Below are 113,479 nucleotides of genomic sequence, written 5' to 3'. Positions count from 1 at the left end.
TGGTTGTTCTCTTTTAATTCCTAGTCCAAATTGTTTTGGTGCATCTGCAAGTGGAGGAAGATTGTCTCTTGATCCATCTGCTTCTGCTAAGTTTTTTTGGATTGCTGCACCAGGTTTATAAAACATATGTGCAAATTTTGACCAATAAACTCCCCCAAATAAAACAATGTTTGAGGTAATAAATAAAATTAAAAATAAATATCCTAATCCAGCTGATCCAGAAGATTGAAAGTATGACCAAGCTAGTCCAGTAGTAGCACATGCAAGAAGTGCTAAAACAAATAAGTCAGCTTTAATAATTCTATACCAAGGATGAGCTTCGGCTAACACATCCACTCTTAAAAATAACCAAAACCAGTATCCACCTACACAAGTCATAATTGCTCCGACATGCCAAATTATAGGCCAAACTGTCGGTGTGGTAGTTCCTTGTGCTGTATAACAAAAAACCATTACAACAGATGCTACCCAAAATAAAATAGTTCCATACATTCCCATAACGTGTGCAACTCTTCTTTTACCAGCTCCAAGCTCTGCAGTAGTTGCGATATCATGAGCTACAGTTTTTAAAATAATTGATGTTTTTTCTCCAGCTCCTAATTCTCTTTCAGCTGCTAATTTTGCTTTTTTTGCATTATTAAAAAAGTAAGTTACATTTTTATGATGGATCATCTGAACTATTGTTCCAATAATAATTAAAGCAATCATAGCTAAAACAAAAAATTGTATGGCTGCAGGAGATATTGTTTCAGCTAAAACTGAAAAAGGGTTAATTGACATCATAATTAGTAATACCTTTATTTAGAATCTATGTTAATTGTGATTATTTAGTACAGATGAAATAATAGATCAACCGTTTTGTATGGGTTATTTTACCATATAAGATTTTACAGCTTACGCTTGTAATGCTGTTTCTTTGGTATAACCGACCTAACTCCTCCTTGTGGGTTATCAACATCGTCTTCTCTACGAGGAATTAAATGAATATGACAATGCAAGATTGATTGTCCAGCAATAACTCCAGCATTTGTTCCAATATTAAAACCTTTAACTGCCGGATCTTTTAACAATATTTCCTCTTTAATTTGTTTGATTAAGTTATTGCAAGCAATCACTTCATCGTCATTTAAATCAAAATAATCCACAACATGCCGTTTTGGAATAATTAAACAATGGAATTCGGACACTGGATATGTGTCATAACTAGCATAAGCCAAATCATTTTCAGCAGCTAGTCCACTTTGTTTGGAGTTGCAGAATAAACAAGGATTATTTGGGTCAAACATAATTTTATCTATAGATAGAGCATTTGTTAACTTCATTTTTATAAAAATTAGATAGTTTTTTATAAAATTTAAAACTTTTTCTCTTCCACTTGATTTCATTAATATTTTTTATTGAAGCAACACCTTTTCCAGAACCAATGAGAAGAATTTCACTAAATTCAGATAAAGTTTTTATCAATATATCTTTGTTAATAATCTTACCTAATTTTTTATTAAAAAATTTATAAGTAATGCCCTTATAAATATTATTAATTGGAGAGTACACTTTATCATCTTTTATAAACAGCATATTTGAAGTTCCACTTTCTAAAATTGTATTCTTGTAACAAAGACCAACATCTGAAGTGGTATTATCCATTTTAGATAAATGCTTTAATATAAAGTTATATTTAAGATTTTTAAATTTAGGGTCAAATCGTTTGTGACGGATAAGCTTTAAATTAAAATTTAATTTAGGAGTTTTTCTGTTTCTCAAAGAAATTGATATCATCTTTTTATTCACTGCAACTCTAAGAAGATGATTATAAGATCTTTTTTTATCAATATTCAGTTTGATTAATTTAAGAATATTTTTTTTAAGATTTGGGTTATTTAATTTATAAACTTTTAAAGATTTTATTAAATTTTTAATATGTTTTTTAAAAAAAAGTATTTTAGCAGGTTTTCCAAAAATCCACATTGTAGTGAATACACCATTATCCCCCCAAAGATCTTTAAAATTAATCTCTTTGTAAGTTTTATGCTGATAAGATTTTTTTAATAAGTAAGTTACCATTTTCAGTTAAAAAAGATTCAGGATGAAATTGAAAGCCAAATATTTTCTCTTTATTATTTTCTATTGTCATTGCTGTATTTGAAATAGCACACCTCATTGTAATTTCAAAATTTTTTGCAGCAAACGGCTCTTTTAATTTTAGAGAGTGATATCTACCTACAGTAAATTGACTATTTTTTTTAAACAATGAATTTTTGCTAGTTACTTTTATTTTAGATTGGAAACCATGGTAAATCTTTTTTTGTTCAACTATTTTTCCATTTTCACAATGAAGAATTTGTTGAAACCCAAGACAAATTCCAATAATTTTTTTTTTACCTTTAAATTTTTTATAAATCTCAGAACTAATTGGATAATCTTTTGGAGCACCTGGACCTGGTGAAAAAACAATAATATCTGCTTTTTTTAATTTATTTTGATTTATTTCATTAAAATTAGTGCAAACAACTTCATCAAAATTTTGAAATTGATGTACTACGTTTTGAGTAAAAGAGTCATGATGATCGATAATGTATATCATTTATAAAGATCCATTAATGACTTTGCTTTAATATAATTTTCATTAAATTCATGAGCTGCATTACTGTCAATTACAACACCAGATGCCACAGAAATTTCCGATTTACCTTTAAAATTTAATATTGATCTAATAATGATATTAAACCTCATATCTCCATTGAACTTTAAGTAACCAAAGCTACCTGTATAAATATTTCTACTTTGTTTTTCCTGTTTGTTTAACAAATTTAATGTACTAATTTTAGGACATCCTATTACAGATCCTCCCGGCATCATTGCCTTTATAATCTCTAATGAGGTAACTCTATTTTTGAGTTGTCCTCCAATTAAACTCACATAATGATAAAGATCTTTATATTCTTCAACTATCTTTTTTTTTAAAATTTTTACTGAACCTGGTTTACAAATTTTAGATAAGTCATTTCTTTCCATATCAACAATCATGTTGTGTTCTTTGGATTCTTTTAAATTTTTTCTAAAAAAAGTAAGGGCTTTATTTTTATTTAATTTTTTAGTTTTCTTTAAAGTGCCTGCAATTGGTTTTGTTGTTATAAAATTATTTTTTTTTGTTATCAAATTTTCAGGAGAACAACTTATTATTGAATAATTTTTATCCTTAATCATAAATGCTTCAGGCGCCATATTGCTTTTTACAAGTCTACTAAAAAAATCTAAAGCATCTATTTTTGATTTATTACTATATTTAGTACAAATTTTAATCTGATATGTTTCTCCAGATTTTATTTTCTTTTTAAATTTATCAAATATTACCTTATAGGATTTTTTATTAATATTTATTTTGAATAAATCATTAGAATTTAATGATCTTGTTTTTTTATACTCAAGGTTGTTTGGAAGTTTTATTTTTGTTTCAGGTTTATAAAATATGCCTTTAGGGAAATTTATTGTTTTTTGTTTTTTTATTTTTACTTCAATTAAATTATTTAATATTTCATAGCCAAAAAAACCAATAAACAGATCAGTTTCTTTATAAGGAAGTTTTAACCTATTATTTTCGTTAATAAATTTTTCAATATTATTATTGTTTAAAATAATCTTTTTTGAAAAGTCTGTATAAAGATCAAACCCTTTATCTGATTTATAGATTATAAAGGGTTTCTTTGAATTATTTAAATCTAGTAAGTAGTTTTTCTTATTCAATTTTTATTCTGTTTTTAGTCTTAGAACTGCTTCTTCTTTAATTGGTAGATGTATTATTGCTGCAAAAATAGATAAAACAATTGCTAAATACCAAGCATAATCATAAGAGCCATATAAATCATGAAATAGTCCTCCAAGAAATGCTCCAAAAAATGAGCCTACTTGATGACTTAAAAAAACTATTCCATAAAGAATACCAAGATATTTTGTTCCAAAAATATGAGCAACTATTCCACTTGTAGCAGGCACTGTTGATAGCCATAAAAAACCAAAACTTGCACCAAAGATAAATGCATTAATGTTACTTGCGGGTAAAAATATAAATAAGATAATTGAAATTCCTCTTAATGCGTAAATAGAGCTTAAGATAATTTTTTTACTAATTTTCGTAGATAAGTATCCACTTAATAAAGAACCAAATATATTAAATAATCCAATTAATGACAATATTGCAGCAGCCGTCCAGCTTTCTAAGCCTCTATCTATTACGTATTTTGGAACGTGTGTTCCAACTAAAGTTATATGAAAACCACATACAAAAAATCCAGAGACTAGAAGTATATAACTTTTGTTTTTGAAAGCTTCCTTAAATGCCTCTATGGCGCTTTGGTTGTTTGGTTTTTCAATAGACTGAGCAGCAGATGGAGATCTTACAAAAAAAGCTATTATAAGCCCGATAAATAAGAATATTGTGAATACAAAAAGTGTATCCACCCATCCATTTTTAATTAATGAATAGCTCGTATAAAGTGGAGAGATAAAATAGCCCAAAGAACCAACAGCTGTAACAATGCTCATTGCTATTGTTCTATTTGATAATGGAAAATGCTTTCCAACAATTGACATTGGAATACTAATTGCAGTTCCACCTAAACCAATTCCAACTAAAAGTCCTAAATCGATTTGAAAAAAAATTCCAGTATTTGGACCAGCATACAAAAAATAAATTCCCAAAATATAAAAAACAAAAGCTAAACAAATTGCTTTGTGTCCACCATATTTATCTGCAATGGCTCCAAATATAGGACCTGTTAAACCCCACATTAACATTTGAATGCCTATTGCTAATCCAGATTGAGTTATTGAAATATCTAGGTCATTTTTAAAATCCATGAAAAACAAACCAAAAGTTTGCCTAACACCAAGAGAAATTAAAACTACAATACAAGCTGCGATCAGCGTTATTAAGGCTGTTTTATTTTGAATAAATTTTTCTGAACTCATTTTATATATTTAAGAGATTTTTTTAAATCATCAATGAGGTCTTTTGGGTCTTCTAAACCAATATGTAATCTTACTAAATGTTCATCTTTTGCTAATTTTAGATATTCTCTATTACCTTGTTCACGTTTATCTTGATATAAAGCAAGGCTTTCAAATCCACCCCAACTATATCCATAACCAAATAATTTTAAAGAATTAACAAACTTAATTACAGAGTTTTTGTTTTTTGATTTAATTTTCAGACCCATCAATCCTGAGGCACCAGAATAATATTTTTTCCACATTCTAAAATTAAAGGAATCTTTTTTATGCGGGTATAATAGTTTTATATTTTTATAATTAGATAAAAACTCAGCTACTTGTTTTGAGCTTTTTTCATGTTTGTCTAATCTAACATCTAAAGTTCTAAGTCCTCTTGTTATTAAATACGCATCATCAGGACCAAGTCTTAAACCTGTTATCTTATACGCTTTATCAACTTGTTTAAAAACTTTTTTATTAACAGCTAAACTTCCACCCATAACATCTGAGTGACCTGAATAATATTTGGTAGCAGATACAATTGACATATCAAAACCAAGCTTAATTGGTTTTAAAAAATAAGGAGTTCCCCATGTATTATCAATTACAGAAAAAATTTTATTCCTTTTTGCAATTGATACTATTTTACCTAAATCTTGAAAATCAAACGTATTGCTTCCAGGATTTTCAACAAAAATTAATTTTGTTTTTTTTGTAATTGCTTTTTCTAAAGTTTTCAAATCATGTGGGTCATAAAACACAGATTTTACATTAAATTCTTTTAAGAAATCTTGAGTTAAAATTCTCGTAGGTGAATATGTTGGATCTGCCACAATAATCTCATCACCAGGACGAACAATACTAAATATAGATAAGAAAACTGATCCAAATCCAGTTGGTGTTAAAAATACGTGATAGCACTCCTCCATTTCTTTAAGTATTTGTGACAAAACATGAGTTGTTGATGTTCCTTGTCTTCCATAATCAAAATGTCCACCTGTTGGATCTTTTTTGCTCTTATCCTGCATTTTTCTAATATCTTGCATGGATTTGAAGATAATAGTCGACGCTCTTACCACAGGGGGGTTAACTGACTGATTATGGTAATCTTTTGCAGTATGTTTAAGAAAAGTCTTGAATGATTTAGTCATAAAAAATTTGATAAGTTAAAGGGAGAATGCTATATCCCTCCAATAACGTCAATAAAATTATAAATAGGATAGTATGGGTTACCCAAAAAAACATAGAGGTCGAAGAAAACAGGGCTCTAAAAAAAGAAGAGCTAAAAGAAAAAATAAGAAAAAATAGTCTCTTAACTTTTATATCTCAATAATACCTAACTTTTTATCCAACCACCACCAAGAACCTTATAGCCATTATTGTTTTTTGCATAAAACACACACGCTTGACCAGGCGCAATACCGTGCTCCTCTTCCAATAAATTAACGTTTGCATTAGTATCATTGATATCTATCTTGGCTTTAATTAATCTTCCAGTAGACCTTACCTTTACGAACAATTCATTTTTAAAATCATTTTGATCGTTTGTAATAATATTCAAATCTTTTAAATTTATTTTTGTTTTAACAAGGTGTTCCTTGGCTCCAACAATAATTTCATTTTTATCAGCAATAATCTTTACTACATACAATGGGTTCTTATCAGAAACTCCAATTCCTTTTCTTTGACCAATTGTATAATTAATAATGCCGTCATGAACTCCTATCACTTCACCATTCATATTTTTAATATTACCTTTACTAAATGAGTTTGGTCTAAATTTTTCTATAACTGAAGCATAGTCTCCATTTGGAACAAAACAAATATCTTGACTGTCAGGTTTGTCTGCAACATTAAGATCAAGTTCTCTTGCAATATTTCTTGTTTCATCTTTAAGAAGATTGCCTAAAGGAAATCTTAAAAAATTTAATTGATCTTTTGTGGTATTGAATAAAAAATAACTTTGATCTCTATTTAAATCAATTCCTCTGTACATATCTGTATTATCTTTTTCAGTAATACTTTTAACGTAGTGTCCTGTTACTAAAGCATCAGCGTTAAGTCTTTTGGCTTCTTCAAATAAATCTGTAAATTTAACTGTCTTATTACATTGCACACATGGAATAGGTGTTTCTCCATTTAAATAGCTATCAATAAAATTATCAATAACTCCTTCTTTAAATTTATTTTGATAATATAAAATCTTATGTTCGATCTTTAATTTATCAGCTACTCTTTTTGCATCCATAATATCTTGACCTGCACAACATTGTTTTGAAGAAGCTGTCTCTTTACTGTCATTATAAAGTTTAAGAGTAATACCGATGACATTGTAACCTTCATTTTTCATCATAGCTGCAACTGTTGAAGAATCTACTCCACCTGACATTGCAACAATAACTAAGGTGTCTTTTGGGTCTTTAGCTATTCCAATAGAATTCAATTTTGTCATATTTAATGATATTTATTAGTATATTAACTATAAGTAAATTAATGATTTTAGATTTTGAACCAGGTGACAAAGTTATCAATCCGAACAACAAAGAATGGGGAACTGGACAAGTTCAATCAATAATTAATGGTAAAGTTACTGTAAATTTTGAAAACGTTGGAAAAAAAGTTATTAATTCAAAAGTAATTCAATTAGAAAAATTATATAAATGAACATTGAAGAAAAGAAGAAAATTACTCTTTCACTGATAGAAACTTTTAATAAAGCAAGTCAGGTAGCCTTAGATTTAAGAGGAGCTGGTTTAAAAAAAGAAATTAAGTCAGACAATACTCCTGTAAGTAACGGAGATATTGAAGTTAATAAAATTTTAACCAGTAAGATCCAAAAAATAACTCCAAATATCCCTATTGTTTCAGAAGAGAGTACAAACCATAAGATGGATAATGATTTAAATACCTTTTGGTTAATCGATCCAATAGATGGCACCAAAGATTATATTAATAACCGTGATGAATTTACTTTAAATGCAGCATTAATATTGGATAAAAAACCCGCTATTGGGATCATAACAGTTCCAGCAAAAAAAAGAGTTTTTTATTCTTACGGTTTGTCTCACAGTTACGAGTTAATTAACAATCAAGAAATTTCATTAATGAATAAAGAGAAAAACTATGTTGGACATACAGCAGTAAGTTATTCTAACGATCTTAAACCTGAAATTTTAGAAATCCATAAAAAATATAAAATAAGTTCTTTTCAAAAAATGAAAAGCTCACTAAAATTTTGTGTTATTGCAGCGGGTGAATTTGATATGTATGTCGCTGAACCAAGAGCTTGTGAATGGGATATTGCAGCTGGTCATGCAATCCTTGAGCACTCAGGAGGGAAAGTGACTGACTTTAATTATAATGAAATACTCTATGGAAAAACTGAATTTAAAAACCCAAGTTTAATTTTAAAAAGTAAAAATATGTTATAATGGATGAGCAATTAAGAATAATTTTAATAATTATAGTATCAGTTTCTATCTTTGGTTTATTAGTATTTGTATTTGTCAAAAATGTTATTAGAAATAGAATTCAGTCTCTTGTTGAAGAAGAAGAGAAAGAAAAAAAATTAAAGTAATCTAATTATTTTTATATAGTCAGCTTGATCAATATCCATGATCCTTTTAGAGGTTTCAAAATCAAAACCATTTCTTGCTAGTAAAGCAATATCCTTTTTATAAAATAGGGCTCTATTATCCTCTATTCTCGCTGGTCCAATTCTCTTTTTTTTACATATTTTTATTCCAGAAAAAAAATCTTGGTCAGAGTTATCCTCTTTAATCTTATCTATTGTTTCTTTAATGTAGCGATCATTAATTCCTTTGGTCATTAAATAGTTTCTAATTTTATTAACCGAACTACCTCTTTGGATTAAGCTTCTAGATTTACTTTCAGAATAGAATTTATCATTAATAAACTTAGTTTTTTCAAGATCTTGCAAAACAACATCTATTAAATCTGTAATATCTTGTTTTTTGATATTTTCTAAATTAGCTTTTAGATACTTCTTTAATAGATAGGTTCTAAGCTGTTGTTTAGATGGTGCATATCTTTCGATATAGGCAAATGAGAAATTTCTCATTTCCTCTACCGTCACTTGTAATGTTTTTTTTCTATTTCTCATATGAATCTTAATTGCTTATTGTATAATACACTAAAAAATGATCGATCAAATCTATACATATTTTACAATTGAAATGATTTTTCTTTGGTTAAATCTGGGTGTCTTACCTTTTTGGTTAATATTAGTCCTCTTTCCGCAGTCACAAATATGTAGAGTTTTTATCACATCAATTTTTCCTTTTATTATTTTAAGTTTCACCTACGGTTACTTAACATATTTGCTGTTTAACGAAGGCTATGACTTTGTTAGAAATTTTGAGCTATATTTAGGCTTAGATTCAATTAGTTATTTGTTTAACAATAAATCCTTCTTAATTCTATTTTGGACTCATTTTCTGTCTATTAATCTATTTTGTGGTGGATGGATTGTTAAGGACTCACAAAAATTTGGTATCAATAAAATAATAATGTCTTTTCCGTTATTAATAACATATTTTATTGGTCCTATTGGACTTACTCTTTATTGGATTATAAGAATTTTTTACGCAAAAAGAATTAATCTATATGATTAAGGAAATAGATTTCTATTTTGATTTTATTAGTCCTTACGCGTATTTAGCTTACAAAAAAATCCAAAAGTTACCAAAAGATATTCTAATAAATTATAAGCCAATTTTATTAGGTGGTCTTCATAATTTAGAAGGTATAACAGCACCAGCATTTATCAAACCTAAATTAAAACATATGATTAATGACTGTTTGTTAATTGCAAAAAAAAATAATTTTGATTTTAAATGGAACTCTAAATTTCCTTTAAACTCATTGAATATTATGCGTGGCTATTTAGATATTAGCTCATCAAATCAAGCACAATATATTAAAACAATGTTTGACGCTTATTGGAAAGATGATTTGGATATCTCTAAAGAAGAAATTTTAATATCACTACTTGAGCAATGTAAGATTGATAAAGATATTTTTTTTAAAACAATTAAAGATCCTGCTATTAAAGAAAAGTTAAAAGATGCAACAAAAAATGCCCATGAAAAAGAAGTTTTTGGAGCACCTACTTTTATTGTTAATAATAAAATATTTTGGGGACAAGATCGATTGGAATTTGCTTTAGATGAATATAATAAAGTAGATTAAACTATTTTAAAATCACTTTGACTAATTGCTGCAAAGCCACCATCAATGTGTGAAACATTTTCAAAGCCCATTTCTTTTAATGATTTAGCTGCAAGTGCAGATCTTAATCCACCAGCACAAAACAAAACCATCTCTTTAGTCATGTCAAGCTTTCCACTTTTAAAATAAGGACCTTCTGGATCTAACCAAAATTCTAACATTCCGCGAGGAATGTGATTTGAATTTTCAACTCTACCTGTCTTATCTAATTCACCTTTTTCTCTAATATCAATGAGATTACAATTGCCTGCTTTAGCTTGTTTTAATGCTTGTTCTACAGAAATAGTTTTGATTTCTTTTAATGCTTCTAAAACTAGTGTTTGTGAAGATTTAATAGTCATAATATAAACTTATATAACATGAAATCTCAAAATAATAATTCTAAATCTAATTTTCTTAAAAAAATATTTGTTAAAATTTGTAGACTTTTCAATTTTGAAATTATTGATCAATCCAGTCTATATTTTCCAGTATCAAATAAATACATTAACGATGAACTTAGTATTATCGGTGAAAAATCTATAACCATTCCAATGGGTATTCTTAAAACATCAAGACCCGTAAGATCACTAGATATTATCTTAAGAACTTGTGCTTCGGTAAATATGCTCTCTCAATCCAAAAAAAGATTATTTGATGCAGACAAATCTGAATACACTTTGAGAACTTTAAACTCGATTATAAAATCTATCAACAATTCATCAAAAATTTTTAATAAAATTAATCTAAAAATTACTATTATTGATCATAACTCGGAGACTAAAGTTATCAATCAAATGAAAACTCTCTTAAATAATCAATTTTTTAAAAGCGAAATAATAGATTTAAAAGTTGAAAATTTTAAAAATGAAATACAGAGTATAAATCAAAAAGGTGAAAAAGTTACAGATAATCAAATTTCAAACATGTCTAATATTCATCAATCTTTATTAATAGCAAGAAACTGCGAAGATTTGATTTATTTTGTTGAAGATGACTATTTACATTCAATTAATTCAATTAAAGAAATGATTCTTTCATATGAAAAACTATCATCTCTATTAAAGCAAGAATTAATTCTTTGTCCAACAGATTATCCTTATTTATATAACAAAGCTGAAAACTCAAAAATTTTTTTGGGCAATAATTTTCATTGGCGTCAGATAGAGGAATCGTTATGTACCTTTTTAACAAGCAATTTGATTGTTAAAAAATACTGGGAGGATTTAATTAGTATTTGTAAATTTGAACATCAACCATTTGAAAAACCATTTCATGATGTTTATAAAAAAGAATTTTGCTTAAGTCCAATACCGTCGTTAGCAATTCATTGTACAAACATAAATTCTGTCTATGGCTTGTCTCCTTTTATAAATTATAAAAAAATCTGGGAAGAAAATGAAATAATTAATGATTAAACCAAATACTAAGGCACCTTTGTTTAAATTAAACTCAACTGATAATGAGATTTATTCTTTAAAAGATTCACTTGGTAAATATGTGGTTCTTTATTTTTACCCTAAAGATGACACTCCAGGATGCACAATTGAGACTAATGATTTTAACAAATTATTACCTAAATTTAAAAAACTGAATTGTGAAATATTTGGGATTTCTAAAGATGATCTAAAGAGCCACCATAAATTTAAGGAAAAATTTAAGATCAAATTTGATCTTTTGTCTGATATCGAGCTTAATATTTTAAAAAAATACAAAGTTTGGGCTAAGAAGAAATTTATGGGTAGAGAGTTTATGGGAATAGTGAGAACAACTTTCTTAATTGATCCAAATGGTAAAATAGTAAAAATTTGGGATAATGTAAAAGTTAAGGATCATGCTAAAGAAGTGTTTGATACCCTAAAAAATTCTATAAGTTAAAAAGGCCCCAATTAAGGGGCCTATTTTCTAACTATAAGAGAGATAGTTTTTTATTAGTCTCTGATTGCGTAAGCAATAACTCCTGTTTCAGTAACATCTGTACCTTTGGCTTGAGCTTCTTTACTCAATCTAATTCCAAAGAGACTATTCATAATCGACCAGACTATGTAAGCCACTACAAAAACAAAAATATTAATTGATAAAACACCAATTAACTGTGCTCCGAATGTTGCATCTGCATTTGTGATCGGTACTACTAAAGTTCCAAATATACCTGCAAACATGTGAGCTGGAATTGCACCCACTACATCATCAAGTTTAAATGAAAACAGTAGTTTAGTTCCAAATACAACTATCACACCACCAACAGCACCAATTAATATTGCTGCTAATGGAGATGGTGCTAATGGTTCAGCTGTTATTGCAACTAACCCACCAATTGCACCGTTTAACATTTGTATTACATCAGTTTTACCAAACAATAATCTTGTAACTACGGCTGCAGCTAATACACCACCACATGCTGCTAAATTAGTGTTAATAAAGATTGTTGAAATAGCTACTGCATCCGCAAATGAACCTAATGCTAGTTGAGAACCACCATTAAATCCAAACCAACCTAACCATAATACAAACACACCAATAGTTACTAATGGAATTGATGATGCTGCAAATGGTTGAATGGCTTTTGGATTACCTTTGCTATCAAATCTTCCAAATCTTGGACCAAGTATTATAATACCAGCAAGTGCAGCAGCACCCCCAGTTGAGTGAACTAGAGTTGATCCAGCAAAATCAGAAAATCCGATAGTTGCTAACCAGCCTCCACCCCATTGCCATCCCATTACTATAGGATAAATAACACCAGATAAAATTGCTGCAAATAAAAAGAATGGCCACAACTTAATTCTTTCAGCCATTGCTCCTGAACAAATTGAAACTGTTGTTGCACAAAATACCATTTGGAAAAACCAGTCTGATCCAGCAGAGTAACCTGCCTCCAGTGAACTAGAGTCTGACCAAGGTGTAAATGTACCTATATATCCACCTTCTGGTATACCGTATGCCAAGTTGTAACCAACTAACCAAAACATAATTCCTGAAATTGCATACAAACCAATATTCTTTGCACAAATTACAGAAACACTTTTAGAAGTAACCATTCCTGACTCAAGCATTGCAAAGCCTGCCGCCATGAACATTACTAAAAAACCACAAATTAAAAATAGGAGTGTATTAAATACAAACCCTACTTCGGCAGAAATAGTTGTTTCTGCTATTCCAGCACTACTCATGTTTATTAAAAAAAATAAACTAATAAGTGGAACTGATATTTTTTTTATTATTTTTATCATTAAGACCTCCATGTTTAAGTTTTCACTTATATTTTAGATGAACTTAAAAACTAATGTTGATTGGGAAATTTAGGTATGCAGTGATTGCATATAGTAACAGCCTTATTACATTTCTGTAAAAGGCTGTTAATGAATTTACTATTTAATTACTTATTAAATATTTCTTTAAGTGCCTTAGCTGGTAAGAACTTAACTTTTTGAGAAGCACCGATTTGGATTTGCTCTCCAGTTCTAGGATTTCTTCCAACTCTAGCTTTTCTTTTTGCTACTTTGTAAGTTCCAAATCCAGCAATTTTCACTGTATCGTCACCTTTTAAAGCATCTAGAATAGTGTTTGTAATAGTATCAAAAGTACGCTCAGCATCAGCTTTACTTAGGTTTAAAGAACCTGAAAGTTGTGCTATTAATTGTTTTTTGTTCATTTATTTAGCTCCGGTTTTATTGGTTATTTTCACATAATTGACATTAAACCTCATAAATCAAGCTTTTTATTAGTGTCTACTAAAATAAAAACCTCAATATATAGTGATTTGTTAAATAAATGTTGATTTTAAAGGATTATTTAAGAAATATAATTATTAAAAAACTTAAATAAACCAACGTCTTTTAGATCATTAAACGTTGTAAAAAACATCAATGATAGCAATAAAAACATTCCGATTCGAAAAAAACCTTCTTGAGTTTTTTGTGATAATGGACGCCCTAATACCTTTTCAATTCCATAAAACATTAAGTGCCCGCCATCTAACATTGGAATTGGGAACAAGTTTATTAACCCTAAACTAATAGAAATATAAGCCATAAGGCTTATAAAAGGTAAAATTCCAAATTCTGCAACTTGTCCGCTAATTTTTGCTATTCGAATTGGCCCACCCAACTGTGAAGTATCACCATTTCCAGTGAGCATGCTTCCAATATATTTAAGAGAAGAAGTGCTTACATAATAAACTTCATTAACCGCATAAAACAGCGCTTTGGTAGGACCGAGTTTAACGTGATTTACCTCATTGTTATAAGCACCAAGTTTAATACCAACCATACGTTTGCTGATTTTGTTTCCAAGATTATCTTCGCCTTCAACAATATTCGGTTTTACTCTAAAGGTTAAATCTTGATCAAATCTATTTACTGTAAAATTGATAAATTCATCAGTAGACATCATAATATATTTTGAAACATCCATAATGCTTGTAACCTCGTTGCCATCAATAGAGACCACAATATCATTGTCTTTAAGACCAGCTACCATTGCAGGACTATCCTTTTGAACTTCGTTAATTACAGCTGGTGTAAAATCTTTTCCAAAAAAGGTATAAACTGAAAAAAATATCAGAATTGCTAATAAAAAGTTAGCTAAAGGACCACCAAATACAATTAAAGCTCGTTGATATAAAGGCTTTAGTACAAACAGTTTATCCTGATCTTCTTTACTATATTCTTTTATAATTTTGTCATTATCAGCTTGGCTATAAACATTTCTATCACCAAAAAACTTAACATATCCCCCAAGAGGTATGACACAAACCTTCCAACGAGTTCCTGATTTATCATTCCAACCAAACATTTCTTTGCCAAAACCAATTGAAAAATCAGTAACTCCTACACCGTATCGTTTAGCAAAATAATAATGTCCATATTCATGGATAAATACCACCACAACAATTAAAGCAATAAAAGGCAATATATAAGATAGCATAATAATTACACTCTAACTGACTTTAAGGCTGTTCTCAATAGTCAATTCATTTAAAAAATAAACAAATTAATGACAAATAAAAAAAAATTTTGTATTTAAATTTTATTAATTAATTTTTATGCAAAAAAAATTTAAAGCAATGGTTCTTTCTTGTATGGATCCAAGGTTCCAATCCCTAGTCTATAAATTTACCAAAAAAAAGAACTTAACTGGAAAGTATAGCTCATTTACTATTGCAGGTGGAGCCATTGGTGTTACTCATAATAAATTTAAAAAATGGCATCAAACTTTTATTGATAATTTATCAGCTTCAATTGAGCTTCACAAAATAAGCAAACTCATTGTTATAAATCATGAAGACTGTGGGGCGATTAAAATTGCCGAAGGTAAAAAAGATTTAGATGAGGATGAAATTCACAAAACTTCTTATCAAAAACTAAAACAACTATTAAATAAAAAATTTCCTAAGCTACGATTAGAATTTCATATCATGAAATTAAATCAAACGATTATAAAACTTTAGTAGTTATTAATCTTAAAATGAAAGCGAGTTAACTTTTAATATTGTAGCCTTTTTTAAGCAAGATAGACACAAGGGTAATACAAACCATTAAAAAGAAAACCATCGAACTAATACTAATCCAAATATCAAAATCAGAGACGCCGTAGAAAGAAAATCTTAAGCCATCAATTAGATAAACTACTGGATTAAAATATGAAATTGTTTGCCAAAATGGTGGCAGCATATCAAGAGAGTATAAGCTTCCTCCTAAAAATACCATTGGAGTAATGACTAATGATGGAATAATCGACATCTGCTCAAAGTTTTTACTAACTACACCAATTAAAAATCCAAATAAAGCAAAAGTAAAAGAAACTAATACTAATAAAAATATCATTAACATTGGATGCATAACACTCACATCAGCAAAAAAAGAGGCGGTTGCATAAATTACAGCACCAACGACTAAAGTTTTAGTGGCTCCTGCCCCCACAAAAGCTAGAACGGTTTCAAGTGTTGAAATGGGTGCTGCTAAAATTTCATTAATAGTTCCATTAAATTTTGGAAAAAAGATTCCAAACGAAGTGTTACTAATTGATTGAGTAAGGAGTGTTAACATTAATAAACCTGGTACAATGTAAGACCCATAACTAACCCCATCAATTTTTTGAATATAATTTCCAATAACTGAACCAAAAACAACAAAGTATAATGATGTAGATATTACAGGTGAGAGAAGAGATTGACCTATAGTTCTTATAAATCTATTCATCTCATGAACATAAATAGCTTTAAAGCCGTAATAGTTAAATTTCATTATTCTCCTTTACTAAATCAACAAATATTTTCTCTAATGTACTTTGTTCTGTTTTTAAATCTTTTAACTTTAAGCCAGTATCTTTTATATCTTGCAATAAATCAGTAATACCCGTTTTTTCAGCCTGAACATTATAAGTATAAATTAATGACATCTGCTCTTCACTTATTTCAAGATTGTACTTAGATAAATCTTCTGGAATTTCTGTAATTTTTTTCTGTAATTCAATGGTTAGTTTTTTGTGTCCCATTTTCTTAATTAATTCTTTTTTATCCTCAACTACAATAATTTCACCTTGATTAATTACAGCTACACGGTCCGCTATGGCCTCAGCCTCCTCAATGTAATGAGTAGTTAAAATAATTGTGACCCCTTTTTTTCTAAGGTCATCAACAACCATCCACATATCTCTTCTAAGCTCAACATCAACTCCGGCTGTTGGTTCATCAAGAAATAATATTTTAGGTTCATGAGATAAAGCTTTTGCAATTAAAACTCTTCTTTTCATTCCGCCTGATAATTGTCTTAATCTTTGATCTTTTTTATCCCACAAACTTAAATCTTTTAAAATTTTTTCAATGTGTTCTGGTTTAGGTGCTTTTCCATACAGTCCTCTTGAATAAGATACGGTATCAAAAACAGTTTCAAAAGATTCTAAATTTAATTCTTGAGGAACAAGCCCTATTCTTGATCTTGTCTCTCTATAATCTTTTATAATATCATAATTATCAATTGTGACAGTTCCTGAAGTAGGTTTAACAATTCCACAAATAATACTGATTAAACTAGTTTTGCCCGCACCATTTGGTCCAAGCATTGCAAGAATTTCACCTTGTTTTACTTTAAGGCTAACATTATTAAGGGCTTTAAAGCCATTATCATAAACTTTTGATAAGTTGTTAATGGATATTTGAATCTCTGACATTTGTTAAGGTGTATATAGTTACTTATACACCTTTTACAAATTATTAGGTCTATTTTTTAGATCCTTTTATTTTCCAAAATATTATGGGCAAAAAAGTTGCAATAATAAAAGATAAAAACAATAATGATTGAGAGACAAAGGCTGGAAAAGTATTTGCTGGTAAAATTATACCAACTAATAAGCTCTTTGAAAAATCAGGAGCTGGGAATAAAAGAAACCCTCCAATTAATCCAATAATAATTGAAATATATGCCGTTTTTTCATTCAACTTTTTATTATAGAAACTATAAAAAACAGTAAGCACAAATGCACAACAAAATAAATCAGCAAGCAGGAATAAATACAAAACACTAAAACCTTTTGAAGCAATTGCAAAAGCTACAATTGAAAGCAATACTATAAAATATTTTGAAAGAGTTAAATAATTAGTTTTTTTATTTAAATTTAAAGTTGCTTTACCATCAACCACTATTAAGCTTGATATTGCATTGACCAATGTATCAACAGTACTAATTGTCAATGATAAACCAAGGATCACAATTATTAATGATAAAAATTCTGTCTGTTCACTTAATAATAAAGAAAAGAAACCAAGATCTGGAATAACTTTTGGATTAGCTGATACTGCAACTAAACCACTAAAGCCCATAAAAAAAACAATTGGAATAATAACGATGAACGCTACTATTAAACTTTTCTTTAAAACTTCATTATTTTTTGCCGCATAAACTCTTTGCCAATTTCCTTGATGAAAAAGATTGGTTGCAGCAACCGCGATAAAGAACGTTAATCCTGCAGTATAGTTTGGAATATAACTCGCACTTAATAAGTGAGGACTTTTTTCTCTAATAAATGAGAAAGAAAACTGATCCCCTGTAAATGATGTTAAATAAAATACTGAAATTAATAATAAAGCTACAATTACTATCATTTGAATATTATCTGTAAAAATTGAAGCTCTTAATCCACCGTATAAGGTGTAAGCAAGCGTTGCGATCAGAATAATTAAAGAGGTGACCCAAAGTTCAGTTCCTGAAATATAATTGATCAATATGGCAACTGCAGTAACTTCAGCACATAAAAAGACAAACATGTAAAATACGGTCATAAGCAAAATAAGTTTAAATAAACTCTTTCCAAATCTTTTTCTTAAAAATTCAATTAACGTTGAACCTTTTGGAAAGTCAGTTCTTATTTTTTTTCCAAGTGAAATTAAAAAGATCATAGGAAATGCTGTTCCTAATGCGTAACCAATCACAGCTCCTATTCCACCCCATGTTGCAGCAGATGCTGGACCAAATAAAATCCAAGCCCCTAGCGCAGATGCAATTAGACTTGTTGTTAGTGAAAAGAAACCAATGTTTCTATTCGCAGTTAGATAATTGTTAATCCCTTGATATTTTTTAGAGTAAATTAATCCAACAATTGTAAAGATTAAGCTTATAGTTATGACAAGTGTTAATGATGTTGATTGACTTATAAAGTATGTTTTATCCATTGTTCTCCCTTTCTGAATTACCGGACAGGTTATTAGGGTTTAATCTCAGTCAGTTACGACACCCCTTTCCCAATACATACATCAGTTGATTAAAAAACAAAACACAAATATCTATTTGATATAATTTATAATTAAGCATAAATTTAATCATTCATGAAAAATGTTGGTTTCATTGGTGTTGGGTATATGGGTTATGGAATAGCCAAAAATATTCTAAAAAATAATAATAATTTATTTGTTATTGCTAATAAAAATAGATCTCCAATAGAAAAAATAGTTAATGAAGGTGCAGTTGAAGTTAAATCATATGACGAATTATGTTCAAAAGATTTAGACTGTCTTTTTTTATGTGTAACCAATACTCCTATTGCTCATTCAATTATTGAAAAAATATTACCTCTATTAAATTCAGATACTCTTATTATTGATATTACTACTCATGACCAAAATGGATCCATCGAAGCTAATAAAATTTTTAAAAGTAAAAATATAAACTACATAGAATGTCCTGTAATGGGAGGCCCCGTTCAAGCTGAAGAAGGTGTCTTAGGTGGTATTATTGGTGGCAGTGAAGAAAATTTTAAGAAAGCTGAAGTATTTTTAAAAGCATTTTGCAAAGATTACTTTTATTTTGGAGAAGTTGGCATGGGAACTAAATCAAAACTTTTAAATAATTTTTTAACACTGGGTAATGCTACTTTAATTGTTCACATGATAAAAGGTGCAAAAAAATTTGATATTGATTTAAAGAAATTATACGATGTTGCTAAACTTGGCTCTGGAAATTCTGCAGCCTTAAGTAGAATTTTTGATAACCTTTTAAAAGACGATTATACAGGGTTTAAGTTTACTGCAAAAAATTCGCATAAAGATATGTCCTACATTCAAGATTTACTAAAAGATATGCCTAATGCTGAAAAATTAGCCAAAGATACAAAAGATTTTTATAAAGATGCCATGGATAGTGGTAATGGCGAGCTTTTTATTAGTGAATTAATTAAAAAATAAAATTAATTTTTATTATAAAATTTCTAAAGGCAATGGAGCTTCAGGGTACTTTTGCTTACACAATTTTTCATAATTTTTGCAAAGAATACTTACCGTGTCATGTGCTTCATCTTTTGAAGTTAAAAATTTAATTAAAGTATCTCTCTCGAGTTCGATTTCTTTAATATCTGCTCCTCTTAAATATTCACCAGTTTCAACTTCCCAGTAAGTATCATTTAATTCACCAATATCTAAAGTATTAAGTTTATTCTGAAGTTCAATAATAATCTCATCGTCCGTTTTACTATCTTTCATTGGAGAGTTAACTAATTTTCCTAAACATTTGTCTTTAAGATCATCTAAAAAAGTATTGTAGGGTTTACCTTCAGCTAAACCTTGAAAGTGATTGCTTTCAAAGTACTTACTGATTGCTGCATTAGTTGAAATTTTATTTTTACCCTTAGCAACGGCTACTTGAACGTAAACTTCCTGGCTAATGTATTCGTTTAAATAATCTTTAATTTTATCCGATAACATTAGTTAAAAAAATTACAGAGTTTTTAAAGGATCAACATAATCATACCCAAAAACATCAGCCACTGCTTTGTATGTTACTTGACCTTTACAAACGTTTAGTCCTGCAAGCAAATGTTTATCATCGCTTAGTGCTTTAGCGTAACCGTTATTTGCAATTTTTACTAGATGTGGAAGTGTTGCATTGTTCAACGCAATTGTTGAAGTTCTTGGAACTCCACCTGGCATATTTGCTACACAGTAATGAATAACATCATCAATAATATAAGTTGGATCACCGTGAGTTGTTGGTTTACTTGTTTCAACGCAACCCCCTTGGTCAATTGCAACATCAACAATAACTGATCCTCTTTGCATTAGTTTTAACATTGGTTTAGTAATTAATTTTGGAGCTTCTGCACCTGGTATTAAAACACCCCCAATTAAAAGATCAGCTTTTGCAACTAATTTATTTAAATCAATTTTATCACTTTGTTCTGGAATAATTTTATCACCAAACATTTCAACCAATTGTTTCAATCTTGCTTCAGACTTGTCAACGATATGAACTTTAGCACCCATTCCAGTTGCAATCACAGCAGCATTTTCACCAACAACACCACCACCTAAAATAACAACAGTACCTCCTTCAACTCCAGGAGCTCCTCCTAATAAAAGACCTCTACCATTTTGGTTTTTTTCCAAGCAATGTGCTCCAGCTTGAACTGACATACGTCCAGCAACTGCACTCATTGGTGCAAGTAATGGCAATCTGCCATTATCATCTGTAACCGTTTCATAGGCTATACAAACACCTTTAGATTTAACTAAACCTTCTGTTAATTCTTTAGCTGCTGCTAAGTGTAGATAAGTGTAGACGATTTGATTTTCTCTAATCATCTTAACTTCACCTGCTTGGGGCTCTTTTACTTTAACAATTATATCTGCATCATTGAAAATATCTTCAGCTTTATCAACAATTTTAGCACCTACACTTGTGTATTGATCATTTTCAAAACCAGCTTCAAATCCACCATTATTTTCAACTAAAACCTCATGACCTTCTGATATTAAAGTTTTAACACTTTCAGGGGTTAATCCAATACGATGCTCTTGTGGTTTGATTTCTTTAGGTACGCCGATCTTCATAACACTCTCTCCCTTTTCAGTACTTTAAATTTTATTAAAGTTTTTAGTTTTTTTGATTTTTTTGATAGTTAGTAATACCAGTTCTTAACTTTTCAATAATCTCATCAATGTGTTTTTCTTCACAAATGAATTGAGGAGCTATAATTAAACAATCTCCTGTAGCTTTAAAGTTAACACCAGCTTCATAACATGCTTTAAAACATTCATAGCCAGCTTTACCAGGTTTAGTGTTTAGCTTCATGTCTATTCCACCCATCATTCCATATCCTCTAATATTATCCACAGACTCTAGATCTTGAAGAGAGAATAATCCTTTTTGGAAATAAGGAGCTAAATTTTTTGCTCTATTAAAAATATCATCTTTTTCAAAAATGTCTTGCACCGCAAGAGCAGCTGCTACTGCAACTGGAATTCCTGAATAAGTATAACCATGAAATAATTCAACTGCACCCGTTGGTGAAGCATCCATTACCGCATCATAAATATAATCACTACAAGCAACAACACCCATTGGCACAACACCATTAGTTGTAGCTTTAGCCATTGTCATAATGTCTGGAGTTACTCCAAATTCATCAGCGCCAAATTTAGAACCTGTTCTGCCCCATCCTGTAATTACTTCATCAAAAATTAAAAGTATTCCATGCTTGTCACAGATCTCTCTTAGTTTTTGTAAATAACCTTTGGGTGGAACCAGTGTTCCAGTTGATCCAGCAATCGGTTCAACAATACAAGCAGCAATGTTTTCACCACCAAAATTTTGACAAATAGTTTCTAAATCATTTGCTAAATAGTCTCCAGTTTCTGGTTGACCACTCACAAACTTATGTTCTGGTAAATGTGTATGTCTAATGTGTTGGACCCCTGGCATTAAAACGCTTGCAAACGTTTTAACATTATTTACCATTCCACCCACTGAAATACAACCAATGTTCATTCCATGATAACCACGCTCACGTCCAACAAATCTAAATCTTTCTGCATGTCCTTTTGCTCTGTGATATGCAACAGCAATTTTAATTGCAGTTTCTACAGCTGTAGATCCACAAATTGTAAAAAACATTTTATTTAAATCACCTGGTGTGTGTTTTGAAATTTTTGTAGCTAATTCAAATGAACCACCAAAACCTTGTTGAAATGGTTGTGCGTAATCTAAAGTTTCTAATTGCTTTGTAACAGCTTCTGTGATTTCTCTTCTTCCATGGCCTAGTGGGTTACAAAATAACCCTGAGCTCGCATCTATTTGTGTTTTTCCATGGTGAGTTTTTAAGTAAACCCCCTTAGCTTCTGTAATTAGTCTTGGGTTTGCTTTGAAATCTTTATTAGATGTAAACGGCATCCAATGTTCATTTAATGAATTAGGTACTGAAGTTCTGTTTTCTGAGCTCATAAATATTCTCTCTCTAAGTATGTAGTGTTATAATTTTATTCCTAACTATTAGACTAAATCAAAAGGTTTTCTATAATTATTTTTTTCTTTAAGGTTTATAATTTTACAACTTATAGGTGTATAAAAATTAAAATTTGTTTTACATCAATTCCAAATTCCATTTAAATACAGATAATTTAATTAAATTACTAACAAAGGAATAATAATGAAAAAAATAATTAGTTTTATTCTTGGTGCTGTAGTTGCTCTTAACTTATCAATGTCAGTTGCTAACGCTGCTGCTAAAGAAGTTAGAGTTGCATTCTTTTTAGAATGGCCTACTCCAAACCAAGAAGACAAAGTTAAAAAGATGTTTGATAAAGCTCTAGGTGTTCCAGTTAAATGGACTAACTTTTCAAACGGTGGTGCTATGACTGATGCTATGTTAGCTGGAGATATTGATATTTCTTACTCACAAGGCTTAGTGCCATTCATCAATGCTGTTAAATCAAAAGCTCCGCTAAAACTTGTAGATATTGCTATGGAATACGGAATGGGTGGAACAACTTGTGTTACATCTAATGCTTCTGGAATTACAAAAGCTAACGCTTCTGAATTAGAAGGTAAAAAAGTTGCTGTTCCTCTAGGAACAATGGCTGAGTATGTTTTTGATGAAAGTATGAAAGTTGTTGGCGCTGATAAAAGTAAAATGACAGTTATTCAAATGGATCCTGAAGAAGGTGCTGCTGCACTAGTTTCTGGTGATGTTGTAATGGCATGTTTATTTGGTGGAAATTCTATTAAAGCTGCAACTGCAGTTGGAAGTAGATTACTAACAGTTCAAGAAGCGCGTGATGCTGGTATCTTAGGTATTGACATTACATCTGTTACTGACAAATTTATGAAAGAGAACCCAGGTATGCTGAGAACTTTCATAGAAGTAACTCATGAAGCAAATGCTAGATATGCAGCAGGTAAAAGTGATTTAAATGTTATCGCTAAAGATGCTGAGATGAAGCTTGGTGATATGAAAGAAACTTTAAGCGGATTTAAATTTCTTACACCTGCAGAGACTGAAAAATCTATGACTTCTGGAAATCTAAGTGGATTTTTAAAAGGAATGGGTACTCCTAACGGAGCAGTTGATACAAGCTTTTTACCTCTTTAATTTAGAGAGTTAAATAAATTTAAATAGGCGCCAATTTAATAAATTGGTGCCTATTTTTTTAAAAAAATTCTAATATAGTATTATCTTATGAGTGATTTAATTTCTCAGAATTTAAACATGATCTTTAAAACTCCTAAAGGAGAAACAGTTCATGCATTAAAAGATGTAAACTTTACACTTAAAAAAGGTGAACTTTTAACTGTACTTGGTCCTTCGGGCTGTGGAAAAACAACTTTATTAAACATTACTGCTGGATTTCTACGACCTACTTCTGGAGTTCTAACTCTTAACGGAAATGAAATTAATGGCCCTGGTGTTGAACGGGGAATGGTCTTTCAACAAGGTGCTTTATTTGAATGGCTAACGGTTGCAGAGAATGTTGACTTTGGTTTAAGAATGAAAAAAGAAGACCCAGTTAAAACTGCTAAGAAAGTTGAAGAATGGTTAAATATAGTAGGCCTACAAGGTTTTGGAAACACTCCTACTTATCAATTATCTGGAGGTATGCAGCAAAGAGTTGCTCTTGCTAGATGTTTAATTAATGACCCTGATTTAATTTTAATGGATGAACCGTTAGGAGCATTAGATGCATTAACCAGAGAGAAGATGCAGTCTTTAGTTTTAAAAATTTGGAAAGAAACAGGAAAAACAATTATCTTAATCACCCACTCAGTTGAAGAAGCTTTACTACTAGGTGAAAGATTATATGTAATGGCACCAAGACCAGGTCGTATCCATAAAGAATATAATCTTCCTTTTGCATCAATGGGTATTGATGGTGATTTAAGAGAGATAAAAAAAACACCTGACTTTGTAAGCACTAGAGAAGAAATTCTAACTATGATTTGGAATATGGAAGAAGAAATTATGGGTAAAGATATTTAGTATGCTAACAGGTATTATAACATTCGTAGTAATTTTTGCAGTTATTGGATCTATTTTGTATGGAAGAAAATTAGCAAAAACTGAAAAATTAGATGCTGTATTTGGTAACCCTGAAAGAGCTAAAGGTGGAGTTCATTGGGTTATTGTTGGTAGTAGTTTTTTACTATTAACTTGGCTTTACTATTCTTGGGATATGGCGAAATCATTTTATCCTCAGTCTGCAAATGAACTTTGTCAGGTTGCAAAAGTAAACGACTCTTTACTTTCATTAAAATATTTATTTCCAATTGAGGAACGTGAATTTAAGAGTACTTCAATAATTAAAGGTGAAAATAAAAATATACAAAAACTAGCTAATGAAATTAAAAATTCACCTAATATAAGAGAACAAGACAAAACTACTCTTTTAAAATTTATTGCAAAAACTCAACAATCAATTCCATTGTTAACCAATATTGATCTTTTAGAAGAAGAAACAAAAAGTCAAATTCGAGATTTAACAAATAGAATTACTTGGTTAACAGAAGATTTTCAAAAAATAAGCTATCCACCAATTAAAAGTATTGAAGAAGAGAACGCAAGAATTGAAGCTTTAAAAAAACAAGGGAAATGGGGAGCCTCTGCAACCGCTGTAGAAAATACAGTTGAAATACCAACAATTCCTGAAACAAAAATGGGTTTAAAATTTGATGCAGCTGCAAAAGAATTAACTCTTATTAGTAATGACTTTTTCAAATTAAGAAATCATAACTATAAATATAAGCAGTTAATGAAAGAGATTAAGGATGAGATTAAAGCTTATCGATCTAATTTAGATGATACCCAAGAAGTAGCTTCTGCATTAGCAAAAGATGTTTTAAAAATTGCTCGAAGAATCGAATACGCAAGTATTTTCCCACCTAATACTCTTGATGATATGCAAAAATCAATAATAGAGTTTGATGAAGTTCAAAAGAAAGAACAAGGTGTTTTAAGACTAGTTGATATTTTTTTATTTCCTGCAGGTACAATTGTTTCAAGTGGACCAAATTGTTCTGAGCAAGGATCTGGAAGATGGTTACCAAAACCGTCTGATACCTTTAATAAATTTGTGCTACTCCTTAAACCCAGTATTGGATTTAAAAACGTACCTCTAATTTGGTATGAAATGATGGATGTAAGTAAAATAGTTGGTTTTATATTACCTGATTGGATTGCAGATGCTATGCCTGGGGCATATCCAATTCATAATGCTGATGGAACTGTTACTCCAAACTTTAAGAGTAAAGTCTTAAGTGTTGTTACAGGTGAGTTTAAATTATTTAAGATACCAGTTCCGATGGGTCATATCTGGGATTCTTTTTTAAGAGTTCTCCTAGGTTTAGTACTTGGAATTATTTTTGGTGTGCCACTAGGATTGTTTATGGGTTTAAACAGATTTGCTAAAGGATTTTTTGATCCATTAATTGAACTATATAGACCGGTACCCCCATTAGCTTGGGCTCCTCTAGTTATTACTGTATTTGGAATTGATAATGTTGGGAAAGTTTTCTTATTATTTATGGTTTCATTTTCAATTATGATCATCTCTGCTAGAGCAGGAGCTGCTGGTACGCAGTTGTCTAAAATTCATGCTTCACACTCACTTGGTGCATCTAAATGGCAAATATTAAGACATGTAATATTTCCAAACTCATTACCAGAAATTTTAACAGGGGTTAGAGTTGCTGTTGGAATGTGTTGGGGAACTTTGGTTGCAGCTGAATTTTTAGCCGGTACTACAGGTATTGGATTTGTTGAAAACGTTGCTAAAAAATACTTCCAATATGAAGTTATTTGGATCACTATTTTTGTAATGGGTATGTTAGGTTTATTATTTGATGTTGCTTTAAGAAAAATAATTGACAAAACAATTCCATGGCATGGTAAAGGTTAATCAAACTTTTATTAAACTATGAAATCTTCGAAATTAAAAAGAATTATTAAAGATATCTTTATTAAGTATAAATTAAACAAAGATCATGCCACTATTTGTGCTGAAGCCTTAATCAATGCAGAATTAGTTGGTGCTCCATCACATGGTTTATCTAGACTTAAGATGTACTGTGACCGTATTTCTAAAAAAGTTATTAATCCAAAAGCTAAAATTAAAGTTAAAAAAATTTCTCAATCCATTGCCCATGTTGATGGTAACAATAGTATTGGCTTTGTTGCAGCAGATACCGCTATTAAAACTGCTATAAACAATGCTAAAAAAACTGGAATTGGCTTAGTTGCAGTTAAGAATAGTGGTCATTATGGTTTATCTGGTTATTACGCAGAGCAAGCAGTTAAAAAAGGTTTAATGGTAATGATATTTACTAATGCACCTCCAGCAGTTGCACCTCATGGAGCTTTAAAAAGTTTATTTGGAACAAACCCTATTTGTTTTGGAACACCTACTGGATCAAAGGTTCCTTTTATTTTAGACACTTCAATCTCAATGATTAATAGAGGAAAAATTAGAGTTGCAGCAAGAGAAGGAACTAAAATTCCTGAAGGAGTTGCTTTAGATAAATTTGGTAAACCAACAACGGATCCTAAAAAAGCATTAGAGGGTGTTCAATTACCAATAGCTGGTTTTAGGGGCTCTGGATTAGCTTGGATGGTTGATATTTTAAGTGGTGTATTAACAGGTGGTAATCATGCAGGTAGAGTTAAAGATCCATTTACCGATTTTAGTGGTCCACAAAATATTGGTCACCTATTTTTTGTTTTAAAGCCTAATTTATTTGTCGGAAATTCTTTCAATAAAAGAATAAAAGACAATATCAAAACTATAAAAAGACTTCCCAAGATAAAAGGTGTTAAAGAAATTCTTTACCCAGGACAAAGTAAGTTTAATAGGTTTAAAAGTAATCTTAAAAAAGAAATTAATATTTCAAAAGCTGTTTTAAAAGACTTGGAATATTTACAAAGTATCTAACTATCGTACAGATCTTGAAAACTTTACAAGATCATTAACAAGAAGTTCAGGTTCCTCAAGGGCTGCAAAATGTCCACCCCTCGGCATCTCTGTCCATTGAGTAATATTAAACATTCTATCTACATAAGATTTTGGTGGCCACTCAGACATTTCTGCTGGAAAAATTGCTGCAGCTGTTGGAATTTCTATTTTTTTAAAATCTTTAGGAAAAAAACGTCCACCCTCTTCTCTTCTTCCGTAATAAATCCAAGTAGCTGTGTTGAAAGTTTTTGTAACTACATAAACCATAATATTAGCTAAGAGTGTATCTTTTGAATAAACACTTTCAATATTGTTATCTTTTAAATCAGACCATGAGTACATTTTTTCAATAATCCATGCTGCAATTCCAACAGGACTGTCCATCATTCCATAACTTAAAGTTTGAGGTTTAGTTGCTTGTTGAGTTCTATATCCATCCTGCATTGTTTGGTCTGTATTAAATCTTTGTTGCCATTCTTCCTCTTGTTTTGTTTGTGGACCATCAGGGTGGCGCATTGTTAAACAATTAATGTGAATTGCCTTACATGATTTTGAATGATCATAACCAATCCAGTTTGCAATAGTTGCTCCCCAATCACCTCCTTGTGCTAAATATTTTTTATAACCAAGGTTTTCTGTCATCAATTTATTTAAAGTATTGGCTATTTTTCTTGGTCCCATGGGTCTTGAAGGTCTCCCAGAAAAACCAAAACCAGGTAATGATGGGACCACTACATCAAAGGCATCGTCAATGTTTCCACCAAATTTTTCAGGGTGTGCAAGTCTTTCTATAATATGTAAAAACTCAATTACCGATCCAGGCCATCCATGCATAAGAAGTAAAGGTGTTGGGTTGGACCCACTTCCCTTTTCATGAATAAAATGTATTTCGATATCATCTACAATAGTTGTGAAATTTGGAAATTGATTTATTTCTGCCTCATGTTTTCTCCAATCAAAATCTTTAATCCAATAATTTGAGATCTCTTTCATATAATCAAGATTACTTCCATATTTCCAGCCACCATCATCTGGCATTTCATGCCATGGGTAATTTTTTACTTTAGTGTATATTTCTTGAAGTACTTTATCGGGAATATCTAATTTAAAAGGCTTAATCATTATCAATTTACAGTATATACTTTTTAAAAATTCAGACTAAATATACCTCATGCTTTCAAATAAAGAAATTGTTTGTCCTAATAACCTTCTGGATCATGCACATAAGAAAAAAGGTGTTAATGCTGCAATCGTAAATGCAGGGTTGCCTTTACCAATGCTTTCAGTTCAAGATGCTGTTAATGAAAATTTAATAACACCTATCTTTATAGGGAATAAAAAAGAAATTCTTAAATGTGCTGAAGATTTAAAATGGGATATTTCAAAATTTGAAATCATTGATGAACCTATTGAAAATAATACTGCTGCTATTGCTGCAAAACTTGCTAGCCAAGATAAAGTAAAAATTATTGTTAAGGGTCATATTCATACAGATGTCTTAATGAAAGAAATTTTAAAAAGAGATTACAATTTACTTGGTAAAACTAGACTTAGTCACATATGGCATATGACAAATACTAAAGATGACAAGCCACTTATAATTACTGATGGTGCTTTAAATGTTTTACCCAATGTAAAAACAAAAATGCATATTTTAAGAAATGTAATTGATTTTTCAAACCGTATAGGAATTGAAAGGCCCAAAATTGCAGTTCTATCAGCAACAGAAGAAATTTTAGATAGTGTACCAAGCTCTATCGATGCAGATGAAATTACAAAACTTGCAAAAGAAGAAAATTTAAATGCTGATGTTTTTGGTCCCTTGGCATTTGATAATAGTATTTCAAAAAAATCTGCTGCTATAAAAGGTGTTAAAAATATTGTAGCTGGTGATGCAGATGTATTGCTAGTTCCAAGTGTTGAAACTGGAAATAGTTTGGTTAAAATGATGATTTATTTTATGGGAGCTTGTGCAGCTGGTGTGGTAGTGGGTGGTAAAGTTCCAATAGTAATTACTAGTAGATCTGATGAAGCACAAGCTAGATTAGCCTCTATTGCTGCAGCTGTTGTTGCTTTAGACTAATTCTTCATTGAAATAATTACATTAATGTTTTAAATAAAGCTTCAAAATTAGAGAGGGAAACAATGGCTATAACGTACTTAAAAAAATCACCAAAAACATCGTCAACAGACGATACTAAAACAACTGGAATTGTTCAGGATTTATTAAAAAATATCGAAACTACAAAAGAACAAGGTTGTATCGATCTTACAAAAAAATTTGATAAGTACGATGGAGAAATCATCGTTTCTAAAGAAAGAATTGAAGAAATTAAAAAAACATTAGATCAAAAAACAAAAGATGATGTTCAATTTTCATATGAAAGAGTTAGAAAATTTGCTGAAGCTCAATTAAAAAATTATGGTCAAGATTTTGAAGTAGAGCTTTCAGATGGACTTTTTGCTGGTCAAAAATTAATACCTGTTAATACTGCTGGATGTTATGTACCAGGAGGTCGTTATGCACACATTGCATCAGCTGTTATGAGTGTAACAACAGCAAAGGTTGCTGGTGTAAAAAACGTTATTGCCTGTAGTCCTCCAAAAGAAGGAGTGGGTGCACATCCAACAATTATTTATACAGCAGATCTTTGTGGTGCTGATGTAATTTTAAATTTAGGTGGTGTCCCTGCAATTGCAGCAATGACTAATGGCTTATTTAATAACCCTCCTGCAGATATTATCGTTGGTCCTGGAAATCAATTTGTTGCTGAAGCTAAAAGAATTTTATTTGGAAAAGTGGGTATTGATTTGTTTGCTGGTCCTACTGAGATTGGAATTATTGCTGACGCTAAAGCTGACCCTGAGATAGTTGCTGTAGATTTAGTGGGTCAAGCTGAGCATGGTTATAATTCACCTTGTTGGTTATACACAACGAGTAAAGAGCTTGCAGAAAAAGTAATGAAAAGAGTTCCAGAATTAATTGCTGAACTACCAGAAGTTCCAAGAACAAACGCAGATGCAGCGTGGAGAGATTATGGTGAAGTTATCCTTTGTGATACTGATGAAGAAATGGCAACTATTAGTGATGAGTATGCTCCAGAACACTTAGAAGTTCAAACAGAAAATTTAGAGTGGTTTCACAAAAGACTTACAAACTATGGTTCTTTATTTATTGGAGAAGAAACAACTGTTGCTTATGGAGATAAATGTTCAGGAACTAATCATATACTTCCAACTAAAGGTGCGGGAAGATATACGGGTGGATTATTCGTTGGTAAGTTTGTTAAAACTTTAAGTTTTCAAAGAATGACAAAAGAATCTACTGAATTAGTTGGTGCTGCAGCTGCAAGAATTTCTAGATACGAAGGAATGGAAGCACATGCAAGAACAGGCGACGTTAGGCTTAAAAAGTACGGTTATTCTAGTTAAATTATATAATTTCCATTAGCACTGTTAAAGCCAAAATAGACATAAAAAGAATAATCAAATAATTTATTCTTTTCCACACTGTTGCACTTTTAAGATATTTAGAAAAATATTTTGAAAGATATCCTATTATAAAAAAAAATAGGAATGAAGAAATGGCTGCCCCAGCACCAAAGTAATACTTATCCACTTGACTAAGGCTTTTAGAGAAGTTTCCTAGGAAAAACACAGTGTCTGAATAAACATGTGGATTAAGAAAAGTAAAACCTAAAGTTTTAACTACAATGTTAGATAAATTATTAGTTTTACTATCCACATCAAATGAAGTTTCTGAAACTTTAGTTTTAATTTTTCCCCAAATAAAATGTAATAAAAATATTAAAAGTAAAATATTAAAAACTAACTCAATAGTTGGAGTAAAAAAATGATTCAGATACTGAAATAAAAAAATTCCTAAAAAAATTAATAAAAAGTCTGAAATTGAACAAATTAAACATACAATAAAAATATATTGTTTTTTTAAGCCTTGTTCTATGACAAATATATTTTGAGCACCTATTGCAAGAATTAAACTTAACCCAGTTAAAAAACCTAATATTAAATAATCCATTAAGTTTTATTAAACTCTTTTTTTACCCTGAACAACCCTATCAAGTATTAATGCAACAAATAAAATAGCTATACCTGCAAGTATACCTTGTCCAACATTAGCATATTGCAATGCCTCGAGAACATCTTGACCTAAACCTTTTGCACCAATTAGGGATGCTACAACTACCATGGCTAAACTTAACATTACTGTTTGGTTCACACCTGCTAAAATTGAAGGTGTAGCTAGTGGCAGATCTACTTTTCTCAGCAAATACCATTTAGTTGCACCGTATGCGATAGCAGCTTCTCGAATTGTTTCTGGCACTCCACGTAACCCTAAAACTGTAAGTCTTACAACAGGTGTACCACCAAAAATCATTGTAATAATTACTGCTGCAACCTTTCCAGTTCCAAAAAACGCTATTACTGGAATCATAAATACAAAAGCTGGCATTGTTTGCATGAAATCCATTATCGGTCTAATTAATGAATAAAATCTTTGTCGTCTTGCACAGAAAATTCCAAGCGGAATTCCAATTGCTATACTTAAAACTGCAGCAGTTCCTAATAAGGCAAGTGTAGTCATTGCTTTAACCCAGAAACCTAAAAAACCCATGTAACATAAAAATCCTGTAGAATAAATTGCAGCCCTGGGTCCTGCAGATAACCCAGTTAAAGTTACAATTGCAGTTATAATTACAATCCAAGGAGTTTTAACAAACAATAATTCTAAGAAATCTAATACGGACCTAATACCAATTGTTATAGCTGTAAAAATTAAATCTCCTTTAACAACGGCATAATCAAAAACAATTTCTATCCATTTAATTGAAAATAATCTTATTTCAGGATGTGTTGGGAACGTATCCATTATCTGAAGTAAGCCCGGAAAACTGTAATGGATAACTGTAAAAATCATTATAACAGAGGTAAAAACACCACTTAAAATATAATTTTTCATCTGCATCCCTGGATGAATAGATTTATCGGATAACCATTCAGAATATTTCTTTTCTAAAATTGAATTTGCCAAAACACCCTGAACAATTTTAATTCCTATCAATAAAATAAAACCAAAAATTGCTATCCAAATTGCTGAAGCTTCTATTCTCGTAATTTCATCTAAATAACCTTGCATAGCATCCTCTAAGGATTTTATGTTTCTTTCAAAGACATCAATTTTGTCTGGATTATTTTCTATCGCAGCTTCTAATTGTTTATTTCTAAAGGCTATAGTGCTTTTTACTTGTTCAACTTTAGCAATGGCCTCTGCCGTAATATTACCAAATAAACCTCTGATTATTTGTACTACTGAAAAAGTTTCAATAATTAGAAAAGCTAAAGTCCAATTCCAAATATTACGCATTCCAAACCAAATTGGTCCAAATATGAATGCAAATAAATTAAATGAAAATGAGTAAGTAGGCTTGCTACCAATTTTTTTAAACTCTTTAATATAATAGTCTGGATTACTTTTTACAAAGTCAGTAATTAATTCATCTCTTGATGGGTTTCTGTTTGCTTTATTATCCATCACTACCCTCTACAACAGCTTTTAATAAGTCTGCCTGTGTTATTATACCAATATTTTTGTTTTCATTATTAATTACTAATATCGGCTCATCCTTAATAGAAGATTTTTCTATCAACTTATTTAGTAAATCATTTTCATGAACGCTTTCTAAATTTTTTGATATTAATCCAAATTCTTTTTCAAATTTCTCAACAGGCTGCATGATAGATTTTGCTTGAATAATTTTTAATCTAGATATTCCTTTTACAAAATCAGCAACATAATCATCTGCTGGTTTCATTACTATTTCTTCTGGTGTTCCTATTTGGATAACTTTTCCATCTCTCATGATAGCAATTCTATGACCCACTCTTACTGCTTCATCTAAATCATGAGTTATAAATACTGTAGTCTTTTTCATTTGTTTTGAAAGTTTGATAAATTCTGCTTGAAGCTGTCTTCTTATTAATGGGTCTAGTGCACTAAAAGGTTCATCCATTAATAAAACATCAGGATCCGCTGCCAAAGCTCTAGCTAATCCTACTCTTTGTTGCATTCCACCTGAAAGTTCATGGGCAAATTTATTTCCCCAACCTTGAAGTTCCACAATATCTAAAATCTTATTAGCAGCATCCAATCTATCATTTTTACTAATACCTCTTATTTCAAGCGGCATTGCTATATTGTCTAAAACTGATCGGTGAGGCATTAGAGCAAAGTTTTGAAAAACCATGCCTATCTTTTTATTCCTTAAATCTTGTAAACTTTTTGGATCAAACTTCATCACATCTTCATTATCGATCAAAATTTGTCCTGAAGTAGGTTCTAGTAATCTATTAATATGTCTCACTAAAGTGGATTTACCACTCCCTGAAAGACCCATTACACAAAATATTTCTCCTTTTTTAACGTCAAAAGAGACATCTGATACACCAATTACTGAATTATATTTTTCTAAAGCTTCTTGTTTTGAAATACGATTATTTTGAATGGCATTTAATGCTTCCACAGAAGTGTTGCCAAAAATCTTCCAAACATTTTTTATTTCTATAGCAGAGTCCATCAGATCCGTTCGAAAATTTAATAATTTTTTAAAGAAATATACCCGGCAACAAATTTGGTTGCCGGGTAAAATTTAGTTTAACTTAAAGGCCTAACCAACCATCAACTTTAGACTTATTGTTTTTCATCCATGTTCTGGCAACATCAGCTGGATCTTTTTTCTCAACTGAAATTTGAAAAGCCATTAATGAAACATCGTCTGCTGACAATTGAAAGTTCTTAAAGAAATCAACAATCGCTGGTGACTTTGCTTCTAAAGAAGTTCCCCAACCGATTTGGATTTGCTTAAGAGCATCTTTTGATGCAACATAAGATTTTTTGTACCAATCAGCATCTTCTTTAGGCTGAACCATTTTGTATTTTGCTTCATCGAACTTAGGTTCAGTTAACATAACTACATCAGCCATTCCCCAAATTGCATGTGGCTTGTAACAATAAAATGCATAACCTTCACCTTTTTTAATAGAGTCAAGCACTCTTGCATTTTTTACAGCTTCAGCAGCTCTGATTGCTTCAATGCCTGCATCGTATAAACCGTAATCTCTAAGTTTTACTTGGTTTACATTTGCAGAAGCCCATCCATCAGCACCAATCCAAAACTCACCTTTACCATTTCCGTCACTGTCCATTGCTTTAACAACTTCTGGTCTAGCTAAGTCTTCAATTGCTGTAATATTCATTTTTTTAGCAAATTGTTGAGACACACAATATCCTTGGTTTCCTTCGTAAGGTTTTGAACTTAACTTAAGAGTTCCTTTAGGAACTAGATCGTTAGTATAAGCCTGTTGATTAGGTAGCCAGATATCAGGGTGAACTTCTATCTCACCTTTGCTCCTATCAATTGCTGCGTAGATTGCAGTATTATTTCCTGGAACTAATTCTGCTTCTCCACCCATTTTGTCATTAACAACTGCTGCTAATAAATTTGCAATAGCTGTTGCACCTGTCCAACCTGGATCTCCAATTTTAACTTTCTCAGCAAATGTTGAAAAAGTAGCAAATAAAGAAATCAAACCAGCTACAAGTGTAGTTTTTATTATTTTCATTATATCCCTCTCGATTAATTTAAAAAAACTAGCATAACTTAAAACTTTTGAGCAAGTCAAAGAAAATTATCTACTTATAATCCCTAATATTATTTATCTTTTTATGAATGACTAATCCAAATAGTCTTGGTTTGAAGGTATTGGTCCAGAGCTTCTGTACCTTGATCTCTACTTAAAGATCCAGATTGTCTGTATCCACCAAAGGGCGTTTTAATATCTCCTTCAGAAAAAGTATTAACAGAGACAGTTCCACAAGGTAAACTTTTAGCCATATGAAAAGCCCTATCTATATCTTGAGTAAAAACACTTGCATGCAATCCATACTTTGAATTACTTGCAATTTTCAAAGCTTCTTCGTCACTATTAATTGTAAGAACACCTAAAACTGGTCCAAAAATTTCTTCTTGAGCAATTGTCATGTTTTCTTTTAAATCATCAAATAGAGTTGGTTTTGCAAAAAATCCTTTTTGATCACCACTTGATACGCCACCAAATAATAGTTTAGCTCCTTCATCAATTCCTTTTTGAATATAACCATCAACTGTTGCTAAATGTTTTTTAGAAATCATTGATCCCATATTACTTTCTGGATCTAATGGATCTCCAGCTTTAAGAGCTTTTACTTTTTTTGAAACTTTGTCTAAAAATTCATCTTTAACTTTGCTGTGAATTATTTGTCTCATATTTGCAGAGCAGTTCTGTCCACCATTCCAAAAGGCAGAATTAATTGCATTATCAATTAAATTATCTGTAATCTTTGCATCTTCTAAAACGATGAACGGACTTTTACCACCCATCTCTAAACCAATTGTCTTTAAATTACTTTCACCAGAATATTTCATGAACAGTCCTCCAACTTCTGTTGAGCCAGTAAATGAAACTGCATCAACATCATTGTGTCTACCCAGTGCTTCTCCCACATCTCCAAAGCCAGGTAATACATTTAAAACTCCATCTGGAATACCTGCTTCTTTAGCAATTTGAGCAACTCTAATTGCAGTTAAAGGTGTGTCTTCTGCTGGTTTGATTATAACAGAACATCCTGCAGCTAATGCTGGTGCCATTTTCCATACTGCCATCATTAAAGGGAAATTCCATGGAACAACTCCTGCAACAACACCTATTGGTTCTTTAATAATTAAACTAGTTAGTGATGGTTCTGTTGGTCCAACTTTACCAAATACTTTATCTATTAATTCTCCGTACCACTGAAAATGCATTGGCGCATCATTTGCAACCTCATTAATGCAGTCTCCAATTAATTTTCCAGTATCTACACATTCAAGAACAGAATTTTCTTCACCAGTTTGTCTTAATAATTCAGCAAACTTTAGTAAGACATCTTTTCTAAATTCTGGAGATGTTCTGGACCAAACACCACTATTAAAAGCTTTTCTTGATACTTTTACAGCTAAATCAACATCCTTATGATTACATTTTGCAACAGAGCAAAGAGTTTCACCCGATGCAGGGTTTATATTTTCAAACTTTTCACCATCAATAGCATCAACGTACTTACCATCAATAAAGGCTCTTCCTTCAAACTTTAAATTTTTAGCGATTGATTTGTAGTTAACAGCCATGATCTGTGTAGGCTATTACTTAAAAGATTAATTATCAATAATTAATTCATTGGTCCAAACCAGTCAAACTTATTAGTCCAGTTTCTCCAATTACAAGTTGGTCCAATTCTATTCTTGTACCACTTGTTTGATTTTTCAGCTTTAGACATAATTTTAACTAGCTTTGGATGTGTGTACTTTCCAAGATTTCTTTCACACATAATTTCATACGGATTATACGGATCTTTAGATGTTGGGATTAGATAAACACTATCAATTAACTGAGGACACCCTTCAATATCATGAGTATACAAATTTCTATTTAATTTAAAGCCAACACTTAGCATATGATCAGTGCCACCGTTATAATGATCTGAATAGTGAATTTTTTTCATACCTTTAATACATCTTATTCCCATTAGCTGAGTATGAAACAATTCATGAATATTAATCTGTGTTAATCTTTCTTCATTGTTATGACCATTGCTTCTGACAAAAATACCACCTATGCCAACTCCAGCATCTCCACCATGATTTCCAGCATTAACGTCGGTCCATAAAAAATATGTTTTCTTCTTATTTGTGAAACCACCAAATTGGTGAAAATAATGACCCATTTGGGTATTAACACTGTTATCTTTTAATTCTTTCCAGTTCTTACTCGTTCTAATAAAAGTGATATCTAGTTTTCCATCTTCTCTATAATCATATCTAAATTTTTTACCTTCGCCACCTGAACCTTTGTTTACTTTAGTAGCCTCAAGCATTGCATCATTAGCTTTTTCCAAAATATCCTGCATTTTACCATTGATATCTAGCTCTCTATCCTCAGCATCAGATGGCAGTAAATAAATAAAGTGTATTTGATGATCGTCAGTTATATCAGGCTGATCTTCAAAATATCTTCCAGGCTTTTGATCTTTAGATAAATCTATTTTTTTAAAATCTTTAATATCCTTAGCTGATAAAGAATTTGATAATGAAAATAAAAAAACTATTAGAATTAAAGATAAAAATTTAAACAAAATTTTTATTGACCTTGAATAGTAATTGTTGCTAAAGGAGGAGCAGCTTGAAATACTTTGCCGGTATCACTACAATTACTTGCACCTGTATTTATATTTTTCAAAGCTTGTGCAGTACTAAAAGCCATTGTAACAGTCGGTATTGCTGACGGATCTAGAATAAATGGTGCTGTCAAAGGGTCTCTAAATTGAAAATGTGAGTGAGATGCGGATACAACGTTAGAAGCTGCTGGATCAGATCCATCTGCATCAGCAACACTATTCAATTGCGGGTAACCATTTGAGGTTTGAGCAGCATTTAATGCGGGAACATAAACTGTAACTTCTGCAGGAGTTCCACTGGTTTTACCAGTTGCAGAGCCCGTAGTATTTGCAACATTAGTTGCTGCAGTTCCATTCTTGTCTGCTTTTGTTGTACAATCACCAACCGTTCCAGCAACTACAATTGCTCTGCTCATTGTAGTTTGAATGTATGTGTAAGCAGTTCCTGGTGTAGCTAATCCAAAATTTCCAATTGTTCCAGCTGTTTCTCCAGCTGTAACTGCTGCGATATCAAGGGCCGTTCCAATTCCTGGTAAACTTACAGTAATTGGATTTAAGCAATTAGCAGCTGTACTACCTGTTTCACAAAGTTCCATTTTAGTAATAGTAAGCTTGTAAGTAGTGGCTAATCCAGTTGCTACAGCAGAATAAGCTGAAATAGAATTTAAAGATGTAAAAGATAGTATAATTAACAATTTAAATAATAATTTTTTCATAATAATTTATTGTTTTGTTACAATTACTGAACCCTGAATTTCCATTACTAATTTATTTCTTCTTCTAACTTTTTCTTTTAATTTTTGTTCCATGTTGCTTTTTTCATACATGTCATTTGATAAGCCATCAGACATCACCATAGATTTTTCTTTTGGTGGATAAATATAATTAATACTTAAAGAAGTTTCATCATCTACACCATTTAGTGAAGATTTGTCTAAACTTGCAACAACTTCTATTGAGTTTGTTACATCTAGTTCTAGAGAATAAATATTACCTTTTTGATCAGAAGATCCTTTTTCAGCTTCCCATTTATAACCATTATAATTAATTCTAGCCCATGGTGCTCTTGGAATTTGAGATGTTAAGTTAAAATCCCAACCAGATAAAACTTGCTCTCTATCACCATTAACAACTTCAGAGTTTGAAATTTTTGTATAGCTATTTGCAGTTAAATCTAAAATTGAACCTTTAGCTTCAATACCAAGGCCTAATCTGTCTTGACCATCTGTCAAATCTCTATCGTAGAAAGTATTTGCGCCAAACATAAAATTTTTATCTTCAGATAGTTTTCTATAACCTAAGCCTATGTTTCCAATAATTCTTCCAGAGCTATTTATCTCTTGGTTCATTAAGCTAAATTGAGTAAAAAAGTTAGAATTATCTGTGGCTTCAATATCTCTTACCCCTAATATTGAAAAGTTAAGTTGATCCTCATCACCATCATTATAATCTAAAGATACTTCAGTAATTCCTTCACCAGGTATCAAATTTGATATTTTTTCAGATACTTTATTTAAAGCTTGAGAGGCTACATCTGCATTAGCTACAGTTGTGATTATTAAACAGAGTGATGTTAAAAATATTTTTATAAATTTCATTAAACAAATTATTATAAAAATAAAAAAAAATTGATAATAAAAAAAAACCCAATTTAGGTTTTATAGACCCAAAATAGGTTTTAAAAATATTATAAATATTTGAGATTTAAAACTGCATCTAAAGTGTTATTTTTTTTTAGATTTTTTAGAAATTTTGAAAGAGTTTTTAGTTCAATTTCAGCAAAAGGTTTCATTATTTCTTCGGTTTTGTTTGTTGGTAAAAGACCCATTTTAGTTGAATGACTTATTAATTTTTTTTTTTTAAAATTTCTATTTTTCTTCTAACGGTTTCTTTTGGTAAATTTAAAATATTTGCTACAGCATAAATTGTTAACTTACGTGCTATATAAAACTCCTCTATTGTTGATGTTCTTAAATTTTTCCATACATCTTCCCAATCTGATCCTAACTTATCCCTATGTTTTAAATAATGGGACCCCATAACAGAAAGTATCATGAAAGAATCGTAATCAATTCCTAACATCTTTTTTAATTGTTGGAATTGGTCTGTTCGAAAATTTATTAAATGATATAAAATTTCACTGTATGAAGCTACTTTTTTTGTCATTTAAAAGTTTAGCCAGGATTTGCAGTTAATGTTTTGATCTCTAAAATATTTTCATTAGGATCTTTAACAAAGAATGTTTCTTGCTCATATTTTGTTCCTTTAAATCTTAAATAAGGTTCGTCATAATATTTAGTATTTTTTTCTCTTAGTCTACTTTTAAGAGCATCAAAATTTTCTCTAGATAAATGTACACCGAAATGAGGAACAGAAACGTTACCCATATCAACATCATGTCTTTCGCTTTCAAGTTTATGCTCGCTTGCGTGAAGAGTTAATTCATTTCCCCAAAAATCTACATCTGCCCATTCTTGAGCCGAGTTATCTAATCGGCACCCTAATATTTCACTGTAAAAATGTTTTGCTTTCTCTAAATCGCCACAAGGTATTGCTAAATGAAAACAGTTGGTATTTTTGTACATGGATTTTCCTCTTTAAATTGCTTATTTAAAGCTTATATAAAGCAATATAAAATTATAATCAACACTAGCAAAAAAATGAACGACTTTTTACAATCTATAATTGACAGAGACCCTGCGGCAAAATCTAAACTAAGTTTAATTTTAACTTACCCTGGTGTTAAAGCAGTTTTTTTTCATAGAATTGCTAATTTTTTTCAACTTGCTAAATTTCATTTAGTTGCAAGAATAATTTCTCAACTCTCTAGGTTTTTTACTGGAATAGAAATTCATCCAGGAGCTAAGATTGGAAAAAATTTATTTATTGACCATGGTATGGGTGTTGTAATCGGTGAGACTTCAGAAATTGGAAATAATGTAACCATTTATCATATGGCAACTTTAGGTGGGATCGCACCAAGTATTAATTCAAACGAACAGAGACAAGTTAAGAGACACCCCACATTAGGTGATTGTGTAGTCGTTGGTTCTGGTGCACAAATATTAGGCCCTGTAATAATTGGTGCTAATGCTAAAATTGGAGCTAATGCAGTAGTTACAAAAGATGTTCCCGAAAATGCAGTAATGGTTGGAATACCTGCTAAAAATGTTGGTACAGCAACTGAAGAATTTAAACCTTATGCGGTAGAAGAGGTAGATAAAAATACTTCAAGTTAATGAAAAATATTCAAGACAACTTTATTTCTGGAATTGGTAATACTCCTTTAATCAAACTTAGAGCTGCATCAGAGATTACTGGTTGTAATATTTATGGTAAAGCAGAATTTATGAACCCTGGTGGTTCTGTAAAAGACAGAGCGGCACTTGCTTTAATTAGAGATGCAGAGACCAAAAAATTAATTTCTAAAGGTGGAACAATTGTTGAGGGTACTGCTGGAAATACCGGTATAGGCTTATGTCTACTTGGTAATTCACTTGGTTATAAAACAATCATAGTAATGAATGATAACCAAACCCAAGAAAAAAAAGATTTACTTAGAAATATTGGTGCTGATTTAAGGTTGGTTCCAGCTAAACCTTATAAAGATGATGCAAACTTTGTAAAAGTTGCAGCAAAACTTGCTGATGAATTAAGACCATCAAATAACAATGGAGTAGTTTGGGCCAATCAGTTTGACAATGTTGCAAATGCTAAGGGTCATTATGAAACAACAGGTAAAGAAATTTGGGAACAAACTGAAGGTAAAGTTGATGGTTTTGTCTGTTCATCTGGAACAGGTGGAACGATTTCAGGAGTAAGTAACGCTCTTAAAGAAAAGAATAAAGATATAAAAATATTTCTATCTGATCCAAAAGGATCTGCTCTTTACAATTATATAAAAAATGGAGAATTAAAATCTGAAGGTGGTTCAATTACTGAAGGAATTGGATCAAGTAGAGTAACAAAAAACTTTGAAAATGCTAAGATAGATGACGCCTACTCTATTGATGACCATGAAGCGCTTCCTATACTTTATGATTTAATTCAAAATGAAGGTTTAAGTCTTGGCACTAGCTGTGGAATTAATATTGCTGGTGCGATTAGAATGGGTAAAGAGTTGGGTCCTGGAAAAACTATTGTAACAATTCTTTGTGATAAAAGTGATAAATACGCTACCAAAATGTTTAATAAAAAATTTCTAGAAGAAAAAGGGTTGCCTTTTCCCAATTGGATTGATTAAATTTAGATAAAAATTATGACTGGTCAAAGACGTTGGTTAAAAATTTGGGCAAGAACAGTTGGGATGCCCATAGGTATTAATGACAAAGACAAACCTGAATTTTTACCTATAAAACAAAACGATGTTAAAAAAGCATTAGCCTTTAGAACATTTTGGATTCTACTTCATGTCCTAACTTGCCTATTGATTATAGCTGGTAATGGTCGCGTAATGGGTTGGTGGTAATATCTAAATAATTATATACCTCTAACAATATTTCATTTAAGATATTTAGATGAATCTTGCTAGTGGTTACATATTTCTAGTGTTAGCAATAATACTTGGTATTTCCTCTAATGGTTTCTTAAAAGCTACAGAGGGCTTTACAAATATTTACCCTACTCTTTTTTGCATTATTACAATTGTTGCATGTATCTTTTGTTTATCTAAGGCAATGAATGTTATACCTGTTGGCTTTACTTATGCTACTTACGGGGGGCTCACTATTACTGCTGTAACAATTTTTGGTGTTGTGAAATATAATCAAACACCAAACCTTTATGCTGTTCTTGGAATATCTTTAATTATTATTGGTGTTATATTATTAAATACAATGGGAAAAACTAATTAATGAATATGACAACTTCCTACTTATTTCTAGCTTTAGCAGTAGTACTAGGTGTTGCTTCAAATAGTTTTGCAAAAAGCGCTGAAGGTTTTACTCTACTTGTTCCAAGTATTATTACGGCAATTACTATAGTTTTATGCATGTATGCCTTATCAATGGTGATGAAAAATATTCCAATGGGAATTACTTACGCATCATTTGCGGGTCTTGCGATTATCTCAACTGTAGGTGTTGGCATAATCAAATATAATCAAGTTCCAAATCTTTATTCGATAGTTGGTTTGTGTTTTATTATTGTGGGTGTACTAATGGTAAATCTTTTAGGGAATAATTAATAAAATTATTTAAATAAAGCTAGTTAGGAGAGTTTCTAAAATTATCGAAATCCTACAGTTTTGCTAGGTTGCATTCAATAAATATATTTAACATAAAGTGAAATAAATATTTTGAATACAATATTCAAAAATGTTAATCTATAAATATCAATAAAGGAGGATGATTATGAACTTATCACCACCTGACACATAACTGGTGTGATTAAATAATCAAAGACTAGATAAGACCAATAAAATATGAATCTATTATTATAGATTTTAGCGTATACCGCTCACTTACAGGGGAACTCTTTTGGAGTTTACCGAAAGGGTGACCCCCTTAATAAAGCGGTCAAAAAATATCTGGCAACACATGATTGCCATCATCATTTAAAATAATATCAAATTCATCAACTACATTAGAAATATCTAGTGGCGAATATAAATGTGGAAACATATTTCCATCTGATGCTTGTTCCCAAACTAAATGATCTAACTTTAAAGTATCAACCTTTAATAAAATTAAATCATTTTGATTTTTGTAAAACTTTTGAAGAGTTCCGGCAACCTGATCATCACCTGAAAAATGAATGTAACCATCTTCTAAATCTTTTTTAGAACCAGTTAATTGACCTTTACTTTTAGCTTCTTGCCACTCAGATTTGGTGCATATTTTATAAACAAACTTAAAGTTCATTAAAAATTTATATTATTCAGGAGGGATATTGACAATAAGAAACTTCCCTCAAAAGAGGGAAGTTAATATTAACTATCTAATAGAGAGAGAAGATAATGTTAATTTTTTTTAATTTTATGAGCCCCTTATAGATAGTAAATTTCAATATTAAAATGACTATTTGTCACTAATAGAATGTAAATATTGAATATTTTATTTTATCTGTTCACTTAGTGAACAATTTACCAGGATGAGTTTGGTTGACCTAGGAACTCTATTTCCTCAGGAGTAGATTTTCTATCTAACACTATGTTTCGATGGGGATATCTATGAAATTTTTTAATTGCTAATGTGTGATATTTCCAAGATTTTTTTATAGAAACTAAATCTGGATGATCTTTTAAATATTTATCGAGTAAATAGTAGGCCATATCATGATCAGTTATCTCCTCACTATGAATGAGTGGTAGTAGCATAAATAATCGTTGATCCTGATCCATGTCATCTAAAAATCCAGCATAAACAGAATCATTAACTATTAATCTTGCTTTATGGTCTTGACTAAAAGCTTTTGAGTCGTCTCTAAACATGTTTCTTGAAAATTGATCAAACAAAATAACTAGTGCTAAGCTTCCCAATGGAGTGTCTTGCCAATCATCATATTCACTTGTACTTGCTAATTCAAAATCTTTTAAAAAAAATTTCTTAATAGAAGCATCAAGTTTTTCATCTCTTTTAAATCTTTTTTCAATTGGAGTTTCTTTAAACCAGAAATCAATTATTTCTTGAGCCTTGGTAGGTACTACAGACATTTATTTAGAAACTGGTTTTAAAAGTTTAAGCATTTTATTATGTATTAGCTGATTTGCAGATACTAAAATATTTCCTGCGTTAACTGCATCTCTATTATCCCAAGTAGTTACAACTCCACCTGCTGCTTTTATAATTGGCATTAGTGGATGAATATCCCAAATTTTATTTGTAGCCTGAAATACAACATCAATTTTTCCTTCACATAGATGAGAATAACTTAATGCATCTGCAGTTGGAAATTGCATTAATTTTAAAACTTTTGGGATCTTCATTTGTTGTTTAAGACTAACTGCTCCATGAAAAGCCCCAGAAACTTTTATGTTAGAAAAAAGTATATCTTTTGAAACTGAGATTTTTTTTCTCTTGTTATTCTCAAATACATAAGCTTTTTTATTATTAGTATTTAAATAGTATTTATTTAAAACAGGAAAATTTGCTAAACCTACAACAGGGTTTCCTTTATAATTAAGAGATATTAAATTACTCCATGTAGGGTTGCCTATTACATATGATCTTGTTCCATCAATTGGATCTATCACCCATGTAAAGTCACTAGTTGATTTTTTGTGGCCAAATTCTTCACCTATAACTTGATGACCTGGAAATTTTTGTTTAATTTTTAACCTAATAAATTTTTCAAATGCTTTGTCAGATGTGGTAACAGGATCATATCCTTTACCTTTAAGCTTATTAGATATCACAAAAGTTTTATTAAGTTTTGAATAATAAAATTTATTTAAATTCTTTGCTAAAGTATTTAAAAAGTTCGAATATAACTTGTACTCTTTCACACTTAATAAACTCATTATATTATGTTCTCAATTTGACTTTCTGCTTCTTTAATTGATTTTTCATAGTCTATAGCCAATTGATCTGCAGCAATAATATCTATTTTTTTTATACCAAAAAAATTTAAAACATGAGTTAGCCAAGGTGTTAAAAAATCATCCTTACTATTGATTTTTGTGCCACCAGAAGTGATTATGAGATAAACCTGTTTGTCTTCAAGCAAACCTACCCTGCTTCCGTCTTCATTATATTTAAATGTCTCTTTAACTCTTGCTGCTAAATCCGCCCAGGCTTTTAGTGTTGCTGGTGGCCCAAAATTATATATCGGTACAGAAATTATAATTGTGTCACTTTCTTTTAACTCCATGACTAGTTTATCTGACATTTCAAACATTTTCTTATGTTGCTCTGTTTGCTCACCATCAGGAATTTTCATTCCTGACTCAGTTAAATTAGAAATAAAGATCATTTCGTCATTAAGGTCTCGGTAAACAACTTGATCTTCTGGCTTTTTAATTTTGTCCAATAATTTTTTTGCTAAAGCTCTTGAGGTAGAACCTTCTTTTCTAGCACTGGTGTCAATTTGATATATTTTCATGAATTAATTATCTTTAGTAGTTTCTAACCGAAATTTTGTAAAAATGGTAAATAATTTAGAATATAATAGCCAAGAACTTGTAATTGGTTTGTTAAAATTAAAATTCCTGTAATTAAAAGTATTATACCCCCTCCTTTTGTAACCAAATTAATATTTCTTTTGAAATTTTTCGAAAATAGTAAAAACTTTTGCATCAAATAACCTGATAGAACAAAAGGTATCGCTAATCCAAGTGAGTAAAAACTTAACAGTAAAATTGCTTTATAAATAGTTTCTTCAGTAGAAGCTAAAGCAAGAATTGATCCTAAAATAGGGCCAATACACGGTGTCCATCCAAAGCCAAATGCCATTCCAATAATAAATACAAAGAAAATATTATTTGATTTTTTTGTATAAAATTTCTTTTCAACATTGAGAAATTTAATATTTAAAACACCAATTAATTGAAGAGAGAATATGATTATTATAACTCCAGCAATAGTTCTTAAAATTTGAGAATTTTGTAAAAGAATTTGTCCTAAGAAAGAAGCAGTTGCACCAAAGACAATGAATACAAAAGAAAAACCTAATGAAAAAACTATCAACGGCAATAAATCTATTTTCTTTTTTTCTAAAATTTCATTTAATGTACTGCCAGTAATAAATGAAACATAACCAGGAATTAGTGGTAAGACGCATGGGGATAAAAAGCTAATTAACCCTGCGCCAAATGCAATAAATAATTCTAACATTAAATATTATTCAGCTAACACTTTTAGGTTTTGTTTTCCAAGATTATCAATTGATAGCTCCATGTTATCACCATCTTTTAAAAAAACAGGAGGACTCATGCCAAGACCAACTCCAGGAGGAGTTCCTGTTGTAATTATATCACCAGGCATTAACGTTATAAAACTTGTAATATGAGCTACCAAGAAGTTAAAATTGAAAATCATCTGATTGGTGTTACCTGTTTGATGTCTGTGACCATTAACATCTAGCGTTAAATTTAAATTATTAACGTCTTGAATTTCATCTTTAGTTACTAAATAAGGCCCTAAAGGTCCAAATGTATCACCAGATTTACCCTTTACCCACTGACCTCCTTTTTCTTTTTGCCATTCACGTTCGCTGATATCGTTACAAATACAATAACCAAAAATATAATCTTGTGCATCTTTTTCTAAAACTCTTTTTGCTTTTTTTCCTATGACAAAAGCAATTTCAACTTCATGATCTAATTTTTTTGAAGTCTTAGGAATAATCACATTATCGTTTGGTCCAACTATAGAATGAACTGACTTATTAAATAGAACTGGGTTGTCAGGTGTTTTTGCTCCTGTTTCTTTTGCATGCTCAACATAATTTAAGCCAATTGCAAAAAAATTTCCTGGTTTAGAAATACAAGACCCTATTCTTTCATTTTGATTTACCTCTTCCAGGTTCTCTAAATTTATATCTTTAATTTTATCTAAAGTTTCAAAATTAATAGTTTCTGAATTTAAATCTTTAATAATCGATGATAGATTTCTATATTTTCCATTTCTATCTAGTGCTACAGGAATTTCTTGACCTGCCTTTCCAATTCTTAAAAATTTCATTTTTTATTTATTTTTTCTATTGCTTTATATAAAGAGCTATGATCTGTATTTCCCTGACCATCTGCTACTAAATCTTTATACATTTCTTTAACTAAACTAGAAATAGGCAAATGAGTTTCAGCTGCTTTTCCAGCATTAATAATGTTAGTCATATCTTTTAGTTGTGTTGTAGTTTTTCCTTTTGGGGTAAAATCTTTGTTGATCATTCTTTTTCCATGAGTTTGCAATATTTTACTATCAGCCCAACCCCCTGATAAAGCTTCAATCATTTTATTTGGGTTAGTGCCTGATTTCTCACATAATGTAACAGCTTCTGCTACAGCTCCAATGGTAACACCAACAATTATTTGATTTGCTAGTTTTGAAATTTGACCAGAGGAAACAGGTCCAACTAAAGTTGGGTTGCCTAATATTTTAAGAAGATCATAACATTGTTTAAATGTTTCTTCATCACCGCCTACCATAATAGCAAGAGAGGCTTCTTCTGCACCAATTGTTCCGCCAGATACAGGTGCATCTAAATAATTAATATTTTTTTCTTTTAAAATCTTAAAATATTTTTTTGTAATAACGGGGTTAACTGAGCTCATATCAATTACAGTCGCTCCCTCTTTAATATTAGATATAAACTCATCACTGCCCATTACCTTTTCTACTGCAGCATCATCTGTAAGCATCGTAATAATTACATCAGAATTTGTAACAACGTCTTTGATGGATGTGGATATTTCTGCTCCAAATTCTTTTAATCTATCTGCTTTATCTTGAGATCTATTATAAGCTCTTAAGTTAAAGCCTGATTTAAGAAGGTTTTTTGCCATTGGAAACCCCATAAGACCAATTCCAATAAAGCTAATATTCTGCATATGATTTATTATATCCTATAATATTTTTAAACTACACTTAATCACTTTGTAATTTTTATATTTTAAAGGATTTTGACTTAATCCCCTTAACATTTGTTTTAATTTTAAAAAAAGAGCCTGAAAGTTTATATTTCTTAATTTCATTTTTAGTCATACCCTTTAAGGCAGTTGATATATAAATTTCATTATTACTCAATCCACCAAACGTACAATTAGTAATATTTTTTGCTGGTAATTCAATTTTGTGAATTTTTTTACCTCTTGAATTATAAACAGAAATACATGCTCCACCATAATGACAAATCCAAACATTTTTTTTTGAATCAATTGTCATTCCATCGGGTGAGCCATCTATTTTTGAAAATTTTAAAAATTTTGTCTTTTTAATTATCTTGTGTTTTTTATTTATTCTAATTTTATAAATTGTTTTACTTCGACTATCAGTATGTAAGAAGTTTTCAGAGTTAATAAAAGCAGGACCATTTGTAATATAGTATTTTGTATCGACTTTATGAATATTAAGTTTTTTATCTAAGCAATATAAAGATCCATTTTTAATGTTTCTCTCAAGATTATCCATAGTACCAAACCACAATCTACCTTCAGGATCAATTTTTCCATCATTTATTCTATTTAGAGGTTTGTCTTCTTCAATTGGAATAGATCTAATAGTTTCTTTATTTTTTAGATTAACAATTCTAAGCTCTGATTGTAAACCAAGTATAAAGATATCTTTTTTAATGTGAGCTAGAAACCCAATTTCTTTATTAATCTTTATAATTCTTCTTTTATTAGTTTTAACATTTAAAGTAAAAATCTTTTTTTTCTTAATATCAACAAAGTAAATTGAATTATGTGATGGCACCCATAAGGTGCCTTCACCTAATATTGTTTTCGAATTCCATATAACTTTGGGCTTTGAAGTTATGATATTCAAATTATTCAGCTACAACTTTTGAGTTTTGTTCACCTAAATTATCAATTGATAATCTAATTGTGTCACCTGCTTTTAAAAATACCTGTGGTTTTTTTCCCATACCTACTCCTGGAGGTGTTCCAGTCGTAATGATATCACCCGCTTGTAACGTCATGTACTTACTTAAATATGAAACAATAAAGAACACATTAAAAATCATTTTATCTGTGTTTCCAGTTTGCATTCTTTGCCCATTAACATCTAAGCTTAAATTAAGACTGTTAATGTCGGAGATTTCATTCTTGGTAACTAAATAAGGTCCAATTGGTCCATAAGTATCATGTGATTTTCCTTTAACCCATTGTCCCATTTTTTTAAGTTGCCATTCTCTTTCACTCACATCGTTTACTAAACAATATCCAAGAATGTGATTTTCAGCCTCTTTTTCACTAATATTTTTAGTGTCTTTTCCGATAATTATTCCCAATTCTACTTCCCAATCAAGCTCTTTTGAATCTTTTGAAATTTCAATATCATCGTTAGGACCATTAATTGAGCTTGTCGCTTTCATGAATACAATAGGTTCTGATGGAGCATCCATACCAGATTCTGTTGCATGGTCAGAATAATTTAAACCAATTGCTACAAACTTTCCTGGCTTATTAATACAAGCTCCTATTCTCTCAGAATTTGAAATTTCAGTTAAACTTTCTAAATCTATACTTTCTAATTTTTTAATAGTTTCAAAATTTACAGTATCTGAATTTAAATCAGTAATATGAGAACTTAAATCTCTAAATTTTCCATTTTTATCTAATGCTGCTGGTTTTTCTTTTCCTTTAACACCTACTCTTAATAGTTTCATAATTTACCTTTTCTTAATTTATTAAATTGAAATTCCACCATCAACAGAAATTGTTGTTCCTGTAGTAAATGTTGCATCGTCTCCAGCTAAATAAACTGCTACAGCAGCTATTTCTTCTGCTGTTCCTAGTCTTCCCATTGGTTGTCTTGCTATAAAATCTTTCTTTGCTTGTACCGGGTCCGGGCTTTGATTAACTCTATCTTGCCAAGAAGGTGAAAATACTGTTCCTGGTGCAATAGAATTGCATCTAATATTTTGTTTTACAAAATCTGCAGCTATTGATTTAGTTAAGCCAATTACTGCTCCTTTTGTAGTTCCGTAAACAAATCTATTTGGAAAACCTTTAAGGCTAGAGGCGCATGACGAAACGTTAATTATACTTCCACCATTTTGCTTAACCATTAAAGGTAAAATTGCTTTACACATTTGATACATAGATTTGACATTTACATCAAAAGAAAAATCCCAATCTTTTTCTTCACATTCTAGAATAGTTCCATGATGAACAAAACCTACTGCGTTGAATAAAACATCAACTTTATCAACACTTTTCATAAATTCTGAAATAGCATTATTGTCTGTTGAATCTAAAGTTTGAACTTTAATTTTAGGATATTCTTTATTTAATTCAGCTAAAGTTTTATTATTTAAATCTGTTGCAGTTACATTTGCTCCTTCATTATGAAGTGCTATAGCCGTTGCTTTACCAATTCCCTGGCCTGCAGCTGTTACAATAATATTTTTATCTTCTAGTCGATTGCTCATGTTTTTCCTTTTTAATGTGAATGCCTGGGCATCCCTTTTGTGTTTGTTATATCTAAATATAAAGATTCAGTTTCTAGGCAAGCACCCGTTTCTAATTGACCTACCATTTTTCTGGAAATTTCCTGCCATGGTGTTTGGTTTGTTAATACTGGGATCTTGGTATTTTTTTTTCTATCTGAGATCTCAGTCTCTGATACTAATAAGTCAATTCTTCTATTGTTAAGATCAATCTTAATTTTATCTCCTGTTTGAACTATCAATAAATCCCCACCAATAGCCGATTCTGGTGAAACATTCAAAATAGATGGACTTTCTGAAGTGCCACTTTGTCTGCCATCTCCTAATGTTGGAAGAGTGTTAATCCCTTTTTTCAATAATCTATCTGGTGGCTGCATATTTACAACTTCAGCGGAACCTGGATAACCTACGGGTCCACAGCCTCTAATCATCAAAATTGATTTTTCATCTATATTTAACTTTTCGTCGTTTATTCTTGAATGGTAATCCTCTGGTCCTTCAAATACTACGGCATTAGCTTCAAATACATTTTTATTTTTTGGATCTGATAAATATCTTTTTCTAAACTCATCACTAATAACTGATGTTTTCATAACAGCAGAACTAAAAAAATTACTTCTCATAACGATATAACCTGCATTTTCTACTAGTGGATTTTCAAATGATTTAATAACATCACTATCTACATCTATTTTAATCTTTAAATTTTCTTCTACAGTTTTCCCTGATACTGTAAGTACGTTTTTGTGTAATTTATTATTTTTTAATAATTCTTGCATAATTGCAGGAACCCCTCCTGCTCTATAAAATCTTTCCATCAAATGTTCGCCAGCTGGCTGACAATTTACAAGTAATGGGATATCGTGACCTATTGTTTGCCAATTTTCTATATCTAATTCTAAACCCATATGTCTTGCTATTGCTGTGAGATGTGGTGGACAATTACTTGAAGCTCCTATTGCACTTGCAACTAATATTGCATTTTCGAATGCTTCTTTAGTCATGATTTTTGAAGGTGTTAAATCTTCATGAACCATATCAACAATTCTTTTTCCTGTTTCAAATGAAATTTGTGATCTTTCCCTGTATGGAGCAGGTATAACCGCACAGCCTGTTAAAGACATTCCTAATGCTTCTGCAATAGAGTTCATAGATGAAGCTGTTCCCATTGTATTACAATGACCTATGCTTGGTGCTGATGCAGCAACCATGTCCATAAATTCATCATATGTAATTTCTCCTTTTGCGTGCAGTTTTCTCGCTTCCCAAACTACAGTTCCAGAACCTACTTTTTTTCCTTTATAACTTCCATCAAGCATCGGACCACCTGATAAAACTATTGCTGGTATATTTACAGTTGCCGCAGCCATTAATGCTGCTGGCGTAGTTTTATCACAACCAGTTGTTAAAATTACTCCATCTATAGGATAGCCAAATAAAACTTCTACTAAAGACAAGTAAGATAAGTTTCTATCCAAACCAGCTGTAGGCCTTTTACCTGTTTCTTGAATAGGATGAGTTGGGAATTCAATGGGTATTCCTCCCGCCTGTCTAATCCCATCCTTAATTCTACTACTTAATTCTTGAAAATGTCTATTACATGGTGATAGATCACTACCAGATTGAGCAATTCCGATTATAGGCTTTCCAGATTGCAATTCTTGTCTTGTCATTCCATAATTTAGATATCTTTCTAAATATAGAGCAGTAAGAGCTGGATCATTTGGATTATCAAACCACTGTTTGCTTCTTAATTCTTTTTTTTTCATTTTTGTGAATTTTATTATAACCAACCTTTATCGACTACATAATCTTGATTAGTACATCCAGATGAAGCATCAGAACCAAAAAATAGAACTGTTTTAGCTATATCTGAGGGCATTAACTTATGTTTTAAACACTGTTTTTTTAACATATCTGCCTCAGACTCAGGTGTTAACCATTTCTCAACTTGTCTCTCTGTCATCACCCAACCAGGAACTACTGAATTTACTCTTATATCAAACTCACCAAGGTCTCTTGCAAAAGATCTCGTTAAACCCACAACGCCAGATTTAGCAGCAGTATAAGCAGCCATTCCACCTTGTCCAATCATCCATGAAACAGACCCAATATTTATAATGGAGCCACTTTTATTTGCTATCATTGCTTTTTTAACTGACTGAACTGTAAAAAAATAATGTCTTAAATTAATATTCATTCTTTCGTTCCAAAATTCCTCAGTTACTTCATCGATAGAATGTCTCTCATCATTTGCTGCATTATTTACCAAAACATCGATTGCTCCATTATTATCAATAATTTTTGATATAGTATTTTGTAAATCTTTTATATTTAATAGGTCACACTTTATAAAAGTAGGAACAGAAAAATTTTTATTTTTACATTCTAAAACTAATTTATTTGATGCTTTCTCATTTATATCTATAAAATATACTTCTGAACCTTGTTCACAGAAATGCTCTACGATAGAGGCACCAATACCAGAACCGCCTCCAGTTACAAAAACTCTTTTATTTTTTAAATCTTCATAAATAGCTGTCATTTAAATCCTCTTTTTTGAATCTTTATCAAATAAAGAAATTTGAGATGTATCAATATTTAATTTTAATTCTTTATTTATTTCTATATCAAATGTAGATGCAAACTTACCAAGAACTTGTTGTCCAAGATAATCAAACGTTACTATTTGCTCATGACCTGTGTATTCTAAAAGCTCCGACTTTAAATCAATTTCAAAACAATCAGGATTAATTTTATCAAAGTAAATGTGTTCTGGTCTAATTCCTAAATAAGTAGTTAGTTCAGTGTTTTCAAATTTATTTTTAAAAGAGTAGTTCCCAACTGGTATTTTAATACTATCATTTGAACCATTGGGCATAAAAATAATATTATTATCATGTTTCTTTAATTTACCTTCAATCAAATTCATTGATGGAGATCCAATAAAATCTGCAACAAAGACACTTTCAGGTTTATTGTAAATATTTTTAGGTGTATCACATTGTTGAATTAATCCATGATCCATAATTGCAATATTTGTACCTAAGCTCATAGCTTCCGTTTGATCATGTGTAACATAAACTATTGTAGTTCCAAGTTTTTGATGTAGTTTTTTTATTTCTCTTCTCATTTCAACTCTTAATTTTGCATCAAGATTTGATAACGGTTCATCAAATAGAAAAATTTTGGGGTCTCTTACTAACGCTCTACCCATTGCAACCCGTTGACGTTGACCACCAGATAATTGAGATGGTTTTCTGTCTAACAGTTGTGTTATTTGTAATAAATTAGAAACATCATTTAATGCTTTTTCTATTTTTTCTTTTGGAGTTTTTCTTTGTTCCAGTCCAAAGGTAACGTTTTTTCTAACAGTCATTGCTGGATAAAGAGCATAAGACTGGAACACTAAAGCAATATCTCTATCACTTGGCTCCATATTATTTACATTATGATCGTCTATCAAAATATCCCCGCTATTGGATGTTTCTAGACCTGCAATTGTATTTAACAATGTAGATTTTCCACACCCAGATGGTCCTAAAAGTACAAGAAATTCACTGTGTTTAATATCTAGATTAATTCCTTTTAAAACTTCAGTTTTTCCAAAGTTTTTATTGATGTCATTAATTTTTAAAGTTGCCATATTATCCTTTCACTGATCCTGCTGTTAGTCCTTTAATAAAATAATTTCCAGCAAGAATATAAACTATTAATGTTGGAACACCTGTAATAATTGCTGCTGCCATATCTACGTTATATCTTTTGACAGCTGTACTTGTTAATACCAAATTATTAAGGGCTACTTGAATTGGTGCTGCTTCCCCAAATGAAAAAGTAGCTCCAAATAAAAAATCATTCCATACTTGTGTGAATTGCCAAATGACAGTTACAACTAGTATAGGAATAGAAATTGGTAGGATAATTTTAAAAAATATTTTAAAGAATCCTGCTCCATCAATTCTTGCAGCTCTTACCATTTCATCTGAAATAGATACATAATAATTTCTGCAGAATAATGTTGTAAAACAAACTCCATATACTACATGAACTAATATTAGCCCACTTATTGAATTTGACATTCCTAGGACACCTAGAGTTCTAGCCATTGGTAATAATATTGCTTGATAGGGTATAAAAGTTCCAAATAAAAATAATAGAAATATATATGAATCTCCTTTAAATCTCCATTTTGTTAAAGCGTAACCGTTAATAGCTCCAAGTAAAGTTGATATTATAACTGCTGGGACTACTAACTTAATAGAATTCCAAAAATAAGGTTTAAGGACAACATCACCTCCTGTAAATCCAGCTCCATCCCAGGCCTGTTTCCAAGCATCAAACTTAATAGATTCTGGTAAAGAAAATAAATTACCCTGTCTAATTTCTGGCATAGTTTTAAATGATGTTACAATCATTACATATAGTGGAGTTAAATAATAAAATACAAAAATTCCTAATATAAAATATAAAATCCATCTATAGATAATATTTTTTCTTTTAGAATTTGCTTCTAATCTATTAAGATTTAATTTTTCTTTATCTTGCATTTTCCCTCTTTAATTCTGAATACAAATACGGCACAACAATTGCAGATACTGTTAAAAACATCATTATCGCACTTGCAGATGCTAGTCCCACTTCACTTCTATGAAAAGCCATAGCAGTCATAAACACTGCGGGCATATCTGATGAAATTCCTGGCCCACCTGAGGTTAGTGCTATAATTAAATCATAACTCTTGATTGATAAATGAACCAAAATTACTATTGCACTCATAAAAACTGGTCTCATCATTGGAAGAATAATTTTACTATAAATTGAAAAAATTCCTGCACCATCTATTTTTGCAGCTTTAATAATTTCATCATCAACCGATCTCAGGCCTGCTAAAAAAATTGCCATAATAAATCCGGAAGATTGCCATACACCGGCTATTACTATCGTGTAGATTGACATTTCTGGTGTTACTAACCAATCAAATTTAAAGGTTTCAAAACCCATATCATTAACAAACTTTTCAATGCCTAGTGTTGGATTTAGAACCCATTTCCAAGCTGTTCCTGTCACTATGAACGATAAAGCCATAGGGTATAAATAAATTGTTCTTAAAAAACCTTCTGCTCTAATCTTTTGGTCCAGTAATATTGAAAGAAGAATTCCAATAGCAATACATAAGATTATAAATAACACTGTAAATATTAGTAAATTTTCAACTGCTACATGCCATCTTGGCATATTCCATAATCTAATATACTGATCTATCCCCCAAATTTCGTACCTTGGTAGCATCTTAGATTTTGTAAAAGAAATATAAATCGTCCAAAAAATAAAACCATACACAAACCAAGATAAAATTCCAAGTGATGGTACTAGAACTAATTTAGGTAAATTTTTTTTTAACCAAAACATATTTTTAATTAGATCTGCGCTATCATTTTTATGAAAGCGCAGATTTTAACGTACTTTTTTTTATTATAGCGAAGCCTTAACTGCTGCAGCTAGTTTTTTAGCAGCATCAGATGAAGACATATTTGAATTGAAATGCTCAGTAACTACATCTTGAATAGCACCTTTTTGTGCAAGTCTTAATGCCATACCGTGAGCAAAACTTGGTAGTAATCCACCCTTAGAACCAGCAGTTTTTAAGTCTGCGTTTGATTTTTTAGCACACATATCAAACTCATCCATAGAAACATCTAATCTTGCAGGTATCGAACCTTTATAGATGTTGAAAACTTTTTGGAAGTTTTTTCCCATCATTAAGCTAGCAAGTAGTTTTTGACCTTCAACTTTATCTTTACCTTTAACTTTGTAGAAAATAAATGAGTCTACATTGTAAAGATATCCATTGTTAGATGGAGTTGGCGCACAGATATAATCTTTTCCTGGTGCCATGTTGTTAGCAGCAAATTCACCTTTTGCCCAATCACCCATGATTTGAAAAGCAGCTTTGCCTTCCATTACCATACCAGTAGCAACGTTCCAGTCTCTACCTGGAGAACCAGCATCAGTGTAACCTTTAAGTTTTCTCATTTGATCAAACACTTTAGTCATAGTTGATCCACCTAACGTAGCAGCATCTAAATCTACAAAAGCTTTTCTGTAGAAATCATTACCACCGACACCAAGAGCTACAGCTTCAAATACTGTTGCATCTTGCCAAGGTTGACTACCATGAGCTAAAGGAATAATTCCATTTGCTTGTAGTTTATCCGCAGCAGCATTAAACTCTGCCCAAGTAGAAGGCATTTTAATACCATTAGAATCTAGAACTTTTTTATTAGCCCAGATCCAGTCAATTCTGTGAATGTTTACAGGTGCAGCACAATACGCTTTACCATCATCACATTTCATATGACTAGCAACTTGCTTACTTAAAAGATTGTCCCAACCCTCTTTTTTTGCAACAGCATCAATATTGTAAGGTGCAACTACACCCTCTTCATCGTACTCTTGAATTGTAGGACCTTTAATTTGAGCTGCTGCTGGTGCATCGTTAGCAACTATTCTAGCTTTTAGTGTTTGCATTGCTGCATCTCCACCACCACCAGAAACAGGCATGTCTAACCAAACTCCATTTTGTGCAGCAAACTCATCTTGTAATACTTTTAAAGCTTTTGCTTCACCACCACCTGTCCACCAGTGCAATACCTCAGCCTTAGGTGCTGCAAATGAAACACTTGGAGTAAGAGCTAGAGCTATTAAAGCAACTATCAGTTTCTTCATTTTCATTTTATTTTCCTCTTTTTAGTTAATATAATTAATCGATTAATTAATTTAAAAAATTAACTTATTAAAAAAACAAAAAAACCTAAACAAAAAACTTTTTCTACAACCTAAGATTGATTTAATTATTTTTAAATTAAACTATGTTTTATTTGAATAAAAAATTTTATAAAAAAAATTTTTTCACTTTTTAATAGATATAAAATTTAATAGCTTGATTTTCTACCTAATCTTGCCGCACCCCTAACTCCACTGGCATCTCCATATTTGGGTTTTAAGAAAACACCTTCATATTCTTTGCCTATAACATATTTTTTAGTTAAGTTTTCTATCTCATCAAAAAAATCTATTTCATTTGTAACACCACCACCAAATATAAAAACATCTGGGTCAAGAATATTAACTATAGTAGCTAAAGACATTGCAAGATTAGTCTTAAATTCCTCTATCATTTTTTCTGCATCTAATTCATGTCTTCTATAGAGTTCAAATATTTCATTAGCTTTCAAATTTTTTTTATACTTTTTATTAAATCTTTTAGCCAACCCTAATCCTGATACAAAACTTTCAACCTCTGCATCTCTTAGATTTAATGTCTTAAGCTCCTCTTTTTGGGCAGCCATAAATGGTAGCTGATTGTGACCCCATTCCCCAGCAACACCATTAGGTCCTGAAACAATCTGTTTATCTATAACCAATCCACCTCCCGCACCAGATCCAAGAATAATTCCATATACAATTTTATAATGTTTGCCAGCACCATCTATTGCTTCAGATAATGCAAAACAATTTCCATCATTTTCACAAAAAACTTCTCTATTTAGAGCTTCACGAAGACTTTTTTGAAAAGGTTGTTTTTCAATCCAAACACAGTTAGGCGCATTTTTAACTAGTCCTGTTTGTGGAGAATGAACGCCTGGATGACATACACCAACTGGTAATGTTTTATTATGTTTTTTTTCTAGCTCAACTACAACATCTTTTATGGTTTGAACTATTGAAAGGTAATCTTTTGGACAGTCTCTTCTACTTCTGTCAACTTCTTCACCGTTATCTTTTAAAATGACACTTTCTATTTTTGTGGCACCAACGTCAAATCCAATTTGCATAACTTAATAAGTTGCTCTTCCACCACTTAAATCAAAAACTGCAGCAGTTGAAAAAGAATTCTCTTCTGCAGCTAACCAAGTAACTAATGACGCTAACTCATCAACTTTAGCAAATCTATTTCTTGGAATTTTAGAGAGCATATAATTTATATGTTCCTCAGTCATTTGATCGAAAATTCTAGTCTTAGCTGCTGCTGGCGTTACAGCATTAACGGCAATATTTTTATCAGCTAATTCTTTACCTAACGATTTTGTAAGTCCTATAACACCCGCTTTTGCGGTGCTATATGCACTAGCATTCGGATTACCCTCTTTTCCTGCAATAGATGCAATATTTACTATTCTTCCATAATTATTCTTAATCATGTGAGGTGCTATTGCTTTACAGCAATAAAAGACTGAATTTAAATCTAAGTTCATTACTTTTAACCATTCATCATTTGGATAATTCCAAACTTGTGTATTTTTACCGGCCATACCCGCATTATTTACAAAAATATCTACATTTTTTTCTTTAGTACTTAGTTCAATATTTTTTGTTATGTCACCGAAGTTAGTGACATCAACTATTTGATGGCTACATTTTTCAGATGAAAGCTCTTTTAATGCTTCATCAACAGCTTTTTGATCAATATCCCAAATTATAACTTCAGCACCAGATTCTAAAAATCTTTTTGTAATTGCAAAACCAAAACCTTGTGCGCCACCTGTTACTATTGCTCTTCTACCCTTTAAATTATAATTATTCATAAATAAAACTTTTAATTTAGGATTTATTTAATTCAACCTTATTTACTAGCCCTTAATACCCATATGAGTATATTTAACATTTAGATAATCTTTAATTGCGTTAGAGCCACCTTCTCTACCATAGCCAGTTTGTTTTATTCCACCAAATGGAGCTTCTGCAACTGCTACAACACCAGTATTCACACAAGCAATGCCTGCTTCCATTAATTCAGAGGCTCTATAAGCTTTATCCATTGAATTAGTACAAATATAACTACAAAGACCTAAATCATTATCATTTGCTCTTTCAATAACTTCATCAAAAGATTTAAATGACAGCATTGGAACTAATGGCCCAAATGGTTCTTGTTTCATGATCGTAAAGTCATCTTTAACATCATCAAAAACAGTTGGCTCATAATAAAAACCTTTATTAAATCCTGCAGGCCTCTTACCTCCCAATAAAACTTTAGCTCCTTCTTGTTTCGTTTTTTCAACTAGCTCTTCAACTTCATTTAGTCTTTTTTGCGTTGTTAACGGTCCTAGTTGTGTATCTGGATCCATACCATTACCAATCTTAAGTTTTTTAGTTTTTTCAATAAATAAACCAACGAACTCATCTTTTTTACTTTCCTGAATGTAAAATCTATTAGGTGAAATACAAACTTGACCATTATTTCTAAATTTAGCAGCAATAGCTATGTCCGTTGCTTTATTTAAATCAGCATCATCAAATACAATGAAAGGAGAATGACCACTTAACTCCATTGTTACTCTTTGTAATTTATCTGCAGCTTGTTTTAAAATTATTTTACCAACTCTAGTTGAGCCTGTAACTGAGATTTTTTTAATAATATCAGATGAAATTAATTGTGACGCAATTGCAGGTGGATCACCTGACAAAAGATTAACTACACCAGCGGGTATTCCGCATTCCCTACAAATATCGACTAATTCCATAACCACACCTGGTGTAATTGTGTCTGGCTTGATAATTACTGAACAGCCCGCAGCTAATGCTGTAGAAATTTTTCTAGCAGCTAATACAAGTGGAAAATTCCAAGGTGACAAAGCAGCCACTACTCCAATCGGTTGATAATAAACATGCACTCTCGTGTCTTCAAATCTACTTTCTACAATTTGTCCATAAATTCTTTTTGTCTCTTCAGCATTCCATTCAAAAATATCTGCAGCACCATTCGTTTCACCAACACCTTCTGCTAAAGGTTTTCCATTTTCTAAAGTCATCCATTTAGCAAGTACATCTTTTTTTTCTCTTACCATGTCAGCAATTTTTCTAAGCGTATAAGCTCTTTGCCATGGTGGAGTTTTTCTCCAAATAGCTAATCCCTTTTCTGCAGATTTTAATGCTCTATCCACATCAACAGGTGTTGCTTTTGAAGCGTGGCCTAAAACTTCTTCTGTTGCAGGATTGATAACTTTATAAGTTTCCTTGTTAGAAGAGGGCGACCAATTGCCATCGATAAATTGTCCAAATTTTTCGTACATAATTTGCTAAACCTTGAGTTGATTTTTAAAAAATAAATTTTTAAATTTTTAACAAATATGATTAGATCTTACAAATTAATAAAGGAGAAAGTTATGAAAAAATATATTGTAATGGGTAATTATACAGCAAAGGCCTTCCAAGGTTTTATGAAGGACCCTAAGCAAGATAGATCAACTGCGGTAAAAGCATTAACTGAAGCAGTAGGAGGGAAATTTGAATCTTTTTATATTACGAGAGGTCCTTATGATTTTGTTGCTGTCACTTCAGGAGATATGCCTTATGAAAATTTTGCTGGTATAAAATTAGCTGTGGAAGCAAGCGGAACAGTAGAGAATATGGTTATTCTTGAAGAGATGAATATGAATAAAGCTGCCGAGATTGCCGCTAAAGCTATGGCTGGCTACAAACCTGCTGGTTAATTATTTATGTTAACTTCCAGTGTAAAAAGCTTGAAGTTAGCTAGTTTCAAATAAAGTTGGAAACATTTTTCCAGATAAATCTTCACCATTTTTATAACCATTATCTTCCATAATAACTCTTTCTTCTCTGGCCCAATCTCCTCTATAAATAATTCTAGAATTTTCTTTTGCCATTCTTAGTGTGTATCTATGAATATCTTTTTTGGGTGTGACAGTATTTAATCCTCCATGTAGTGTTCTAATATCAAAATAAATACAGTCACCAACTTCCAGATCCCATTGTAGAAATTCATAATTATCTTTATTTTCTAATATGTTAGGAGTTAATTCATATTTTTTTCCATTAACAATCCCTGGTTCACCATCAACTTCATGGCCGTCATTAAACCGCGTTCTTAGGAATAATTTATCCCATAAATGTGAACCTTTAACCCATGCTATACCATCCTCTTTTTTTATTGGTTCAAGTGGTAACCACAATACACACATAGATCCTTCAAAATCGAAATATGATATATCATGATGAAAAGGTGGTGATGACTTCGACCCAGCTTCCCTGAAAAACCAATTATCCATCACTAAGTTAATCTTTTGTGCTTCTAAAAGTTCTGCTGCAATTTTTGGAGTTGGTGAATTAAATATAAAATCTTTGAATTCTTCATGTAAATTCCAGGTCCAAAAATCCTCATAATATCCTGGTAATTTTTGATCTTTTGTATGATTTACAAATCTTGGACTAGGACTTTCTTTACCTTTTTTGATTCCTTTTTTTAACTTTTCAATCCATGCGTTATCAAATTTACCTTTGATTAAGACAGCTCCGTCTTTTTTAAATAGATCCAGTTCCGATTTGGTAATAATTTTGCTCATATATTATTATTATAATATAATATAATAAATATAAGATGAAATTACTAAGTGATACTTTTGGAAGAAAATTTCCCTACATAAGACTATCGATCACAGACGTCTGTAATTATAAGTGCTCCTACTGTTTGCCACAAGGTTATAAAAAAACGCCTGGAGACACGAGAAGTTTTATGTCTGCTCAAGAAATATCCAGATTAACAAAAGCATTGTCTGAATTAGGTGTTTGTAAAATTAGATTAACTGGTGGAGAACCAACAGTTAGAAAAGACTTTTTTGATATCTTAAAAGATATGAAGCAAAATTCCAATATACCCAAAGTAACAATGACAACTAATGGTTATCGTTTGGACAAAATTGCAGAACAATTATTTGAAGCTGGTTTAGATGGAATAAATATTAGTATTGACAGTTTAAATAGAGAAACTTTTAAAAAACTAACAGGACATGACAGGCTTAATGAAATTTTAGAAGGCATAAAGATTTTACAAAAACTAGATTTTAAAAATATAAAAATTAATGCCGTTTTACTCAAAGGTATTAATGATACCCATGAAGAGTTTAAAAAATTTGGAAATTTCATAAAAGATAACAATATTGATTTTAGATTTATAGAATTGATGCAAACTGGTGATAATTTAGAATATTTTAAAAAAAATCATGTTTCCTCTAAATTATTCAAAGATTATTTAGAGAAAAATAACTGGATACCGCAAACTTATGGGAAAGATGCGGGTCCTTCATTAAATTTTATACATCCAAATTTTAAGGGTAAATTTGGATTAATTGCTCCTTATACTAAAGATTTTTGCCAAACTTGTAATAGATTAAGAGTTACCTCTAGAGGTGATTTAAGATTATGTTTGTTTGGTAATACCGGAATTAGCATCAGGCATTTATTGCAAGATGATGCTCAAAAAGATGAACTTGTAGATCTTATCATAAAACAATTGCATCTTAAAAAAGAGTCACATTATTTAGAACTTGGAGATACTGGAATTACTCCAAATTTATCTAGTACTGGAGGATAAATGGCAAACTTAAAAGTGATAAACGAAGAAAAATTAAAAGACTGGGCTAAAGAAATTTTTAAAAAAAATTCTTTTAACATGATTGATGTTTCATCAAAAAAAGAAACATTTAGAAGAGCGTTAGCTTCTGGTAAAATTTATGTAGGAAAAGAAGTTTTTAATCTAATTAGAAATAAAGAAATGCCTAAAGGTGATCCGATCACTTTAGCTGAAGTTTCAGCAATTTTAGGTGTTAAAAAAACTAGTGAATTAATTCCATTATGTCACCCACTTCCAATAGATCATACTGCAACAAAAATTATCATGCATGAAGATGATAGCTCTTTAGAGGTTTTTTGTGTTGTGTCAGCTGTTGCAAAAACTGGTGTTGAAATGGAAGCTATTATGGGAGTTAATGCTGCATTAATTACAATCTATGATCTTAGTAAAATTGTAAACCCACATCTTAGAATTGATAATGTGAAATTATTAATTAAAGAAGGTGGAAAAAGTGGTCTATGGATCAATCCTGATGGACTACCAGAGTTTTTAAAAGATATTTTTTAAACATGAAAATTAAACTTGAGTTATTTGGAGCAAGTAGAGATTTTAGCAATAAAGATTACTTAGAATTTGATCTTAAAGAAAAAATTGAAATCAAAGATTTAAGAAGAGAAATCATCGATTACTTGGATATTAATTTTAAAGGTAATGAAGATTTTATAAAAATAGTTAAAAGCTCTGCTTTTTGCTCTGAAGATAATAATATTGTTAATGATAATTTTAAAATTACAAAAGATCAAAAAATTGGGATTATACCTCCAATAGGCGGTGGCTGATGTTACATGCAAAAATTATAGATATTGAAAAAAATAAAATAAAAACTTCTGAAGCAGAAGCATTTATCAAATCATCTACATACGGAGCTTCAATTATTTTTACAGGAAATGTAAGAAATATTAATGAAAATAAAGAAGTTATTGGTATAGCTTATGATAGTCATGACGAACTAGTACTAAAAAGTTTTGAAGAAATTTATAAAGAGACTACAGAAAAACTTAAAATTATAGATAAAGCAGTCTTTATAGAGCATATAAAGGGCTATGTGGGGCTTGGAGAAACTAGTATAATTATCGCAGTTGCCTGCAAACATAGAGATGAAGCTTACGTATTATCTAGGTATATAATTGAAGAAATCAAAAAAAGATCACCTATTTGGAAAAAAGAACATTATAAAAATGATGAAAGTGAATGGTTAAAAGGTAATCCTATTAAAAAATGAAAAAATATAAACATTCAGAAATTACACCAGAATTAATTTACAATAAAAGAAGAAAATTTATTAAATCAATTGGGCTTGGTGTTGGTTCAATATCTTTGAGCAGTATACCATTCTTAAACAATGCTTATTCACAAAATAAAACTAAGCTAACATCATATGAAGATATTACGACGTATAACAATTATTATGAATTTGGTACCAGTAAAAGTGATCCTTATAGAAATTCACAAGAATTTATTACTAAACCTTGGAGTGTAACTATTGAGGGGGAAGTAGAAAATCCAGTTACGATTTCAGCTGAAGAAATAATTTCTTTATTTCCTTCGGAAGAAAGAATCTACAAACTAAGGTGTGTTGAGGGTTGGTCAATGGTTATTCCTTGGATGGGATTTTCTCTAAGTAGGTTACTTAGTAAAGTATCTATTAAAAATACTGCAAAATTTGTTGAATTTGAAAGTGTTTATGACCCTGAACAAATGAATGGCCAAAGATACCCTGTTCTAAATTGGCCTTATAGAGAAGGATTAAGAATTGATGAAGCTATGCATCCTATAACAACAGTTGTTACTGGGCTTTATGGAAAAACATTGCCTAATCAAAATGGAGCTCCATTAAGAATTTTTGTTCCTTGGAAGTATGGTTTTAAAAGTGCAAAAGCAATTGTTAAAATAAAATTAGTTGAAAATATGCCTACATCATCTTGGATGAGATCGTCCCCAAGAGAATATGGATTTTATTCAAATGTTAACCCAAATGTTTCTCATCCAAGATGGTCACAAGCAACAGAACGTGTCATAGGTGAAGGTATTTTAGCTCCTAGGATTGAGACTGAAATGTTTAATGGGTATGGTGATGAAGTTGCACATTTATATTCAGGTATGGATTTAAAGAAAAACTTTTAGATACATAAATTTGTTTTATAAAACATGCAGAAATATATAAAAATACCAATTTTCTTTTTTTGTTTACTGCCAATATTAATCATTGTTTATCAAATTATTTTTAATCAATTAGGTCCAGAACCTGTGAAAAAAATAACACATGTAACTGGTGAGTGGACACTTCGTTTTATCATAATAACTCTTGCAATGACTCCTTTACAAAAATTTACTGAATTAAATTTTTGGATTAGCTATAGGAGAATGTTTGGGTTGTTTGTTTTTTTTTATGCATCAGCACACATGATGACATATGTTGGCATAGATTATCGTTTTGATTGGTCTAGTATTGGAGATGATATTATAAAAAAAAAATTTATATTTGCTGGATTTTTAGCTTGGCTTTTATTAGTGCCACTTGCTCTTACTTCATCTAAACGAATGATAAGGTTGTTGAGAGATAAATGGAAAAAACTACACAAGCTTGTTTATATAATTTCTTTATTAGGAATTATTCACTACTTATGGTTAGTTAAAGTAGTTACAGTTGAACCCTTAATCTATCTTATTATTATAGTAATTTTACTTACACTAAGAGTTAAAATGAAATTTAATTAATTAATTGATTTTTTTTCAGGAACGCAAATCTCAGATCTTGTTAAAAATCTTCTGCCAGTTCCATTGTCTAAAGAAAACATTCCACCCATACCTTGAATGCAATCAATAATTAAATCTGTATTTTTCCATGCTTCATGTTGAGTTTCACTTATGTAAAAAGGAATACCACCAATTTTTCCAACTAAAACATCGTCATCACTTACTAAAAATTCTTTAACAGGGTAACACATTGGAGCACTTCCATCACAACATCCACCAGATTGATGAAAGAGTAATTCTTTACCATGATCTTTCTTTAGATCTTCAATTAGTTCTAAAGCTGAAGGGGTTGCTGAAACTTTCATAGTTATATGGCCTGTAGTTTAATACAGGCCATTATAATATATCTGTTAAAAGAAGCCTAATTTTTTCTCACTGTAAGACACGTGTAAGTTTTTCACCTGTCTATAATGATTAAGCATCATTTTATGTGTTTCTCTACCGATTCCAGATTGTTTGTATCCTCCAAAAGCAGCATGAGCTGGATAAGCATGGTAACAGTTAGTCCAAACTCTACCAGCCTGGATTCCTCTTCCCATTCTATAAGCAATATTCCCATTTCTAGTCCAAACACCTGCTCCTAAACCATAAAGAGTATCATTAGCTATTTCTAATGCATGAGCTTCATCTTTAAATTTAGTAACAGATACAACTGGTCCAAAAATTTCTTCTTGGAAAACTCTCATAGAGTTATTGCCTTCAAAAATAGTAGGTTGGATATAATTTCCTTTTTCCAAACCACTGTTTAAGTTAGCAACTTCACCACCACATAGAACTTTGGCACCTTCTTTCTTACCTAAATCTAAGTAAGATTTTATTTTTTCCATTTGTTCTAATGATACTTGAGCACCAATCATAGTTTCCATTTTTAGAGGATTGTCCTGCTTGACTGCTTTCGTTCTAGCAACTGCTCTTTCCATGAACTTATCATAGATAGATTCTTGGATTAACACTCTACTAGGACAAGTACAAACTTCACCCTGATTAAGAGTAAACATTGCAAAACCTTCAAGACATTTATCAAAGAAATCATCATCTTGATCCATAACATCTTCAAAGAAAACATTTGGAGATTTTCCACCTAATTCTAAAGTTATTGGAATTAAGTTTTGTGATGCATATTGCATGATCAAACGTCCAGTTGTAGTCTCACCAGTAAAAGCAATCTTTCTAATTCTTTTAGATGAGGCTAATGGTTTACCTGCTTCAAGACCAAAACCACTTACAACATTAACAACTCCTGGAGGCAATAAGTCTCCAATAAGTTCCATTAATAGTAAGATTGATGCCGGTGTTTGCTCAGCTGGTTTTAAAACTACACAGTTACCTGCAGCAAGTGCTGGTGCAAGTTTCCATGTTGCCATTAATAATGGAAAGTTCCATGGTATAATCTGTCCAACTACACCAAGTGGTTCAGGTATATGATAAGAATATTCACTATTACTTATCTCTGAAACCGAACCTTCTTCTGCTCTGATTACTCCAGCAAAATATCTCCAATGATCAACAACTAATGGTAAGTCAGCTGCCATACACTCTCTAATTGGTTTTCCATTATCTAAACATTCAGCAGTAGCTAATAGTTCAAGATTTTTTTCAATAACATCAGCTATTTTAAGTAGTATGTTAGATCTTTCAGTTATTGACGTAACTCCCCAAGTAGGAAAGGCAGCGTGTGCAGCATCTAATGCAGCCTCAACATCTTTTGCATCTGACCTTGGAACGGAACATATAACTTCATTATTGATTGGACTTACGTTGTCAAAATATTTACCTGATTTTGGTTCAACGAATTTTCCTCCTATAAAATTTCCATATTTTTCTTTAAATGGAAATTTGACATTTAAGTGAGACGTATCTAGTAACGGAGATCGTCCACCTTTTACTGTTTCTGTGCTCATTTTTATCCTCTCTCTTTTATTATTATTCTTAAGCTTATTTTTTTTGATTGGTTTGTGTAACTTCTTTTTAGTCACACTCTTTTTAACTTTTTTAATAATTTTAGATTTTTTTTTAACTTTAGGTTTTGACTTTTTGGCTGTTTTCTTTTTTTTACCAGCCATCTTTTTTTTAATAGCCATAAAATATTTAAACAAAAAAAGATGATAATATCTATATTTTAAACATTAATTTTTCTACTTAAGATTGAATGCAGCCTACATCTTGTGCTTAATTGAAATGTGTCTAATATTTTAATTATGAGAGAAGATAAAAAACAAGAATTACAGTCTGCTACATTTGAAAGATTGCTCAAACATCTAGATAAACGAAAAGATGTTCAAAATATAGATATTATGAACCTTGCTGGCTTTTGCAGAAACTGTTTATCAAAATGGTATCGAGAAGAAGCAGAGAAAAAAGGTATTGAAATTTCAGACTTAGATGCACGTGAGCATGTTTATGGTATGCCTTATTCTGAGTGGAAAGAAAAATATCAAAAATAATTATTTTTCCTTAAGTCTTGGAAATAGTTCTACAAAATTACAAGGTTTATGATTTATATCTAACTGATGTTTTAAAATTCCATCCCAGGCATCCGTTACTCCCCCTGAAGAACCTGGCAAAGCAAATACATATTTGCCATTAGCTAGTACTGCACAAGCCCTAGATTGAATGGTCGATGTACCAACTGTTTTTAAACTTATTGTTCTAAACACCTCTCCAAAACCTGGTATATGTTTGTCAGCTATCTCGTTTACTGCCTCTGGTGTAATATCTCGACCTGTAAGCCCAGTGCCCCCTGTTGTAATTACAACATCTATTTCAGATTGATTAATCCAATCTTTAAGGATTTTAATAATGTCATCTTTGTTATCTTTACAAATTTTTCTATCTATTAATTTATGTTTAGCCTCCTCTATTTTTTTTACTAAGATCGCACCAGACTTATCGTTCTCAAAAGTTCTGGTGTCCGTAACAGTTAAAAGTGCTATATTTACAATCATAAATTTAAAATAATTTTCATGATTATATTATCATTTTTATTTCTTCTAACAGCAACTTTATATTCAAGTGTTGGCTTTGGTGGTGGCTCTACCTATCTAGCCCTTCTATTAATTTGGGATATTCCTTACTTGATCTTTCCTGTAATTGCTCTCTTTTGTAATATTATTGTCGTATCAGGAAATTGTATAAATTATATTAAAGCTGGAAATATCAATTTTAAGATCCTTACCCCATATTTGATATCATCTGTGCCACTTGCATTCATAGGAGGATCTTTATCAGTAGATAAAGAAATTTTTGAAATTTTACTTTTTTTAGTCTTAGCACTAGCAGGAGTTCTACTTCTCATGAAATTTCAATCTTTTGATCAAAAAATTGAAGTTTATAAAAAGATACCAAAAATATTATCAATATTAATTGGTGCATCTATTGGATTTGTGTCTGGTGTAGTTGGAATTGGTGGTGGAATTTTCTTAAGCCCTATATTGTTATTAATTAGAGTAGATAAAGCAAAAAACATTGCAACAGCAGCATCATTATTCATACTGATTAATTCTTTATCAGGACTTGCTGGCCAATTTACAAAGGCATCAACAATAAATGGAATTTATGATTATTGGCCATTATTTTTTTTTGTTTTAATAGGCGGCCAGCTTGGAAACTATTTAAATCTTAAAATTTTTCCTGCAAGAATATTAGCTCTAGTGACATCAGGACTTGTCATATTTGTCGCTATTCGAATGGGACTGAAGTTGTTTGCATAACAGAAGTATTAAATTATTATAGAAAGATTATGAAAACATTTAGAGCATTTGGACCCACTATAGGAAAAACAAAGTTATCCAAAAAAATTATTACTATATTAAATAATCACATTGATAAGTCTCAATTATCTAAAAAAAATGATTATAGCTCTAAACTTGCAAGTCAAATTAGGAATGAAATTAAGATACCCAAAACTTTAATTAATAAGAGTTTGTCTAAAGAATTACTAAAAAATATTAAAGTTTACCTTGATAAGTCAGGCGTTAAAAAAATTAAAGAAATTAAGATAATAAATCTATGGGTGGTTAGGCAATTAAAAAATGAATATAATCCAATTCATTATCATGAAGGACAACTGTCAGGTGTTGGATATCTTAAAATCCCAAAAGATATGAATCAAAATAAATTAGTTAAGAATAAAAAGATTAAAACTAATGGAACTATTGATTTTATTAATGGTCAAAAAAACTTTTTAAGTAAAAGTATCTATAATTTAAACCCTAAATTAGGAGACCTATTGATTTTTCCAAATTATTTAATGCACACAGCTTATCCATTTAACGTTGATGGTGAGAGAAGATCCTTCTCATTTAATGCTAAAATATTATTCAAGAAGTGATTTACTAATCAGTCTAATAGATATATAAATATTTTACCGATTTGATCCATATTGCAGGTGCTAACTGCTAAAAAGGAAATCATTATATAATTGGTAAAGGTAGTTGAACTGTATTGTGCACCTTGCATAGAGCTAAAGCACTAAAAAAGTAAGGAATAAAAATGGATATTAATTTTTTTAAAACAACACGAATTTTAGATGGTGGTATGGGACAAGAATTGTTAGCTCGTGGTATGAAGCCAAACGGCACATTGTGGAGTGCAAATGCTGTTTTAAAAGAAGAATACCATCAACTCTTACTAGACACACATTTAGACTTTATTAAAGCGGGTGCTGAAGTTATTGTTACAGCAACCTTTACTACTAGACGAATAAGATTACGTGATAATAAAATTGAAGATAAGTTTGAATACTTAAACAAAAAAGCTGGTGAAATAGCTCAGAAAGCTAAAGAACAACATCCTAACGTGTTAATTGCAGGCGGTCTTCCACCTCAATATTTAACATACGAAGAAGATACAAGACCAGATGATGAAATTAAGCAAAATTTTTATGATCAAGCAAAATTATTAGATCCTTATATTGATTTTTTTTACTTAGATGTTTTGTCTAGTGTAAAAGAGTTTAAATTAGCAATTGAAGCAATTGAAGAATTTAATAAGCCATACTTAATAGGTGCTCACATTTCTGAAGGAATAAATCTTCCAAGTGGTGAAAAAATATCAGATATTATTAACAATATTAAACATAATAATTTACTAGGATTAATTTTATCCTGTGTTTCACCTGAAAACTTTTATGAAAATTTAGAAGAAGTAAAAAATTTAGGTGTTCCGTTTGGATTTAAGCTTAATGCTTTTGTGACAACTAATCCTAAAGATGGTTATACTAATAGTTATAATGTCAGTAAAACTGGTAACCCAAATGAATTTTTGGGTCAAAGAAAAGATTTAACACCCGAATTGATGGCAAATTTTGTTAAAAAATTTAAAAATGCTGGTGCTACTATTTTAGGTGGATGTTGCGAAACAAGACCATCTCATATTAAAGAAATGGTTCAGTTTAAGTAGTTTTTTTTTGATCTGCTTTTTTAACAAAGTAAATTCCAACAACAACTGCTAATAAAGATAATAAAATTTTAGGTGTTATTATTTCTTTTAAAAAAATATAACTCAATATAGTACCGAATATTGGAATTAAGTAAGAGACTTGTGATTGAAATATAAGACCATTATCTTTTAGAATTTTAAATCTTAGTAACCAAGCAACACCTGTTGAAACCATTCCTAGATAAACTACTGATATTGTAGACTCAACGCTTGGAACCGAGTTCCATGGTTTTTCAATAAAATAAACAAATGGTATTAAGATTAGGACAGCCCAAATTAATATAGAGCCTGTTACATTTTCATTCTTTTTCTTACTAATTTTAAGAGTTAAAACTCCTCCAATAACATAACAAGTTGACCCAAGTAATATTAATAACGCAGAAATAAAATTACTATCATTTATTAATAGATTATCTGAAAACAAATAAATAATTCCTGAAAAACCAATTAGTATTCCAAAAGTTTTAACTAAATTGAACTTTTCATTTTTTGTATAAAAGTGACCCAATATTGTTGAACTCAAGGGTGTTGTTGACATTAAGATTGCTGCCAAATTACTTTGTACAGATTTTACACCGTAAGCTATTAAGAAAAAAGGTAATACTAGATTGACAAATCCTATTATAGCAAACCAATACCAATCTTTAGAAAAGGCTTCTATCTTAATTTTTTTATAAAAGCATAATAATAATACTGGAATTGATCCAAAAAAAACTCTCAAGAATGCAATTGTAATTGGTCCAAAAGATTCTGTTGCAATTTTGATATTAAAAAAAGCTGATGCCCATATTAAAGCTAAGATTACTAATAATGTATAATCAATTAATCTAGGTTGTCTCATTCAATTATATCTTCAACTTTTCCATTCGTAATCTTCTGAATATCGTTATAGTTTGTTTTGAATACACAGTTTGGATGTCCTGCTGCTGCAAACAATTCATTAAACCTTTCTAAAGAATTGTCTATTATAATTTCAATTTCCTCTAAATGACCAACAGGTGAGACACCCCCTATTGTATAGCCAGTTTGTGTCTTAACTTCTTCTGGTGATGCCATTGAAATATCTTTTTTATCTTTAATTTTTTTTAATTTATTTAATGAACATCTCTTATCACCTGCTACTAAGCATAATATAAAAGTATTTTCTGCTTTAAATAATAAGCTTTTGACAATTGCACCTACATCACAAGCTAAAGCTGTTGCTGCATCCTGAGCTGTTCTTGCTGAATTTTCTAAAACTATTACCTCTAAGGATTGGTCAAAGTTTTTAAGAAATTTTTCAGCTCTTTTAACAGGTTCTTTATCTAATAAGCTCATATTTCAACTAATAATTGATTGATAATTTAACAAATAATGTTGTAATTCATATGTAAAAAACGCATAGGTGATATTTATTATTCAAGCAATATTATTAAAGAAACATTTGTTATTAATTGACCACAAAATTTAAAAAAGGAGAAACTATGACTGCTGCCAATGTTCTAAAATTTATGAAGGAAAAAGAAGTTGAATTTGTTGATTTAAGATTTACTGACCCTCGAGGAAAACTTCAACATTTAACAATGGATCACACTATCGTTGATGAAGAAATGTTAAATGAAGGTGTATTCTTTGATGGTTCATCTATTGCCGGTTGGAAGGCAATTAACGAGTCTGACATGATTTTAATACCTGATACTTCTAGAATGATTATGGACCCTTTTACATCTCATAATACCCTAATCCTTTTTTGTGATATTTTAGATGCTGTTAAAAGATCTCCTTATGAGAGAGACCCAAGAGGAACAGCTAAAAAGGCAGAAGCATATTTAAAGAAATCTGGCATTGGTGATAAAGCTTTTTTTGGTCCTGAACCTGAATTTTTTGTTTTTGATGATGTTAGAATTAATAATGATCCAAACAACACTGGTTTTAAAATAGATAGTAAAGAAGGTCCTTATAATTCTGGAACAGAGTATGCAAATGGAAATATGGGTCATAGACCTCCAGTAAAAGGTGGTTACTTTCCAGTCCCTCCAGTTGATAGTGAACAAGACATGAGAGGTGAATACTTAAAAAGTTTAAAAGAAGTAGGTATTAAAGTTGAAAAACATCACCATGAAGTAGCACCAAGTCAACATGAACTTGGTATGTACTTTGGAACTCTTGTTGATCAAGCTGATAATGTTCAATTATATAAATATGTAGTTCAAATGGTTACACATTCATTTGGAAAAACAGCAACTTTTATGCCAAAGCCGATTGCAGGAGATAACGGTTCAGGTATGCACATTCACCAATCAATTTGGAAAGACGACAAACCAGTTTTTTCTGGTGATGCTTATGCAGGGTTATCTGAAACAGCACTTCACTATATTGGTGGAATTTTAAAACATGCAAAAGCAATTAATGCTTTTTCAAATGCTACAACAAATAGTTATAAAAGATTAATTCCAGGTTTTGAAGCCCCTGTTCTGCTTGCTTACTCTGCAAGAAATAGATCTGCTTCATGTCGTATACCAATTTCATTAAGTAAAAATGGTGCAAGATGTGAAATAAGATTTCCTGATGCTTCAGGAAATCCATATTTAACTTTTGCTGCTATGCTTATGGCTGGTTTAGACGGAATTAAAAATAAAATACATCCAGGCGAATCTTTTGATAAAGATCTTTATGAATTACCTCCCGAAGAAGTTAAAAACATTCCAACTGTTTGTGGATCATTAAGAGAAGCAATGGAAAGTTTAGATAAAGATAGAGAATTTTTAACTGAAGGTGGTGTATTTACTGATGATCAAATTGATGCTTACATTGCATTAAAATTTGAAGAGATACATAGATTTGAACACGCACCTCATCCTGTAGAGTTTGAGATGTATTACAGCAGCTAAGACTAATTACTGTCTAGTTGTTGCGATTGTATCTTTGTTAATTCCTTTTTTAACAACGTAATCCTGTGTGCCATTAGCACCAGTGTTTACTTCTTTTCTAAGAGTCTTGAAAAAAGTTCTTTCTTTCAGTGACTTTTCTAGAGATTTAACAAGATTTTTAAATTCAAATTTATTCATAACTATTTAATACCATAGATATGTGATATTTGCAATACTGATATGCGTTTAGGTAATGTTATACTTTAAATGACTCGCCACAACCACAACGTTCAGATTCATTGGGGTTATTGAATACGAATGATGATGAAAATTCTTCTTTTTTATAGTCCATTTCAGTGCCTAATAAGTACATAACAGCTGCAGCATCAACAAAAACCTTAACACCCTTATCTTCAATTATTTCATCTGAAGGATTTATTTCTTTTGCATATTCCATTACATAAGACATGCCAGCACAACCACCAGATTTAACTGCAACTCTAACACCAATTGAATTCGACTCAACTCCAGACATAATTTCTTTAATACGACTTGCAGCATTATCACTTAATTTAATGATAGGGTTCATTATAGATTTAACTCCAATTTAGCAGCTTCAGACATCATTGATTTTTCCCAAGGTGGTTCAAAAACTAAATCTAGATCAACCTCTTCAATGCCTTCTACTTGCATTGCACTATCCTTAACTTCCTGAGGTAAACTTTCTGCAACAGGACAATTTGGTGTAGTCAAGGTCATTATAATTTTAGCTTTAGACTCGTTTACTTTAACATCATAAATTAAACCTAATTCATAAATATTGACCGGTATCTCTGGGTCATAAATTTTTCTAATTTCAGCTATTACTTGTTCTCTTAAATCCATAATTTAATCTAATTTTTCAGTATTAATTTCTTCTTGAGTATTGTCAATTGCAGAAATTAAAGTATGCCATGATAAAGTCGCACATTTTACTCTCATTGGATATTGTTTTACTCCAGACAAGCACATTAATTTAGTTTTTTCATCTTCTTCTAGGTTTTTTGATTTTAATTCAGGATTCTCCTTAATCATACCTAAGAAGTCATTTACAATTTCTTTAACTTCTACTTCTTCTTTGCCTTTAATTAAATCAGTCATAATTGATGCTGAGGCCATTGAAATTGCACAGCCACTACCTTCAAATGAAATATCTTCTACTTTTTTATTTTCATCAAGTTTTAAAAATATATGTACATTATCACCACATAATGGATTCTTACCCATTGCATCTTTATTAAAATTTTCAGTTTTTCTTAAGTTGCGTGGATTTTTACCATGCTCTAAAATTATTTCTTGATAAAGTTCTTTTATATTCATTAGAGATTAAAAATTTTCTTACAGTTATTGATAGAATTATTAAGTTGATCTAAATCATCTTTTGTATTGTAAACACCTAATGAAGCACGTGCACTTGCAGGTATTCCTAATTTGTCATGTAGGATTTGACAACAATGATGACCTGCTCTAATAGCAACACCATCTTCATCCAATATTGTAGCTATGTCATGTGGATGAACACCTTCTATAGTAAAAGACAAAACTGCTGATCTATGTTTTGGGTTACCAATTAATTTAACTGAATTATTTTTTCTTAAAATTTCTTGACCATATTCGATTAATTCTTGCTCATGTTTAATCATGTTTTCAATTCCGATTTTTTCTAAAAATTTTATAGATTGATCAAATGCTATAACTTGTGCTGTAGCCATTGTTCCGGCTTCATATTTATTGGGTAAATCACCATATGAAATACTATCTTTTTTTACATCTTGAATCATTCCACCACCACCTTGATAGGGTGGTAATTCCTCTAGCCACTTTTTCTTTGCATATAAAACACCAAGACCTGTTGGCCCGTACATTTTATGGCAAGAAATAGCATAAAAATCACAGTCTATGTCTTGCATATCAAGTTTTAAATGAGGAGCACCTTGGCATCCATCTACTAAAACCGCAATACCTTTTGAATGAGCAAGTTCTGTTATTTCTTTAACTGGTAAAACTGATCCCGTTACATTTGATAAGTGTGTAATAGCAATTAATTTTGTTTTTGATGTAGTTTTTTTTTCAATGCTTTCTAAAGTAATCTCTCCATCATCATTAATTTCTGCAAACTCAATCTTTATACCTTTAGATTGTCTTAAAAAATGCCAGGGCACGTAATTAGAATGATGTTCAAGTTCTGTTATAAGTATTTCATCCCCTTCATTTAAAAATTTTTGACCATAGGTATTAGCTACAAGATTAATTGCCTCAGTCGCACCTTTAGTGAATACAATTTCATTTTTATCTTTAGCATTAATATATTTTTGAACAGAAGATCTTGTATTTTCATAAAGATTAGTTGCAGCTACCGCTAAGTAATGAACGCTTCTACCTGTGTTTGAAAATTCATTTGTATAAAAATCATTAACTCTATCAATTACAGATTGTGGTTTTTGAGATGAGTTAGCACTATCAAGATATACAAGATCATTATTATGAACTTTATTATTAAATATTGGAAATTCTTTTTTAATATTTTCTATACTCACTCTACAACTCCCATCATCTCTTTGATTAAATTTTTGATTTCTAAATCAGTAATTTTTTCAACTGCATCCATTAGAAAACCATTAATCAATAATTCTTTTGATTGCTGATAACTTAGACCTCGAGACATTAGATAAAATATCAAGTCTTCGTCTAGGTTACCTGAAGTTGATCCATGCGAGCATTTTACATCATCTGCATAAATTTCAAGTTCAGGTTTACCATCGAATTCTGTATTTTCATTTAAAAGTAAAGCTTTACTTAGTTGGTACCCATTTGTTTTCTGTGCTTTTTGATCAACAAAAATTTTACCTTGATAGATACCTTTAGAATTGTCATTTAAAACCGTTTTGATTAATTGATAGCTTTTTGTATTTTCTGCTAAATGATTTATGTTCGTTTTAATTTCATGATGTTGTAAGTTTTTTAAATTTATCACACCATTAATAAATGCTGAACTGTATTGATCATTTAAATTACAATTTACTTCATTTTTGATAAATTTAGATCCTGTTGAAAAAATAAAATTTTCAGAAATACTATTTTTTTCAAGATTAATATTATTATAAAAATATTTAATATTAGAATTGGTTTTATGATCAATTTTGTAGCTTTTAAGGATTGCATCTTGAGCAATATCAAAATTTTGATTTATATTAATGAAATTATTTTGAGACTGATCATCGAATATAGTAACTAATTTCAAGTTACTATTTTTTTCTAACTTAATATCTGTTCTTAAATTGAGTGCAGTTGAATTAACATTCTCAGTAGTTATATTGTATAAAACTAGAGGTTTATTTAATGAATAATTCTCTTTAACGGTAATACCTATATGTGCGCTAGCAAGAGCATGATTTAATGATACTAATGGATTAATTCCATTGATATTATTACTTAAATCTAAACCATTATTAATTAATACTTTAGTGTCATCCTCGTACTTAATGTCTACTTTTGAAATAACTCCATTAATAAAAATTATCTTATTATGTTCAAACTTATTAATTAAAGATAATTGATCTTTAGGTTCGTAAGTTTTATCGTTATAAAAACTTAAATTTTTAATATTAGATGATATTATTTGATTTAAATCTGAAAATTTCCAATCTTCAATTCTTTTATTTGGAAAGCCTTTATCAATAAAATTTGTTAAATTTTTTTTTCTAAACTCAATATTGCTTTCAGAAAATTTTAAATTTTCTGTCATCTTATTGAAATCTGATTTTAGTTGTTCAATCATTTAACTAAGAGTTTCGTAACCTTTGCTTTCTAATTCCATTGCTAATTCAGATCCTCCAGATTTAACAATTTGACCATTAATTAAAACATGAACAAAATCTGGTTTAATATAATCAAGTAATCTTTGATAGTGGGTAATGATTAAAAAAGAACTATCTTTACTTCTTAATGCATTCACACCCTCAGATACTATTTTTAAAGCATCAATATCAAGCCCAGAATCTGTTTCGTCTAAAATAGACAGCTTAGGATTTAGGATAGACATTTGAAGTATTTCATTTTTTTTCTTTTCTCCACCAGAAAACCCTACATTTAATTGTCTGCTTAATATTTTTTCATCAAATTTTAATTCTCCAGCTTTTTGTTTAACTAATTTTAAGAATTCAATAGCATCTAGTTCTTTTTCACCTTTAGCTTTTTTAATTGCATTTAAAGATGTTTTTAAGAATATATTAGTATTAACCCCTGGTATTTCTAATGGATATTGGAATGCTAAAAATATTCCTTTATGAGCTCTTTCTTCAATCTCTAATTCTAAAAGATTTTCATTAAAATACTTTACTTCACCAGTTACAGTGTATCCTTTTTTCCCTGAAAGAACATTTGATAGAGTGCTTTTTCCAGATCCATTAGGCCCCATAATTGCATGCACCTCTCCTGGTTTAATTTCTAAATTTAAACCTTTTAAAATTTCTTTATTATCAATATTCGCTTTAAGATTTTTAATTGTTAACATTAACCAACACTCCCTTCTAAACTTATTCCTACTAATTTTTGAGCTTCAACAGCAAATTCCATTGGCAATTGTTGCAGAACCTCTTTGCAAAAACCGTTAACAATTAAACTAACAGCCTCTTCTTGATTTAAACCTCTTTGATTACAATAGAATAATTGTTCATCGCTAATTTTAGATGTGGTTGCTTCATGCTCAATATTTGAGCTAGAATTTTTATTCTTTATGTATGGAACAGTATGCGCTCCACACTTATTACCCATCAAAAGAGAGTCGCATTGAGTAAAATTCCTTGCATTGTCAGCATTTTTTGCAATATCCACTAAGCCTCTATAAGTATTATCTGCAAATCCAGCTGAAATACCTTTTGATATTATTTTGCTTTTTGTATTTTTACCCAAATGAATCATTTTAGTACCTGTATCTGCTTTTTGATGATTGTTTGTTATTGCTATTGAGTAAAATTCTCCTACAGAATTATCACCCATCAATATACAGCTTGGATATTTCCATGTAATTGCTGAACCTGTTTCAACTTGTGTCCAAGAAATTTTTGAATTTTTTCCTTTGCACAAACCTCTTTTAGTTACAAAATTATAAATTCCACCTTTTCCATCTTTGTCTCCAGGATACCAATTTTGTACAGTTGAATATTTTATTTCAGCATCATCTAGTGCAACTAATTCTACATTTGCTGCATGTAATTGATTTTCATCTCTCATTGGTGCTGTGCATCCTTCTAGATAACTTACATAACTTCCTTTATCTGCAATGATTAAAGTTCTTTCAAATTGACCTGTTTCAGTAGCATTAATTCTAAAATAAGTTGACAGTTCCATTGGACACCTTACTCCTTCAGGAATATATACAAATGAACCATCAGTAAACACTGCAGAGTTAAGTGTTGCAAAATAATGATCTGATATTGGAATTACAGACCCTAAATATTTTTTTACTAATTCAGGATGATCTTGTATAGCTTCTGACATAGAGCAAAAAATAATTCCTTTTTTATTTAACTCACCCTTAAACGTGGTTGCAACAGAAACAGAATCAAATACAGCATCAACTGCTATTCCATTAAGTCTTGCTTGTTCTTGAAGAGGTATTCCAAGTTTATTATAAGTTTCTAATAATTTTGGATCTAGCTCGTCTAAACTTTTTGGTTTATCATCCATACTTTTTGGTGCTGAATAATAATAAAGATCTTGATAATCTATTTTGGGATATTTAGGTTTTTGCCAATTAGGTTCTTTTAATTGCTTTAATCTTTCAAAGGCTTTCAATCTCCAATCAAGCATCCATTGTGGTTCTTTTTTAATATTTGAAATAAACTTAATTACTTCCTCATTTAAACCCTTGGGTGCTCTAGTATTTTCAATATCAGTTGAAAATCCATATTTATAATCTTTTAATTTTTCTATTTCTTTTTCTCTTGCATCCATTTTAATTTCTACTTTCTGAAGAATTGCTTATAAGATCTTTTAAATTTTTTTGTTCGAAAAAATGATTGATATGAACTTCAAGTTCGTCCCATAAATTATGAGTGATACATTTCGTAGTCTTACTATTGCATCCTTTTTTAGATTCCTTCTTGCATTGAACAGTTTTAACTTCTTCATCTACGGCACTAAGTATGTTTGCTAATTTAATTTCTTCTGGTTCTTTGTTTAAGATATAACCTCCATTAGTACCCCTAATACTTTTTACGATATTATATTTTTTTAACTTAGAAAAAATTTGTTCTAAAAAATCCAAAGAGATACCTTGTCTTAACGATATATCTCTTAAAGATACTGGATTAACACTATTGAACTTAGCTAGATCAGCTAAAGCCATTACTGCGTATCTACCTTTTGAAGTTAATTTCATATTATCCTTATTTAAGAGGGCTTTTTATACAAACCTGACTAAATTAGTCAAGTATACAATACATAAAAAAGATAACATATTGTCGCTTAGTTATGATATGTGTATTTTTTTTTGAGAATAATAATCAATATCATTTATGGACAATAAAATAGTTGAAGTTTTTATACCTGGGCCTGCTGGAAGAATGGAGGCAAAGTATTACAAAAGTGAAAAAATTACATCACCAATAGCGTTAGTATTACAACCTCATCCTCAATATGGAGGAACAATGAATAATAAAGTTGTGGTTGATACATTTCATACTTTTATGGAAAATGGATTTTCTGTATGTAGAGTAAATTTTAGAGGTGTTGGAAAAAGTGATGGTGAATTTGATAATGGTCAAGGTGAACTAGCTGATGCAGCTGCAGCACTAGATTGGTTAGAGCGTGAAAATTTTGATAACTCACAATGTTGGGTTTCAGGGTTTTCCTTTGGATCTTTAATTGCAATGCAATTGTTAATGAGAAGACCAGAAATAAATAGATTTATTGCAATATCACCACAACCAAATGTTTATGACTTTTCATTCTTATCTCCATGTCCTACTTCAGGTTTAATGATTTATGGAAAAAAGGATGAGTTAGTTCCCTTAGAACATATTACAGATCTAGATAAAAGATTGAGTGCCCAAAAAGGTATTAAAGTTGACTTTCAGGCTATAAATGATGCTAATCATTTTTTTACTAAAACAGAAGACGTATTAGTAAAATGTTTAGATAAATATATCAAAAAAGAATCTGCTTTATTTTAATCTTAATAGTTTTTAACTAAAACTCCACCTATTGACGGTTTTTTGACATTTGTAGTATTGGGGAATGAAATTACTTTTTTAAGTGCAGACCTAATTGCAAGATAAGCAAAAGCTTGTGACTCGATGAAATCACCATCAATTTTATAATCATCAATTATTTTTAAATAAATATTTTTTGGTAGTCTTTTTCTTATGCTCTCCATTAATGAAAGGTTTTTTCTTCCACCACCACAAACTATTATTAATAACTTTTTATTTTCTTCACTGTTGATTGATTTTAAAATTGATTGATAAATTATTATTGCTGTAAAATCTACTAATGTAGATAAGCCATCCTCATATGTGAGACCTTTTACAAAACTTAAATCAAAATCTTTTATATCAAATGAAAGTTTTTTTTGATTACTTATATTGTCAAAATTATCAATCGCTTGATTTAGAATAACTTCACTTGTTTTTCCTATATTTGATGCTTTTCCATTTTCATCATATTTCATTTGTGTGTGTCTTCTAACCCATTCATCTAAAAGACAATTACCAGGACCTACATCAAAACTTTTTAAATCTTCATTATTTTTTGAGATAACAAGAGTAATATTTGCGATACCTCCTATGTTTAAAACACAAGCAGGTTTCTCTATTTTATTCTGGTTTATAAGTAAGTTGTGAAAGATTGGAGCTAATGGAGCTCCTTGGCCTCCATTATGAATGTCATTTTCTCTAAAGTTATAAACTACATTTTTTTTTAAAAGACTTGATAGTAAATTGCCATCTCCTATTTGTTTTGATATTTTTTCCTGAGCATTGTGAAAAATTGTTTGACCGTGAAACCCAACTATATCTACATCTACTCCTGCATTCTTTATAATTTCTTTGCTAATTTTTGCATGAAATAAGGTAATTTTTCTCTCGAGCTCGTTAATTTGATAAGAATTATCTTGTAAATCTTTTATTGAATTTATTTTATCTCTTAGATTTAGTAAGTTTGAGTAAATTAACCCATCATACTCAAAATATTTATCAAATATAGGCTCATAGTTACTTTCACCATCTGATTTAATAATTGATGCATCAACCCCATCCATAGATGTGCCACTCATTAACCCTAAAGAAGTATAAAATTTTTCCATTCTTATTTTTAAAGTAAATATTGTATATTCTAGATAGCATATTTATGAATAAATTTTTAAAAGAATTTAAAGATCGTGGTTTCTTTTACCAGTGTACAGGTGAAGAAAATCTATCTCAATTATTAGATAAAGAAAAAATCAGAGCTTATATTGGTTTTGATTGTACAGCTGAAAGTCTTCACGTTGGTAGCTTACTTCAAATTATGTGTCTTAGATTGCTCCAAAAACATGGCCACCAACCAATTGTTTTATTAGGAGGGGGTACTACTAGAATAGGTGATCCATCCGGAAAAGATAAAACTAGGACAATTTTATCTGAAAAAGAAATAGAAAAAAATATAAACAATATTGAAAAAATTCTAAAAAATTTTTTAGATGATAAAGATCCAGAGACAAAACCTATATTTGTTAATAACTACACATGGCTTAAAAATTTAAATTATATTTCTTTTCTAAGAGATGTTGGAAAACATTTTACTATTAACAAAATGTTGAGTTTTGATAGTGTCAAAATTAGATTAGAGAGAGAGCAGTCATTAAGTTATATGGAATTTAACTATATGATTTTACAAGCATACGATTTTTTAGAATTAAACAAAAAAGAAAAATGTATGCTTCAAATTGGTGGCTCTGATCAATGGGGTAATATTGTTAATGGAGTTGATCTTATAAAAAGATATTCAAATAATCATGTTTACGGTTTAACGACACCTCTTATTACATTAGCCTCAGGTGCAAAAATGGGTAAAACTGAATCTGGAGCTGTTTGGCTAGATAAAAAATTTCTTTCATCATATGACTACTGGCAATTTTGGAGAAATATTGATGATCGAGATGTCTTAAAGTTTTTAAAAATTTTTACAGATATTAATGTTGATGAAATTGAAAATATTAAAGATGACAATATTAATGAGTTAAAAATTTTACTTGCCAACAAAGCTACTTCTATGTTGCATGGAGAAGATGAGGCAAGAAAATGCCAAGAAACAGCCAAACAAACATTTTCTGAAAATTCATTAGGTGAAAATCTACCAACCACTCAAATTAATAAAAAAATGTTAGATGATAATATAAGTATTCTAGATTTGGTAATTTTATCAAAATTAGAAAGTTCTAAAAGTGAAATTCGAAGATTAATTAAAGGGAATGGAATTAAAATAAATGGTCAGGCTATTTCTGATGAAAAGTTTTTAATTACTGAAGATTTATTTAAGAGTAGTTTAATTAAACTTTCACTTGGCAAGAAAAAACATATTAAAGTTGAGTTAATTTAGTTCTTTTTAATTTTTTCTAAAGTTCTTGTTATAAATCTAGGTGTTAGTGTTTTAATTGGATTAACTGTTGTTGATAAATTCTTTGGAGGTCCTTTTATTTTAAAACTTACACCAAAAACACCTTCACCAGTTTTTTCTCCTATTAGTATTTTACCCAGTAGTGGAATTGAAGCTATAGATCTATTTATAGTTGTTGCAGGAACCAATGTTCCTCTCAAGCTAACCAATTCCTTTGATTCAATATAACCATCCATTAATATAGAAATAGCAGGTCCAATAGCATACATTTCTTCAATATTAGTAAGACCTTTTTGACTTGAATATCTCATTTCAAAATCGGTAAATCTTATTCCCTCACCCGTTAAAAGATCTGCAATACCCTGAAGTGACGCTAGGCTTAAAAGCTTAGCAAAAACAGGTACCTCTTTAACTTTAAAGTTATCAATAATTAATACAGAATTAGAAACACCATCTTTTTTTATAGAATTAAAATTTAGATAACCCTCTTCAAATCCTTTAATAAAGTCATATCTTTTAATCAAAGGTTTTGGATAGTCTGAAGAGAATTTTGTAACAGTTTCATTTTGGTTATTAGTTTCAATAGATAAGTTCATTTTTTTATTGTTAGAAAAAGTAGATGCTAGATTTAATTTATCTAATTTGTTATTTTTAAAAGTGAAGTATCCAGCTAAATTTTTAGTATAATCATTTTTATTTATATAAGTTGTGCCTATTTTAATATCAAATTTAGAATTAAAATTTTCAAAAATTGTAGTACTTTCATCATCACTCATACTATTGCTAATTAACTGTGTTGCATCAAAACTTTTACCATTTATGGAAAAATTAGATTTATTTTTTTTTAGCTCTAAATTGTTAAGAAGATCATTTTTATTTCGATAATTAAGTTTAATGTAAGTTAAATCTTTAACTTTAAAATTTTTACTAAACATTAAATCTTTAATTAAAATTCGATTATTTTTTTCTGTTATAGAAATATCTTTTAATATCAATTCTTTATTTTTTTTGTAAATACCTTTTAATAAAATTTCTGAACTGTTTCCTTTTTTCTTCTTATAATCTAAAAAATTTATTGTTAATGGATTATTTTTAATATTAAGGTTTGTATCAAATGTTATTTTTCTATCATCTTTAATAACGCTGTAAGATAATTGTTCAGACTCGTCTCCAATATTGATATCTCCATCACCCCTAATATCCAATATACCTTTTATTAATTTAATTTTAATTTTATGATCTTTAAATTTAATTTGCTCTGTATAATTAGGTAAAAATTTTTTTAAATTAAGGGGATTTTTAACTATTTGAAAATTTTCTAAGCTTAAGTTGGTCTCTAGTTTTAAATCTTTTAATTTTAATTTTTTGTTAACATTGAAAGAAAAAATATTTACAGAATTAAAGTCAATTTTTTCTATCTCTATATTGTTTGGTAAATTACCAAGTATAGGTTTTAATTTGTTTATATCAAAATTTTGTTCTTTATTCGCCACCTCTCCATCAATAAAAAATATATCTTTCTTTTTTTCAATTGTGATTAAGGGTGATTTTAATTTTATACTATTAAGATTTGTTTCTATCTTTTTTAATGTTAGCTGATTGTTGCTTATATTAAATGAAAGGTTTAAATCATCAATTTCAACCTTGTTAAAAATATTAAATTTTGCTTTTTTGACAGTCCCAGTTATTTGATAGTTGTTTTTTATTTCTCCATCTAAATCAAATTTAAGATTTATATCTGCAGAAATTAATCCCTCTTTAGTGATGTTATCTAAAACAAAAAGTTGTGGTGAGCCTTCAACTGCTCTTGTTATTGAGATTAAATCTTTGATTTTAATTTCTTTTGTTGAAATTTTTAAATCATCAATAGAAAACTGATTACTTATAAAAGATTTTAATGAAATATTGCTAGTAATGTCTTTTAAATCAAGACTTTTATCTTCTAATAATATTTTAGGATTTTTTGTTGAAATATTGATACTAAAATTCAGTGGGTTTAATAGATAATTAACCTCATTTAATGAAAGGTTAATTTTTTTATTAATTTTTGAAACATTCTTTATAATTTCTTTATTAAACTTGTCAGTTTTTACTCCATAGAAGCTCAAGTAAATAACAATTGTTGCAAGCGTTATTATTAATATTACAAGAATTTTAAATATTCTTTTCATTATTTCACTTTATATAACGAACTTTCTAAAAAATCATCAATCTCACCATCTAAGATTTTATCAGGATTTGAGCTTTCAAAGTTAGTTCTATTATCTTTTACCATTCTGTATGGGTGAAGTACGTAAGATCTAATTTGATGACCCCAGCCAATTTCTGACTTGGAAGACTCTACTGTTTGGCTTTCTTGTTCTTTTTTTTTTAATTCAAAATCATATAGTCTTGCCTTAAGCATATTCATACAGGTATCTTTATTTTTATGCTGAGATCTTTCATTTTGACATTGAACTACTATTTTAGAAGGTAGATGGGTTATTCTTACTGCGCTATCTGTAGTATTCACATGTTGCCCTCCTGCTCCACTTGATCGATAGGTATCAATACGTAAATCTTTTTCATTAATTTCTATTTCAATATTTTCATCTACGACTGGATAAATCCAGATACTTGCAAAACTGGTATGTCGTCTAGCTCCAGAATCAAAAGGAGATATTCTAACCAACCTATGAATTCCAGACTCAGCTTTTAACCATCCGAAAACATAATCACCCTCAATTTTAATAGTTGATGATTTTATGCCTGCTTCCTCTCCCTTATGTTCGCTAATTAATTCTGATTTAAAATTCTTAATATCTGACCATTTTAAATACATTCTTCTTAACATTTCTGCCCAATCCTGGCTCTCCGTTCCACCAGCACCAGCGTGAATTTCTATATAGCAATCTAAACTGTCAGTTTCATTTGACAAAAAACATTTAGTTTCATTTTTTTTAGCTAATTTTTTTAAATCTTTAATACTCTCAAGAACTTCGTTTATGACAGATTGATTTTTTTCTTCTAAAGCAAGTTCGTTTAATTCATCAAGGTCAATTATTGTTTTAGATGAATTTTCATATGAATTTATTAATTCTTCATATAATTTTTTTTCTTTAATAACTTTCTGAGAATTTGCTTTATCTTGCCAAAAATTAGTTTCTAATATTTTTTGGTTATTCTTTTCTAATTTTTTATGAATATCATTTTTTTCAAAGGTACTCCTTAACTCTTTGATTGATTTTTTCTATTTCAGATTTGTAATTTAAATATTCATTGTCCATTAGTAGAACCTTAATATATTATTATTTTTTAATCTATTATTAATATCTTTATTTAATAAATTTTCCACTTTCACTTCTTTATAAGCTTCAATAATTGTTCTTCTTGTCCCAATTTCAGCTTTTTCTCCGGTAATAGGATCAATAACTTTCATTAAAATATTTTTTGCAACTTTAAACGGTCTTGCTTCTTCTTTTTTTACAGCTTTTTTTACAAAGCTTTTAAAAATTGGTAATGCTGTTTTTGCTCCTGTTTCATACCTTCCAAGTGATCTTGGATTGTCTGAACCTACATAAACTCCTATTACTAATTTTGAAGTAAATCCTATAAACCATGTATCTGTATTTCCGTTTGTTGTGCCTGTTTTTCCAGCCAAATCCAAATTTAAATCTTTTAAATTTTTTCCTGTTCCATTTTGAACAGTTCCCTCCAATATCGAGGTCATTTGATATGCTGTTTCTGGGGAAAATATTTGCTCAAAACTGTCCTTTATATTTGGATAATTGTCACTTAAATGTGATATTTGATCACAATTTATACACTCTCTCATTTCATTATTAAAAATTGTAACCCCTTCACTGTCTTGAATTCTATCTATCATTATTGGTTTAACTAATTTTCCTCCATTAATAAATGAAGAGTATGCCGATGTTAGTTTCAATAAAGTTGTCTCTGCAGAGCCTAATGAAATTGATAAAAGCTCACTGGGATTTTCATAAATACCGAGTTTTTTTGAAAAATTAACAATTTTTTTAACTCCAAGATCTTGTGCAATTCTGACAGTCATCAAGTTTCTAGATTTTTCTAACCCCATTCTAAGTGTTGATGGTCCATAAAATTTTTTACCGTAGTTTTCAGGTTTCCACATTTTTAAATCAGATCCTTGCTCTAAAACTAGTGGTGCATCTAGAATTAAAGTTGATGGTGTATACCCATTCTCAAGAGCTAAAGCATAAACAAAAGGTTTGAAAGCAGAACCTGGTTGCCTTAGTGCTTGTGTGGCTCTATTAAATTCACTTTTTTTAAAGCTAAATCCACCGCTTAGAGCTAATACCCGTCCAGTAAAAGGGTCCATAACAACAATTCCTCCATTAACTACTGGTAGTTGCCTTAAGGCAAATATGTTTTTATTTATGTTTTCAACATAAATAATATCTCCAATTTTCAATATTTCTTTAAAGTCTTTTTTGATCCAAGAGATGTTTTCATACTTAATAATTCCTTTTTTTTCATCTTCTGTTTCAATTTCTATTGAAAATTTATCTATTTTTTTAATTATTGCTAAATCCCAATTAATTGATCTTTCTAATCTAAATTTATCTAAATCTTTATTCCATTTTTCTAAATTTTTAATATTAGTCAATGGACCACGCCACCCTTTTCGTTTATCGTATTCAATAAGTCCTTGTCTCAATGAGTCCGTTGCAATTTTTTGCAAGCTAATATTAATAGGTGTACTTATATTTAATCCTTGTTTGTAGACTTTATCAAATCCTAATTTTTCAACCACATTTTTTCTAATATCTTCTACGTAGTAACTCGTATCTTCTGTAAAAATTTTTTTTCTTTTTTTTAATATTATTTTTTTTGACAAAAGTTCTTTTTGATTTTGTTTGCTTATATAATTATTTTCAAACAAATTGTTTATAACTAAATCTCTTCTAAATTTTGCAAGTTCTATATTTTTATACGGGTTATATCTACTTGGAGCCTTTGGCAGAGCTGCTAATAAAGCTGCTTCTTCATAATTCAATTCACTAATTGATTTGTCAAAATATTCTAAGCTAGCAGATGCAACGCCATAAGTACCTTCACCCAGATATATTTGATTTAAGTATAGTTCTAATATTCTTTCTTTTGAAAGGGCTCTTTCTATTCTAAAGGCAAGAATTGCCTCTTTAATTTTTCTATTTAAACTTACTTCGTTAGTTAATAAAAAATTTTTTGCTACTTGTTGAGTTATCGTTGATGCGCCCTCTAATCTTCTTGATGCAACTACATTGGAAATGTTATTAATTATTGCTCTTAACACTCCTTTGGCATCTACTCCTGGATGCGAATAGAAATTTTTATCTTCTGCAGATAAGAAAGCATTAATCACTTTTTCTGGTATTGATTTATAGGGTACAAATATTCGTTTTTCTGATGAAAAATCATTCACCAACTCACCATCCCCTGAGTAAACTTTACTAGAAACTGATGGTTTATAATTTTTGAGGAATTTATAATCTGGTAAATTGTTAGAAAAAGCCCACAAAACAGCTAATACAGAAAATGCAGATAACAAACCAACACTTAAAACTACTATAAATATATTTTTAATTATCTGATGCATTTTAGTTTAATATATATAAGAATTTGTTAAAGTTAAGGCATCAGAATTCAAACAAAATTTAAAATTATTTAAATATAAAATGAAACAATTAATCAAAAATATATGGAAAAAAATTTATACATTGATGCTTCGCATCCAAATGAAACAAGAGTTGTACTTAAGTCAGGTGAAAACATTGAAGACTACGAGTACGAAGGCTTAAAAAACAATTTAATAAAAAATAATATCTACCTTGGCAAGGTAAGTCGAGTAGAGCCATCTTTACAAGCTGCATTTATTGATTTTGGAAGAGATAGACACGGTTTTCTATCCTTTAACGATATTCAATCTGACTATTATCAAATACCTCAGAGTGATTTAGCAAAAATAAAAGAAGAAGAAGAAAAAGCCAGAGAAGAACTATTAAAAAAAAGTGAGTTAGAAGAACAAAAAAATATTAACGAGGGTAATCTTGATATTAATGATCCAGTTGAAGTAAAACTTGAGTCTGAATTTGAAACCAATGATCAGATAACAGAAGGGAGTGATACTCCAATTACAGATACCACTCAAGTAGATGAAGATAAAGAGCAACCTTCGCCTGTATTACACGGTAGAAAACCTGAAACAAGATTTAGATCTAAAAGATATAAGATTCAAGAAGTTATAAAACCTAATCAAGTAATTTTAATACAAGTTTTAAAAGATGAAAGAGGACAAAAAGGTGCTGCGTTGAGTACTTTTATTTCTATAGCAGGTAAATATATTGTCCTAATGCCCAATACACCAAAAGGTGGTGGCATATCTCGTAAAATATTTAACCCAGGAGAAAGAAAAAAAATTAGAACTATTTTAAACGATATAGTTATTCCAAAAGAAATGGGGCTTATTGTAAGAACTGCAGGATCAAACAAAACAAAAAATGATATTGATCATGATCTTCAAACTTTGATTAAAACTTGGAATGAAATTAAAGAAAATGCATTAAACTCTATAGCTCCATCATTAATCCATCAAGAAAGTGATATTATAAAAAGAACTTTGAGAGATATGTATGATGAAAGCACAAATAGCATCGTCATTGAAGGTAATGAAGGTTACAAAAAAGCCCAAAACTTTATGAAGTTAATGATGCCCTCTCATGTAAAAAAAATAAAAAAATATAGAGAAAAAGTTCCTTTATTTTTTAAAGAGAACATTGAAGAAAAATTAAATCAAATTTATGACTCAGAAATAAAACTAAAATCAGGAGGTTACCTAGTTATAAATCCAACTGAGGCACTAGTTTCAATTGACATAAATTCAGGAAGCTCTATTAAACAAAAAAATGTAGAAAGTACTGCTTTAGACACTAATCTTGAGGCAGCAGAAGAGATATCTCGACAAATAAAAATAAGAGATCTGTCTGGTCTAATTATTATTGATTTTATTGATATGTTGAGTTTTGGAAATAGAAGGTTGGTTGAGAGAAAACTTAAAGAACAATGCAGAACTGATAGGGCAAGAATTCAAATTGGAAGAATTAGTACATTTGGACTTTTAGAAATGTCTAGACAAAGATTAAGGGAAAGTGCTGTAAAATGGAAAGTTACACTTACAGATGAGTCTTTTGCGATGAAGATTCTTAAATTAGTTGAGGTTAAAGCTGTTTTAACAAAAGCAAAATTTGTAGAACTTAAGATTTGCGAAAAGATATCGGACTTTATGAAAGAAAACTTTATTGAAGATTTAAAGTATTTTGAAGAAAAAAACTTAATTAAGATCGATATAATTGCAGATAACAGTCTTATTATTCCTGAATACATAATTGATCTTCAAAACAAAACTAAAAAAACAATAGAAATAGTTCAACATATAGAAAAGTTAAAAAACCTAGAAGAGCAAAAAAAAGAAGTTAAATCTTTTGAAAGTCCTATTAAAAAAAAGCCTTATAAAAAAAAACCTTTTTTTAAAAAGAAATTTTTTAAAAAACCAGTAGCCTAGATAATTCCAGTTTTTGGAGAAGATGCGCTTCCATATATAGATTTTTCTATACGACCTGCTAAATAAGATTGTCTTCCTGCAATTACTCCATTTTTAAATGCCAGTGCCATTTGAAATGGTTTTTTAGCTTTAGCGATTGCAGTATTAGCCAACACTCCATCACAACCTAACTCCATGGCAATAGCTGCGTCAGACGCTTGTCCTAAACCAGCATCAATTATCAAAGGAAGCTTTGTTTGGCTTCTTATTATTTTTATGTTTGTTGTATTTTGAATCCCAAGTCCAGATCCTATGGGTGCCGCGAGAGGCATAATTGCACAAGCTCCTACATTCTCTAATCTTTTAGCCATTAAAGGATCATCATTACAATAAACCATTACTCTAAATCCTTCTCTAGTTAAAACTTCTGTAGATTTTAATGTTTCAATCATATCTGGAAATAAATTTTTTTTATCTCCTAAAACCTCAAGTTTTACCAGTTTCCATCCACCAATTTCTCTTGCTAAACGTAATGTTCTAAGAGCCTCTTCAGAATTAAAGCAGCCAGCAGTGTTTGGTAAGTAAGTTATTTTTTTTGGATCAATGTAGTCCATCAATAAAGGTTTTTTTTTATCAGAAATGTTTACTCTTCTCACAGCAACAGTAACAATTTCTGCTCCAGATAATTTAATAGCTTTTGCACATTCTGCCATACTTTTATATTTTCCAGTTCCAACTATTAATCTGGAATTAAATTTTTTTTTATCAATTATTAATTTATCGTTAACCAATTTTATCCACCTCCAATAAAATGAACAATTTCTATTTTGTCATTATTTTTTAGTTTTATAGTTTTTAAATTATTTTTATCTATTATTTCTTGATTTAATTCAATTGCTACTTTTTTAAGAGGTATTTTTAGTTCTTTTAAAAAAATTAAGAGGCTTAAATTTTCATTTATTGTTAAAAATTTACCATTTAGTTTAATTTTTATTTTTTTTATTTTTTTCATAATGTATAAGAATTTGATGAGTAATAATATTATAATTATTAATGGTCCTAATCTTAATCTATTAGGTGAAAGAGAACAATCACAATATGGATCAATAACGTTTGATAAGTTAAAAGAAAATTGTTTAGATAAAGCTAAAGATTTAAATATTAATTTAGAATTTTACCAGTCAAATATAGAAGGCGAAATAGTTACAACCATCCAAGAGGCTAAAAGTAAATTTGATGGTATAATTATTAATGCTGCAGGTTTTACACATACATCTGTAGCTATCAGGGATGCTTTAGATATTTATAAAAAACCAATTATTGAACTTCACATATCAAATATATATAAAAGAGAAGAATTTAGACACAAATCTTTAATCAGCGATATTGCTACTGGTGGAATTTTTGGTTTAGGTGATATTGGTTATATTTTAGCCATAATTGCAATGCAAAACATGTTACAGAAATGAAAATAGATAAAAATATCATTAAAGAATTAACAGACTACTTAAATGAATTCAATTTAACTGAAATTGAATACACTGATAAAGATACTAAAATAAAAGTATCAAAATCGAATCCAGCTAGTTCAAATCAAACTGTAAGTGTTTCTGCTTCAACACCAGCCCTTGATACAGTTAAGTCAACTGTTGTATCTGGAACTGAAGTTAAATCTCCTATTATTGGTACAGCTTATCTTGCGGCAGAACCTGGTGGTAAAAAGTTTGTAGAAGTTGGTAAAAAAATTAAAAAAGGTGAAACGGTTATGATAGTTGAGGCTATGAAAACTATGAACCACGTTCCATCAACAGCAGATGGAATTATAAAAGAAATCTGTGTAGAAGATGGCCAACCTGTTGAATACGGCCAAACTATTATCATCGTAGAGTAATGTTTAAAAAAATTCTAATTGCAAACCGAGGGGAAATTGCAGTCAGAGTTATAAGAGCTTGCAAAGAATGGGGTATAGCAACTGTCGCTGTTCATTCTGATGTTGATAAAGATAGTATGCATGTAAGACTGGCAGATGAAAGTGTATGCATTGGCTCACACCAACCTGCAAATAGTTATTTAAATATCCCAGCTTTGATGTCAGCAATAGAACTTACAAAAGCAGAAGCGGTTCACCCTGGATATGGTTTTTTATCTGAAAATGCAAATTTTGCTAAAGTACTAGAGGAAAATAATATTAAATTTATTGGTGCTTCTTCAAAACTCATAGAAATGATGGGAGATAAAATTCAAGCAAAAAAAATTGCTAAAGAACATGGTCTTCCTGTTATTGAGGGTTCTGAAGGCGGAATAACAGACATAAAGGCAGCCAAAGAACTTTGTAAAAAAATAGGCTTTCCAGTTCTGATTAAAGCATCCGCAGGTGGTGGTGGCAAGGGAATGAAAATCGTTCGTAAAGAAGAAGAATTTGAAACATTATTTTCAACAGCAAAGTCTGAAGCACAAAAATATTTTGGCAATGATGAAATTTATATTGAGAAATTTTTCCAAAATCCAAGACATATTGAAGTTCAGGTATTATCTGGAAAAAATAGAACAGTACATTTACATGAAAGAGACTGCTCAGTTCAAAGAAGACATCAAAAATTAATAGAAGAAACTCCTAGTCCAGTTTTAACAGATCAGATCAGAAAAGATCTTTTTGAAAGAACTGTAAATATGGTTAGTAAAATTGGTTATGAGGGGGCTGGAACTGTTGAATTTATATATGAAGATGGAAAATTTTATTTTCTAGAAATGAATACCCGAGTTCAAGTGGAGCATCCTGTAACTGAAATGGTAACTGGTATTGATATTATTAAAGAGCAAATTTGGATAGCATACACTGGTGAAACAGCTTTAAAACAAAGTGACATTAATCCTAGGGGGCATGCAATAGAATGTAGAATTAATGCAGAGGATGCGAGTAAAAATTTTCAACCTTCACCTGGAACTATAGGAATGTGTCACCAACCATCAGGTTTTAGAACAAGAGTAGATGGTGCAATTTTTCAAGGTTATAAAGTTACACCATTTTACGATAGTATGATTTGTAAAGTCATCACTCATGGTAGAAATAGAACTGAAGCAATACAAAGAATGAATCGATCTTTAGATGAATTTGTCATTGAAGGAATAACAACAACGATACCTCTTCATAAAATTTTACTAAATCATAAAAAATTTATTGAGTCAGACTTTAATGTTAGCTGGCTAGATAATGAAAAAGTATTCTAATAACATCTTGTTAACCAAATATCATACACTGGGTGATCAAAAGGATTTACCGCAGGACTAGATGAAAAAGTCCACCCATTAAATATAAACACTTCGTTGTTATCATTTTTAATCGTGTCTTTAACTTGAATATAAGCTGTAATTTCTGGGTTGTCATCAAATTCAGAGTTTTTGCATTTGAGACTTTTTATTAACAAACTTTTAAATCTTAGCTCCTCTCCTATCTTTAATTTTAAAAGATCGGTCTTTGAACTTACTTTATCTAAAATTTTTATTTCAACAAATTTTCCTTCGTTATTTTCATTAGCTATTAGGGGTGATGATAAGCTTGTTAAAAAAAAATAAATTAAAAGAAATAAGAAACTAACTTTTCCAGATTGTATATTTTTTTTTAATAGGATCATTATTTTTATTAGGATGATAGGCATTCTCAGTACCCGTTTGATTTGATTGATGCGGTTTTTGCCAATCATATTTTTTCAATTCATGATTGTTTTCAATTCTATTATTAGTGAAATGCATCCAAGAGAACCATTCATTAGGGATTTTCGATGCATCAATTTCATCATTGTAAATCACCCATCGTTTTCCAGATTTACTTTCGTAATATTTGTTGCCACTAGAATCTTTTCCAGCAAGTTTTCCGTAAAAAATAGTTTTTAATTTTGTACCTAGTGTTTCTTGGTTCCACCAAATGAAAATTTTTTTTAAAAGTGTCAACATATTATTTTATTAATTCTTCAATCCTAAATTGTATTATTTAAATTAGACTAAAGTAAGGATTTGTATATAAATTAATTATCTTACGATTCAAAATAAAAAATTAATTAAAGGAAAAATGGCAAAATATTTAGTAGAAACTTATTATACTTGTAGCTTTAAAGTTAATCATTATCTGGATGATATTAATGAAACAGAGTTGGCAAATCTTGAAAAGCGGGACGATGGAAAATTTGAAGTTTTAGACGTTAAACTTGATACAAGAAAAACAAAAAGTTTAGATGCAAATAATAAAGTAACTGAAACTAAAAAAATAGATATTATTACCGAACAAAGCAAACCTAAGGTCATTTCAAAAGAAAATAATACTAATTTTGTTAAAAAAATTAACGAAGGTGTCAGTAAAAGATTTAGTATGCCTGATAGAAGAAAAGGTTACATCCAAAAAGCGACAATTGGTGACCATAAAGTTTATCTCCACACTGGTGAATATGAAGATGGTAAAATTGGAGAAATTTTCATAGACACAAGTAAAGAGGGTGAACTGGTAAAAGCTTTGATGAACAATTTTGCAATAGCAATTTCACTTGGTCTTCAATATGGCGTTCCTTTAGATGAGTTCATCAGTGCTTATGTTGATACTAAATTTGAACCATCTGGAAAAGTACACGGTAATGACAGAATAATGAGTGCTTCTTCAATACTTGATTATATTTTTAGAGAATTAGCAATTTCATATCAAAATAGAGAAGATCTTGCTCACACTCCATCAATTGGTGGATCAGATAGATCTTTACCTGAGGAAGAAAATACTGAGGATCAAAATCAATTACTTAAAATTATAAAAGATGTTACCAGCAAAGGTTTTGTTAGAAATAACTACAAAAAAAATCTTGTTGATTTATCTGACGTTAAGATAAGCTTAAAAGGTAAAAAGTAATATTATTTTTTCAGTTTTAAAGCTAAACCAAGCTCTTTAAGTTGCTCTTCGTTAACGTTTGATGGAGCATTCATCATTAAGTCTTGAGCATTTTGATTCATTGGAAACATTGTAACTTCTCTAATATTCTTTTCATTTGCTAATAACATTACAATTCTATCGATACCAGGTGCTATACCACCATGAGGTGGGGCTCCATAACTTAAAGCATTGATCATTCCACTAAATTTTTCATCAACTTGTTCTTTTTGATATCCAGCAATCGAGAAAAGCTTATACATCAATTCAGGCACGTGATTCCTAATTGCACCAGAAGATAGCTCTATCCCATTGCAAACAATATCGTATTGGTAGGCTTTAATATTAAGAGGATTATCAAAATCAATATCTTTTAAGTCTCCTTGAGGCATTGAAAATGGATTGTGACTAAATTCGATTTTATTTGTTACTTCATTTTTTTCAAACATTGGATAATCAACAACCCAACAAAATGCGAAAGTATTTTCATCAATTAATTTTAAATCTTTAGCAATTTTATCTCTAGCTAGAGAGGTTATTTTTTCAACATCATTTATTTTGCCACAAGCAAAAAATATACTATCCCCTATCTCAGCTCCAGTGATTTTCATAATTTCCTCTAGGGCTTCTTTAGAAAAAAATTTTCCCACCGGTCCTTTTGCTGAAATATTTTCTTCTTTTTCAATTGTAAAATAAGCAAGACCAGACGCCCCTTGTTCTTTTGCCCACTTATCAATATTATCAAAAAAACTTCTAGGTTTATCTTTTGTATTTTTTGTTACTATACATCTCACTTTAGAACCAGATTTTACAAGCTTTTTAAATATCTCAAACGTAACATCATCACGTGTAAAAATATTTGATAAATCTGAAATTATTAATGGGTTTCTTAAATCTGGCTTATCTGATCCATACTTAAGCATAGATTCCTCATAAGGTATTTTTGGAAATTTTTCATACATCAATTTTTTTTCAGAAAATTTCTTAAAAACATTGACTATTAGTTTTTCAACAACTTGAAAGACATCTTCTTGTTCAACAAAAGACATTTCTAGATCAAGCTGATAAAATTCACCTGGACTTCTATCTGCCCTTGCATCTTCGTCTCTAAAGCATGGAGCTATTTGAAAATATTTATCAAAACCAGAAACCATTATAAGTTGTTTAAATTGTTGTGGCGCTTGTGGCAGTGCATAAAATTTTCCAGGATTTAGTCTACTTGGTACTAAAAAATCTCTTGCACCTTCAGGGCTAGAGGATGTTAATATTGGTGTTTGGAATTCCAAAAACCCAAGTTTAGACATCTCGCTTCTAATAAAAGAGATAACTTTTGACCTTAAGATAATATTGTCATGAATTTTTTTTCTTCTTAGATCTAAGAATCTATACTTGAGTCTAATTTCTTCAGCATACTCTTGATCACTAAAAACTGGCATTGGTAACTCCTTGCAAGTACCCAACACTTCAAATGAATTTATATTAACTTCAATCTCTCCAGTTTGAAGATCGGTGTTAATAGTTTCTTTTGTTCTCTCTACAACCTTACCATTTATCTTAATTACGCTTTCTAATTGAATTTTTTCTAATGAATTAAAATTTTCATTTCTTTTATCTATGATGCATTGAGTCATTCCATAATTGTCTCTTAAATCTATGAATAGTAAATTTCCATGATCTCTTTTTTTGTTTATCCAGCCTGATAAAACAACATCTTTACCACTACTATCTATTGTTAACTCACTACATGTATGTGTTCTATATTTATTCACTTATTCCTCAAGAGCTTCATTAATAATTTTAAAATCGATAGATTTCTTTTTTTTTAAACTAATCTTGTCAATTTTATATATGAATTCAAATATTTTGCCATACGATCTCTCAATTCTTTTAATAATAAAGTTAATCAGCTTTTTATCTAAAGTAATTTGTCTATCTGATAAATTTTTTAATATTAATGCAAACATTAGCTCGTCATCTGGGTTTTGAATATTTGCAAAAAGACAGTTCTTTGTTCTAGATCGAAGATCTTCAAGTTTAAAATTAATCTCTGATATTGGTTTTATTGATGTGACTATTAAAAATTTGTTATCTTGATCTATTATATTAAAAAGTGAATAAATCAGCTTTTCATTTATATTTAAATTTAAATCCTCTAGAACAATATTTTGGTAAGGTTTAATGGATTTAATGTTTTCGTCATTTAATGAATTAACATCAATCCTAATGCCATTAAATTTTTTCAAAAAAATATTAACCAGGTGACTTTTTCCTGAAAATTTTTCACCATTAATGTTTAAAAAATTTTTTTCCCACTTTGGCCATTTGTTAATCATTTCAAATGCATAGAAATTACTCTTTCCAACATAAAAATCATCATCTTTAAAGTTTTGTTCATAATTAAAATCTAATAATAATTGATTTAAATTTTTCATTTTAATATCCACATGTTATTCTTCATTTCTAATTCAAGGTCCTTTTCTCTCATGTCATTTAAAAATATATTAGGTGTGCCATTATAAGTAATTTTATATTGAATAATCTCACTATTAAAATTCAAAATACTAAAGTCAGAAACTAGATCTAAACTATAAAGCACCTGTTCCAACTCTATAATTTTTTTAGTTTTTTTGGAATTAATAGATATTGTTATAGGAAGTTTTATGGAAGTATTAATTTCATTATTTTTTTTCCATTGATCTTCATAAAGCTGTTTTAAATTTTCAACAATATTAGAAAAGTCATTATTATTCAAAATATCTAATTTGGGATAGTTCTTATTTTGAATTTTCAAGTTGTTATTTAAATTAATTTTTGAAAGTGTTCTTATTCTGTTGCTTTCTTTATATATTATTAAAATTATATTATCTTTAATATCATATTTATTAATTAGATTTAAAAAATCATAAGTTTCAATATCTTTTGAGATTTTTTGTAACTCTATCAAATCTTCAATATCTTCACTTGGTAATAAATAATCTAACAAATCATAAGAGTTTTTTTGTTCATTCCATTTATCGTAAAAAACATTGTTGTTAAAAAGATATATATTGTTATTTTTAGTTTCTATAAGGATAGGAAATAATAGGACCTTATTTCTTTGGGGTATTGATGGAAAAATATTTTTATTTTCTAAAAATTTAAGAATTTTTTTTTTATTAAATGTTGTTTCTAAATTTGCAAAATACTCATTATTTATAAATTTTTCATCACTAATGGTGAAAGAATCGATCATCCCCTTAATTTCTTTTATAGAAACATTTTTAATCTTTTTTCTATCACCAGAGGTTGTAATCATTGAAATCAAATCAGAGAAGGAAGTTTGAAATCCTTTGTCAATAACGTTATTTTTTTCAAAATTTAATTCAAATGGAGAGGATATTTCAATTTTAGATACCCTAAATGCATTTGCATTTGAATAAGTTGTGGAAAAAAATACTATTAATAGAGAGAATGAAATAAAATAAATATATACATTCAGAAATTTATAAAATTTATTAATTATTTGCATATACTATACTAATGAAAAAAGAAAAATTTACCTATGAAAAAAGTGGTGTAAACATAAATGCTGCTGATAATTTTGTTAAATTTATATCGTCAATATCATCAAACAAAAAAGGCCAAAAAAAGTTTAATAATATTGGTGGCTTCGGCTCTATAACTAATATTCCAAAAAATCTTAAAAATCCTAAAATTGTAGCTTGCACTGATGGTGTTGGTACAAAAGTAGAGATTGCTAATTTACTCAATAAATATGATACAATTGGCATTGATTTAGTTGCTATGAGTGTAAATGACCTAATTGTTCAAGGAGCAAGACCACTTTTATTTTTGGATTATATTTCTATTAATAAAATTGATTTAAATAAATTAAAATTGATCCTCAAAGGAATAGTAAGAGGCTGTAAAGTTTCAAACTGTGAATTGGTTGGTGGCGAGACAGCAGAAATGCCAGGTACCTATGAAAAAGGTAAATTCGATATAGCAGGTTTTGCAGTAGGTTTGGTTGATGAAAAGAAAATACTATCAAAGAAGAATATAAAAAAAAATGACTTAGTGCTGGCCATACCATCTAGTGGTGTTCACTCAAATGGTTATTCTTTAGTTAGACATGTGCTTAATAAAAAAAAGATTAATTTAAAAAATAATTCATTTTTAAAAAAAGAATTACTAAGACCTACAAAAATTTATGTCAAAGAAGTTCTAAATTTAATTGATAACAATCTTTTAAATGGATGTGCAAACATTACTGGAGGTGGCCTAGCAGATAATATTAAGAGAGTTATTCCAGATAAATTAGTTGCTGATATAGATTTAAATAAAGTTAGAACTAAAAAAATTTTTAAATGGTTGAAGCAAAATAACATTGATGATGAGGAAATGTTAAAAACATTCAACTGTGGAGTTGGTTTTTGTTTAATAGTTAATCCTAAAAACTTAAATAAAATTACTAAATTTTTTACAAAAGAATTTAAACCCTATGTTATTGGAAAAATAACTGCAGGAAAATATAAAGTTAAACTTAATGGTAAAATTGACTGGTCCTAAAAAGATTAAAACAGCAGTATTTATATCTGGAACTGGAAGTAATTTAAAAAATTTAATAAAATTTTCTAAAATAAAAAATTCACCTATATCCATAGATTTAATTTTTTCAAATACTTCAAAAGCTAAAGGTTTAAAATTTTCAAGTCAATTTAATATTAAAAAATATGTATCAAGCTTTAAAAACTATAAAATAGCTGAAACAAAAATATTAAATTTATTAAAAAAAGAAAATATAAATTTTATTTGCCTTGCAGGCTTTATGAGGATTTTATCTAAAAGTTTTATTAAAAAATTTAATGGAAAAATAGTTAATATACATCCTTCTTTACTACCAAAATATAAGGGGCTTGATACTCATTTTAAAGCAATACAAAATAAAGATAAGATAGCTGGTTGTACTGTTCATTTTGTAACAGCAAAACTTGATTCAGGAAAAATAATTCTGCAAAAGAAAGTTAAAATTTCAAAAAATGATACCTCTATTTCTTTAGCTAAAAAAGTTTTAAAACAAGAGCACAAGCTCTATCCAGCGGCTATAAAAAAATTATTTAATTAATCTTTAAAGAAAAAATTAATTTCAATTTTAGCGTTTTCAACACTATCAGAACCATGAACAGAGTTTTTATCAATAGAAATTCCATATTTTTTTCTTATAGTTCCTTCTGCAGCATCTTCTGGTTTAGTTGCACCCATTAATTCTCTGTTTCCTAAAACTGCATTTTCTTTTTCAAGTATCATCACGACAATCGGGCCTGAAGACAAATAAGCACATAAATCATTATAAAAAGGTTTAGTTTCATGAACTTTATAAAATTGTTCCGCTTCTGCTTTTGTTATCTGGATTTTTTTATCTTTGATAATTTTAAAACCTTTATCTGTAAACATTTCTTTGATTTCATTATCTAAATTTCTTTCAACAGCATCAGGTTTAATGATTGATAGTGTTTGTTCTATATTACTCATAATTATCCTCTATTAGTTGGTTTAATAATCTTACTCCATAGCTAGTTGCACCACCTGAATTTAAAGCACCACCATATTTTGAAAATGCCATACCAGCTATATCTAAGTGAGCCCAAGGTGTTTTATTTAAAATAAATCTTTGTAAAAATTGTGCTGCAGTTGTAGATCCTGCACCACCTACATAATTAATATTTTGCATATCTGCATTTTTTGAGTCTATAAGTTTGTCAAAGTTTTTATGCAATGGCATTCTCCATAATTTTTCTTCAACTTTATCACCCGCTTCTAATAATTGTTTTGACAATTTATCATCATTTGAAAATAGACCCGCATATTCAGAGCCTAATGAAACTATAATAGCACCTGTTAAAGTTGCTAGATCAACCATAAACTTAGGTTTAAATTTTTTCTCAGTAAAAGTTAAAGCATCAGCCAAAACTAATCTACCTTCAGCATCTGTATTTAATACTTCTATTGTTTTGCCACTATAAGATTTTACAATGTCACCAGGTCTTTGAGCGTTTCCACTGACCATATTTTCAACAAGCCCTACAACACCAACGGCATTTATTTTTGCTTTTCTTATTGCTAAATTTTTCATTAAACCCACCACAGTAGCTGAGCCTGCCATATCATAAGTCATATCTTCCATAAACTTTGCTGGTTTTAAAGAGTAACCTCCAGTGTCAAAACAAACACCTTTTCCAACAAAAGCTAAAGGATTAGAATTATTTTTTGCACCATTCCATTCCATTGTTACAAGATATGATCCTCTAATACTACCTTGCCCTACACCAAGTAAGGCGTTCATTCCAAGTTTTTTTAATTTTTTTTCATCGTAGATATTTATTTTTAATCCAAATTTTTTAAGTGTACTTATTCTCTTTGCATATTCATCAGGGTGCAAAACATTTCCTGGTTCAGACACAAGGTCTCTTGCAAAAAAACTTCCTTCTTCTAAAGCTTTAAATCTTAAATGATCTTGAGTAGATAATTTATTTTTGTTTCCTATAACATTTATGGAAACAGTTTCTTTGTTTTTTTTAGATTTATAAATATTAAATTCATATGATTTTAATTTAAGTCCATGCAGAAAGTAACCAACAAAATTTTTAATTTTATTATTAATTGTATCTGAATTTACAAAGTATTCTTTTTTCTTATCATTATTAATATAACTATGAAATTTAGCTCCTAAATTTTCTATATCTGATATTTTTATATCTTTCTTAATGGATACTAAAAATATTTTTTTTTCTGAATTAACCTCAAAAGAAAGTAAATCTTTTTTCAAATCACTATTTTTTAATAAATCGGATATGTAAGAAAATTCTAAATTTGATAGATATTTTTTTAAATTGTTAATATTGAATTTTTCATCAACAAATAAGACAAGGTTGGCTAAGTCTTTTTTTGAACTTATTTTTTTGTAATTAATTTGAATAGTCATAAATTTTAAATACACTCTATGCGAGTTAGTGGTATATAAGAGCTAATTTACTGTATTTCAATGAAAAAAATTGTTTATAAAAAATTATCTAAAGATTGTGTAAATTTTTTCTTATTAGTTATATTTACCATCAGTATAATTATTTGGGTATTGCAGGCAGTTAATTATCTCGATTTTGTTATAGAGGACGGTCATGGTTTTCTTGTATATTTTAAATATACATTGTTTAGCTTTCCTAAAATAATTAGTAGAATTTTTCCCATTGCCATATTTTTAGCGTTTTCATACATATTATTAAAGTATGAGAATAAAAATGAACTAGTTATATTTTGGAATTTTGGAATAAAAAAAATTGATTTTATAAATTTTTTTATAAAATTTTCTCTTTGGTTTGTACTTGTTAGTTTATTATTTAATGCTGTAATAACTCCTTTTTCTCAAGATAAAGCAAGATCCTTTATAAGATCATCTAACTTAGATTTTTTTGAAAGTATTCTCAAACCTAAAAAGTTTATAGATGTTATTAGAAATTTGACAATTTACTTTGATGAAAAAAATAAAAATGGTGAATTAATAAATATACTCTTACATGAAAAAACAGGTGCTAATAATTCGCAAACTACTTTTGCTAAAATTGCAACTACAAATATTGAAAATAATAAAAAGATATTAACGTTATATGAAGGTAAATCTATCAATATCATAAATGAGAAAGTTTCAGAATTTAAATTCTCAAAAACTGATTATAATATTTCAAAATTTAGTGCTAATATAATTACCCAACAAAAAACACAAGAAGGAAAAACAATAGATTTAATTAAATGTTCTTTATTTTTTAACAGTTCAATAATAAATTCTAAAAATACAAAAATAGAAAATATTATAAACTGTAATTTAGATAATTTAGAGAATATCTATAAAGAGCTATACTCAAGACTGGTAAAGCCTTTATATATAACTTTTCTAATTTCAATTTCACTTTTAATTATATTAAAATCTAAAAGTGACCATTCATTTAATATTAATAAATTTAAGATTTATTTATTTGCTTTTCTTTTTATTATTTTTTTAGAATCATCTTCAAAATTAATAAGTACAAATTTAATACAGAACATATTTCTTTCAATTTTTCCATTAATCTTAACATTAATTATTTATCTCTATTTTTTAATAAAATTAAAAGTTAATAAAACATGAAAACCTATATTAAATTTCTAATTAATCTTTTTAATATTTCATTATTAAAAATTTTTATTATTTTTTTTATTATCATTTTGATTACAAATATCCTTGAACAAATTGAATTTTTTAAAAATACAGATTTAAGTTTTTCTTATCTTTTCTTTTTATCTTTATTAAATACACCTTCGGTCTTATTTGAAATACTTCCTTTTATTTTTTTGTTGGGCACTCAAGTATTTTTTATTCATCTTATTGACAAAAATGAACTACAGGTCTTTAAGTACTCTGGTTTAAATAATATAAAAATCATAAAAATTTTAGGCTTATATTCATTCATTCTTGGCATTATTATGGTTATTTTTTTTTATAACGGATCATCTATTTTAAAAAACTCATATCTATTGATTAAAAATAACTATTCAGATGATAATAAGTATTTAGCTGTTATCACTGAAAATGGTCTTTGGATCAAAGATGAAATAAATGACAATATAAACATAATTAATGCCAGCAAAGTCAACAATGAATTTTTACTTAATGTTTCCATAACAAAGTTTGATCAAAATTTTGATTTAGTTGAAGTATTACAAAGTGAAAGAGTTGATATTACATCAAAAAAATGGAAAATATTTAATCCAATAACTCTAAAAGGTAATTCACAAAGTACTTTGAATGAATTGATATTACATTCAAATTTTGACTTACAAAAAATAAATAGCTTATTTTCAAACCTTTCTTCTTTAAGTATAATTGATTTAATTGCATTAAGAAAAAGTTATATGTCTTTAAATTATTCTATAACTGATATAGATTCTCACTTATTGAAAATTGTCTCTTATCCGGTTTACTTAACTCTAATTACAATTTTTTCTGCTATTATTATGTTTAACATTGGCTACCAAAAAAATACCTTTTTTAAGATTACATTAGGAATTTTTTTGTCTGTAATTATTTACTATATTAATAATTTTTTAAGTGTCCTAGGCACAAATGAAAAAATTCCAGTAACACTTTCATTTCTTTTGCCTTTAATTATATTATCAATAATAAATTTCATCTCTATAATAAAGTTAAATGAAAAATAAATTTATAACTTTTTTTCTTGTGATTTTATTTACTCTATCTAACTTTAGTAGAGTTCTTGGAGAAGAATTTATTTTTGAAATTTCTGATTTAGAAATTACTGAAAATGGAAATATATATAAAGGCAATAACAGAGGTACAATTAGAACTGATAGTCAGCTTAAATTAATATCAGACAACTTTGAGTATTTAAAAGAAATCAATAGACTGGAAGCAAATGGTGATGTTCAGCTTTTTGACTTAAATAACAACATAACTATTAATGCTCAACAAATTTTTTATCTTAAGAATGAAGAAAAAATTTTTACAGTAGGTAAAACATTAATTAAAATTTCAAATAGATACAATATTGAAGGTTTTGATTTAACTCTTTTTAAAAATAAGATGATTTTATCATCTAAAAAAAATGCAATTATTACCGATAATGAATCTAATACTTATAAACTTGAACAATTTCAATACTCTATTAATCAAGAAATTCTTAAGGGTAAAAATATAATAGCTATAACAAATGATAAAGAAAATAAAAGTGATGAATTCTTTTTTAAAACTGGTTTTTTTGATTTAAAAAAAAATGAATTTTTAGGAAAAGACATTGCTGCAAAGTTTCACAAAGATTTATTCGGGGATAACGAGAATGATCCAAGAATAAGTGCAGTTTCAGTATATGGAAATAAGATTAGTACCTACTTTAAAAAAGGTGTTTTTACATCATGTAAAAAAACAGATAAATGTCCCCCCTGGAAAATTACATCTGATGAGATTCACCATGATAAAATTAAAAAACAAATTAATTATAAAAATGCTTGGTTAGAAATATATGATTTTCCGGTTATTTACTTTCCTAAATTTTTTCATCCAGACCCATCAGTAAAAAGACAATCTGGTCTTTTAAAACCTGAATTTGGTAGCTCAAATAATCTAGGTAGTTCAGTTTATGTGCCATATTTTTTGGCTATATCTGAAGATAAAGACCTAACAATAAAACCAAGGCTCTTTGAAGATAATAAATTTTTATTACAAAATGAGTATAGACAAAAAACAAGGAATTCACTTACAATTGCAGATTTTAGCTTTGTTAATGGGCATGACTCTAATGCTCAAGACAAGGGAGGTACAAGGTCTCATCTTTTCACTAATACGTTAGTAGATTTGTCGTTGGACAACTTCAAAAAAAGTATGCTTCAAATTAACTATCAAAAAGTATCAAATGATAACTATTTAAAGCTATTTGATTTACAATCCCCTCTTCTAATAGATGACAACACTGTGCTTGAATCTAAAATTCAATTTGATCTAGAACATGAAAGCTATGATCTAACAACCGCATTTGAAATGTACGAAACTTTAAATGGCTCCAATAGCGATAGATATCAATATGTGCTACCTAGTTATGATTTTTCAAAAAATTTTAGTTTGAATAATATTGATGGCAGTTTTAATCTCAATTCATATGGAAATAATACTTTAACTGATACGAATGTTGTTGGATCTACAATTTCAAATGATTTAATTTACTCTGCTTTAGATAAATTCTTTGATAATGGAATTAAAACAAATTTTGAAATTGCTTTGAAAAATATCAATACTGTTGGTAAAAATAACCCTACATATAAAAATAGTCCACAATCAGAATTAATGAGCGCATATACATACAATGCTTCATTGCCACTAATTAAAAAAAATTCCACAACACTCAATACTCTAGAACCAAAGCTGTCTTTAAGGTTTGGCCCCCATGAAATGAAAAACAATAGCAACGAGTCTAGAAGAATTGATATTAGTAATGTTTTTTCTTCTAATCGATTAAGTTTAGGAAACTCATTTGAGTCCGGTGAGTCTGTTACATTAGGTTTAAACTTCAAAAACGAAAAAGTTAATGTTGATAATAAAATGGATAAAATTGAAAAATATATTGATTTTAAACTTGCATCAGTTTTTAGATTAAATGAAGAAAAGAATATACCTGCAAGTAGTACTTTAAATAAAAAAAACTCCAATATATTTGGGGAATTTAATTTTAAACCTACTAGAAATATTTCATTAGGCTATAATTTTTCTTTAACAGATGATTTGAATACTTTTGAATATAATTCATTAATAACTAAAATGGAATTTGGAAATTTTATTACTCAGTTTGATTATTTGGAGGAAAGGGGTGCTGTTGGCAGCACCAATATAATTCAAAATACAACAAAATATAACTTTGATGATCAAAATTCTATATCATTTAATACAAGAAGAAATCGAAAGCTTGATTTAACAGAGTACTATGATTTGGTGTATGAGTATAAAAATGATTGTTTGGTTGCAGGTATAAAATATAAGAAGAATTATTATAATGATGCTGATATTAAACCAGTTGAAGAATTATTTTTCTCTATAACAATTGTTCCACTTGGAACTTTTTCACCAGATAAAATGGCTTTAAAATAGGATTATATGAAAAAGAAAATTTTAATATTTTTATTTATCATAATTTGTGTGCATGCTCAATCAATTGAAACAAAAATAATTCATAATATTCAAGACGAAATTATAACTAACATTGATATTAAAAATGAATTTAAATATCTTGTGGCTCTTAATAATTCTTTAAAAGAGTTAGATCAAGAAAAGATATTAAATATTTCTAACGAATCAATAATAAGAGAGAAGATAAAAAAAATAGAAATATCAAAAAATTTTAAAGAGATAAAACTAAATGAAGACTATTTAGTACTTTTACTAAAAAATATTTACTCAAGATTAAGTCTAAAATCAATAAATGAATTTGAAATTTATTTAAAAGATTATGATTTAAAAATAAGTGATATCGAAAAAAAAATTACTATTGATGCTTTGTGGAATGAACTGATTATAAAAAAATATTCATCTAAAGTTGTAATTAATGAGACTGTATTAAAAGAAGAGCTTCTAAAAAATAGCAAAATTGAATCAAAAGAATATCAATTATCTGAAATTATCTTTGAAGTTAAAAACAAAGAAGAGATCGAAAAAAAATATAAAGAAGTTGTTAAAAGCATAAATGAAATAGGTTTTGAAAATAGTGCTGCAACATATAGTTTTTCTGATTCGGCTAAAATTGGTGGTGATATTGGTTGGATCAATGAAAATTCACTTAATAATAATATTAGAAAAAATATAAGCAGCTTAAAAGTGGGAGAATTTACAAAACCTATAATTTTATCAAATGGTATATTGATATTAAAATTAATAAATATAAAAAATTCTGAAACTACTACTGATATTGAAAATGAATTAAAAAAAGCAATTAACTATGAACGTAATAGACAGTTGAATCAATATTCAAAAATTTATTATAACAAGATCAAAAAAAATCTAGATTTTAATGGGTAAGGAACCAATAATAATAGTGGGTGGTGAGCCCAACAGTGTTTTTTTAGAAATTTTTTTTAAAAGTTTAAAAACTAATATTTATAAATCACCCTTAATAATCATTATTTCTAAAAAATTACTTCAAGAACAGATGAAAAAATTAGATTTTAATTTCAAAATAAATGATATTGGGAAAGAGTTAAAAGATTTCTCTAAACTGACTAATAAAAAAATTAATTTAATTAATGTTGATTATAAGTTTAAAAAATGCTTTGAAAAAATTACTAGTAAATCAAATAAGTACATAGATGAAACTTTTAAAGTTGCTTTAAATTTTATGAAACAAAATAATTTATCCAAATTTATTAATGGTCCTGTTTCCAAAAAGTCTTTTTTAAAAGGAAAAACTTTAGGTATCACTGAATATCTTGCAAAGAAAACCAAAACAAAAGATGTTGCAATGTTAATATTTAACAAAAATTTATCTGTTAGTCCTCTTACGACCCATCTTGCTTTAAAAGATGTTTATAAAAAAATAACAAAACATAAAATATACACTCAAGTTAATCTGATTAATAAATTTTATAAAACAAAATTTAATATAATGCCAAGGATTGCAATAACTGGGCTAAACCCCCACTGTGAAAGCAATTTTAAAAATTCTGAAGAAGATAAAGTGATAATTCCAGCTATTAAGAAATTACGATTAAAAAATAATAAAATTAATGGTCCATTTCCAGCTGATACTATCTTTACAAAATTTTTATTAAATAAATATGATGTAATTATTGGTATGTATCATGATCAAGTACTTTCTCCTATGAAGGCTTTATTTGGTTTTGATGCAATTAATATTACTTTAGGCCTACCTTTTATTCGTATTTCTCCAGATCATGGACCAAATTATTCAATGCTAGGTAAAAATTTATCTGATCCAAAAAGCTTAATTCAGGCCTTAAAGTTTTTGGATAAATAAGTGTTCGTAAAAGCAAAAAAAAGCCTTGGTCAAAACTTCTTAATAGATAGAGAGGTGCTTGAAAAAATTGTATCCATAACCGATATTACTAACAAGGAAGTCTTGGAAATTGGACCAGGTAGTGGAAATCTAACAACATACATTTTAAAAAAAAAACCAAAGAAACTCTATGTTGTAGAAAAAGATGATGATTTAGCCATATTACTAAAGGAAAAGTTTGATACGGAAATTAAAATCATCAATGATGATATCTTAAAAGTATCTGAAAGTACTATCTCGGATCAAAAACTATCTGTCTTTGGTAATTTACCTTATAACATATCAACAGAAATCTTATCTAAATGGATTCTTAATATTGGCTCAAATTTTTGGTTCGATAGTCTCGTTTTAATGTTCCAAAAAGAAGTTGCTGATAGAATTATATCTGAATTTAATAACTCTAATTATGGCAGACTATCAATTTTATCTAGCTGGAAATTAAATGTAAAAAAAATATTAGACATTAAACCACAAAGTTTTTCACCAAGACCTAAAATAGATAGTTCTTTACTTTTATTCACTCCCAAAGAAAATTTTTTTAAATTAAAAGATCCTAAAAACCTTGAAAAAATTACTAGAATATTCTTCAGCCAAAGAAGAAAAATGTTAAAAAAACCTTTTAACCAAGTTTTTGATAATGGAAAAAAAGTTGCAGAAAAATTCGGTATTGATCTTAATCTTAGACCTCAAAACCTTGAGCCAGAAGTATATTTTAAACTTGTAAAAGAATATGAAGATTTAAGAGGTTAGTTTTTCAACATGTTTTCTAATGAAATCTTTATCGTAGTCTTTCGAACCATTGTTAATTTCGGCATCAATTAAACTGCTAATTTTAGAATAACATTCTTCTAGATTGTCATTAATAATTACGTAATCATAATTAATCCAATGCAAAACATCTCTGCTAAACTCTTTCATGCGTTCTTCTACTATCAGTTTATCTTTCATGTCTCTATTTGATAGTCTTTCAAATAGTATCTCTTTACTAGGAGGTAAAATAAAAAAAGTGATTAATTTATAATTTAATTTTTTATTCTTGATTTGATCAGCTCCTTGCCAATCAATATCAAATATTACATTTTCACTTTTTTCTAATTTTTCAATAACTGGTGTTCTAGTTGTCCCGTAAAGGTGATTAAATACTTTTGCATACTCTAAAAATTCTTCATTTTTTATTAAATTTTCGAATTTATCATGATCAACAAAGTAGTAATCTTTGTCTGCGATTTCGTTTAGTCTAGGTTTTCTTGTGGTATGAGAAATAGAAATATGAAAATTTTTATTCTTAGAGAGGAGTTTTACTAAAGTTGTTTTACCTGCCCCAGATGGGGATGATAAAATTACCATTATCCCATCTTTTTTTATGGACATTTAATTTCTAGTTTGCTTTTCCTGCTATAAAGTTAACAGCGTCACCTACAGTAAGAATTTTTTCAGCTTCACTATCTGAAATTTCTGAACCAAATTCCTCTTCAAAAGCCATTACTAACTCAACTGTATCTAAACTATCTGCTCCAAGGTCATCTATGAAGCTTGAATCGTCTAATACTTTAGCTTCATCAATACCTAAGTGATCTGCTACAATTTTTTTAACTTTGCTTGAAATATCTTCTGACATAATGTTCCTTTTTGTTATATTTCGTTAATAGTTCAAAAAGTAGTTTTGTCAACCCAAATACATGCCTCCATTAACATGTAATGTTTCTCCATTAATATAGTCTGACTGATCTGAGCTTAAGAAATTAACTGCATTAGCAATATCTTCAGGTTTACCCAGTCTATTAGATGGAATTTTAGCAATTATTGTTTCTTTAAATTTTTCATCTATTTGATCTGTCATAGCAGTGCTTATAAAGCCTGGGGATATGCAATTAACATTAATATTTTTTTTTGCATATTCAATAGCTAAGCTTTTTGACATTGCAACTATACCTGCTTTAGATGCAGTATAGTTTGCTTGTCCAACATTACCAGTATGCCCAACAACAGAGGTTATATTGATAATTTTTCCAGATTTATTTTTAAGCATTTTTTTAATCGAATATTTACACATTAGAAATGTAGAGGTTAAATTAATATTTATCACTTTTGACCACTCCTCTAAGCTCATTCTAATAGTTAAATTATCTTTTGTAATACCTGCATTATTGACAATGCAATCTAAAGATCCACCTAGTTCTTTGGTAGCATTTTCTATAAATTCTTCGATTTTATCATGTTGAGAAATATCAAATTTAAGTATTTTTATATTACTAAATTTTTCTTTTAACTCTTCTAGTTTCTCAATTCTTGTACCCGTGGCTAAAATATTTGCACCATTTTGGTTTAACTTCTCAACTATTGAATTGCCAATTCCACCTGAAGCACCTGTAACTATAATATTTTTATCTTTTAAACTACTCATTGATATTAATTAACTTTATATCCTCTTCTGAATTTATTGCACTAACTTTAACATTTTTGTCAATTCTCTTTATTAATCCAGATAAAACTTTGCCTGGTCCTATTTCAATAAACTCTGTAACACCCTTCTCAATCATTAACAAAACACTCTCACGCCAACGAACACTACTTTCAATTTGCTTAACTAGTAATTCTTTTAGTTCATTCGAATTAGATATTTCTTTTCCTGTTACATTTGAAATAAGGATGTTTTTAGGTTCATTAAAATTTAATTTTGCTATTTCTTCTTTCATTACAAGTGTTGCGTTATTCATCAATTTACAATGAAACGGAGCACTAACTGGTAATTTAATATTTTTAATATTTGAAGCTTTCAAATCAACCATAATTTTCTCCAGGTCTTCAATTTTTCCACTTAAAACGATCTGACCTACAGAATTGTCATTTGCAATAAAGCATTCGTATTTATCTTTATTCTCATCAATAATTTTTTTTATTATTTCAATTTCAGAACCCAAAACTGCAACCATTCCACCTACTCCTTTTGGAACAGAGTTTTGCATCGCATTACCTCTAATTTTTAAAATTTTTAAAGTATCAGAAAATGACAATGACCCAGCTGCAGTTAACGCCGAATATTCTCCTAAAGAATGTCCTGCATAAAATTTTGCTTTATCTAAATCAATTTTAAACT

Annotated in this window: 129 protein-coding genes and 1 riboswitch (2 of these 130 running past the window's edge); of the genes, 47 read left to right on the top strand and 82 right to left on the bottom strand. The window is 29.5% G+C overall.

The window, feature by feature from the left end; translation table 11 throughout:
• From AC5SLY_RS02170 to mnmA, 8 genes are all read right to left on the bottom strand, one after another.
• Positions 1-783, bottom strand: partial view of a hypothetical protein gene (locus AC5SLY_RS02170; protein WP_011281983.1) — the 5' portion only. Its footprint begins 12 nt before the window's first position; only the first 783 of its 795 coding nucleotides appear in the window; its start codon is at positions 781-783; the stop codon falls past the left edge of the window.
• Between the two features lie 104 nt (positions 784-887).
• Positions 888-1,322: an HIT family protein gene (locus AC5SLY_RS02165; RefSeq protein ID WP_494599017.1), complete on the bottom strand. Its 435-nt coding sequence runs from the start codon at positions 1,320-1,322 to the stop codon at positions 888-890.
• Positions 1,291-2,061, bottom strand: a complete 771-nt coding sequence (locus AC5SLY_RS02160; RefSeq protein ID WP_494599016.1) for an aminotransferase class IV — start codon at positions 2,059-2,061, stop codon at positions 1,291-1,293. Before AC5SLY_RS02160 ends, AC5SLY_RS02165 begins: the two co-directional genes overlap by 32 nt.
• Positions 2,024-2,581: an aminodeoxychorismate/anthranilate synthase component II gene (locus AC5SLY_RS02155; protein WP_011281980.1), complete on the bottom strand. Its 558-nt coding sequence runs from the start codon at positions 2,579-2,581 to the stop codon at positions 2,024-2,026. Before AC5SLY_RS02155 ends, AC5SLY_RS02160 begins: the two co-directional genes overlap by 38 nt.
• Positions 2,578-3,741, bottom strand: coding sequence for a chorismate-binding protein (locus AC5SLY_RS02150; RefSeq protein WP_271626431.1), 1,164 nt, complete (start codon positions 3,739-3,741; stop codon positions 2,578-2,580). The genes AC5SLY_RS02155 and AC5SLY_RS02150 overlap by 4 nt, the downstream gene beginning before the upstream one ends.
• Before the next feature lie 3 nt (positions 3,742-3,744).
• Complete coding sequence (locus AC5SLY_RS02145) at positions 3,745-4,965, bottom strand: MFS transporter (RefSeq protein WP_027306604.1); 1,221 nt, start codon at positions 4,963-4,965, stop codon at positions 3,745-3,747.
• Positions 4,962-6,137: a trans-sulfuration enzyme family protein gene (locus tag AC5SLY_RS02140; protein ID WP_018414022.1), complete on the bottom strand. Its 1,176-nt coding sequence runs from the start codon at positions 6,135-6,137 to the stop codon at positions 4,962-4,964. Before AC5SLY_RS02140 ends, AC5SLY_RS02145 begins: the two co-directional genes overlap by 4 nt.
• 185 nt (positions 6,138-6,322) lie before the next feature.
• Positions 6,323-7,438, bottom strand: a complete 1,116-nt coding sequence (mnmA, locus tag AC5SLY_RS02135; RefSeq protein ID WP_006997090.1) for a tRNA 2-thiouridine(34) synthase MnmA — start codon at positions 7,436-7,438, stop codon at positions 6,323-6,325.
• 41 nt (positions 7,439-7,479) lie between these two features.
• Between mnmA and AC5SLY_RS02130 the strand changes: the two genes are divergently transcribed.
• From AC5SLY_RS02130 to AC5SLY_RS02120, 3 genes are read left to right on the top strand one after another with little or no spacing between them, the layout of a single operon-like run.
• Positions 7,480-7,650: a DUF3553 domain-containing protein gene (locus AC5SLY_RS02130; RefSeq protein ID WP_494587507.1), complete on the top strand. Its 171-nt coding sequence runs from the start codon at positions 7,480-7,482 to the stop codon at positions 7,648-7,650.
• Positions 7,647-8,417: a 3'(2'),5'-bisphosphate nucleotidase CysQ family protein gene (locus AC5SLY_RS02125; RefSeq protein WP_494599015.1), complete on the top strand. Its 771-nt coding sequence runs from the start codon at positions 7,647-7,649 to the stop codon at positions 8,415-8,417. Before AC5SLY_RS02130 ends, AC5SLY_RS02125 begins: the two co-directional genes overlap by 4 nt.
• Positions 8,417-8,563 (top strand): hypothetical protein, encoded by a 147-nt coding sequence (locus tag AC5SLY_RS02120; RefSeq protein WP_006997093.1) that lies wholly within the window; start codon positions 8,417-8,419, stop codon positions 8,561-8,563. Before AC5SLY_RS02125 ends, AC5SLY_RS02120 begins: the two co-directional genes overlap by 1 nt.
• Here the strand turns inward: AC5SLY_RS02120 and AC5SLY_RS02115 are convergent.
• The gene (locus AC5SLY_RS02115; protein ID WP_494599014.1) at positions 8,555-9,109 is read right to left on the bottom strand and encodes a regulatory protein RecX; all 555 of its coding nucleotides are present in this window, start codon (positions 9,107-9,109) and stop codon (positions 8,555-8,557) included. The genes AC5SLY_RS02120 and AC5SLY_RS02115 overlap by 9 nt on opposite strands.
• Positions 9,110-9,146: 37 nt before the next feature.
• Here AC5SLY_RS02115 and AC5SLY_RS02110 point away from each other — a divergent pair, with 37 nt between their 5' ends.
• A complete protein-coding gene (locus AC5SLY_RS02110) occupies positions 9,147-9,620 on the top strand; it encodes an ABA4-like family protein (RefSeq protein WP_494599013.1) in 474 nt (157 codons plus the stop codon).
• A complete protein-coding gene (locus AC5SLY_RS02105) occupies positions 9,613-10,197 on the top strand; it encodes a 2-hydroxychromene-2-carboxylate isomerase (RefSeq protein WP_494599012.1) in 585 nt (194 codons plus the stop codon). Before AC5SLY_RS02110 ends, AC5SLY_RS02105 begins: the two co-directional genes overlap by 8 nt.
• Here the strand turns inward: AC5SLY_RS02105 and AC5SLY_RS02100 are convergent.
• Positions 10,194-10,577 carry a rhodanese-like domain-containing protein gene (locus tag AC5SLY_RS02100; RefSeq protein WP_494599011.1) on the bottom strand — a complete coding sequence of 128 codons (384 nt, stop codon included), beginning with the start codon at positions 10,575-10,577 and terminating at the stop codon, positions 10,194-10,196. The genes AC5SLY_RS02105 and AC5SLY_RS02100 overlap by 4 nt on opposite strands.
• An 18-nt stretch (positions 10,578-10,595) precedes the next feature.
• On the opposite strand from AC5SLY_RS02100, the gene AC5SLY_RS02095 reads away from it, so the two are divergent.
• Entirely contained in the window at positions 10,596-11,633 is a 1,038-nt protein-coding gene (locus AC5SLY_RS02095; RefSeq protein WP_494599010.1) for a glycosyltransferase family 2 protein, read from the top strand.
• A complete protein-coding gene (gene bcp / locus AC5SLY_RS02090; RefSeq protein WP_494599009.1) occupies positions 11,626-12,093 on the top strand; it encodes a thioredoxin-dependent thiol peroxidase in 468 nt (155 codons plus the stop codon). Before AC5SLY_RS02095 ends, bcp begins: the two co-directional genes overlap by 8 nt.
• A 53-nt stretch (positions 12,094-12,146) precedes the next feature.
• Here the strand turns inward: bcp and AC5SLY_RS02085 are convergent, their stop codons facing one another.
• From AC5SLY_RS02085 to rseP, 3 genes are all read right to left on the bottom strand, one after another.
• Positions 12,147-13,448 carry an ammonium transporter gene (locus tag AC5SLY_RS02085; protein WP_006997101.1) on the bottom strand — a complete coding sequence of 434 codons (1,302 nt, stop codon included), beginning with the start codon at positions 13,446-13,448 and terminating at the stop codon, positions 12,147-12,149.
• Positions 13,449-13,594: 146 nt separating this feature from the next.
• Positions 13,595-13,870: an HU family DNA-binding protein gene (locus AC5SLY_RS02080; RefSeq protein WP_006997102.1), complete on the bottom strand. Its 276-nt coding sequence runs from the start codon at positions 13,868-13,870 to the stop codon at positions 13,595-13,597.
• A 140-nt stretch (positions 13,871-14,010) separates the two neighbouring features.
• A complete protein-coding gene (gene rseP / locus AC5SLY_RS02075; RefSeq protein WP_011281967.1) occupies positions 14,011-15,144 on the bottom strand; it encodes an RIP metalloprotease RseP in 1,134 nt (377 codons plus the stop codon).
• Positions 15,145-15,262: 118 nt separating this feature from the next.
• On the opposite strand from rseP, the gene AC5SLY_RS02070 reads away from it, so the two are divergent.
• Positions 15,263-15,667 carry a carbonic anhydrase gene (locus AC5SLY_RS02070; protein ID WP_018414011.1) on the top strand — a complete coding sequence of 135 codons (405 nt, stop codon included), beginning with the start codon at positions 15,263-15,265 and terminating at the stop codon, positions 15,665-15,667.
• Positions 15,668-15,695: 28 nt separating this feature from the next.
• On the opposite strand, the gene AC5SLY_RS02065 is transcribed toward AC5SLY_RS02070, so the two are convergent.
• From AC5SLY_RS02065 to AC5SLY_RS02055, 3 genes are read right to left on the bottom strand one after another with little or no spacing between them, the layout of a single operon-like run.
• Complete coding sequence (locus AC5SLY_RS02065; protein WP_020169293.1) at positions 15,696-16,463, bottom strand: ABC transporter permease; 768 nt, start codon at positions 16,461-16,463, stop codon at positions 15,696-15,698.
• On the bottom strand, positions 16,453-17,388 hold the full coding sequence (locus AC5SLY_RS02060) for an ABC transporter ATP-binding protein (RefSeq protein WP_006997106.1): 936 nt from the start codon (positions 17,386-17,388) through the stop codon (positions 16,453-16,455). The genes AC5SLY_RS02065 and AC5SLY_RS02060 overlap by 11 nt, the downstream gene beginning before the upstream one ends.
• A gap of 49 nt (positions 17,389-17,437) precedes the next feature.
• Complete coding sequence (locus AC5SLY_RS02055) at positions 17,438-18,886, bottom strand: sodium:solute symporter family transporter (RefSeq protein ID WP_494599008.1); 1,449 nt, start codon at positions 18,884-18,886, stop codon at positions 17,438-17,440.
• Between the two features lie 153 nt (positions 18,887-19,039).
• Between AC5SLY_RS02055 and AC5SLY_RS02050 the strand changes: the two genes are divergently transcribed.
• Positions 19,040-19,894 (top strand): NAD(P)-dependent oxidoreductase, encoded by an 855-nt coding sequence (locus AC5SLY_RS02050; RefSeq protein ID WP_494599007.1) that lies wholly within the window; start codon positions 19,040-19,042, stop codon positions 19,892-19,894.
• A gap of 12 nt (positions 19,895-19,906) precedes the next feature.
• Here AC5SLY_RS02050 and AC5SLY_RS02045 read toward each other — a convergent pair whose 3' ends face one another.
• Genes AC5SLY_RS02045 through aptA form a run of 3 tightly spaced genes read right to left on the bottom strand, consistent with a single transcriptional unit; the run spans position 19,907 to position 22,925 of the window.
• A complete protein-coding gene (locus tag AC5SLY_RS02045; protein ID WP_494599006.1) occupies positions 19,907-20,410 on the bottom strand; it encodes a hypothetical protein in 504 nt (167 codons plus the stop codon).
• Positions 20,411-20,422: 12 nt separating this feature from the next.
• Positions 20,423-21,535: an alanine dehydrogenase gene (ald, locus tag AC5SLY_RS02040; protein WP_006997110.1), complete on the bottom strand. Its 1,113-nt coding sequence runs from the start codon at positions 21,533-21,535 to the stop codon at positions 20,423-20,425.
• Between the two features lie 43 nt (positions 21,536-21,578).
• Positions 21,579-22,925, bottom strand: a complete 1,347-nt coding sequence (gene aptA / locus AC5SLY_RS02035) for an omega-aminotransferase AptA (protein WP_494599005.1) — start codon at positions 22,923-22,925, stop codon at positions 21,579-21,581.
• A 205-nt stretch (positions 22,926-23,130) separates the two neighbouring features.
• On the opposite strand from aptA, the gene AC5SLY_RS02030 reads away from it, so the two are divergent.
• From AC5SLY_RS02030 to AC5SLY_RS02015, 4 genes are all read left to right on the top strand, one after another.
• Positions 23,131-24,072: an ABC transporter substrate-binding protein gene (locus AC5SLY_RS02030; RefSeq protein ID WP_006997112.1), complete on the top strand. Its 942-nt coding sequence runs from the start codon at positions 23,131-23,133 to the stop codon at positions 24,070-24,072.
• Between the two features lie 87 nt (positions 24,073-24,159).
• Positions 24,160-24,957, top strand: coding sequence for a taurine ABC transporter ATP-binding protein (locus AC5SLY_RS02025; RefSeq protein ID WP_027306618.1), 798 nt, complete (start codon positions 24,160-24,162; stop codon positions 24,955-24,957).
• A 1-nt stretch (position 24,958) separates the two neighbouring features.
• Entirely contained in the window at positions 24,959-26,872 is a 1,914-nt protein-coding gene (locus AC5SLY_RS02020; protein WP_494599004.1) for an ABC transporter permease, read from the top strand.
• Positions 26,873-26,890: 18 nt separating this feature from the next.
• The gene (locus tag AC5SLY_RS02015; protein ID WP_020169286.1) at positions 26,891-27,901 is read left to right on the top strand and encodes an Ldh family oxidoreductase; all 1,011 of its coding nucleotides are present in this window, start codon (positions 26,891-26,893) and stop codon (positions 27,899-27,901) included.
• Here AC5SLY_RS02015 and AC5SLY_RS02010 read toward each other — a convergent pair whose 3' ends face one another.
• A complete protein-coding gene (locus tag AC5SLY_RS02010) occupies positions 27,902-29,044 on the bottom strand; it encodes an epoxide hydrolase family protein (RefSeq protein ID WP_020169285.1) in 1,143 nt (380 codons plus the stop codon).
• A 49-nt stretch (positions 29,045-29,093) separates the two neighbouring features.
• On the opposite strand from AC5SLY_RS02010, the gene AC5SLY_RS02005 reads away from it, so the two are divergent.
• Positions 29,094-30,005 carry a bifunctional enoyl-CoA hydratase/phosphate acetyltransferase gene (locus AC5SLY_RS02005; protein WP_020169284.1) on the top strand — a complete coding sequence of 304 codons (912 nt, stop codon included), beginning with the start codon at positions 29,094-29,096 and terminating at the stop codon, positions 30,003-30,005.
• 62 nt (positions 30,006-30,067) lie between these two features.
• Positions 30,068-31,354, top strand: a complete 1,287-nt coding sequence (gene hisD / locus AC5SLY_RS02000; protein ID WP_011281955.1) for a histidinol dehydrogenase — start codon at positions 30,068-30,070, stop codon at positions 31,352-31,354.
• 1 nt (position 31,355) lies between these two features.
• Here hisD and AC5SLY_RS01995 read toward each other — a convergent pair whose 3' ends face one another.
• The 11 genes from AC5SLY_RS01995 to AC5SLY_RS01945 form a co-directional block, all read right to left on the bottom strand.
• Complete coding sequence (locus AC5SLY_RS01995; RefSeq protein ID WP_006997119.1) at positions 31,356-31,961, bottom strand: LysE/ArgO family amino acid transporter; 606 nt, start codon at positions 31,959-31,961, stop codon at positions 31,356-31,358.
• 9 nt (positions 31,962-31,970) lie between these two features.
• Positions 31,971-33,476, bottom strand: coding sequence for an ABC transporter permease (locus AC5SLY_RS01990; RefSeq protein ID WP_011281954.1), 1,506 nt, complete (start codon positions 33,474-33,476; stop codon positions 31,971-31,973).
• Positions 33,469-34,518 (bottom strand): quaternary amine ABC transporter ATP-binding protein, encoded by a 1,050-nt coding sequence (locus AC5SLY_RS01985; protein WP_006997121.1) that lies wholly within the window; start codon positions 34,516-34,518, stop codon positions 33,469-33,471. Before AC5SLY_RS01985 ends, AC5SLY_RS01990 begins: the two co-directional genes overlap by 8 nt.
• Before the next feature lie 82 nt (positions 34,519-34,600).
• Positions 34,601-35,563, bottom strand: a complete 963-nt coding sequence (locus AC5SLY_RS01980; protein WP_006997122.1) for an ABC transporter substrate-binding protein — start codon at positions 35,561-35,563, stop codon at positions 34,601-34,603.
• 101 nt (positions 35,564-35,664) lie between these two features.
• Positions 35,665-37,146 (bottom strand): aldehyde dehydrogenase, encoded by a 1,482-nt coding sequence (locus AC5SLY_RS01975; protein ID WP_494599003.1) that lies wholly within the window; start codon positions 37,144-37,146, stop codon positions 35,665-35,667.
• Between the two features lie 41 nt (positions 37,147-37,187).
• Positions 37,188-38,150, bottom strand: coding sequence for a hypothetical protein (locus AC5SLY_RS01970; protein ID WP_494599002.1), 963 nt, complete (start codon positions 38,148-38,150; stop codon positions 37,188-37,190).
• 5 nt (positions 38,151-38,155) lie between these two features.
• Positions 38,156-38,908: a hypothetical protein gene (locus AC5SLY_RS01965; protein WP_494599001.1), complete on the bottom strand. Its 753-nt coding sequence runs from the start codon at positions 38,906-38,908 to the stop codon at positions 38,156-38,158.
• Between the two features lie 6 nt (positions 38,909-38,914).
• On the bottom strand, positions 38,915-39,790 hold the full coding sequence (locus AC5SLY_RS01960) for an inverse autotransporter beta domain-containing protein (protein ID WP_494599000.1): 876 nt from the start codon (positions 39,788-39,790) through the stop codon (positions 38,915-38,917).
• Between the two features lie 89 nt (positions 39,791-39,879).
• Positions 39,880-40,020 (bottom strand): hypothetical protein, encoded by a 141-nt coding sequence (locus tag AC5SLY_RS01955; RefSeq protein ID WP_494598999.1) that lies wholly within the window; start codon positions 40,018-40,020, stop codon positions 39,880-39,882.
• A 17-nt stretch (positions 40,021-40,037) separates the two neighbouring features.
• Positions 40,038-40,358 (bottom strand): hypothetical protein, encoded by a 321-nt coding sequence (locus AC5SLY_RS01950; protein WP_494598998.1) that lies wholly within the window; start codon positions 40,356-40,358, stop codon positions 40,038-40,040.
• 8 nt (positions 40,359-40,366) lie between these two features.
• Entirely contained in the window at positions 40,367-40,777 is a 411-nt protein-coding gene (locus AC5SLY_RS01945) for a VOC family protein (RefSeq protein ID WP_011281947.1), read from the bottom strand.
• 75 nt (positions 40,778-40,852) lie between these two features.
• Between AC5SLY_RS01945 and epsC the strand changes: the two genes are divergently transcribed.
• From epsC to AC5SLY_RS01920, 5 genes are read left to right on the top strand one after another with little or no spacing between them, the layout of a single operon-like run.
• On the top strand, positions 40,853-41,431 hold the full coding sequence (gene epsC / locus AC5SLY_RS01940) for a serine O-acetyltransferase EpsC (RefSeq protein WP_026362715.1): 579 nt from the start codon (positions 40,853-40,855) through the stop codon (positions 41,429-41,431).
• On the top strand, positions 41,431-42,435 hold the full coding sequence (locus tag AC5SLY_RS01935) for a cysteine synthase A (protein ID WP_494598997.1): 1,005 nt from the start codon (positions 41,431-41,433) through the stop codon (positions 42,433-42,435). The genes epsC and AC5SLY_RS01935 overlap by 1 nt, the downstream gene beginning before the upstream one ends.
• Before the next feature lie 15 nt (positions 42,436-42,450).
• The gene (locus AC5SLY_RS01930) at positions 42,451-42,660 is read left to right on the top strand and encodes a hypothetical protein (protein ID WP_027306630.1); all 210 of its coding nucleotides are present in this window, start codon (positions 42,451-42,453) and stop codon (positions 42,658-42,660) included.
• Between the two features lie 49 nt (positions 42,661-42,709).
• Positions 42,710-43,045 carry a DMT family transporter gene (locus AC5SLY_RS01925; protein ID WP_494574249.1) on the top strand — a complete coding sequence of 112 codons (336 nt, stop codon included), beginning with the start codon at positions 42,710-42,712 and terminating at the stop codon, positions 43,043-43,045.
• The gene (locus AC5SLY_RS01920) at positions 43,045-43,377 is read left to right on the top strand and encodes a DMT family transporter (protein WP_006997130.1); all 333 of its coding nucleotides are present in this window, start codon (positions 43,045-43,047) and stop codon (positions 43,375-43,377) included. The genes AC5SLY_RS01925 and AC5SLY_RS01920 overlap by 1 nt, the downstream gene beginning before the upstream one ends.
• Positions 43,378-43,708: 331 nt before the next feature.
• On the opposite strand, the gene AC5SLY_RS01915 is transcribed toward AC5SLY_RS01920, so the two are convergent.
• From AC5SLY_RS01915 to AC5SLY_RS01825, 19 genes are all read right to left on the bottom strand, one after another.
• A complete protein-coding gene (locus AC5SLY_RS01915) occupies positions 43,709-44,053 on the bottom strand; it encodes a DUF952 domain-containing protein (RefSeq protein ID WP_006997131.1) in 345 nt (114 codons plus the stop codon).
• Between the two features lie 221 nt (positions 44,054-44,274).
• Positions 44,275-44,844 carry a DUF924 family protein gene (locus AC5SLY_RS01910; protein WP_006997132.1) on the bottom strand — a complete coding sequence of 190 codons (570 nt, stop codon included), beginning with the start codon at positions 44,842-44,844 and terminating at the stop codon, positions 44,275-44,277.
• Positions 44,845-45,651, bottom strand: coding sequence for an inositol monophosphatase family protein (locus AC5SLY_RS01905; RefSeq protein ID WP_006997133.1), 807 nt, complete (start codon positions 45,649-45,651; stop codon positions 44,845-44,847).
• Positions 45,651-46,232, bottom strand: a complete 582-nt coding sequence (locus tag AC5SLY_RS01900) for an FMN-dependent NADH-azoreductase (RefSeq protein WP_006997134.1) — start codon at positions 46,230-46,232, stop codon at positions 45,651-45,653. Before AC5SLY_RS01900 ends, AC5SLY_RS01905 begins: the two co-directional genes overlap by 1 nt.
• A gap of 23 nt (positions 46,233-46,255) precedes the next feature.
• Entirely contained in the window at positions 46,256-46,963 is a 708-nt protein-coding gene (locus AC5SLY_RS01895; protein WP_006997135.1) for a cytochrome c biogenesis CcdA family protein, read from the bottom strand.
• A 6-nt stretch (positions 46,964-46,969) separates the two neighbouring features.
• Positions 46,970-47,812 (bottom strand): fumarylacetoacetate hydrolase family protein, encoded by an 843-nt coding sequence (locus AC5SLY_RS01890; RefSeq protein ID WP_271616976.1) that lies wholly within the window; start codon positions 47,810-47,812, stop codon positions 46,970-46,972.
• Positions 47,809-48,678, bottom strand: coding sequence for an NAD(P)-dependent oxidoreductase (locus AC5SLY_RS01885; RefSeq protein WP_006997137.1), 870 nt, complete (start codon positions 48,676-48,678; stop codon positions 47,809-47,811). The genes AC5SLY_RS01890 and AC5SLY_RS01885 overlap by 4 nt, the downstream gene beginning before the upstream one ends.
• Before the next feature lie 55 nt (positions 48,679-48,733).
• Complete coding sequence (locus AC5SLY_RS01880) at positions 48,734-49,615, bottom strand: SMP-30/gluconolactonase/LRE family protein (protein WP_011281934.1); 882 nt, start codon at positions 49,613-49,615, stop codon at positions 48,734-48,736.
• 1 nt (position 49,616) lies between these two features.
• Positions 49,617-50,459, bottom strand: a complete 843-nt coding sequence (locus AC5SLY_RS01875) for a fumarylacetoacetate hydrolase family protein (RefSeq protein WP_494598996.1) — start codon at positions 50,457-50,459, stop codon at positions 49,617-49,619.
• Between the two features lie 21 nt (positions 50,460-50,480).
• Positions 50,481-51,224: an SDR family oxidoreductase gene (locus AC5SLY_RS01870; RefSeq protein ID WP_494598995.1), complete on the bottom strand. Its 744-nt coding sequence runs from the start codon at positions 51,222-51,224 to the stop codon at positions 50,481-50,483.
• 11 nt (positions 51,225-51,235) lie between these two features.
• Positions 51,236-53,011, bottom strand: coding sequence for an IlvD/Edd family dehydratase (locus AC5SLY_RS01865; RefSeq protein WP_027306636.1), 1,776 nt, complete (start codon positions 53,009-53,011; stop codon positions 51,236-51,238).
• Between the two features lie 14 nt (positions 53,012-53,025).
• Entirely contained in the window at positions 53,026-53,787 is a 762-nt protein-coding gene (locus AC5SLY_RS01860; protein ID WP_006997142.1) for an SDR family NAD(P)-dependent oxidoreductase, read from the bottom strand.
• A complete protein-coding gene (locus AC5SLY_RS01855) occupies positions 53,788-54,888 on the bottom strand; it encodes an ABC transporter ATP-binding protein (RefSeq protein ID WP_494598994.1) in 1,101 nt (366 codons plus the stop codon). It abuts the gene before it with no gap.
• 1 nt (position 54,889) lies between these two features.
• The gene (locus AC5SLY_RS01850; protein ID WP_006997144.1) at positions 54,890-55,792 is read right to left on the bottom strand and encodes a carbohydrate ABC transporter permease; all 903 of its coding nucleotides are present in this window, start codon (positions 55,790-55,792) and stop codon (positions 54,890-54,892) included.
• Complete coding sequence (locus tag AC5SLY_RS01845; protein WP_006997145.1) at positions 55,782-56,654, bottom strand: carbohydrate ABC transporter permease; 873 nt, start codon at positions 56,652-56,654, stop codon at positions 55,782-55,784. The genes AC5SLY_RS01850 and AC5SLY_RS01845 overlap by 11 nt, the downstream gene beginning before the upstream one ends.
• A gap of 63 nt (positions 56,655-56,717) precedes the next feature.
• Entirely contained in the window at positions 56,718-57,977 is a 1,260-nt protein-coding gene (locus tag AC5SLY_RS01840) for an ABC transporter substrate-binding protein (protein WP_006997146.1), read from the bottom strand.
• Positions 57,978-58,177: 200 nt separating this feature from the next.
• Positions 58,178-59,080 carry an ROK family protein gene (locus AC5SLY_RS01835; protein ID WP_011281931.1) on the bottom strand — a complete coding sequence of 301 codons (903 nt, stop codon included), beginning with the start codon at positions 59,078-59,080 and terminating at the stop codon, positions 58,178-58,180.
• Positions 59,081-59,083: 3 nt separating this feature from the next.
• Positions 59,084-59,830, bottom strand: a complete 747-nt coding sequence (locus AC5SLY_RS01830) for an SDR family NAD(P)-dependent oxidoreductase (RefSeq protein WP_011281930.1) — start codon at positions 59,828-59,830, stop codon at positions 59,084-59,086.
• Positions 59,831-59,875: 45 nt separating this feature from the next.
• Positions 59,876-61,318 (bottom strand): NAD-dependent succinate-semialdehyde dehydrogenase, encoded by a 1,443-nt coding sequence (locus AC5SLY_RS01825; RefSeq protein ID WP_011281929.1) that lies wholly within the window; start codon positions 61,316-61,318, stop codon positions 59,876-59,878.
• Positions 61,319-61,375: 57 nt separating this feature from the next.
• On the opposite strand from AC5SLY_RS01825, the gene AC5SLY_RS01820 reads away from it, so the two are divergent.
• Positions 61,376-61,738 (top strand): GYD domain-containing protein, encoded by a 363-nt coding sequence (locus AC5SLY_RS01820; RefSeq protein ID WP_236608312.1) that lies wholly within the window; start codon positions 61,376-61,378, stop codon positions 61,736-61,738.
• Between the two features lie 36 nt (positions 61,739-61,774).
• On the opposite strand, the gene AC5SLY_RS01815 is transcribed toward AC5SLY_RS01820, so the two are convergent.
• Positions 61,775-62,608 (bottom strand): phytanoyl-CoA dioxygenase family protein, encoded by an 834-nt coding sequence (locus AC5SLY_RS01815; protein ID WP_494598993.1) that lies wholly within the window; start codon positions 62,606-62,608, stop codon positions 61,775-61,777.
• A gap of 35 nt (positions 62,609-62,643) precedes the next feature.
• Between AC5SLY_RS01815 and moaA the strand changes: the two genes are divergently transcribed.
• Genes moaA through msrQ form a run of 6 tightly spaced genes read left to right on the top strand, consistent with a single transcriptional unit; the run spans position 62,644 to position 66,393 of the window.
• Positions 62,644-63,636 carry a GTP 3',8-cyclase MoaA gene (gene moaA, locus AC5SLY_RS01810; protein WP_011281926.1) on the top strand — a complete coding sequence of 331 codons (993 nt, stop codon included), beginning with the start codon at positions 62,644-62,646 and terminating at the stop codon, positions 63,634-63,636.
• Positions 63,637-64,182 (top strand): cyclic pyranopterin monophosphate synthase MoaC, encoded by a 546-nt coding sequence (gene moaC / locus AC5SLY_RS01805; RefSeq protein WP_011281925.1) that lies wholly within the window; start codon positions 63,637-63,639, stop codon positions 64,180-64,182.
• 2 nt (positions 64,183-64,184) lie between these two features.
• A complete protein-coding gene (locus AC5SLY_RS01800) occupies positions 64,185-64,454 on the top strand; it encodes a hypothetical protein (RefSeq protein ID WP_011281924.1) in 270 nt (89 codons plus the stop codon).
• Positions 64,454-64,897, top strand: coding sequence for a molybdopterin synthase catalytic subunit (locus tag AC5SLY_RS01795; protein WP_011281923.1), 444 nt, complete (start codon positions 64,454-64,456; stop codon positions 64,895-64,897). Before AC5SLY_RS01800 ends, AC5SLY_RS01795 begins: the two co-directional genes overlap by 1 nt.
• The gene (gene msrP, locus AC5SLY_RS01790; RefSeq protein ID WP_011281922.1) at positions 64,894-65,799 is read left to right on the top strand and encodes a protein-methionine-sulfoxide reductase catalytic subunit MsrP; all 906 of its coding nucleotides are present in this window, start codon (positions 64,894-64,896) and stop codon (positions 65,797-65,799) included. Before AC5SLY_RS01795 ends, msrP begins: the two co-directional genes overlap by 4 nt.
• Before the next feature lie 24 nt (positions 65,800-65,823).
• Complete coding sequence (msrQ, locus tag AC5SLY_RS01785) at positions 65,824-66,393, top strand: protein-methionine-sulfoxide reductase heme-binding subunit MsrQ (protein WP_011281921.1); 570 nt, start codon at positions 65,824-65,826, stop codon at positions 66,391-66,393.
• Here the strand turns inward: msrQ and AC5SLY_RS01780 are convergent.
• Both AC5SLY_RS01780 and adh read right to left on the bottom strand, forming a co-directional pair.
• Positions 66,390-66,737, bottom strand: a complete 348-nt coding sequence (locus AC5SLY_RS01780) for a DUF779 domain-containing protein (protein WP_006997157.1) — start codon at positions 66,735-66,737, stop codon at positions 66,390-66,392. The two genes, msrQ and AC5SLY_RS01780, sit on opposite strands and share 4 nt — an antisense overlap.
• Before the next feature lie 45 nt (positions 66,738-66,782).
• Positions 66,783-68,333 (bottom strand): aldehyde dehydrogenase, encoded by a 1,551-nt coding sequence (gene adh, locus AC5SLY_RS01775; RefSeq protein ID WP_050748707.1) that lies wholly within the window; start codon positions 68,331-68,333, stop codon positions 66,783-66,785.
• A gap of 297 nt (positions 68,334-68,630) precedes the next feature.
• Here adh and AC5SLY_RS01770 point away from each other — a divergent pair, with 297 nt between their 5' ends.
• On the top strand, positions 68,631-68,876 hold the full coding sequence (locus AC5SLY_RS01770) for a DUF1244 domain-containing protein (protein WP_011281919.1): 246 nt from the start codon (positions 68,631-68,633) through the stop codon (positions 68,874-68,876).
• Here the strand turns inward: AC5SLY_RS01770 and AC5SLY_RS01765 are convergent, their stop codons facing one another.
• Positions 68,877-69,377, bottom strand: coding sequence for a molybdenum cofactor synthesis domain-containing protein (locus AC5SLY_RS01765; protein ID WP_011281918.1), 501 nt, complete (start codon positions 69,375-69,377; stop codon positions 68,877-68,879).
• An 18-nt stretch (positions 69,378-69,395) separates the two neighbouring features.
• Between AC5SLY_RS01765 and AC5SLY_RS01760 the strand changes: the two genes are divergently transcribed.
• The 3 genes from AC5SLY_RS01760 to AC5SLY_RS01750 all read left to right on the top strand — a co-directional run bounded on the left by AC5SLY_RS01760 (position 69,396) and on the right by AC5SLY_RS01750 (position 71,832).
• Positions 69,396-70,142, top strand: coding sequence for a sulfite exporter TauE/SafE family protein (locus tag AC5SLY_RS01760; RefSeq protein WP_011281917.1), 747 nt, complete (start codon positions 69,396-69,398; stop codon positions 70,140-70,142).
• Between the two features lie 29 nt (positions 70,143-70,171).
• Positions 70,172-70,762 (top strand): 2OG-Fe(II) oxygenase family protein, encoded by a 591-nt coding sequence (locus AC5SLY_RS01755; protein ID WP_011281916.1) that lies wholly within the window; start codon positions 70,172-70,174, stop codon positions 70,760-70,762.
• An 88-nt stretch (positions 70,763-70,850) separates the two neighbouring features.
• Positions 70,851-70,914: riboswitch (SAM riboswitch) on the top strand.
• Between the two features lie 9 nt (positions 70,915-70,923).
• Complete coding sequence (locus tag AC5SLY_RS01750; RefSeq protein WP_011281915.1) at positions 70,924-71,832, top strand: homocysteine S-methyltransferase family protein; 909 nt, start codon at positions 70,924-70,926, stop codon at positions 71,830-71,832.
• On the opposite strand, the gene AC5SLY_RS01745 is transcribed toward AC5SLY_RS01750, so the two are convergent.
• Positions 71,825-72,712 (bottom strand): DMT family transporter, encoded by an 888-nt coding sequence (locus AC5SLY_RS01745; RefSeq protein ID WP_018413979.1) that lies wholly within the window; start codon positions 72,710-72,712, stop codon positions 71,825-71,827. The two genes, AC5SLY_RS01750 and AC5SLY_RS01745, sit on opposite strands and share 8 nt — an antisense overlap.
• The gene (locus AC5SLY_RS01740; protein ID WP_494598991.1) at positions 72,709-73,188 is read right to left on the bottom strand and encodes a YbaK/EbsC family protein; all 480 of its coding nucleotides are present in this window, start codon (positions 73,186-73,188) and stop codon (positions 72,709-72,711) included. Before AC5SLY_RS01740 ends, AC5SLY_RS01745 begins: the two co-directional genes overlap by 4 nt.
• Positions 73,189-73,334: 146 nt before the next feature.
• Between AC5SLY_RS01740 and glnA the strand changes: the two genes are divergently transcribed.
• A complete protein-coding gene (gene glnA, locus AC5SLY_RS01735; RefSeq protein WP_011281912.1) occupies positions 73,335-74,741 on the top strand; it encodes a type I glutamate--ammonia ligase in 1,407 nt (468 codons plus the stop codon).
• 6 nt (positions 74,742-74,747) lie between these two features.
• Here glnA and AC5SLY_RS01730 read toward each other — a convergent pair whose 3' ends face one another.
• Genes AC5SLY_RS01730 through AC5SLY_RS01690 form a run of 9 tightly spaced genes read right to left on the bottom strand, consistent with a single transcriptional unit; the run spans position 74,748 to position 81,141 of the window.
• The gene (locus AC5SLY_RS01730; RefSeq protein ID WP_006997167.1) at positions 74,748-74,918 is read right to left on the bottom strand and encodes a hypothetical protein; all 171 of its coding nucleotides are present in this window, start codon (positions 74,916-74,918) and stop codon (positions 74,748-74,750) included.
• Positions 74,919-74,976: 58 nt separating this feature from the next.
• Positions 74,977-75,309, bottom strand: a complete 333-nt coding sequence (locus AC5SLY_RS01725; protein WP_020169243.1) for a HesB/IscA family protein — start codon at positions 75,307-75,309, stop codon at positions 74,977-74,979.
• Positions 75,309-75,605, bottom strand: coding sequence for an iron-sulfur cluster assembly protein (locus AC5SLY_RS01720; RefSeq protein WP_011281910.1), 297 nt, complete (start codon positions 75,603-75,605; stop codon positions 75,309-75,311). Before AC5SLY_RS01720 ends, AC5SLY_RS01725 begins: the two co-directional genes overlap by 1 nt.
• Before the next feature lie 3 nt (positions 75,606-75,608).
• Positions 75,609-76,079 carry a Fe-S cluster assembly sulfur transfer protein SufU gene (gene sufU / locus AC5SLY_RS01715; RefSeq protein ID WP_006997170.1) on the bottom strand — a complete coding sequence of 157 codons (471 nt, stop codon included), beginning with the start codon at positions 76,077-76,079 and terminating at the stop codon, positions 75,609-75,611.
• Positions 76,079-77,296 carry an aminotransferase class V-fold PLP-dependent enzyme gene (locus AC5SLY_RS01710; RefSeq protein ID WP_494598990.1) on the bottom strand — a complete coding sequence of 406 codons (1,218 nt, stop codon included), beginning with the start codon at positions 77,294-77,296 and terminating at the stop codon, positions 76,079-76,081. The genes sufU and AC5SLY_RS01710 overlap by 1 nt, the downstream gene beginning before the upstream one ends.
• Complete coding sequence (locus AC5SLY_RS01705) at positions 77,293-78,537, bottom strand: SufB/SufD family protein (protein ID WP_494598989.1); 1,245 nt, start codon at positions 78,535-78,537, stop codon at positions 77,293-77,295. The genes AC5SLY_RS01710 and AC5SLY_RS01705 overlap by 4 nt, the downstream gene beginning before the upstream one ends.
• Positions 78,538-79,272 (bottom strand): Fe-S cluster assembly ATPase SufC, encoded by a 735-nt coding sequence (gene sufC, locus AC5SLY_RS01700; RefSeq protein WP_271480634.1) that lies wholly within the window; start codon positions 79,270-79,272, stop codon positions 78,538-78,540.
• Complete coding sequence (gene sufB / locus AC5SLY_RS01695; protein WP_006997174.1) at positions 79,272-80,714, bottom strand: Fe-S cluster assembly protein SufB; 1,443 nt, start codon at positions 80,712-80,714, stop codon at positions 79,272-79,274. The genes sufC and sufB overlap by 1 nt, the downstream gene beginning before the upstream one ends.
• Before the next feature lies 1 nt (position 80,715).
• A complete protein-coding gene (locus tag AC5SLY_RS01690; RefSeq protein WP_006997175.1) occupies positions 80,716-81,141 on the bottom strand; it encodes an RrF2 family transcriptional regulator in 426 nt (141 codons plus the stop codon).
• A 136-nt stretch (positions 81,142-81,277) separates the two neighbouring features.
• Here AC5SLY_RS01690 and AC5SLY_RS01685 point away from each other — a divergent pair, with 136 nt between their 5' ends.
• Positions 81,278-81,934 (top strand): alpha/beta hydrolase, encoded by a 657-nt coding sequence (locus AC5SLY_RS01685; protein ID WP_011281905.1) that lies wholly within the window; start codon positions 81,278-81,280, stop codon positions 81,932-81,934.
• Between the two features lie 2 nt (positions 81,935-81,936).
• Here the strand turns inward: AC5SLY_RS01685 and AC5SLY_RS01680 are convergent, their stop codons facing one another.
• Positions 81,937-83,064, bottom strand: coding sequence for an anhydro-N-acetylmuramic acid kinase (locus tag AC5SLY_RS01680; protein WP_006997177.1), 1,128 nt, complete (start codon positions 83,062-83,064; stop codon positions 81,937-81,939).
• Between the two features lie 44 nt (positions 83,065-83,108).
• On the opposite strand from AC5SLY_RS01680, the gene tyrS reads away from it, so the two are divergent.
• Positions 83,109-84,338 (top strand): tyrosine--tRNA ligase, encoded by a 1,230-nt coding sequence (gene tyrS, locus AC5SLY_RS01675; protein ID WP_494598988.1) that lies wholly within the window; start codon positions 83,109-83,111, stop codon positions 84,336-84,338.
• Here tyrS and AC5SLY_RS01670 read toward each other — a convergent pair.
• From AC5SLY_RS01670 to AC5SLY_RS01660, 3 genes are read right to left on the bottom strand one after another with little or no spacing between them, the layout of a single operon-like run.
• A complete protein-coding gene (locus tag AC5SLY_RS01670; protein ID WP_494598987.1) occupies positions 84,335-86,527 on the bottom strand; it encodes a hypothetical protein in 2,193 nt (730 codons plus the stop codon). The two genes, tyrS and AC5SLY_RS01670, sit on opposite strands and share 4 nt — an antisense overlap.
• Positions 86,527-87,576 (bottom strand): peptide chain release factor 2, encoded by a 1,050-nt coding sequence (prfB, locus tag AC5SLY_RS01665; protein ID WP_494599121.1) that lies wholly within the window; start codon positions 87,574-87,576, stop codon positions 86,527-86,529. Before prfB ends, AC5SLY_RS01670 begins: the two co-directional genes overlap by 1 nt.
• A gap of 45 nt (positions 87,577-87,621) precedes the next feature.
• Entirely contained in the window at positions 87,622-89,955 is a 2,334-nt protein-coding gene (locus AC5SLY_RS01660; protein WP_494598986.1) for a penicillin-binding protein 1A, read from the bottom strand.
• Positions 89,956-90,057: 102 nt separating this feature from the next.
• Here AC5SLY_RS01660 and AC5SLY_RS01655 point away from each other — a divergent pair, with 102 nt between their 5' ends.
• Positions 90,058-91,917 carry an Rne/Rng family ribonuclease gene (locus AC5SLY_RS01655; protein WP_018413966.1) on the top strand — a complete coding sequence of 620 codons (1,860 nt, stop codon included), beginning with the start codon at positions 90,058-90,060 and terminating at the stop codon, positions 91,915-91,917.
• On the opposite strand, the gene AC5SLY_RS01650 is transcribed toward AC5SLY_RS01655, so the two are convergent.
• Both AC5SLY_RS01650 and thiS read right to left on the bottom strand, forming a co-directional pair.
• Positions 91,914-92,687, bottom strand: a complete 774-nt coding sequence (locus tag AC5SLY_RS01650) for a thiazole synthase (protein ID WP_006997183.1) — start codon at positions 92,685-92,687, stop codon at positions 91,914-91,916. The two genes, AC5SLY_RS01655 and AC5SLY_RS01650, sit on opposite strands and share 4 nt — an antisense overlap.
• Before the next feature lie 2 nt (positions 92,688-92,689).
• Entirely contained in the window at positions 92,690-92,908 is a 219-nt protein-coding gene (gene thiS, locus AC5SLY_RS01645) for a sulfur carrier protein ThiS (protein ID WP_271564260.1), read from the bottom strand.
• A 16-nt stretch (positions 92,909-92,924) separates the two neighbouring features.
• Here thiS and aroQ point away from each other — a divergent pair, with 16 nt between their 5' ends.
• Genes aroQ through accC form a run of 3 tightly spaced genes read left to right on the top strand, consistent with a single transcriptional unit; the run spans position 92,925 to position 95,124 of the window.
• Positions 92,925-93,365, top strand: coding sequence for a type II 3-dehydroquinate dehydratase (gene aroQ, locus AC5SLY_RS01640; protein WP_494598985.1), 441 nt, complete (start codon positions 92,925-92,927; stop codon positions 93,363-93,365).
• The gene (locus tag AC5SLY_RS01635) at positions 93,362-93,787 is read left to right on the top strand and encodes an acetyl-CoA carboxylase biotin carboxyl carrier protein (RefSeq protein ID WP_006997186.1); all 426 of its coding nucleotides are present in this window, start codon (positions 93,362-93,364) and stop codon (positions 93,785-93,787) included. Before aroQ ends, AC5SLY_RS01635 begins: the two co-directional genes overlap by 4 nt.
• On the top strand, positions 93,787-95,124 hold the full coding sequence (gene accC / locus AC5SLY_RS01630; protein WP_271480623.1) for an acetyl-CoA carboxylase biotin carboxylase subunit: 1,338 nt from the start codon (positions 93,787-93,789) through the stop codon (positions 95,122-95,124). Before AC5SLY_RS01635 ends, accC begins: the two co-directional genes overlap by 1 nt.
• On the opposite strand, the gene AC5SLY_RS01625 is transcribed toward accC, so the two are convergent.
• Both AC5SLY_RS01625 and AC5SLY_RS01620 read right to left on the bottom strand, forming a co-directional pair.
• Entirely contained in the window at positions 95,121-95,528 is a 408-nt protein-coding gene (locus AC5SLY_RS01625) for a DUF2155 domain-containing protein (RefSeq protein WP_494598984.1), read from the bottom strand. The two genes, accC and AC5SLY_RS01625, sit on opposite strands and share 4 nt — an antisense overlap.
• On the bottom strand, positions 95,488-95,847 hold the full coding sequence (locus AC5SLY_RS01620; RefSeq protein ID WP_011281893.1) for an NADH-ubiquinone oxidoreductase subunit NDUFA12 family protein: 360 nt from the start codon (positions 95,845-95,847) through the stop codon (positions 95,488-95,490). Before AC5SLY_RS01620 ends, AC5SLY_RS01625 begins: the two co-directional genes overlap by 41 nt.
• Before the next feature lie 115 nt (positions 95,848-95,962).
• Here AC5SLY_RS01620 and AC5SLY_RS01615 point away from each other — a divergent pair, with 115 nt between their 5' ends.
• Entirely contained in the window at positions 95,963-96,784 is an 822-nt protein-coding gene (locus tag AC5SLY_RS01615; protein ID WP_006997190.1) for a TSCPD domain-containing protein, read from the top strand.
• Positions 96,785-96,786: 2 nt separating this feature from the next.
• Here AC5SLY_RS01615 and aspS read toward each other — a convergent pair whose 3' ends face one another.
• From aspS to AC5SLY_RS01600, 3 genes are read right to left on the bottom strand one after another with little or no spacing between them, the layout of a single operon-like run.
• A complete protein-coding gene (gene aspS, locus AC5SLY_RS01610; protein WP_494598983.1) occupies positions 96,787-98,571 on the bottom strand; it encodes an aspartate--tRNA ligase in 1,785 nt (594 codons plus the stop codon).
• Positions 98,572-99,234 (bottom strand): P-loop NTPase family protein, encoded by a 663-nt coding sequence (locus AC5SLY_RS01605; RefSeq protein ID WP_271741507.1) that lies wholly within the window; start codon positions 99,232-99,234, stop codon positions 98,572-98,574.
• Positions 99,231-100,310 (bottom strand): hypothetical protein, encoded by a 1,080-nt coding sequence (locus tag AC5SLY_RS01600; RefSeq protein ID WP_494598982.1) that lies wholly within the window; start codon positions 100,308-100,310, stop codon positions 99,231-99,233. The genes AC5SLY_RS01605 and AC5SLY_RS01600 overlap by 4 nt, the downstream gene beginning before the upstream one ends.
• An 11-nt stretch (positions 100,311-100,321) precedes the next feature.
• Between AC5SLY_RS01600 and purM the strand changes: the two genes are divergently transcribed.
• Positions 100,322-101,350 carry a phosphoribosylformylglycinamidine cyclo-ligase gene (gene purM, locus AC5SLY_RS01595; protein WP_494598981.1) on the top strand — a complete coding sequence of 343 codons (1,029 nt, stop codon included), beginning with the start codon at positions 100,322-100,324 and terminating at the stop codon, positions 101,348-101,350.
• Complete coding sequence (purN, locus tag AC5SLY_RS01590; protein WP_494598980.1) at positions 101,328-101,906, top strand: phosphoribosylglycinamide formyltransferase; 579 nt, start codon at positions 101,328-101,330, stop codon at positions 101,904-101,906. Before purM ends, purN begins: the two co-directional genes overlap by 23 nt.
• On the opposite strand, the gene ndk is transcribed toward purN, so the two are convergent.
• Together ndk and AC5SLY_RS01580 are read right to left on the bottom strand one after the other, a co-directional pair.
• The gene (ndk, locus tag AC5SLY_RS01585) at positions 101,903-102,313 is read right to left on the bottom strand and encodes a nucleoside-diphosphate kinase (RefSeq protein ID WP_006997196.1); all 411 of its coding nucleotides are present in this window, start codon (positions 102,311-102,313) and stop codon (positions 101,903-101,905) included. The two genes, purN and ndk, sit on opposite strands and share 4 nt — an antisense overlap.
• Positions 102,306-103,763, bottom strand: coding sequence for a leucyl aminopeptidase (locus tag AC5SLY_RS01580; RefSeq protein WP_494598979.1), 1,458 nt, complete (start codon positions 103,761-103,763; stop codon positions 102,306-102,308). The genes ndk and AC5SLY_RS01580 overlap by 8 nt, the downstream gene beginning before the upstream one ends.
• A gap of 60 nt (positions 103,764-103,823) precedes the next feature.
• Between AC5SLY_RS01580 and AC5SLY_RS01575 the strand changes: the two genes are divergently transcribed.
• Genes AC5SLY_RS01575 through rsmA form a run of 6 tightly spaced genes read left to right on the top strand, consistent with a single transcriptional unit; the run spans position 103,824 to position 111,132 of the window.
• Entirely contained in the window at positions 103,824-104,960 is a 1,137-nt protein-coding gene (locus AC5SLY_RS01575) for an LptF/LptG family permease (protein WP_494598978.1), read from the top strand.
• On the top strand, positions 104,957-106,030 hold the full coding sequence (locus tag AC5SLY_RS01570; RefSeq protein WP_494598977.1) for an LptF/LptG family permease: 1,074 nt from the start codon (positions 104,957-104,959) through the stop codon (positions 106,028-106,030). Before AC5SLY_RS01575 ends, AC5SLY_RS01570 begins: the two co-directional genes overlap by 4 nt.
• Positions 106,020-108,464, top strand: coding sequence for an LPS-assembly protein LptD (locus AC5SLY_RS01565; RefSeq protein WP_494598976.1), 2,445 nt, complete (start codon positions 106,020-106,022; stop codon positions 108,462-108,464). Before AC5SLY_RS01570 ends, AC5SLY_RS01565 begins: the two co-directional genes overlap by 11 nt.
• Positions 108,465-108,470: 6 nt before the next feature.
• Positions 108,471-109,388 carry a peptidylprolyl isomerase gene (locus tag AC5SLY_RS01560; protein ID WP_494598975.1) on the top strand — a complete coding sequence of 306 codons (918 nt, stop codon included), beginning with the start codon at positions 108,471-108,473 and terminating at the stop codon, positions 109,386-109,388.
• Positions 109,381-110,343, top strand: a complete 963-nt coding sequence (locus AC5SLY_RS01555; protein ID WP_494598974.1) for a 4-hydroxythreonine-4-phosphate dehydrogenase PdxA — start codon at positions 109,381-109,383, stop codon at positions 110,341-110,343. Before AC5SLY_RS01560 ends, AC5SLY_RS01555 begins: the two co-directional genes overlap by 8 nt.
• The gene (gene rsmA / locus AC5SLY_RS01550; protein ID WP_494598973.1) at positions 110,344-111,132 is read left to right on the top strand and encodes a 16S rRNA (adenine(1518)-N(6)/adenine(1519)-N(6))-dimethyltransferase RsmA; all 789 of its coding nucleotides are present in this window, start codon (positions 110,344-110,346) and stop codon (positions 111,130-111,132) included.
• Here rsmA and gmk read toward each other — a convergent pair.
• The 4 genes in view from gmk to fabD are tightly spaced (at most 48 nt apart) and all read right to left on the bottom strand, a layout consistent with a single transcriptional unit that may run on beyond the window.
• Positions 111,121-111,753 carry a guanylate kinase gene (gene gmk, locus AC5SLY_RS01545; RefSeq protein ID WP_271726309.1) on the bottom strand — a complete coding sequence of 211 codons (633 nt, stop codon included), beginning with the start codon at positions 111,751-111,753 and terminating at the stop codon, positions 111,121-111,123. The two genes, rsmA and gmk, sit on opposite strands and share 12 nt — an antisense overlap.
• 7 nt (positions 111,754-111,760) lie before the next feature.
• Positions 111,761-112,000: an acyl carrier protein gene (locus tag AC5SLY_RS01540; RefSeq protein WP_006997205.1), complete on the bottom strand. Its 240-nt coding sequence runs from the start codon at positions 111,998-112,000 to the stop codon at positions 111,761-111,763.
• 48 nt (positions 112,001-112,048) lie between these two features.
• Complete coding sequence (gene fabG / locus AC5SLY_RS01535) at positions 112,049-112,786, bottom strand: 3-oxoacyl-[acyl-carrier-protein] reductase (RefSeq protein WP_271486708.1); 738 nt, start codon at positions 112,784-112,786, stop codon at positions 112,049-112,051.
• Positions 112,779-113,479: the 3' portion of an ACP S-malonyltransferase gene (gene fabD, locus AC5SLY_RS01530; RefSeq protein ID WP_494598971.1), read on the bottom strand. Its footprint extends 232 nt past the window's final position; 701 of the gene's 933 nt are visible here — the last part of the coding sequence; the start codon falls outside the window, past its right edge; the stop codon is at positions 112,779-112,781. Before fabD ends, fabG begins: the two co-directional genes overlap by 8 nt.

The sequence above is a fragment of the Candidatus Pelagibacter sp. PS_23 genome (assembly GCF_059417905.1).
Note: the sequence above shows the minus strand (reverse complement) of the source record. Positions and strands in the feature narration are given on the sequence as shown.

Excerpts from the sequence above, each read along its gene's own strand:
- AC5SLY_RS02165 (WP_494599017.1), bottom strand. The coding sequence starts at position 1,322 with ATGAAGTTAACAAATGCTCTATCTATAGATAAAATTATGTTTGACCCA.
- AC5SLY_RS02160 (WP_494599016.1), bottom strand. The coding sequence starts at position 2,061 with ATGGTAACTTACTTATTAAAAAAATCTTATCAGCATAAAACTTACAAA.
- AC5SLY_RS02155 (WP_011281980.1), bottom strand. The coding sequence starts at position 2,581 with ATGATATACATTATCGATCATCATGACTCTTTTACTCAAAACGTAGTA.
- AC5SLY_RS02145 (WP_027306604.1), bottom strand. The coding sequence starts at position 4,965 with ATGAGTTCAGAAAAATTTATTCAAAATAAAACAGCCTTAATAACGCTG.
- AC5SLY_RS02140 (WP_018414022.1), bottom strand. The coding sequence starts at position 6,137 with ATGACTAAATCATTCAAGACTTTTCTTAAACATACTGCAAAAGATTAC.
- mnmA (WP_006997090.1), bottom strand. The coding sequence starts at position 7,438 with ATGACAAAATTGAATTCTATTGGAATAGCTAAAGACCCAAAAGACACC.
- AC5SLY_RS02130 (WP_494587507.1), top strand. The coding sequence starts at position 7,480 with ATGATTTTAGATTTTGAACCAGGTGACAAAGTTATCAATCCGAACAAC.
- AC5SLY_RS02125 (WP_494599015.1), top strand. The coding sequence starts at position 7,647 with ATGAACATTGAAGAAAAGAAGAAAATTACTCTTTCACTGATAGAAACT.
- AC5SLY_RS02120 (WP_006997093.1), top strand. The coding sequence starts at position 8,417 with ATGGATGAGCAATTAAGAATAATTTTAATAATTATAGTATCAGTTTCT.
- AC5SLY_RS02115 (WP_494599014.1), bottom strand. The coding sequence starts at position 9,109 with ATGAGAAATAGAAAAAAAACATTACAAGTGACGGTAGAGGAAATGAGA.
- AC5SLY_RS02110 (WP_494599013.1), top strand. The coding sequence starts at position 9,147 with ATGATCGATCAAATCTATACATATTTTACAATTGAAATGATTTTTCTT.
- AC5SLY_RS02105 (WP_494599012.1), top strand. The coding sequence starts at position 9,613 with ATGATTAAGGAAATAGATTTCTATTTTGATTTTATTAGTCCTTACGCG.
- AC5SLY_RS02100 (WP_494599011.1), bottom strand. The coding sequence starts at position 10,577 with ATGACTATTAAATCTTCACAAACACTAGTTTTAGAAGCATTAAAAGAA.
- AC5SLY_RS02095 (WP_494599010.1), top strand. The coding sequence starts at position 10,596 with ATGAAATCTCAAAATAATAATTCTAAATCTAATTTTCTTAAAAAAATA.
- bcp (WP_494599009.1), top strand. The coding sequence starts at position 11,626 with ATGATTAAACCAAATACTAAGGCACCTTTGTTTAAATTAAACTCAACT.
- AC5SLY_RS02085 (WP_006997101.1), bottom strand. The coding sequence starts at position 13,448 with ATGATAAAAATAATAAAAAAAATATCAGTTCCACTTATTAGTTTATTT.
- AC5SLY_RS02080 (WP_006997102.1), bottom strand. The coding sequence starts at position 13,870 with ATGAACAAAAAACAATTAATAGCACAACTTTCAGGTTCTTTAAACCTA.
- rseP (WP_011281967.1), bottom strand. The coding sequence starts at position 15,144 with ATGCTATCTTATATATTGCCTTTTATTGCTTTAATTGTTGTGGTGGTA.
- AC5SLY_RS02070 (WP_018414011.1), top strand. The coding sequence starts at position 15,263 with ATGCAAAAAAAATTTAAAGCAATGGTTCTTTCTTGTATGGATCCAAGG.
- AC5SLY_RS02065 (WP_020169293.1), bottom strand. The coding sequence starts at position 16,463 with ATGAAATTTAACTATTACGGCTTTAAAGCTATTTATGTTCATGAGATG.
- AC5SLY_RS02060 (WP_006997106.1), bottom strand. The coding sequence starts at position 17,388 with ATGTCAGAGATTCAAATATCCATTAACAACTTATCAAAAGTTTATGAT.
- AC5SLY_RS02055 (WP_494599008.1), bottom strand. The coding sequence starts at position 18,886 with ATGGATAAAACATACTTTATAAGTCAATCAACATCATTAACACTTGTC.
- AC5SLY_RS02050 (WP_494599007.1), top strand. The coding sequence starts at position 19,040 with ATGAAAAATGTTGGTTTCATTGGTGTTGGGTATATGGGTTATGGAATA.
- AC5SLY_RS02045 (WP_494599006.1), bottom strand. The coding sequence starts at position 20,410 with ATGTTATCGGATAAAATTAAAGATTATTTAAACGAATACATTAGCCAG.
- ald (WP_006997110.1), bottom strand. The coding sequence starts at position 21,535 with ATGAAGATCGGCGTACCTAAAGAAATCAAACCACAAGAGCATCGTATT.
- aptA (WP_494599005.1), bottom strand. The coding sequence starts at position 22,925 with ATGAGCTCAGAAAACAGAACTTCAGTACCTAATTCATTAAATGAACAT.
- AC5SLY_RS02030 (WP_006997112.1), top strand. The coding sequence starts at position 23,131 with ATGAAAAAAATAATTAGTTTTATTCTTGGTGCTGTAGTTGCTCTTAAC.
- AC5SLY_RS02025 (WP_027306618.1), top strand. The coding sequence starts at position 24,160 with ATGAGTGATTTAATTTCTCAGAATTTAAACATGATCTTTAAAACTCCT.
- AC5SLY_RS02020 (WP_494599004.1), top strand. The coding sequence starts at position 24,959 with ATGCTAACAGGTATTATAACATTCGTAGTAATTTTTGCAGTTATTGGA.
- AC5SLY_RS02015 (WP_020169286.1), top strand. The coding sequence starts at position 26,891 with ATGAAATCTTCGAAATTAAAAAGAATTATTAAAGATATCTTTATTAAG.
- AC5SLY_RS02010 (WP_020169285.1), bottom strand. The coding sequence starts at position 29,044 with ATGATTAAGCCTTTTAAATTAGATATTCCCGATAAAGTACTTCAAGAA.
- AC5SLY_RS02005 (WP_020169284.1), top strand. The coding sequence starts at position 29,094 with ATGCTTTCAAATAAAGAAATTGTTTGTCCTAATAACCTTCTGGATCAT.
- hisD (WP_011281955.1), top strand. The coding sequence starts at position 30,068 with ATGGCTATAACGTACTTAAAAAAATCACCAAAAACATCGTCAACAGAC.
- AC5SLY_RS01995 (WP_006997119.1), bottom strand. The coding sequence starts at position 31,961 with ATGGATTATTTAATATTAGGTTTTTTAACTGGGTTAAGTTTAATTCTT.
- AC5SLY_RS01990 (WP_011281954.1), bottom strand. The coding sequence starts at position 33,476 with ATGGATAATAAAGCAAACAGAAACCCATCAAGAGATGAATTAATTACT.
- AC5SLY_RS01985 (WP_006997121.1), bottom strand. The coding sequence starts at position 34,518 with ATGGACTCTGCTATAGAAATAAAAAATGTTTGGAAGATTTTTGGCAAC.
- AC5SLY_RS01980 (WP_006997122.1), bottom strand. The coding sequence starts at position 35,563 with ATGAAAATAATAAAAACTACACTTGTAGCTGGTTTGATTTCTTTATTT.
- AC5SLY_RS01975 (WP_494599003.1), bottom strand. The coding sequence starts at position 37,146 with ATGGCTGTTAACTACAAATCAATCGCTAAAAATTTAAAGTTTGAAGGA.
- AC5SLY_RS01965 (WP_494599001.1), bottom strand. The coding sequence starts at position 38,908 with ATGAAAAAATTATTATTTAAATTGTTAATTATACTATCTTTTACATCT.
- AC5SLY_RS01960 (WP_494599000.1), bottom strand. The coding sequence starts at position 39,790 with ATGAAATTTATAAAAATATTTTTAACATCACTCTGTTTAATAATCACA.
- AC5SLY_RS01955 (WP_494598999.1), bottom strand. The coding sequence starts at position 40,020 with ATGGGTCTTTTACCAACAAACAAAACCGAAGAAATAATGAAACCTTTT.
- AC5SLY_RS01950 (WP_494598998.1), bottom strand. The coding sequence starts at position 40,358 with ATGACAAAAAAAGTAGCTTCATACAGTGAAATTTTATATCATTTAATA.
- AC5SLY_RS01945 (WP_011281947.1), bottom strand. The coding sequence starts at position 40,777 with ATGTACAAAAATACCAACTGTTTTCATTTAGCAATACCTTGTGGCGAT.
- epsC (WP_026362715.1), top strand. The coding sequence starts at position 40,853 with ATGAACGACTTTTTACAATCTATAATTGACAGAGACCCTGCGGCAAAA.
- AC5SLY_RS01935 (WP_494598997.1), top strand. The coding sequence starts at position 41,431 with ATGAAAAATATTCAAGACAACTTTATTTCTGGAATTGGTAATACTCCT.
- AC5SLY_RS01930 (WP_027306630.1), top strand. The coding sequence starts at position 42,451 with ATGACTGGTCAAAGACGTTGGTTAAAAATTTGGGCAAGAACAGTTGGG.
- AC5SLY_RS01925 (WP_494574249.1), top strand. The coding sequence starts at position 42,710 with ATGAATCTTGCTAGTGGTTACATATTTCTAGTGTTAGCAATAATACTT.
- AC5SLY_RS01920 (WP_006997130.1), top strand. The coding sequence starts at position 43,045 with ATGAATATGACAACTTCCTACTTATTTCTAGCTTTAGCAGTAGTACTA.
- AC5SLY_RS01915 (WP_006997131.1), bottom strand. The coding sequence starts at position 44,053 with ATGAACTTTAAGTTTGTTTATAAAATATGCACCAAATCTGAGTGGCAA.
- AC5SLY_RS01910 (WP_006997132.1), bottom strand. The coding sequence starts at position 44,844 with ATGTCTGTAGTACCTACCAAGGCTCAAGAAATAATTGATTTCTGGTTT.
- AC5SLY_RS01905 (WP_006997133.1), bottom strand. The coding sequence starts at position 45,651 with ATGAGTTTATTAAGTGTGAAAGAGTACAAGTTATATTCGAACTTTTTA.
- AC5SLY_RS01900 (WP_006997134.1), bottom strand. The coding sequence starts at position 46,232 with ATGAAAATATATCAAATTGACACCAGTGCTAGAAAAGAAGGTTCTACC.
- AC5SLY_RS01895 (WP_006997135.1), bottom strand. The coding sequence starts at position 46,963 with ATGTTAGAATTATTTATTGCATTTGGCGCAGGGTTAATTAGCTTTTTA.
- AC5SLY_RS01890 (WP_271616976.1), bottom strand. The coding sequence starts at position 47,812 with ATGAAATTTTTAAGAATTGGAAAGGCAGGTCAAGAAATTCCTGTAGCA.
- AC5SLY_RS01885 (WP_006997137.1), bottom strand. The coding sequence starts at position 48,678 with ATGCAGAATATTAGCTTTATTGGAATTGGTCTTATGGGGTTTCCAATG.
- AC5SLY_RS01875 (WP_494598996.1), bottom strand. The coding sequence starts at position 50,459 with ATGAAACTATTAAGAGTAGGTGTTAAAGGAAAAGAAAAACCAGCAGCA.
- AC5SLY_RS01870 (WP_494598995.1), bottom strand. The coding sequence starts at position 51,224 with ATGAGCAATCGACTAGAAGATAAAAATATTATTGTAACAGCTGCAGGC.
- AC5SLY_RS01865 (WP_027306636.1), bottom strand. The coding sequence starts at position 53,011 with ATGAAAAAAAAAGAATTAAGAAGCAAACAGTGGTTTGATAATCCAAAT.
- AC5SLY_RS01860 (WP_006997142.1), bottom strand. The coding sequence starts at position 53,787 with ATGACAGCTATTTATGAAGATTTAAAAAATAAAAGAGTTTTTGTAACT.
- AC5SLY_RS01855 (WP_494598994.1), bottom strand. The coding sequence starts at position 54,888 with ATGGCAACTTTAAAAATTAATGACATCAATAAAAACTTTGGAAAAACT.
- AC5SLY_RS01850 (WP_006997144.1), bottom strand. The coding sequence starts at position 55,792 with ATGCAAGATAAAGAAAAATTAAATCTTAATAGATTAGAAGCAAATTCT.
- AC5SLY_RS01845 (WP_006997145.1), bottom strand. The coding sequence starts at position 56,654 with ATGTTTTGGTTAAAAAAAAATTTACCTAAATTAGTTCTAGTACCATCA.
- AC5SLY_RS01840 (WP_006997146.1), bottom strand. The coding sequence starts at position 57,977 with ATGAAAATGAAGAAACTGATAGTTGCTTTAATAGCTCTAGCTCTTACT.
- AC5SLY_RS01835 (WP_011281931.1), bottom strand. The coding sequence starts at position 59,080 with ATGCAAATTGGATTTGACGTTGGTGCCACAAAAATAGAAAGTGTCATT.
- AC5SLY_RS01830 (WP_011281930.1), bottom strand. The coding sequence starts at position 59,830 with ATGAATAATTATAATTTAAAGGGTAGAAGAGCAATAGTAACAGGTGGC.
- AC5SLY_RS01825 (WP_011281929.1), bottom strand. The coding sequence starts at position 61,318 with ATGTACGAAAAATTTGGACAATTTATCGATGGCAATTGGTCGCCCTCT.
- AC5SLY_RS01820 (WP_236608312.1), top strand. The coding sequence starts at position 61,376 with ATGATTAGATCTTACAAATTAATAAAGGAGAAAGTTATGAAAAAATAT.
- AC5SLY_RS01815 (WP_494598993.1), bottom strand. The coding sequence starts at position 62,608 with ATGAGCAAAATTATTACCAAATCGGAACTGGATCTATTTAAAAAAGAC.
- moaA (WP_011281926.1), top strand. The coding sequence starts at position 62,644 with ATGAAATTACTAAGTGATACTTTTGGAAGAAAATTTCCCTACATAAGA.
- moaC (WP_011281925.1), top strand. The coding sequence starts at position 63,637 with ATGGCAAACTTAAAAGTGATAAACGAAGAAAAATTAAAAGACTGGGCT.
- AC5SLY_RS01800 (WP_011281924.1), top strand. The coding sequence starts at position 64,185 with ATGAAAATTAAACTTGAGTTATTTGGAGCAAGTAGAGATTTTAGCAAT.
- AC5SLY_RS01795 (WP_011281923.1), top strand. The coding sequence starts at position 64,454 with ATGTTACATGCAAAAATTATAGATATTGAAAAAAATAAAATAAAAACT.
- msrP (WP_011281922.1), top strand. The coding sequence starts at position 64,894 with ATGAAAAAATATAAACATTCAGAAATTACACCAGAATTAATTTACAAT.
- msrQ (WP_011281921.1), top strand. The coding sequence starts at position 65,824 with ATGCAGAAATATATAAAAATACCAATTTTCTTTTTTTGTTTACTGCCA.
- AC5SLY_RS01780 (WP_006997157.1), bottom strand. The coding sequence starts at position 66,737 with ATGAAAGTTTCAGCAACCCCTTCAGCTTTAGAACTAATTGAAGATCTA.
- adh (WP_050748707.1), bottom strand. The coding sequence starts at position 68,333 with ATGAGCACAGAAACAGTAAAAGGTGGACGATCTCCGTTACTAGATACG.
- AC5SLY_RS01770 (WP_011281919.1), top strand. The coding sequence starts at position 68,631 with ATGAGAGAAGATAAAAAACAAGAATTACAGTCTGCTACATTTGAAAGA.
- AC5SLY_RS01765 (WP_011281918.1), bottom strand. The coding sequence starts at position 69,377 with ATGATTGTAAATATAGCACTTTTAACTGTTACGGACACCAGAACTTTT.
- AC5SLY_RS01760 (WP_011281917.1), top strand. The coding sequence starts at position 69,396 with ATGATTATATTATCATTTTTATTTCTTCTAACAGCAACTTTATATTCA.
- AC5SLY_RS01755 (WP_011281916.1), top strand. The coding sequence starts at position 70,172 with ATGAAAACATTTAGAGCATTTGGACCCACTATAGGAAAAACAAAGTTA.
- AC5SLY_RS01750 (WP_011281915.1), top strand. The coding sequence starts at position 70,924 with ATGGATATTAATTTTTTTAAAACAACACGAATTTTAGATGGTGGTATG.
- AC5SLY_RS01745 (WP_018413979.1), bottom strand. The coding sequence starts at position 72,712 with ATGAGACAACCTAGATTAATTGATTATACATTATTAGTAATCTTAGCT.
- AC5SLY_RS01740 (WP_494598991.1), bottom strand. The coding sequence starts at position 73,188 with ATGAGCTTATTAGATAAAGAACCTGTTAAAAGAGCTGAAAAATTTCTT.
- glnA (WP_011281912.1), top strand. The coding sequence starts at position 73,335 with ATGACTGCTGCCAATGTTCTAAAATTTATGAAGGAAAAAGAAGTTGAA.
- AC5SLY_RS01730 (WP_006997167.1), bottom strand. The coding sequence starts at position 74,918 with ATGAATAAATTTGAATTTAAAAATCTTGTTAAATCTCTAGAAAAGTCA.
- AC5SLY_RS01725 (WP_020169243.1), bottom strand. The coding sequence starts at position 75,309 with ATGAACCCTATCATTAAATTAAGTGATAATGCTGCAAGTCGTATTAAA.
- AC5SLY_RS01720 (WP_011281910.1), bottom strand. The coding sequence starts at position 75,605 with ATGGATTTAAGAGAACAAGTAATAGCTGAAATTAGAAAAATTTATGAC.
- sufU (WP_006997170.1), bottom strand. The coding sequence starts at position 76,079 with ATGAATATAAAAGAACTTTATCAAGAAATAATTTTAGAGCATGGTAAA.
- AC5SLY_RS01705 (WP_494598989.1), bottom strand. The coding sequence starts at position 78,537 with ATGATTGAACAACTAAAATCAGATTTCAATAAGATGACAGAAAATTTA.
- sufC (WP_271480634.1), bottom strand. The coding sequence starts at position 79,272 with ATGTTAACAATTAAAAATCTTAAAGCGAATATTGATAATAAAGAAATT.
- sufB (WP_006997174.1), bottom strand. The coding sequence starts at position 80,714 with ATGGATGCAAGAGAAAAAGAAATAGAAAAATTAAAAGATTATAAATAT.
- AC5SLY_RS01690 (WP_006997175.1), bottom strand. The coding sequence starts at position 81,141 with ATGAAATTAACTTCAAAAGGTAGATACGCAGTAATGGCTTTAGCTGAT.
- AC5SLY_RS01685 (WP_011281905.1), top strand. The coding sequence starts at position 81,278 with ATGGACAATAAAATAGTTGAAGTTTTTATACCTGGGCCTGCTGGAAGA.
- AC5SLY_RS01680 (WP_006997177.1), bottom strand. The coding sequence starts at position 83,064 with ATGGAAAAATTTTATACTTCTTTAGGGTTAATGAGTGGCACATCTATG.
- tyrS (WP_494598988.1), top strand. The coding sequence starts at position 83,109 with ATGAATAAATTTTTAAAAGAATTTAAAGATCGTGGTTTCTTTTACCAG.
- AC5SLY_RS01670 (WP_494598987.1), bottom strand. The coding sequence starts at position 86,527 with ATGAAAAGAATATTTAAAATTCTTGTAATATTAATAATAACGCTTGCA.
- AC5SLY_RS01660 (WP_494598986.1), bottom strand. The coding sequence starts at position 89,955 with ATGCATCAGATAATTAAAAATATATTTATAGTAGTTTTAAGTGTTGGT.
- AC5SLY_RS01655 (WP_018413966.1), top strand. The coding sequence starts at position 90,058 with ATGGAAAAAAATTTATACATTGATGCTTCGCATCCAAATGAAACAAGA.
- thiS (WP_271564260.1), bottom strand. The coding sequence starts at position 92,908 with ATGAAAAAAATAAAAAAAATAAAAATTAAACTAAATGGTAAATTTTTA.
- aroQ (WP_494598985.1), top strand. The coding sequence starts at position 92,925 with ATGAGTAATAATATTATAATTATTAATGGTCCTAATCTTAATCTATTA.
- AC5SLY_RS01635 (WP_006997186.1), top strand. The coding sequence starts at position 93,362 with ATGAAAATAGATAAAAATATCATTAAAGAATTAACAGACTACTTAAAT.
- accC (WP_271480623.1), top strand. The coding sequence starts at position 93,787 with ATGTTTAAAAAAATTCTAATTGCAAACCGAGGGGAAATTGCAGTCAGA.
- AC5SLY_RS01625 (WP_494598984.1), bottom strand. The coding sequence starts at position 95,528 with ATGATCCTATTAAAAAAAAATATACAATCTGGAAAAGTTAGTTTCTTA.
- AC5SLY_RS01620 (WP_011281893.1), bottom strand. The coding sequence starts at position 95,847 with ATGTTGACACTTTTAAAAAAAATTTTCATTTGGTGGAACCAAGAAACA.
- AC5SLY_RS01615 (WP_006997190.1), top strand. The coding sequence starts at position 95,963 with ATGGCAAAATATTTAGTAGAAACTTATTATACTTGTAGCTTTAAAGTT.
- AC5SLY_RS01605 (WP_271741507.1), bottom strand. The coding sequence starts at position 99,234 with ATGAAAAATTTAAATCAATTATTATTAGATTTTAATTATGAACAAAAC.
- AC5SLY_RS01600 (WP_494598982.1), bottom strand. The coding sequence starts at position 100,310 with ATGCAAATAATTAATAAATTTTATAAATTTCTGAATGTATATATTTAT.
- purM (WP_494598981.1), top strand. The coding sequence starts at position 100,322 with ATGAAAAAAGAAAAATTTACCTATGAAAAAAGTGGTGTAAACATAAAT.
- purN (WP_494598980.1), top strand. The coding sequence starts at position 101,328 with ATGGTAAAATTGACTGGTCCTAAAAAGATTAAAACAGCAGTATTTATA.
- ndk (WP_006997196.1), bottom strand. The coding sequence starts at position 102,313 with ATGAGTAATATAGAACAAACACTATCAATCATTAAACCTGATGCTGTT.
- AC5SLY_RS01580 (WP_494598979.1), bottom strand. The coding sequence starts at position 103,763 with ATGACTATTCAAATTAATTACAAAAAAATAAGTTCAAAAAAAGACTTA.
- AC5SLY_RS01575 (WP_494598978.1), top strand. The coding sequence starts at position 103,824 with ATGAAAAAAATTGTTTATAAAAAATTATCTAAAGATTGTGTAAATTTT.
- AC5SLY_RS01570 (WP_494598977.1), top strand. The coding sequence starts at position 104,957 with ATGAAAACCTATATTAAATTTCTAATTAATCTTTTTAATATTTCATTA.
- AC5SLY_RS01565 (WP_494598976.1), top strand. The coding sequence starts at position 106,020 with ATGAAAAATAAATTTATAACTTTTTTTCTTGTGATTTTATTTACTCTA.
- AC5SLY_RS01560 (WP_494598975.1), top strand. The coding sequence starts at position 108,471 with ATGAAAAAGAAAATTTTAATATTTTTATTTATCATAATTTGTGTGCAT.
- AC5SLY_RS01555 (WP_494598974.1), top strand. The coding sequence starts at position 109,381 with ATGGGTAAGGAACCAATAATAATAGTGGGTGGTGAGCCCAACAGTGTT.
- gmk (WP_271726309.1), bottom strand. The coding sequence starts at position 111,753 with ATGTCCATAAAAAAAGATGGGATAATGGTAATTTTATCATCCCCATCT.
- AC5SLY_RS01540 (WP_006997205.1), bottom strand. The coding sequence starts at position 112,000 with ATGTCAGAAGATATTTCAAGCAAAGTTAAAAAAATTGTAGCAGATCAC.
- fabG (WP_271486708.1), bottom strand. The coding sequence starts at position 112,786 with ATGAGTAGTTTAAAAGATAAAAATATTATAGTTACAGGTGCTTCAGGT.